The sequence below is a fragment of the Exiguobacterium sp. s193 genome (assembly GCF_018618755.1).
Taxonomy (GTDB): domain Bacteria; phylum Bacillota; class Bacilli; order Exiguobacteriales; family Exiguobacteriaceae; genus Exiguobacterium_A.
In genome coordinates this window covers 1-115,343 of sequence record NZ_JACSMR010000008.1, presented here as the reverse complement: position 1 = coordinate 115,343, position 115,343 = coordinate 1, and the positions used below count along the sequence as shown (strand labels likewise).

Below are 115,343 nucleotides of genomic sequence, written 5' to 3'. Positions count from 1 at the left end.
CGTTTACCAGCGGACTGGATGATACACTCCGAACGGAAAGCGATGGAGGAGAGTTTCTTGGAATCAGATTCGAATTTCTTCGCTAATACCGCCTTGTACTCTTCTTCGATGTACTCGTCATAAAGCCGCTTCCATTCCTCCATCAGTCTCGCTCCCTGATCAGAATAGAACCAGAGGACATGCTCGAGCAGGTTCTCTCTCGTCACTCGCACGACGTCACCTTCATGCGTGACGATGAGTGAGAGGGACCTCTTGAACCGCCACCGCTGTCGTTCGCTCAATTTGACGTACAAACCTCTGACATCATCCGTGCCCGCCACTACTTTCTCGGAAAGAAAGCGATGAACCATGGCGGGTTCTTCGAACACTTCCACGAATACACGCTCAGCGATATCGAAACGTTCGAATCGCTGGAGATATCGCCTCGCCTCCTTTACGTGTGTGAGCGGAATCAGATTCAGGGCCTGTCTCAAGCGTCTCTGGACCTCCTTGGCATCCAGCCCGTATCTTATCGCGATTTCTTGCATGGTGAGTCCTTCATCTAGTCTGGCCTGGAGAATGTCATGGGTTTGAATCTCTGACGAGAGTATGGAGCTTAGCGACCGTACTCTCTTCTTGTACCGGCCGTCACTCGTAAGGGTAAGAAGGTCGACCCGAATCATCCCCTCGAGGAGGTTCGACGTCTCGAATGATTCGCTACCAGTCTCTCTCATCACGTCCTCGAGCGAGAACGTATCTTCAAGAAGGTCATAAATCATCTCGCGGAAGGCCAGTTCACTCTCTTTTGTCACGATTTTCTGCATTGCCTCGGTATCGCCGAGTAGTTCTTCCCGATTCGGTTCTGGTTCTATGTTCGTAGTTGCTAACACAGTAGACGCAGCTGAATCGTCCTTACTTTCAAATTTACGATAGGCAGTCATGATTCGCTGATAAGTAGCAGGCCTCCTGCTTCCGAGGAGCGCATTCTGGAACTTCTCGAGGCTCATACCCTCGAGGTCCTCATATGTAAGATTGGCATCTCTCATGAGTCTGATATCGGAAATCAATAATCCGGTGTCAGTGAGTAGCAGGTGATGCAGCGTCTTCGTCCTGCACATGGTCAGGATTTTCTCATCATTCATTACTGACTGAAGGATCACCAACGCCCGTCGAACAGATGAAGGAACGCCCGGCAACTCCTTTCCTTGTTTTGTGAGCAGCTCCTCTACGAATATCCTGTTCTTTAACAGTGAGATGGCATTGGAGGGCTCTACCCCGATATCATACTCCTCCAAAACGTCGAGGACCCCTAGTATGCTTTTTCTGAAATCCATCTCCTTCGTTATAATCATTTTTTCATCTTCGCTCATGAGCCAATCTCCTTCAACCATTCTATGTGAGAGTCGTAGAACAGAAACATTGTAAATTCCTAATATAGACCCTAATGTGGACATGTTTTATTATCTTTCTATATTTTACTATTATTTCCACATGTTTTATAGTGCTTATGCAACTCCATTTTGAAATGCATAAAGTCTTCTTTGAAGATTACACTAATCATCAGTAAGCATTCGACCATGACGAATTCAGTGATACGATGGCTACAGTCCAGATTTGAATAGTACTACTTAAGCATCTTATGATGAAATGAGTCGAAATGATGTTGGTTTTTATGAAGGTCTTACTAACTGCGATCATCCGAAGAAAAAATTCCCCTTTCTTTAAAAATACGACATGAATTCGTTTAAAATAAGAATGGGGTAGATAAATTTAGAAATAACGGCCTGTTCAATTTACTTAGATTGATTACTTCACCTCAATCCTTTTTCATGGCCTCCATCGAACACGCAATAAATCCATGATGTTCATCGATGAACATCATGGATATGTCTTGAGCATGCCAAGAGGACATCGAGACCTCAATAAATCACGAAGAACGGAGATTTTATACTAATGAGTAAACAGTTGATGCAGTACTCCATTCAGAAGAACGGAAAAGAAATTAACGAAGGAATAATCATGGCAGAAGGAGCATCTGTATACGAAATGACCGAAGATGTCGTCGGGCATCTTGGAGAAATGTACGACTTAACAGAAATCGAGTTTGTAGACGTTTCGAACACCTGGACTTTCTCAGGCATTCTTCTTCAAAGTCCGATAACGTTGGAAATTGCCCCAATCGATACACCCGCAGATAAGTTTGGTGTAGATGAAGAAGTAAATTAATTTTCAGTAGAATACCTCTAGACTCCGATTTAAAACTAAATTGATATGATATGACTTCGTCTTGAATATTTCAGACGTGACAGATGTCTAACGCAGAGACAGTAATGATTTTTTTAGGAATCATTACTGTTCTTTTTTCTTTTCATTCTCTTCTATAATAAAGTGAATCCTGATCTTTCTCAGAAAAAACGTATACATTTCGACGTCGAAATGTATACGTTCTAATCATTTTTGAATATTTCCCCTTACAGGTACTGGGTTCATATTTAGTTCCTTAATCATAAGAGGACGGACGAATCAAGAGGAACATACTCATAATCCATTCTAGATTCCTATCAATCTGAAAAGATGTTCCTATACAACAAAGTCTCCTGCACGAACCTCGAGCCGTCCGATGTATCCTTCTCCGGACAAAATCGTGATGGTCCGGAAACGATTTATTGCCCTGAGTTCGAACCCTCTCGAGGCCTGGACATGATATACATTAAATTCTGGCAATTCCACCAACCTTTTGATGTACCCACCGCTTATTACCTGACGCATCCTCTCGTTCGAAGTCATACAATCGATAGGTCGTATCGGAAGATTGTTGTGTCTCCGGGATCACGATTCTTTTTCCAATAGCATGTACCCTCCCACTAGGAACGAAGAAGAACTCTCCTTTCATCAAGAGTAGAAGCTACCAATCGTCTTCGTCGCAATGGATGCACATCTCTTTCTTCGAACGGGTGGTATTAAACGATGTCAGTTCTGCTCACTCTTCAGCTTCAATTACATACCAGCACTCCGTCTTATCATATGGCACAACTTCTAGCTGTCTCGTCTGGATGGACCTGGACAGAGAAATCATCGGCTGCATCCAGTATTTTGATGAGTAGTGAGAACATACTGCCAGTGTAGACTCCGAAGAGGTGACGCTCATCTGCCACTAGTCCGCTAACGTTCCCCTTCTGTACATGAACTCTCATCTTTCAATCAAGCAAATGTATTCCAGCGTTCGCCTATCTCATTCAATGACAAATAATAGCTAGGTCGCGTAGCGAGCATCTCCCCATAGCCGTTCTTGGGATACGGGTTTCGTTTTCATTATCATATATCTGATCCTTTCATATCGTTCGCTTTTAGTATGAGTTGTGGCCGGAAGTTACGAAGCTTCCTCCACCTATCACCCTGCCGCCCTTCTCCCAGATACTCGAAAATGAAGACATACTTTAAGTATCTTGAGCTTTGAACTTAAGTATTCATGAGTTATTTTCTTGAATGGGATTGCAGAAATCGTTCCTATACACCATAATATGAACATACGTTCTTATTACAAGGAGGTTCATCATGCAGCATCTTCAAAAAGAAATCATTCCCCTCACGTCCCCGAATATCATGAATCCAGTAGTCCGTCTGTCATTGGACGAGAGCATTGCACTTCGAGACGATTCTTCCGTCTCTATTATGGATCAGATGGAAATCATCATGTTCATGGCTTTACGTGAGAGAATTCCATTATATTTTCGGACGTCGGATGATTCAAGGAACTCGACAGAACTTGTATATATAGAGGGAATCGATTTTCAACGTCACCAATTGACTCTTCGCCACATGAGCACTTCCTCATCATCGCATCACAACTACATGCGAGATGAAGGTTCGCACCTACGACATGCCCATCTATTGCTTACCATGAGGTAATCCGTGAAGAAGAGCGATTCGACGTCGAAATGTATACATACTTGCATCAAGAAAGGATCCACATGAAGTGAACAAAATTGCATTCATCATCCATTTCATTTTATTCATCGCCCTTAATTCCATCAGTTTAGCGAATGAGATTGGTATCATAGAAATCTTCATTCTCACGTCCCTATCTTTTATCGAATCAATAATCCTTCATCTTTTATTGGGCTTTCTTTGCTTCACACTCGATGCTTCCAGCGACGAATCCGTCGTATCAAAAGAGAAGATGAGCATACGAGCCGAAAGTGAATGAGAAAAACGGTCCATCGACATGAGTCGAATGGGCCGCTTCTCGTCCGTCTTATGTTATGTCAAAAAATCCGTTCTTCGTCATTTCCCCTTACGTCTTTGTATATGTAGAAAGTCCAGCCGTCCTGTAGAGTATTCATGAAACGTACTCTCATTCGAAAAATTTGGTGATTAGCGTACCTTCCATAGGAACTCCCCTCGTACCGATACAAAAGCTTCTTCATGGATAGCTACATATGTATTCTCGGAAGAGTCGATTAGCACGACTCTCAGACGAATTCCTGAATTCAGGATTCCTGATTCATCCATCCGCATCCTTACGACATCCGAAGAACCAAAGCTGAAGTGCAGGTCCACATACTTCTCCGACATCGGACGAAGTTCCATCTTAAAGTCGGCGCCAATCACATCTTCTTCAAATCCATATAGCATCATTTTCGACAAAACTTTTTCGGAGTCAAGAACTTCAAGATATCCATCAGTAATCATGACTGGAAAAGAAGTGAGATTCCTGATTCTACACTTCAGGGATGAAAAATCCTGTCAATCGTTCAAAGCACGTAAATATCCGTCCACAATCGACAATTCAAAATTTTCCTTTCTCGTTGCGAAACGGATGAAGTCTTGTCTCATCGCATGCCCCTGCTGAGATCCTCTACGGACATAACAGAGTCCTTCATGAAGATTGTTGAACTTCTTTCTCATCATGTAAGGTTGTTCCTTCGGATTTTTCAATTCCAGAAAAGCAATTGTCTTCTTATCGATATTGACATAGTGAAGTTCGATCGAGACATAAGGCTCTGTGTCCTCGAATATCAACTGTTGGAACGTAGACGAATCTTCTTTCTCCTCTTCGTTGATTCCCTCATCTCACCTCAACGCTCATCTCTATGAATCCAAGCCTTCGAGGAAGCAGAACAAGTCCTCCTCTCCATTCACGCAATCGAACAGATAGATATGCACGGTGACATCACCGTCAGTATATTTGACATCCCTTATACCATCAGGGATGCTCTCCACGAGCGGATAAATCATCACGACCTGTTCGCAAGAGTATTTCTTAGCGTACGCGAACATCTGATACATGTCGCTCGAGGAAATCCCAAAATTAGCACTTTTATGATCAAGGACCTTCCATTTCGTATCGATGATTCGCGTTCTCTTTCTCCCATCCCTCTTGTCTTGATACTTCACTACTATGTCAGGGATGAGTCTGAACGAACCACTTTCGAATAGATATTCGATGGGTCCTTTCAGGGATATCTCCCACTTCTCACCGAGGTGATGCTCGATTATTTTTCCGACGTAACTCTCGAACAGTTGATTCACCGAGAACAGCAGGGACTGCGTATTCAAATTACCAGTGGTGTTGGATACGTTGGAGTCGTTCAAGAGCAGTCTTGCCCATCCTAACGGAATCTGATAATGTCTGTTCTTCCGGCTATCAAAGATGCTGGAGAAGTCTTTCGCCACCGCGTGGTTCTCGGTCGCTCCCTCGAAGTATTCCAATAACCTCCTCGCCTCTTTTCGATTCTTCGCATCCGTCGCAACGCCGATGATTTTCAGTAAAGCCTTCTTCAAAATTCGATTTTCGGCGCAATCGATTCCGTACTCGTCGTATGTGACGAAGAACCTTTCTTTATGCACGTGATTGATTGTGAGTTGACGCGCGAAGTTCATTTTCCCTTTGTAGAAACGCACGTTCTCCTCAAGCTGACGATAATCTGATTTCAGGCCTTTCCTGACCAGGAGGGACACCTCCTTCAGAAAGAGCTTGATATAGATTTCGAACATAGACATTTTTGAGCTTCCGAGATTCGTCGCGTCGAACGACTTACTCGGGAACTCACGCATCGTCTTCAACATCTTGAGCATGGCAGCCCTTGAGTCGACCTTCGTCGCATGGATTTTCGGAAGGATTTGGAGCTGTCGGCCACTAGGCATCTGCAGGACGCCGACGTAGTTCCTTGCCCGGATGACCTTGCCGATACCCTTGCGTGATGACAGAGACAAAAAATCTAGTCCATCCCTTCCTTCCGAAGATAGTTCGAGCATGAGCTCCTCGAGTTCCTCGAACGTATCCTTGTCGACTTTCCTTCCCGGTCCTTTGTACACGATGGCTTCATACTCCATAACCTCGATGACATCAGACTTTCGCATGATGACCTGCATAAATCGCTTCATATACTTCTCGATGGTCGAGCGCCTCGGAGTTAATGCGATACGTTTTCTCGAGGTCCATATTATAGATGGACGAACCGAACAGCTTAGACAAATCGGGACGTTCCATCAAAATTTGTGGTCCGTTCTTCCGTTGGTCGTCACCAAGCACGGCCCTGATTTTCTCATGATCATCGAAGAAGTACTCCTGCAGAAGCGGAATGATTGACTTGAGGAAGATTTCCTTAAGCGCATCTACATCATCGTCTGATGACAGTCCAGTGAAATAGGCATGCCCTATCATATGATCCCGATCATACAACGCCTCAATCCGGCGGTTCATGACGTCGAGCAGGCACTCCAGGTCGACTCCTCCGACGGAGACGCCCTGGAGTATTGAAGGATCAGGAGACATCTCGATGAATCGGAATCTTCTCCGTAACGCGGTGTCCATCAACGCGATGGAACGATCTGCTGTGTTCATCGTCCCGATGATGTAGATGTTATTCGGTACGCCGAACTCCTTCTTCGAATAGGGTAGCTTGACGAGCGTCTCCTCGACCTCACCTAGGCGTTTCGAGGGCTCGATTAACGTGATGAGCTCCCCAAGAATCTTCGAGATGTTCCCACGGTTGATTTCATCGACGATGAACACGTATGGTCTCTCGCTCTGATCGTCCAGTTCCCGGATTCCGGATTCCTCTTCCAGCATGCGCTCGACTTGGGATACGGATAGACGATCCAAGGGATAGACGGTCTTCTGCGTCAATTTTTTCCGCAAGTTCATTTCGTAGATGTCGAGCGATATGTTCTTAGCTAGCCAGTTCACCTTGCGGCTACGCTTGTATCGCGCTTCATCTTCTAACCACTCGGCATCCCCATCGATGATGCCGATGCCATCGATACGATGTTCGTCCTTCAACGAGAGAACGATATCGCCCACTTCCATCGTCTCGTAGAAATAATTCAGGACGCTACGCTCGGATGGATTCATGGAAGATGAACCCATGAACGGATCTTCACCGAATCCATCCCAACCGATTCGCATCATCCCATCTTTGAAGCACGATTCCTTGAGAGGATGTTCGCCTGCTCCACCTAAGGAGACCTTCCAGATACGTGCATCGGCGTCAATCGAGACGTCATGTCCTCCGAAGCGATGGTCGGCAGCAGCAAGATCACAGAACTCTTTGAAGATGCCCGACTCGATGTTGAACCCGACCTCGTTCGAACCTGCCGTCACCACAGGCTTGATACCTTCGATGAATTCCTCGTAGCCATAGGACTGGTGGAAGGTCGTGAAGGCGATGCGATTCTCGTCACGATATGTCGCATATCTTTTTTTCACTTCTGCGTATCCTTCCTCGTTGATTTCATTTATCGCCTTTCCTTCGATGATGGCGACGGCATATAGGACCGTATGATATGTTTTCCCGGTACCTGGCGGCCCCTGTAGAATCATGTTCTTCGGATGCACTGCTTTTCCCCCTTCAAGGTTTTTGACTTCGGCTGGAACTTGCTCCTCGACAAGTGAAGGAACGACCTCAAGTATCGCTTCGTAACTTGGTATGATTTTTTCAATCGCCCTGCGCAACCCGTCTGACAGCTTTCGGTCTTGTGTTTCTCCTTGAGCATTAGCGATGTGTGTGTAGACCAGCTCTATCTTCTTATTTTCCCCATTCTTGATTTGTTTTCTCAACAGGTCAGGAGCTTGCGACCCCAGTTCGGTAACATAATGAAACTCGTCACCTTCTAGGAATGGAGCGTCTAAAAGATGACCGTGTCTGATCAAGTCTTCTTTCGAAGGACGACGTCCTCTCTCCCTTGTCGCGTATCGACATTGGAGCACTAGACGGACCACGATATTCTCTCCTTCTCGTCGAAAATCAACTTGGATGCCGTGAGGGAGTCCCTCGTACCCCCTCTTTTTGAGGACACCCCAGAGCCTCTTCCCCTTTTCTTTCACCAACTTATTCCCATCGTTCAGTATCATATCCTTGCCAATCACCAGACCTTCATAGAACCTTTTTTTGGCATCTTGTAAAGCAATAGCTTCTTCATCTGTGATTGCATTTTCTCCTATAAAATATTCGAGAAGAATTGTCTCACTTACATCACTCATCTATTCTTACTCCTCTCGAATCAGTAATCGTCACTTTGAAATACAAAATAGCTATACATAAAAATCAGACGAATATTTTTATGTTTTCACAATTCATTTTTTTAATGTAATATTTTATATGTAATTATCTTCAATTAATTATTTTTATTCAGGAGGAATATATGAATATTTATCATTTACTGTCAAACGGTTTATTGGATATCGAAATGACAGGAGAAGACAACTTTTTATGGTTGAATGATTCTAAAACAAATTTGAATTTCGGTTTTCGTCATCGGAAAAACTATTCTGGCTTAATGACAAAAATTAATCCTAAATTTATCGACCGAGCAAAAGATAAGCAAGGTTATTTTGACATTTTAGGAATTACAGGCATTTATAAAAACATCACACATGACACTCTATTCAATGAACTTTTGCGGACTACGACTGTAGAGGAATGTAAATCTGTATGGAGAGGAACTATGCCTACAAACATCACATGTGTCGAAAAACACAACTCATTAGCGACATTAGCAATATTAATGTTTGAGCAAGAAATTAATTTCGGTAATGAGAATTGGCAACGATACACAAAATTCGCACCCAAAATTTCAGACCCCAAATTTAGACGTCCACGAGATTTATTGATGGGATTCATAAACATTGCCTTTTCTGAAGGTAAGGATTATCTTAACAACTTTAAAAACGATAAAGGATTACTAGTTCCACCTAAAGATCCTAAAATATTGAATAAATATTTTTATTCTCTTCAGAACGACAAATATGCAGAGGCCCTAATGACTGGAACTATTCTAGAGAGGTTCAGAAAAGCTATTGCTGATAAAGAATTAAATCCATATAAATCGAAATATTATGAAACAATTCTTTAAATATAGAAAAAAATTAAACATTAAACGAAATTAATCAAATTATGCTTTAGGAGTTGTTTTAAGTGACATGGCACATTCAAATAACTACTTACGGACCAGCAGCAGAATATGTTAGTGGATTTTCAAATCACCTAAATGTACACGAAGAAGAGTTATTATCTGGACATCGTGTTCTTTATCTAGGGTCTCCACATCTGGATATATTAAGCGACCCCATACAAGCTATTTATCGAGCAAAAACCCTAATTGCAGCTTTCACTTCTATACAACGATTACTGAACGACCAAATCTGGAGTTACGATTTGAGCCAGATTTTTTATACAGACTATCAAAATAGTGATAATAATGGTAGATATCCTATGAGTCCTTGGAAAGATGAAACTATGGCATTCGAAGAAACTTTGAATCCCTATGGGGCGAATATAGGTATGTCTAAAAATTATTACAAGAATATCTATCATCAATATCTATCGCTTGCACAAAATGATAATTTAGTCCATACAACATTTATATTATTAGACGATGCTTATAAATCACCTAGGTATTACTATATCAATTTATACAAAATTCTAGAGACAATTAAAAACGACTGGAGTCGAGATGCGATGGTCGGGTTTTCGTCAGAGGCTGTGAATGCGTTCGATGCATTAAATGCCGGAAACATAAGAGGTTATATGAACCAATTTAGCGCCTCTGGACTTCTTTCTAGGCACGGTTATACAACAAACGCAAACGCTCATTCAAACGTGTCTACTCCTCCTCCAATTGTCGAGACTAAAACACACCTCTTAATGTTAATTAATAGATGGCTAAACTATAAAATTAGCCTCATTTAATTTTTTGAACTCTTTTACATTAAAAATCATCACAAGCTCCCATTATTAAAGTTGGATAGGAGACGAACGTATTTTCGTCTCCTTACTCTTTAATATAAATAAAAATATAAGCTCATATTAAACTTACTAAAATCAATGAAAGTATAAAGAAGACATACAATAATCTAATAGTTACCCATCAACTGCAATTTTTGTGTTTTTATAATTCAAAAAATATATTCGTCAGTTTGAAAATATATAAATCATCTCAATTTGTTTTGCGAGACTCTCTTTAGACTCGAAATTTATTTTTTTTGAATTTATGATTCCCAGAAGAACGGCCTCTAAAAAAATTAATGCTTTTGTATCTTTTTGTTCTTTTCCAAGATGAACAAATTTCGATCTTTTTGAGTATAATTTTTTAAATTCATCAAATATTTCTTTTTTTTCCATATCTATAAATTTTTTATCTTCCCTTAAAATGTTTGCTACATATAAAGATAGCCTAAATGAAAGTTCTGAGCTGCCTGAACTAAATAATTGCTCGATTCCTATGATTGAGTCTAAAAGTCCTTCTGTTTCATTAAAATCCATCATTGCCCTAGTTCGTCTATATAGTGCTCCTTGGATTCTATTCATATGTTCCTCATGATAAGTTTTATACAAGGCATTATATTTTTCTATGGCGAGTTTTAGTTGTTCATTATTTAACCTATTTTTTTGTTGTAACTCTCTTAGAATAGAGAAAGGTAAAGAAGATAAATCTTTTCTCAAAGTTATCTTCTGACTATCCATTATATTAACCTTATCCCATAAACTTCTAGGTAGATTTGAACCATTAAGTATATTACCTTCACATTTGAAATATACTTTATCAAAACCAATGTCAGTGAGTTCTGCAACCAGTGAAATAAAATTTATTAACGAATTGATTTTCATATGATACTTTGGAATACCAAAAAGACTTTACTATTAAAAAACAATAAATCTGAATGTTCAAAGTTTATTTCTTCATCTATCACTATTGCCATATTGGAGCTGTTAGCTTCATATAGATTTTCGTGATCGAAATATCCGAAATAATCCCAATCTGTAATTCCTCCATATACCCTAGATTCTTGTTCAATCCTCGTCAATTGTTCAATATATATATTTTCAGACACCTTTAATTCTAATCTTTTTAAGGATGATATGTTATTCCATTTCACTCCTAAAATCGGAATAATTATTTTTACATTCATACGACCAGTCATAAGACAACTTATATATTTTGCTAGTATCCCGTCAATTTTATTTATCTCTAGCTCATACTTTAAAATACTATCAATTCCACCCTGCATATTTGAATACTCTTGCAATACTGAACAGAATAATGATTCTAAAAAAAAGTTTATTTCTCCAACTTCATTAAGATCGACTCGATAGCTCTCTAAATATTTTTTAAAAATATTAATTGCTTGAGTTGATTCAATCAACTCAACGTAAAAAGAAGGCTGAATAACATTTCCGTCGATATCATATCCAAGTGACTCAATAAACTTAAAAATAGAAGGATATTCGTCTATTACTTTCTCAGTACGATTAAAAGAAAATGTATTGAGCTCATCAAAATCCAATTTTATCTTCTTAAAGTTCGTCTTTCTATTTTTCGATTCGTCCTTGATTTTCCCGACAAATTTAATTAAAGTCTCTCTTAAAATCATCAAATCTTCAGTCATGAAATTCAACCTTTCCTCAATCGTTATACTTTTCCAATTCAATTTTCGTACTGAAAAGCATATATAAATAAGCATCTTCATGTATTTAGAGTGTTGATTCACTTCGTACAGTATTTTGAGATTATCCCTCAAAATCGCTTGATAATTATCACCTTATTTCACAAAAAAAATTTAAATGGTCAATGAAATTTTTTCATCATCTCTTCAATAGATACTGCAATTCCCTCTTCTAATTGTAATTCCTCATCCCAGAACATGATGGCTGGAACCTCGACGAGCGGATCATAGTATAAACAGATGTAGTTGCCGAACTGATCTATCATGAAGGGATAATAGTCACGCGGTAGCCTCTGACGCATGTTCTCCGTCGTGTCCCATATATTGTCGACGGACGATGGATTGAAGGAAAGGAGCGACTTCGCAATACGTTCTTTCGTTATTTTCGTGTCGAACACATTCGGCCGAGGGCGTCCCCCGTTATGTGCACGTATCAAATCAATCAATCTTGATGGAAGCTCTATCCCATATTTTCTCTCGTAATCACGGATGTTCGTATCCGATTCCAATGGCTTGCTCAAAATCCATTCCATTATGACACCTCCTATCGTCTATAGAACGTACCGCCACCCCAGATGGATCGCCCACCGGTGTGGGCAGTCTGTTCATGTATCGTACGGTCGACGAGCTGTAACACTCCCGGCATCTCCGCATGGTGCCAGACCATACCTTCAGGCGTATCCCCCGCAGCAATCTGTTGCTTCTGCTCTTCCGTGAATCGTTCACTCAACTCGGGACTCGTCTGGACTTTCTCCGCCAATTGTCCGTTCGCGTCCTTGAACTGTCTCGCGTCACTCGACAGATATCCGCTTGCGTCGAGCTTCGCGTCGAAATGACTCTCGAAGCTAGGGAAAACTCCCTCTCGTTTGCTACCATCGCTCATCTCGACGCTCCTACTCACGAACGGTACACCACTGACTTCATGGAGCTTCCCTGCCAAGGATTCGTTCCGACATTTGATGTACGACGTATCGTAGTCCTTGTATACGTTCTCCGAGAACGTCGTCCTCGGGAGGTCCGCCCTTCCCTCGAACCCTGACTTTTCCCCATAGGAATCCAGTTCGTTGAATCGGATTTCGTTCAATCGCATCTCCTCACCCGTCCTTTCTTTCTAGGTACGAGAACCATTCTTCATAGAAGGAGACGTGCTCCTCGTGCAAGGTGCAATAATGTAGTAGGAGCAGCTGCTGTACCAAGGACTTGGTCCGTTCTCCGTTGACATAGAAGGACAGACTTCTTCGGAATCTCTCATCGAATTGTTCGAGCGTGTCCGCCGCCATGGAATACGTCATGATTTCGTCGAGTGGTACGAACGTCGCGATTACCTCTCCTACGAACGCTTCTTCCATGTCTTCGAACAGCCTTCCATCTGAGTTCTTGCGTATTTTCGAAATCAATCGTTCCTTCAGCCCTGGTCGGACGTTCATCTCACGATTGACGTCTTCGAGCAAGGACTGACGGTCGGGACGTTTCGCTAGGAGATTTTCAAGGAACCTCGTAACACGCTCGCGCCTTTGGAATAGATTCGTACGTTTGTCATAGGCATAGGAGAACCCGGGTTTGATTGCATGCTTTGATATCTTACCTAGTATCGGCTCGAGCCAATCGTTCTGATAGATGACTGCGACACCCGTCTCCAGTTTCGATATTTCTGACGTCTGGTGTTCATCAAGCCCTATCGAGGAACCGACGAGCTGACGATCCGTCGACTCCGGCAATCTCATGATGATTTTGGTGTTGGTGTTACGAATCGCTGATGGATCGAGGAGGCTCGGCGATTGATCGACCATGATGAATCCTTCGCCGAGCGAACGCATCTCGGCGATGCCGTTCGATATCATCTCCACGGACTTCCCTTGTACGTTACTTCCTTCAGCCGACTGTTCGACGGACGTTCGTCTCAGTAGATGGTGTGCCTCCTCGAGTACCGTGACGTGGCGCAATCGATTACCTAAGACGTTAGAATGCTGTAGCCGATGTTCTTGTAGTCGTATGAAGAGCAGCCCCATCAAGAGTGATTTGGATTCGCTGGAACCAACCATGCTCAAGTCGATGATGCAGTTCTCATCGAACAACTTCTCTGACGACACCTCGTCCGAAACCAATATCTTGCTCAACTGTCCGAGAACAAGTGAGTTCACGCGTGTGACGAGCGCTCCGGTGTAATTGCCCTTCACCTCGCTCGAATAGCGTGATTGTTCGATGACCTTCGGTAAGGCGTCGACGAGGTCCGTGACGGTGGGGAAGGTAGGCGTCTTGTCAAAGCAGATTGAATGTTCGAGACTCCATCCACTTTCCACATAGATGCGTTCGATTGATTCCCGGAGGATGGCGGGCATCGCATCGTACATCGGCCAACAGGCGTTGAAGATTTCCACGAGCCGGTCGATATGTTCGAACACGTGTATTGTTTCCGGGAAGTAGAACGGATTCAGGCGAAGGAGTGGCGTATTCGCTTGATTCGTGCCGAAGACATTCACGTCATCCCGGTCACCGAAGACATGCTTGTACTCACCCTTCGCTGGCTCGATGACCAAGTATGTCACATCATTCTTCTTCAAGTTCTCGAGTAGTCCGTAGACGGTATTCGACTTACCGGATCCTGTCGATCCCGTGATGAAGGTATGCATGGACAGACTCTCGATGTCGAGCGATAACCTGGTCTCGTAGACGTCGCCCATATGATAGACATGTCCGATGTCGAGACTCTTACCGAGATTCTTCTTATTGAGATATGATACGTTCCGACCGAACTCTGCCATCTCGATGACCGGAAGGCCCGGCGTCGATTTTCGCGGGAGTGTGAGTGCTAACGCTAGCTCCTTCGTGTTGATGAGCGCTCCGCTGGAGAGGTTGAGCTGATGGACATCAGGACTCTTGAACAGAGGATGATCTAGTCTCTCGAGCGATTCCATGATGCTCCTTGCATCAGGATGGTTCGATGGCCAGACGGAAATCGACGACCCCTCTATCGAGGAATCCTCGCCTCTCACGAGGGATTGATAGTTCGCCGCGACGATTCTCGCCGTCTGCTCATCCTTCGTCACGAAATAGGCAGCGAAGTTCCATAGCCCGATGTCGGAGGCGACGTTCAGACGGTCGAGATGCTTGTCCACCTTCTTGAGGACCTCGTCGACCTGCTTGTTCCCGACCTCGAACTGGACGCTCATCGTCTTCCCACTCGATGTAGTCTGGTTGCTGGATTGACTGGTGCTCTCCGATTTCGAGAAGCCTTCAGTCTTACTCGTTCCCTCCATTTTTGCTCTTGTATGTGAATAATTCACTCCGACTCCTGCACTCGCGAATCCTTTTCCAACAGATGCTGACGCTCCTACTCCAAATGTATCGCTCGAGGTATGCGCCTGGGTCTTCGCCAGGCTCACATTTAAAGCTTCCATCATCCCCCTGCTCTTACTTTCACTCAATCCCTGGCTCTCGTTACGCCCACTCGAGTATGTTACCTTACGTAATCCGGATATCGCGGTATGCATCTCCTCGAATCCTTGGCGCATCTCAAGTATCTGTTTGGATGAGATGGCTTGCGCTAGGAAGATGGCGCTAAACTCTTCACCATGCATCGCATTGATGAGTCGTTCCAATCCTCTTATATCATGTTCGTTCCGAAGGTCTTTCAAGGAGGGGACGCCAGTTACGCATGAGACCGTCAAGCTACTCGAATTCTTCACGTCGAAGATTCTACGTGTCATCTCCTGATATTCAGAGTTACGTACTTGAGTAGTTCTCGTACCGGGGAGGTTTCCCTTCATGCTCTTGAGCAATCCGTCCTTGACGGAAGAGGCGGAGAAGTCATCAGTCTTCGTCCCGATATAGAATTCGACCTCATGGCCATCGCTATGAATCAGTAGGCAGATGTTCCCCTTAGTGGTCCCGACCGCGTTGAAGATGTTGATCAGTTTCTCCAGGATGCGCTCTTCCTTCTCGTACACGATTTTATCGATACGGACGAGGCGGATTCGCTGCATGGCGTCTTCAAGAGGTTCATGTACGGTCGAAATCAACTCGAACTCCGTGAGGCGGTGGAGATAGTTCTTGTCCATCATGTCCTTCGATATCGCCAATAAGTTTTCTACCGAATCGTTTAATACGACTAGGTCCTTCATGTTCCGTCTCCTCCCTGTCTTGCGGCCTTCGGTCTCAGTTCGATGATGGACGACAGCTCGTTTCGCATGTCGTCAATCCATTCAATCTGCCTCGTCAAATCTTCTAGGTTTCTTAGGTCTGCTTGACGCTTCTTGTCAGAAGAGGTCGTACCGGCTTCGAGTCTCTGTTCGACTTCCTCCGCCTTACGTAGTTCCCGTATCATATATGTCTCGAAGGCACCTTCTAAGGACCCAATCAGTCTAACAGCTTGTTCATACGTATCGCGGACCTTTCGCTCGACATTCTCTTGATAAGTCCTGAACGACTCGTCCTTGAATGAGCGCATGGAGCCCTCATGGGCCAATATCTCATCGAAGGGCTGTCTCCAGGAACCGAACAAATTCCATTCGGCCGCGTCAATCGCAGGTTTCAGAAGTAATCGAACTCTTGGCATGCCATCTCTTGACTTGCGTTCCTCAATTAGGATTTCAGGCACCTCGAACCGCGATTGCCAGGCCGAATTCGACGAATTCAGTTGTCTAGCATCCAGGGCGTCGTTCACGAGATGGATATACTTTTCAATCCCCTGCTTGAATCTCTCCCGGAACAAGGATGCGATTTCATATTCAATTCCCGTGACGGCATCGAGTTGTAGGTTCTGCAGCTCGAGATCCGTGCACTTCATCAACTCGTTCATCCGGTGCTCGCTCGTCTTCTCTGGTACACGCTTGACGTCTTCCAGACTTCTATTATATCTACGCAATACTGCTGTCTTCCTCGACTCGAAAAGGTCAGCGGTGTCCACCCGGCGATTGACGTCCAACATTCCTCTCAGATGTCCTTCTATGGCACGGGCGTATACGAATTCCTGCTGCGATTTCTCGATAAGCTCGTCACTTTTGAAAAAGAGTGTATCCCTTTCGATGCCAGTAATCCTTTCTTCGACGTCACTACGCGCGTCTTGGAGTCTTCTTTCCAATGATTTGAACAGACTCAAAAAGTCGATGTCCCTCTTTTCAGTGACATGCTCTTTCAGCGCAGCGAATATGAGTCGCTCATCGATGGGTTCATCATGGATGGTCCTTTCTTCCTCTTCTTTATTTACGCCGACGTTCCTCATGTCGACACCTTCCTCACCCTTCTCATACCCTAAGTGATGGCCCATGTTGGTGAGAAGCCGCGAGAACACACTACCCTTCTTGATCTTGCTCACTTCCGATGTGCCGCCACCGGCGTTCATCTCGATTTCTTTCTCCTCGTGTTTCTCGATTGGACGTTCCGCACTCTCACTTCGTAGGACGATACGTTTCAACTTGCTAGTCATCGGTTCCGATTTACTATTGCACTTTCTTGCGATAATCTCGAACGTCTCATCCATCGATTCCTCGTCAGTGAAGTAGATTACCTGAAGCGGTTCTTCCTTCCTCGGACTCCAAGACTCGAGCACATCGATGGCATGAATATGATCAAAACGGATGTATCCCCCGTCGATACTTCCCTCCATCGGCGTCATGTGTTGAACATGGTCCTCTGCGGTCGTCGCTACCTCGAACAGCGATTTGAATGCCTCAGTCCTTATTTCATCGAGATTCGTAACGACCAACGTCTGATGATTCGCATTCGACAATCTCTCGTAGCTTGGATTATTCTCATCGATTCGCAAGGACTCGACTGGCCCCTCCTTGAGTAAATCAAGTATTTCATGAATCATCATGTCTCTGTCATTTTCATCCATTATTTCTTCGTGGAGGACATCCACGCCCTGATATCGATCGCTGACGTTTTTTAGACAATCATAGTCACTCTTCATCCCGAGGAATCGTAAATTGAACGTCTCCTCGTTCAGTTCATCAATGAGATAATCAATCACTTCTCCGCACCATTCATCGAACGGCTTAGACTGGAATCTCGAAAGCTTGGAATCCTTCATCAAGTCTCTTCTCATGTAGTTGATTTTCGTAATTTTATCGTAGGGGTTATGCGACATCTCTACCATCCGCATGGACATACCACCTTCACCTTCACCTTCATCTATTTGCTGCCTCTTCTTAGGGTGTATTGTACCTTCGCCACACCTTCTAGGCTGTTAATTTTTTTACCGGGTGTTGATGTGAGCATCTCTACAAATCATTTGATGAGGACAGTATTTACAGTGTTCACCAGGACTAGAGTCCACACTAACATTATCGAAGGATTCTTTTTTGAATTTTCCTTGGCCCTTATTCTTACTTCCGAAAAAAGTAAGATTTTTCTGTTTATCTGGGTACCTAATGCCATCCAACCATACGTACCCTGGATCATAAGGGTCTTCCGCTAATCTCCAGTAAGCATCATGATGGTCCCTGCTCATTTGTTTTTCCATGTCCGTCAAATGAGGGAAAGCTCGAGATACTAAATTAAATCTATGATCCGATGCGCTTCGTGATTTCGGTATGCCATAATGAAGCAGATTTTCGAAGGTGAAGCCTCCGTGAAAACCTGACTCGAAGACTGGTCTGTCGTTCAAGAGAAAACTGTATAGTGCTCGTCTCTTACATTTACGATAGGTCTCATGTTGCATGATATTAAAGACCCTTTCATGATAGTCAATCATCTTGGTAGAATATCCTTTGTTTTCATCACTCGATAAAGAATCTACGCCTTCGATTTCGGGTGGACGACTCGTCTTCAATCCCATGAGCTCGAGATAATACGAAGGAGATAGACCTTTTTCTTGTCCCACCTCCTGAATGAAGGAGAATTTGATATGCACGGCATGACACATCACGATATAGAAAAGATAGCACGCGATTTCGAATTCAAGTTCTTTTTTCATCTTCAGTTGACGGAGATTTATATTACTTCTGAAGAGCTCGTCATAGCTTTCTTTCTTCAATGGCCAGAGGTTAAGTGACTGTGTATAAGGAAAGGATTTTTGATCCATCAAACAAAAATGGATATTGCGGTTTATATCGAATTGAAGACCATCACTGTTCAACATCGGGCTGACCATTGAATTCGTCGAGGTCCGATGCCCATCCCGCATTTCTGCAGCATATTCATCTTCATGTGGAGTCCCTCCAAGGAAGAAGTTCAATCCTTTTAGAAGGTCTTCACGCTGCACGATGTCTATCGGACTATCTTTGAGGTCGTTCAATGCTTCACGCACTGATTCGACGATTCTCTTGTCCGCCTCTTGCATAATATGAGGTAGTATTTCTGATTGGATATGACCATCGAGTAATTCGACATACGATCTGATATCTACCTTACCTTCCTCTTTCATTTTCCCTTCCTTGTTGAATAGTTTCTGATACAAAGTTTCTATGGCCTGCATCCCTTCTATGATGCCTTCGATTTCCTCATCCTGTACTGAAAGATGTCCGATGGACTCGAATGGATGGTTATACATACGATGATCTTTCAGATTTCCTTCATTCTTATACTTTCTATCGAAGTCAGGGCTACCGAACTCCTTCGTCAGTACTTTTCGCTGCTCCTTGATTTGTCCTAATGCTTCATACCATTGCTCGAATGACGCATTTTTTTCCATCAAAGGTGAAATTCTTCGGAGCCCGGTCAAATAGATTTTGGAGGATTTTCCTTTCACTAGTAAGAAGTCAGAACTAAAAATCCGTTGAAGTAAGTCTGCCGTTACTCCATCAGTATTCTTGTACTCCCCTTCTAAGACATCGTATCTCCCTACGTTCAGGCGGTGTATATCCAGTAGGAAACTACCGAATGGATATCGTGAGAGTTGAAGTTCCTGAGGAATATCTGGATCTTCCATATATCCCTTCAATGTACCAGCCCTCGGGGATACGAGGACATGATCCTCATCAGAGATATATTTTCTGAACTGATATAGATTGGTAAAGCGATAGATGTCTCCTTCCACCTCATCATCGAACATACCATTCAAGACGCCTAAAAAATTCTTCGCATGAATGTTGATCGGGTAGCTATGGCGGAGCGCTTTGACATGCGTCGTGCTCTTCATGTCTAAGAATTTCTCTACGGGTTCGAAGCCTCTCTCATAACCTTCTATATAGTTCACGACATGTACGACTTCAATCCACTCGCTCAATCGATCGAAAATCATTTTCTGTATGGGCATCAGGAAGTAGAAACCATGAAGGACGATTACTTTCCTACTCTTGAACAGACGTTTCACAATATGTTTCGCTTCCGATTGTCTTTCATTATCGACTCTACTTTCCTTCCCCTTGTCTACCAGTTCTACTAAAGCATCCTCGAATACGTCGAGAGTCGTATTCGAAAATCCATCAATCCAATCATCGAACTTCTGGAACACCTCTAGTCGTTCCATCTCCTGGACGGCATAATAAAACGTCTGCTCTTCGTCCGAGGCAGTGGCGAGTGCGGATAGATTTCGCGATGTGATTCCACTCTCTCGAAGGAAGCGGATAGTAGAAAGGACGGTTTCTTGGTCCTTGTCTATGGCCCCATGCATCGGATGATGCTTCACTTTTTCCTCGTCCGAGAACTGATGGAGTACTTGTGAGAGGATCGTATACTGGTGAAGCTCCGTCGACGGAGAGAACCAACCATCACCAATTGTCTGAGACAGTTCAGAGAAAGAATATACTTCGTCCCCTATCCATTTACGAAAATCATCATTATTGTTCACGATACCTTGTTTCAAAGAGTTAGTCGCGGTTATGTGTATAGAATCACGATAAGGCGAAAACTCAGAATCTGGATGCATCAATTGATCCGCTGTTTCATAGGTGATTATCTTGTACGGCATGTCATGTCCCCCTCGCCATCTTGAGTAAATCTCGCCAAGTATTGGGGCGTGATCCCCATTGATTCTTGTCATCGATTCCATAAATGAACAACCGTTCCTCGGCTCTCGTCATCGCGACATATAGAAGACGGGTCTCCTCGCGAATTTGCTCAAGGTCCTCGTCTCTTTTCAGCTTTTCGTACTCTACGGTCTCATAGTCGAGTATAACTCGGTCGTCTGCGTGCTTCACATATTTCCAAGCGAAGTCGATTTTTCCCGAAGGAGATACATATATGATCGTGTCTTTGATATCCCCGTCATCTGAACGTACAATAGGAGTTTTCGTAAAAGGAATCATGACGGTATCGAACTGAAGACCTTTCGCCCTATGAACAGTCAGAACACGGACTAGATTGCCATCAAAACTGTTATCATCTAACTCAGCTTCATCAGAATCCCTATTCGTCGAGACTTGCATCTCTAGCCATTCATGAAGGGTAAGTAAATCCAGAGGCCCATCAGTGAATGCCTCGTGAATGAGCATCATGATTTTGTGGAGGTTCAGCTCGTATTGTAGCGTGTCTGCTACTGACAGACCGGCTTCTCGAAGATGTGTTTTGTAATTCGACTTGTCAATGAACGAGTCGAGCACAGAAAGTAACGGGCTATATTTCAACCTTTCAAGTGATTCGTTCCATGATTCATGAATAGATAATTCCTTGGAGGGAGAAGAGATATAGATGTTACTCCCTATAACCTTCCTCTTGAAAATAGGAAAGGAAGCACGACCGGAGAATGCAGTGGTCGTAAGGGAAAAGAGTGCATCTCGCTGCTCAGGATAGATCCAAGAGTTGATGAGAATCATCAAATCGCGAGCCGCGTATGATTCGAACAATGTCCCGTCCATGCGTACTTCGAGATTCTTGATGTCCCCATCTTTCCGAATCATTTCTCCAATCTCTCTAGCATCTCGGTTCCTACGGACTAGAATAGCAAGGACCTTGCCTCCCTTTCCCTTATCGCCTTGAGCGATTTCGTTCAACCTAAGTTTGATTTCTTCTACGTCGACATCACTTGATTTTAAGAACATAGGGTTTCCACTCAGCCGCGTCTCCTTGTTCGAAACCATTCTACCCTCCCCGGGCGGAAGCAGTTGGGACGGACTTTTCCGCCAGGCAGAGAAATGACGTTCCATTTGTTCTACGAGCAAGCGGCTGGATCTGAAGTTCTCGTCTAGTCGATAAGTGACACATCGTCCTAGATTGTTGAGGCTCATCGTTTCATCGAGGACCGTGAAGGCAGATGAATCCGCTCCCCTAAACCGATAGATGCCTTGCTTCACATCTCCTACAGCGACGAGCCGGATGTCGGTCGCGGCGATGATACTTACGATGGACTGAATCTGCGATACGTCCGTATCCTGGAATTCGTCGACAAACAAGTAACGGTATCTATCAGACAATTCCTCAAGCGGCGCATCTGATTCATAGATTTTTTTCATGAATCTAGTCAAATCAGAGATTCCTATCACGTCATTCTCCAACTTTAATTGGTAGAGTTCTCTATCCGACCTCATCAAGACATCAATCACCGATTTTGTGAAATCTGACTCATTAGGATTCATAGATACGGCAGAGAAATCCTCGGAGATCACACCCTTCTGTTCGAACTTGTCCCACACAGTTTCTAGGAATTTCCTCACCTCGTAGTACCACATACCCTCGAAGGGGTTCGCTATAGATTTTTCTTGAAGTACTTCGTCGAACATTCTTTTGACCATCCTTCTACGCTCCATCGTCATCTGAGAGACTTTAAAACCTCCTCCCAATCCAAGATGTTGACCGAAGGACATCAGAATTTTCTTCGCGAATGAAGGTATGGTCAGGATATCCATCCGTCGCAAGTCATTGATGTGTTTCATGTACTTCGGGTCGCCAGTCAATTTGAGTCTTTCGATGAGTCGTTCAGCGAGCGCTTCTTCCATGTTATTGGCAGCCTCGTTCGTGAAGGTAATCATGGCAATCTGATCAAGACTATCAATCACTCCCATGTCAAGGAGATACATGATACGGGCGATGAGAGTGGTGGTTTTACCACTCCCCGCTCCCGCATTGATGGCGATGTGCTCAGTATGACTGGCATGCTCTATGACGTACTGGTTGTAGTTGAATCCCTTAGATTGATGTCCGTGCTCCTTGAGATAGTCCTCCTTGCCCTTGAGGCTCGTCTTACATCCATCCACGATTTGGAATGGCGTGATTCCCGGAACATCGACGGGTATGTGATGGACAATCACTCCACTCCTAAGAATCTTATCAAGGTCCGAAGCATTCGCTTTTCCACCGAATACGATAGAATGTGACGCCATTCTCATCTCCGAGGTCGCATCTGGACTTGATACCTGTTCAGGGGGAGTCAGCATCACAAATCGGTCTACATCCAATTCAGGCCGTAACCTCTGGTCAGGTTCACCCTGTTCATAACGGAATAGACTCATCACTTCGTTTATATCCTCTTGTCCGTAAAGTGATAGCGGAAACCCTCCCGCATCTTGGTAGATGTATCGACCCTTCAATGGAAGAGCATGGAGAGGATATGCCAAAGTAGTACCGGCATTGAATCGGCCAATCGTAATTATTTTGGTATTCACATACGTCTCATCTCCTGAGAACAATTGTAGTCCTATCGACACGCCGTCCTTCGTTATAAGCACGTCACTCTTAACCAGAATATCGTGGTCGAAACTCATCTTCACCTCATCGAAGCGTCCTGACTCTCGGAGTAAGAAGCAAAAATGTATGTCGGTCAAAAGCGACTTATAAGCAATGTTTGCCTGAATCCTCGCAGAGTCCTGATCCTTCCTCGGGAAGTATTTCTCTGAAAAAGTCCTACTGTAATCCTCTACCGATGGAACACGCCTTTCCTTGAGTATCCTCGTATACAACTCTGTCGTGTAGAGTGGTGCGCTTCGATTGACTGTACCCCTTAATTTATATGGATGTGAAGGTCTGACATAAGATTTTATCAGTAGATCATGTACGTTTTTCGAAGCACCAATTATTTCTAGAACTTTATTCATATCAATCATGTTGATTTCTCCTCCTGCAATAATGCTGCCCTTGCACCCAATCACATAATCAACTTCGTATGAACGAGTACTAGGTATAGCTCCATATACAATTTTATCCTAATCAGATTGATAAGACGATTATTTCTTGATTTACATGGGCATTATTAGAAACAATTGGATGATTTTATTCTTATAATTCGAGAATCGGATGTAAGAAGCTCTTTCAATCCACGATTAAGCTGAACGTCAAAAAACGACCCCAAGTCTTCTCGCAGGATCGCTGATTTTCAAATCATATGGCACTGTCTTAATTTTTTTTTAAATCAATACGACCGTATAGACCGTCAACTCGGATACAACATGACAGCACATGCTTATTGATGGCCATCTTCCAAGCCCCCATCCGGGAGTGCCAACTCTTCAGCTCCAGGAAGGTGCTCCAATCCATTTCATATACTCCGGCCAACGTATAATCCTTGTTCAGCCTCACGAGTATCAGATGATCGAAGAGCTGTTCTTCTTCCTTTTCCTCCCCTGGTGCGTTGAGTCCATAGAACACTCCGGTCGATGTACTCGTGACCGTCTTCACGCTGTACCTCCGACCATCTCGGCTCGTCGCATCGAAGTGCTTCATGCTGATGCGAGAAATCTCAAGGTCCGGGAACGACGGATTATCACGATATGTCTCCACGGCATAATATTCCCCGATTTCCCCGACGATGTTCCGCGTACGAACGATGCCCCTCGCCTTCATCTCTTCGTACCATACACCGTACAACCTCACCAAATCGCCATCTTCCATCCTTTTCAGACAATCAATCATGTCCTCCATGAAGTCCCGTCCCTTCCATTTCAATCACTTAGCCCACTTGCTCGATATCGTCAATCAATTCCATGCTCCATCTTGAAGTAAGTCTTTCCTCTGGCATGTGGGTAGCTCCCGAAGTACCATTCCTCTGGCCGGTCCATCATGACCTTATATAGTATCTGTCCATAAAACTTCGCGGCCTCAACGTTGTTCTTACGGCAGGCGACCCAGATTGGTTCATACAAGGTCCCTCTCCAATCGCTACCCGGTATCCAGCTCGAGGTGTGGACGTCACCACGGTCGATGACACGGTTCAGCTCCTCGATGATGATATGATAATCCTTCTGGTCGATGCTCTCCATCCGTTTCTTAAACTGTGTTTCGTAGGCTACGTGCGTTATCAATTCTCCATCGATTGTCTTCAGCATGTTCGCTCCTCCGCTTCCTCGTCCCTTAGTTTCGTGTCGAATCATATCATTCGGTCATATCACTCCTTCGAGAGTCGCAGCACCTCAATCGCGGCCTTCATACGTAAATCGGGGTCATCGGAATTCAACGCGTCGAGCAGCACGTTCTTCGCCGCCCGCACCGTGTCCTCGTCGAACAACCCTTTGGACTTGTTGGTCTCGATACTTCCTTCGATGACGGTGAAAGGATTGTTCCCACCCTCCTCAATCAACTCCAACAGCCCGGTCTCGTCCAACGTACCGGAGAATCTCGTCATCGTGCCACGATTCTTGACGAAGTCTACGACCTTCTGCTGCATGCTAGCCTTCGCGATCGTCGCCTTCCACTCGATGGGACGACGATGACACATGCCAATCTTTCGGTCGTCATATTCTTCAAAATATTGATAAGGACCTGCGATTCCGACATGAACGATGGAGCCATCCGGGACGAGGATGATGTCGCCCGGCTCCACGACGTTGACGAACATGTTGACCACTCCCGTATAGGCCCCGAGTCTCTGTCCTTCGTACCGGTATTCTCGTTCGAGTTCCCGACGTATGTCCTTCTTGTCAGTATTCTCGAGATTCCCGATGCCCGGCCATCCGATACAAACGAATCCTTCGTCGAGGAATTGCTTCCCTCGATCGAATCCATGGGGTTTGTCCTTGAGCTGAAACACTTGTCTCATCGATACCACTCCTTCGCCTCCAGATGTGATTTCCACTTCATGAACATAGTATACCGGAACGAAAACAAAATTACAATACCCTAAAACCCTAAAACTATAATAAGGGTTTTAGGGTTTTAGTGAGGCTTGTTTTTTATTTTTTGACAGTAGCGCTTCTGAATGATTTATAGTATCGACGTAAATCATCAGAAAAGGACCGGATTAATTATCCGGTCCTACCTCATATACATCATCACGTGACACATCATTCGTCATGGAGGAGTCGATTCAAATGGAAGTCAAGTATTCACATCCTCCACTCAAGGATGTCATCGACGTCTTCGGTTCGTAGACGCAACTCCTTGCCCGTGAAGGAATCATCTCTCTCGACGAACTTGATTCGCATGCCATCAACCATCTGTGGATGCCACGAGAGAAACGGACGATACAGGAGAGTCTCACCTCACCACCTGCCGTCATCTCCATGGGAACCATCTCTAGACTTCAGGCTATGGTCGAACACCTCGAGATATCGAGTCGTGTAATCATCGTGAACAAGCATGGAAGTTGGGCAGAGGATTTAAGGAGCCATGATTTGGTTACACACAGTCGTTTCACGGATGACGAATGCCTTGATTTCTTGAGGACCGCCCTCTCTGAGCGAGATGGTGCGATGAACTCCGTCGATTACGATTGATGGGCAATTAAGAGCGGCGCTCCAAGGCTCAACGCTTTGACGAAGCGATTCGGCTCGTGGCCAGATGCATTAGCGCGATCAATGACAATCTCGGATTAAGACGGACATCATCTTTTTCTTGCGCCTGCATATAGCTGTTCGAAGAAGTCTTGCTTGTCTAAATGGATTCGTCTTGTCTCCGGGACGTAGTGTGCACCGGCCAAGCGTATCTTCTGGATGGTCTTGTTCGAATCAAGCGAGACTCCGAATTTTCGTGTTACGAACGTAAGGAATTCATCCACAGACATGCCATCACTGATATGGTCCCGGACGAAGTCCGTGAGATTCCTACCATGTGAACCCTGATAGAAGATATCACCCGTCGCCAATGGGATGTAACGTATCCCCTCATGCACTCGACAAAGTCGTTCGTAGAAGATGTCGTCGAAGCCCAGGTCAAGTATTTTATGCGGGACTCGTTCGTGGATACTCTTGACGGTGAAGTATCTCTCGTCAGAAAAGCTTCTAGAGACGACCTCCTGAAAATCGATGAGATCTGATTTTGCGATACCTATCTTCTCAAGTACGGAGATGTTCATGTAGTGATTCTTCCCTATCTGGAAGAGGTCGAGTCCTGACTGAAGTTCAGATACAGTTTTCCAGAACGACCGTGTCTTCAATAACGGAGATTCATCCAACGTAAAGTACTGATTCTTCATAAGAAGATTCCGGTAATAGCATTCACCGCTCCCTATCTCCTTTCGGACTATAAAGCCACCACTCAACACATATCCGATGCTTTTCAACATTTTTTTATTAAGATATAGATTTTGTGAAGATTTGAGGATGGGATGTTCATCAATCAAATCCTGGATGATATAGATGTCGTCGACAAGTATTTTTTTCAGGAAATTTCTTTCGATTCTCGATGGTTTGGCAGAGACGCGGATTAATTTTCGTTCAGGAGTGACGTATTCCGGCAAATCGGTAAGCACGCGGGTCCGCGTGGAAGGTCCGTGTAACCCGAAATCCTCCTTCAGATGATTGATGAATGCATCGAGAGTGATTGGTGCCAACTTCTCAATCAATCGGATGAACCAACCAATCTTATCTTCGACACCTATCGCGAATTCAGGGATTCGTCTCATCCTGATGAAATCAATGTCTAATATACGTTTCAATACGTTATGCAGTTCGTGATGATCCCTAATGTCTAACGACCTTAAATAGGATTCATTCGCATCATAGACGAAGCTCGTACTATATATGCCTTCAGGCAGCATGAAGAGATTTTCGAAATTGAATTCCTCCCCGACGATTCGATTGGCTTGAAAATATCGGACCTTTTGGTCGTAAGAGTGTATGCAATGCGACGATTCTGCGATAGTACTTTCGAAATTATGTAAGGAAATTACATACTCTTCGATAACGCTCTTCTTGCCATAGAGCTGCTCGTCAAGGAATTCTGAATATCGTATATAATGGTTCTTGATGGAATCAGCATCTCGTCCATACATGTAAAAATACTTCTTTATGAGCTTTCGCTTAGTCATCGTCACGACGTCACCATTCTCATCCTCGAAGAGCGACTCTGCATGAAGATATCTAATCCGTTGACCCGGGAGAAGCTGATTCACGCAATCCATCTTATTCTTCTTGGCGCCATCCCTGGTTTGATTTTTTGTGCATTTAAGTTTTAGCAGATGGAACGTCTCTTTCTTCTCTAGGAGTACCTCCGTGAAGAACTCTTGGTCGACAGCATATTCTCGGAATATATTGATGGTCTGACGCGCTTCCTTGATGTGCGTGACTGGGACCTTCTCTAAGACCTTCTCCAACACTTGGCTAATCCTCTGACGAGATATCCCTTGTTCTTTCGCTATGTCGGTGGCACTCATCCCACTCAGACGTTTCTTCAGGAAGAGTTTACTCTGTCCATCCTCCAGGGTTTCCAGGAACTCGTCGAGCGACCTGAATTGTTTCGTCACATCGAGATTCGAAATGCTTACGAACTTCAACTTTTCAAGGCGACGTAACCCTTCTGACGTTTCTTTTCCAATCAATCCCGATACTATAGACCAGGAACGGAATGAGGATACGTCCTCCATCCGGTCGTATACAGAAATCAACCTACGGACGATTTTCTTGAGGTATGATCCATCCCTGGTTTTTTCGACACGTCCTACTAAAGGAACTCTACCGTTTTCTCCATGAATCTTGTGGACGTGATTCGACGGACTATTGCGTTCTGATGATGTCCTCACTGCACTGTCATGCATTCTTCCCTTACGTCCGATATATGATTCATGGGCGGACATGACTCTTTTATATACCGACGACCGCTCTACTCCCCCAGTCAGTTCCTTAAATGTCTCATAGGCCATTCCGTCGAGGTCCGTGAAACGTATCCGTGACGGAATCAAGATATTTTTAACGATATACTCACTCATTCCGCCTTCTGATAGGACGAGATGATACAGCGATGTCATACCATTCAACGAAGCAATCTCTTGTGGATTCAAATCGGTCAGGAGAGTCTTTATCGATTTTCTGATGGTTTGGTTCGGCCAAATTTCTTTCTGTGCCTTCCTATGGCTGATGACTTCGAGCGTGACGCCTGACTCCATCATCTTCGCTAGCGAGCGGAAGCTGACGTCATGTCCCTTCTCGATTGCTAAATCGGCAAGGCATAACACTCTTTTGTCCATCCACACATCTGTATGATATGTGGAATCCACAGGACCTTCTTCTAACGATGATTCAATGACTTCATCGATGCTTGGTCTTCCATGGTGTCTGACATAGGATTCGTAGGCGGACATGAGCCTCTTGTAGATGGATAACCTCTCCGCTCTTCCCGTCCGTCTTTTGAAGACTTCATAGGTCATCCCTTCTAGATCCGCGAAGCGTATCCGTGACGGAATCAAGATTGTTCTGACGACGTACTCGGTCACTCCTCCTTCAATCAGGACTAGGTTATACAACGATGTCATATCGTCCAAAGAAGCAATCTCTTCCTGGCTCATATCAGCGAGAAGTGCCTTCACTGATTTTCTGACGGTCGAGTTCGGCCAGATTTCTTTCCGAGCCGCTTTGCGATTGATTTCCTCGAAGATGACTCCCGATTCCATCATCCTCGACATCGAACGGAAACTGACATCATGACCCTTCTCGATTGCTAAATCAGCAAGGCATAGCAGCCTTCCATCTAATCGCTTTCCCGATAGCGCCACCTGGTTCCCACCGTCGGTATCACTTATAGGTTTAATAGAACTTTCATCCAGTGACGACCTGCCGTTCACATTAGTACGAGGTCTTCCATTTCGTTCGATGTAAGACAGATAGGCAGACATAACCTTTTTGTATACTGAAAGTCGCTCGATTCCTCCGGTCCGGTTCTTGAAGTCCTCATAGGTCATGCCCTCGAGATCTTCGAGTCGTATCCGCGACGGAATCAAGATTGTATTCACGACATATTCGCTCACACCACCCTCGACCAGGACGAGATGGTACAGAGATGTCATGCTAGCCAGCGAGTCAATCTCTTGTTGAGTCATGTTATTCAGTAGAAATTTCACCTTCCCCCTCGTTGCAAGGTTCGGCCATACCTCTTCAGGGCTCTTTATACAATTGATGTCCTCGAGCGTGACGCCTGACTCCATCATCCTCGCCAGCGAGCGGAAATTGAGATTCTGACCTTTCTCAACTGAAAGGTCCACAAGACATAGGAGTCTTCCATCCGACATCCGTTTTTTTTCTATTCGCGACATTTCTTGATCATTCGTCCTTTCATTAATAATCATCCTTCGTAATCAATCTGAAATCATCATCAGGAGCGACAGACGTCTACTCCTCTCGGCCATATACCATGTCTAAGAAGCTCTGCCTATTTGAGAACACTCGCTCCAACTCTTGAACATAGTACATATCAGAAGCTCTTATTTTTTCAATTAATTTTGACAGTGCGATTTCGATACCGTATCTCCTATGGATGTCTGATTGTAGGACGTTGATGTCCATTCCGTCTTGGACGATGCACTCAATGAAGTCCACCTGTCTCTTTTTTTCTTTCGAACAATATAGTATGAGGGAGGTCGCGAACTGAATGAAACGTATTCGCTTGTCGTACCGACAGATACTCTCATAGAAAATACCATCGAACCCGAGACCTAGGATGGCTTGGTTCAATTCTTCTTGTATGTTCTCGACGGAGAAGAACCGACCGTCAGAAAAGTGTACAAAAACTTTTTCACGAAAATCCAGTATCTCTTTTTTACTGACCCCTGCACGTTCAAGGACCGAAATGTTCATGTATGTCTCGTCATCCACTCGGAATAAATCAAGATTTTGCTGAAGATTGACAAGGACTCTCCAGAATGATTGTGTATTTTGTACTGCAGAAGAGTTATCGGTCCTGAAGTAATCCTTCGTCAACAAAAAGTGACGGAAATACCTTTCTGCACTCCCGAAACCTTTCCGTATCACGAATCCACCTCGCAAATCATAACCGACCGTGCCAAGGTTTCGATTGTTCAGGTATAGCTGACGGAAATTCTTTACGTCAGAATGTCGATTGATCAGCTCTGGCACCGTGTAGATATCGTCGACCAGAATGGACTTGATGAATGATTCTTCCTCGATGCTCAACTCGGTAATATCGTGGACAAGTTCGTTATGCGGAGTTAAATAAACTGACAACTCCATCTGTATCAAACTTCTCGATGAAGAGGCAAGAAGACCAAATCTTTCCTCTAATATTGATACGAACTCATCGAGAGATATTGGTCCCCATTCATCGATGAGTCCTACTAACCAATCTAATTTGTTCGTTACACCGATACTGAACTCAGGCATACGTCTAGTCTGCACTGTCTCTATACGAAGGTTGTCTTTTACGATATTATGAAGCTCGAAATAATCTCGTATATCGAGAGCGAAGAAATAATGAGCATGACGCTCATAAATGATACGCATGTTGTAGATGCCGGGATCCAGTCGAAACAACTCTTGGAATGTATTCGCCTCCTCAAGAATAGGCTTAACATCAAAATATCGGATTCTTCTTTTCGAGGATTGCAAACAACCTTCTATTCTATCAGCTATCCCTTCAAATGCCCTTTCCGAAATCATGTAATGTTGAAGGACCTCTTCTTGGTTTCTAAGTTCTTCTTCTATGAAAGATAGATATCGACGATGATGCTCATTGGCATGCTTAGTTTCACGCCCCTCTAAGAAAAAGTACTTCTCGACAAGTCCCATCTTCGAGAGTGGTGAGGCATTTCCCGAAACATCTTCGTAAAGCCCCTCACTGACGAGCATCCGTTGTCTCTGCTCTGATTGTAAAAAAGAGTAGATTTCTCTTTTGGCCGAAGTACCTTTCGTACACTTTTCAGAGAGAAAATGATAGACTTCTTTTCGTTCACCTAATACGGTCTCGAAAAAAACAGGATCAAGATCATAACTCTCAAATAGATACCTCATCCGTCTGGCTTCTGTGATGTGTGTCAGCGGGATGCTAGAGATGACCTTCTCTAGAATTTGTCTGATTCTTTCGCGTGTCACATTGTTGATGTCTCCTATTTCTTGGAGAGTCCTTCCCGTCATACGCTGCTCTACCATTCTTCTACTTATTTCCGGTATGGATGAGATGACTTCTTCTAGGTGCCTAGTCCGCTTACTCACTTGTTCTTCATTAAAGTGGACCAATCCGTTTTGCGCTAGACGTTCTAACCCTGCAGCGACCTCATGCTCTTGCAATCCCGTTTTTTTCATCCAGTCTCCAGGTATGGATTGGTCTGGCATTTCGTCGTATACAATGGTCAGATCCTTTTCGATTTGATTCACTAGTCGTTTCCCTAACTTCTTTGTCTGGATGATGCCAGTATCGTATGTCTCATCCCTGATACCACCATCGTTCTCGAACGCCTTCATTATTTTGATGAAGATGGCCTTACGCTCGCCACCACCTGTCAGTCTTCTGAATGTTTCATAATCAATCGTCGATAAATGATCGTACCTTATGCCGGAGGGATGTAAAAGATTTCTTACGGTGTTCTCACTCACACCTCCATCAACCAAGACAAGCCTGTAGAGAGACTTCCCCTCTCCCATGGTCGAACAATCTTCTTCCACATCAATCAACAGGCCATGGAGCGTCTCCTTCACGTTCGCCCGTATCCCCCCGACCACTTCTTCATCCCACTTTATGAGGTCTTCTAATGTGTAACCATCTTTCATCAACTTTGCAACCGATTGTAAGCTCAGCTTCGTCCCCCTGGAGTCTGCCAAGTCAAGAATTCCTAGCAATCGAATGTCCCTATTCTTTACCTCATCATTCGCCACGTCTTCGCCTCCTTCTTTAACTATCGCAGTAAGTGTATGTGGACTTTAACTTGCCCATAAGGTCCTCGATATCAAAATAAGATTCATGGCGGTGTCCATCAGAATATACGTTCAGACCGAATGAAGATCAATCAGATGTCATTCAAGACTTCGTTCATATAAATGTTCAAAAAAGACATTCTTGTCAATATGAAGGCGGCCAGTCTCAATAATGTAGTAATATCCGGCTTCTCTTAACTTCTCAATTACTTTTCTGGTGTTCAATGAGACACCATATTTTCCTTTAATCAATCTAATTAGTTCAGAAACTTCAATTCCCTCTTCCATTTCGCTTTTTAGAAAATCAGTTAGATTTTTCTTGTTTGCTGACTGGTAGAATATATCTCCGTTTCCTAAGGGAATATAACGTACTTCTTCTTGCTCGCGACATATACGCTCATAAAAAATATCCTCGAATCCTAAATCTAATAACTTATGTTGAATCTCATCGTGAATGTTTTTCATGGTAAAGTATTGCCATCCTATAAAAAAGGACGTGACTTGATTTCGGAAATCTATGATGTCCTTTTTAGATATATCTGCCTTTTTAAGAACGGATGACTTCATATAAAGATTTTCTTCAATTCTTAATAGTTCGGAAGATTTCTGGAAATTGGACAGTACTTTTAAAAACGATTGACTGTTCTGCAGAGTAGAGTGATTAGTCCTGAAATAGTCTTCCTTAAGAACCAGCCTTCTAAAATACTCTTCAGCGTTACCGATTTCTTTGCGGATTACAAAACTGCCACTCAACACATATCCTAAATTATTCAAGACCAAATTATTTAAATATTTTTGTCGGAAATTTTTAATTGCATGGTGACGCTCCTCGAGTTCAAGGATGGAATAGATGTCATCTACTATCAGCTCCTCTATGAATGTTATTTCTTCGCCATTCAATTGAGGGAGGATACTCGTCAATTGTTTTTGTGAATTGATGTAATCGGATAATTCGGTTTGAATGAGACTACGCGACGAGGCTGCATGCAGTCCGTAGTTTTTTTCGAGGTATAGCGCGAACTCCGGAACAGATATCGGTTCCATTTTGTTGATGAGGCCTAACATCCACTCAAATTTATCCGAGATATTTATAGAAAAATCAGGCATACGCCTCATTTCGACGAAGTCTATTTTTAAATGATAACGAAGCAAATTATGTAACTCATAATAATTCCGAATATCTAAAGAATTAAAGTATGACTCATTATTCTGAAACACGAGCTTCGTACTGTAAATACCATCATCAAGTTTAAATAAATTTTTTATGATATCTTTTTCGTTCATAACGCCAGTCGATTGAAAATGACGAACTTTTCGCTTTTCAGACTGTATACAGTAAGATGCACCAGCGACTATATTCTCAAAATTTCGAAGAGTAAAAGAAAGCATATGAACCTCTTCGTCCCTATTGTATAGTTCCGTCTCGAGAAATTCTAAGTAATTGGCATGATGGTCTTTTATATGCTTAATTTCCTTACCATGTAGACAAAAGTATTTTTCCAAAAGATTTTGCTTCGATAAAGCTACTAGTTTACCACTCGAATCCTCGATTAATGATTCGATATATAAGAACCGCTCTCTCTGCTCGGGGGACAACAGATTATACGCCTCCCGATTCTTCTTTTTCCCTCTAACACATTTTTCCTTCAAGAAGTAATAGATGTTTTCATCTTTCCCCAAAATATTTTTGAAGAAATTCAAATCAAGATCATAATTTTGATAGAGATGTACATACTTTCCTACATCACTGATGTGCGTTATAGGTAGTTCCGAAAGTGCTTTATATAATATCTGGCTCACATATTGATGAGAGATTGTATGTTTCTTCGCAAGAATTCCTAAATTACTCCCACTAAGCCGTGCCCTCAAAATATCCCGAGTACGTTCATTCATTTGACTGTCGATGAATTCTTCAATACTTATAGTTCTTTTCTTTATTAATCGACCGTCTATTTCAATCATCTTTAGATGTTTCAATCTTAATACAGCTCTCATAGCCGATTCTTCGTCAGTCTCGAACATTTTTATCCATGAAGTGATACTCTCTTCGTCTGACATTCGATCAAAAATATCAATCATCATTTCTTCAATCGATTTAGGAAAAGTTTTATTTGTTTGTAAACTTTCTTGACACATCCCAACCATTGCGCCCATAGTCTGTTCTTTGATTCTTTCGACATAAATATCATAAGCGGTCATGATTTTATGAAACAAAGCAAGCTTCTCTTTTCCTCCGGTCAATTTCTTAAAGTTGTCGTAATCCAATCCTTCTAAATTGCTAAAACGTAAATCGGAAGGTATCAAAAAATTCCTGATAACACTATCAGACAGTCCATTCTCAATAATAAGAAGACGATAAAAGGACTCTTGAGTCTTTAAAAAATCAAATTCTGTTTTGCTAATATTGTCCAAGAGACGATGTATTTTATTATTGATGATGGAATTAACTCCGTCGATTTTTTCAAAATTTACGAATAAATCTTCGAGCGTCTTACCAGATTTCATGATTCGAATTATCGAATTCATTCCTATTCGTACGCCTTTTAATTCTGCTAGATCCTTAAGGTTTATTATTCTTAAATCCATTTTCATATAATCACCTTTTTGATTCATAATTTCCTAATTCGCCCTTTCCGGAAAATTTAACCATACTTAATAAATTATATACCAATATCAATCACAAGGATCATCCACATCTATTTCCTTCTCAAGATATGTCTCGAGTCTCATCTCCTGGACGTCTATCCCTGTGCCGAGCAGTGCATGGTATGTCTTATCGATTTCGTCTATTACCCAATCGAAGTCCACGTTCACCTCATGCTCCCAGTAGCGTAGCACCGTCCATCCTTGGCAAAGATAATGCTCCGTCTGCTCCTTGTCTCGTTCACGGTTTCTCTTGATTTTGTTACGCCAAAATTCGACGTTGCTCTTTGGCTCCTTGTAGTGAACAGGACATCCATGCCAGAAGCATGAGTCGAGGAAAATGACAAGACGCTGTACCGGGAAGGCGATGTCCGGCGTCCCTAATAGCTTCCGATAATTCTTCCGGTAGCGTAACCCACGATGCCACAGCGCATGTCTCACCTTAACCTCCATCTTCGTATCCGTGCCTCTGACCTTGCTAAGGTTCTTATTCTTGGTCGCCATCATATTTACCCCCTTCTGTGCATCTCGATATATTCAGCTTTTCCTTTTATCGGTCATCAGGAAACCAAAAAAGGCACCTCCGCATCATGCGAAAGTGCCTCCAGTATGTCCGGGTCGCTCAAGCGACACATCAGTTATTGTTGATGAAGAAAGATTCCTGAGCAGGCATGAGCACAGGATGACGATCCTCAAGCTGCTCGATGCGGCGTCCCATCCGTTCGATGAGACCGACCACTAACGCGTTACCCATGCAGAAGTAACGCATTCGGTCGCTCATCGTGTTCGTCCAGTTATCCGGGAAACCGTTCAGCCGCTCACACTCGAGCGGCGTCAGGAAACGCCGACGTCCGTTGACCTCTACCACGTGGGAACTCCGGTTGGTCGTCCCTTCGCTCGTCAGCATCGTCCGGCCCGGCTTGTCGAGGTCGTCTATCTCTGACATGCCACCCTCAGCATAGATATACTTGTGTCCGTCAGCCGATGTCCGCTCGATTTTCTTCGCACCTCGGAGGAAGTTGAACTTCTCGATAGCCGTATCTTTCAGATAGAACTTCTCTGGCACCGTGTCCTCTGGCTGCAAGATGTCACGCAGCGGTGTCGGTTTCTCGAAGACCGGCTCGGTATGGATAGAGTAAAAACGCCCTTCATGCATATACCCCGAGTTATGGAAATTGGCAGAGAACGTGTCCGAAATCTCGACGATATCTTCCGGCAGCATACCGACGAGGCGACGATTCTTCACGACCTCCGGCTTGACCGGGAAGACGGGTGCGAAGAAACCCTTCTCGAACAGAATGTCGTCCGATTCGTAAGAGTCGAGCTCTTTCGAGAAGCCAGAATCATCTCGAGTAGCGAAGATGAACACGCGTCTCCGTCGTTGAGCCATGCCATACTCTGCAGCATTCAGGACACGCCATTCGACCTTGTAGCCGAGATCACGGAACGTCGCGAGCATGACCGCAAAATCACGTCCTCGTTGTTTCGCCGGCGACTTCAAGAGTCGATCGACGTTCTCGAGAAGGACGTAACGTGGGGTAGTCGCCTCGATGATACGCTTGATTTCCCAGAAGAGTACACCCTTCTTACCTTGTATCCCCTTCTCACCCGAAAGACTCCTCGCGACGGAATAGTCCTGGCAAGGGAAACCTCCGACGACGAGCTGGGCATCGAGGTTTTTGAACGCCTCGTCCGTCACGGTCGTGATGTCCTCGTTAGAGTGGATACCTTCCTTGAAGTTCGATGCGTAGCAATCGAATGCGTCCTGGGCCTTACGCGAAGGTTCCCACTGGTTCCCCCACACGACCTTGAAAAGGTCTGGATTCGCCTGTTCGAGACCGGTACGGAAACCTCCGACCCCCGCGAACAACTCGATTGTATTTAATCTATTTTTTGTTCCCATGAAATACGAACATCCTTTCGCCATCTATCAGTTTCTCAATTATATCAGAAAATATTCGCTTTGAACAGATCGAAATTTCGCGTCCTCGCAAGAATCTTTTTCGCCTCTGCCCCATGTTATAATGAGGACATCGAAGCACTAAAATAACTATACATATGGAGAGATGATCATGGAGCCGCAGAATAATGATACGAACGAGATGAAGAACAAGTCCTTCCGCCTGTCGGAAGAGGTGACACGCAGGATTTCTGAGCTGGTACGCGAACGCCAGCTGACGACGAACCAGCTCTTCGAGGAGTTCGTCACATTGAGCGAGAATCGCTCGCACGATCCCTTGCTGACGGAGGAGGACGAGCAGCTTACTTTGTTGCTCCGCCAGGTCGGGAACCTTTTCGAGGAACGATCCCTGCGCCTGAAACGTCAAGCGACGGACCTAGAATCCGTCCGGTCGCGTCATGAGGAGACCGTATACAGACTCGAGGCCGAGGTCACGGAGGAACGTGCTCGAATCGAGGAGGAAGGACTACTCGCGAGTGAACAGCTCGCGGAAAAAGAAAAAGCACTTCTCGAAACCCTTGAAAAGGCGGAGACGGAAAGACAGAAGGCTCTCGATGCCCTTGCGCGTCTCGAGAAAGAACATGCCGATACGGTCAAGACACTACGTAAAGAGGTCTTCCACTTCGAGGAACAGATTCGCCGCAATGACGAAGAGAAAGAACGGCTGCAAAGACAGATCCAGAGCCTGACCGAGGTCGCAGACGACTATAAGGCCCGTTCCCGGAACTCCGAGCGTCTGGAGGAGGAGAATAGGGAGCTGATGATGAAAGTACGGCTCCTCGAGCATGAGAAGGAGCAGCAGGCGTCGGCCGTATCGGAACGCATCGAACTGGCCGTCCTTAGGGATCGCGAGAGACGGACCGTCGACGACACAGAGGGACGACCATGAGTGACGTCGTCCCACTTCGCTAACGAGCCCCTGAGCCGCCTATTCCGCTTCAAGGAAGGACTACGAGTAGGGAAACAGGACGGTTATTCACCATCTTATTCAATACCGGCAAACTTAGAATCTTCATGATTCCGAGAGCGGCATCCTCGTCTACTATGGCGACAACTAGACGTCTGGGAAGGGCTTCCTCGCCCCTGAGCAACGCGGGAATAGGATAATAGGATAAGCTTTGGAAGGGATTACGTCTTAGATGATAGCAATCATGCACCGTTCTTATACTTCGAGTACGTCGGCAATAACCCCCGCTATGGCGAGGCTCTCTCTATCTTAAGATTTTACATCACCAGGATGCGGGGGCAACATATGAGAACTTGATTGCTCACTTCACCGTCCTCCCGTTTACAATTTCTGGTGATTGACTGCTCGACCTGAAGACAGATTTGGAGTCTAAACCTCATGAAGCGGCAGCTTGGCGGAGCTTCCGCGTCGACCGTTCGATACTATATGAAAAACTGAATAAGTCCATGCTTTCACTTTTCAATGATAAGAACTGCCATCCCGAGGCCGCTCAACTATAAAGAAATATGGATGATAAGATACCTCACCTCTACGAGGAAAATCGATGTCTCATAGGAATAGATGCGACCATGCGTATCAAAAAATGGGCCATCCGGGAGGACTACGTGAACTATTATCGTATATGCTTTGATGAGGCGCGTCGATAAATAAATGAACAATAGAGAGATGGATCACGTCCATCCCTCTATTCATAGTGTCTTACTATATTTTTCATCCTACGTGAGAACTCGGATGTAAGCCTGATGACGCGATAGAGGACGAACAACATCGGACCTGCAATCAAGACCGTGGTGAGTATTTAGCGTGAATAAATTAGATGTAGTAGAATTACCTATTTCCAAATTTAATAAACTAATTTTATGTAAAATAGTCAGCTTTGTATTTTTTCCAATTTATAGTATTCAATAATACTTTTAAACGTGTCTTTTTTCATAAACCAATTAGAATTTAATAAACTCTCATATACCTTAGCTTCTAGTGAATTTAAATTAAAAAACTCTGCTGAAGATTTATCGCTTTCTAATTTTTTTCGAACCGCTTCTAGACCTCCAGATAAATAATCAATAACTATACTTTTCACCCGTATCCTAAAAATCCTACTAGCAGTATTCCCATATCTCAAATCTAATTCCAACTTAAAAAATTGACGCTCTAACCTACTTCGCAATACTGAACTTCCCAAAGTACTTTTTATTTTGAATTCAAATGTTATAGGAAATGCCTCTATTAATTCACCTTCTAACCAATTTATACTTGTAATATCTTCAATATATGAATTTATTAACAATTTCTCTTCAATATCATATATTTCATCAGACTTATTAGAGTTACAATCTACACAACTTGGGATTAAATTCATCGGGGTTATTGCATAGTCAATATAGTTTGCCTTTGGGAGATAATGATCTAGTGTAGTTACATTCCCTATTAAGCAATAAGGACAAATAGCATCATCTGCAAGTAACAATAATTCATCATAAACATCTCTCCCTATCCCCGTATCATTTACTATATAATCTTCATATGCATCCTTCATCACATTTTTATCTACATATCTACTATAAGTATATAAATCTTCTCCAACTGTTAACATATCATCTAAATGATTTAACTTTATTTCTTTTAATTGTTCGAGAATCAAATTTTTAGTTTGTGTCGAATCAATAAAATCAATTAACTTATATTCTCTTAACTTCTCTAGCAATTTATTTTTAGCTATAGTATTAGGAAAATTAAAAAATTGTAATACAGGAGTGTCTCTAGGAATTTCTATTACTTGAGTAGGAACTATTTGATGTAATTCATTTTTGTTTTCATGCGCTAAAAAATTAGTATAGTGAGTTTCTTTTTCTATTAATTCACTTTTTATCGATTTTATTCTACCAACCCTAAACTTTCCAGCAAAACCTTGTCTATTAGCAAGTAAGTCATCAAAAAAATCATCGATTTTGATATTAGGCTTTGATAATTTATACATCATTAGTATCCTTTTCTAGTTCATTTAAATAACTTCTAACTATAGTTTTGGCATCTAAGCTTAACTGATGATTGAATTCTTCTAATACTAGATCATAATCTCGAAGATTTTCTGCAGCTTCCTTTAGAATTTTGTGAAATCCTGTATTTATCAATTCTAGTCCAAAAACTTCTTCAGTTAATATCCCTGTATTTTCACCAAAAGTTTCTATTCTAGGTCTTTCTATTTTAAATGCATTTCCATATTTACGAATAATAGATACAACAGATTTAGGTACTTCTTGTAGAACTACAGGAGAATGTGTAGCTACAATACCGACACCATTTTCAGCCGTTAAAAGTTCAGATAAACACCTTATATACGCTGATAACAAAGGAGGATGTAAGTGCGTTTCTGGTTCGTCAATTAATACTAATGATTTTTCCACTATTAATTCTACTATTTTAGAAATTGAAAGAAGAATAACTTTATGACCCGAACTCAAATACTCAAATTTAGATACGATGTTTTCTGTACAGATTTGCATATCTTCTTTATCTCGTCTAGTTTCAAAATATCTTTCTAGTGTAGTAATAAAATTTAATTTATTGAAATTATAATCAGCTTTATTTAATATCGTAAACATTTGATGTAAATGATATTGTTTTTTTCTAATCAGAATACTCAATATAGAGTCTCTAAACTCTTCATTAATTTCTGTATCACTTTTTGTTTTACCTAATTTTTTTTTCAATCCTACATAAAAAAATGAATCTTTCTCATCTTCTTCATCACTAGGATTTTTGTCGAATACACTAAATGAAATATAAACTAAATTAGCAAAATCATCTTGTAGTTTACCATTTATATATTCATTCATAATTCCCTTTAAAACTGTAGTTTTCCCAACACCATTTGTACCAATAACCGCGTGTAGATTTGTGGGTGGTAATGTATCTGGCTCAACCTTAAAATGTAAATTCTTCTTTTTATTTTGATATTCTAAGGAAAATAAAAAATCAAAGTCCGTTAATAATGTTCCTCCTCTAGCTATTCTCTTAAACTGATTTTCATAATTATATTTATTCACTTCTCTCATCAAAGAGACCGTTAACACTTCTTGTTCCGAATATTTTTTCATAAGCTCATCATTATAAGCAATATCATTGATAGCCGTTAAAAAATCGATTCTCAAATCATCGTCTAATTCTTTAATATTCTTGTAGTATTTTGCACTTTGACCTAGAGAAAAAAATTTATTTGGTAATTCTAGAAGAAAATCATCACGACCAGATACTAATTGATTTAATACTGTTCTAGTCTTTTCATCTGTAGTTTGATCTTCAAATCCTATTTTCACATCTCCAATTTCAGTCTTTTTTAAATTTTTATCTATGTATTCAACGTTAAATAATGTATAGAAAAGATAATCATTCCAATTATCTGGTACTAAATGAAAACCCTCTTTACTTCTTGCCTCATTAAACTTTGTTATGTAAATTTTAATAAGTCCCACCTCCGGATAAGTATCGTACACCTTGCTACGTAAAGAATTTATTATTCGGTAAATTGCAAAACCTCATGTGGCTTCCTTAGAGTAATAATTGACCCTTTACATTAATCTTTAAACTTTTAAAGTCTTTAAAAAATCATTGAAGTTTTTTTCTGCAATAGGCATTACCTAATATCTTAAATTTGATAAATTTTATAACTTCTCTGAACACTAAAACACTAAAAAATATTCAATCTACTAAAAAATAATAGAGAAAGAATAAATTTAAACTTCAAAATTGGATTGAATTTAGTTTAGTATAAATAAATTTTCCATAAAGTCTTAAATTTGAGGCTACATGACGTTAAGCCACATCCCTTTTAAATAAATACATCAGTGGATAATCGTGCTGTTCATCCACTGATGCCATGAAATTAATTATTTTTTAAAATTATAGCTTTCTTTCCAATTAATTTCTAACAAGTTTTCTTTTTCTATAGAAATTATATAGTTGAACTCTAGTCTTTTTGAGACATTCCCTACATCATTGAAAATTTGCTTTTCTCCGCCGATAAACCAAATCAACTGCAAATCTTTTTCTTCTAACCATTTTTCAAAGTGATTTGATTTGATTAGCGCTGCCGAAGGTCCTTTTTCTAATTCACTTGAGTCCATAAATATTATGTCACCTTCCGGACTCTCCCAAGTACTAAAATTGTCTAAAGACCTTTTTAAATATAAGTCTTTAATTAATTGTTGGTTAGGTAAATAGAGAGAAATGTATTGATCGGTGGAGTCGTCTCTTCCACCTGATTCCCATTCATATTCGTTAACTGGAACTAAATGCTGGATATTTAAAATTCGCGAATCATCACCACTTTGCCAAATATTAAAATTTCTATAATAAAGATGCCACGGATATTCTCGTAAATAACCTTGGTGTGAAGAACTTCTTGGTGCAAAAGCAGAGGGATCGAATAAAGGTTTATCCTTCACTTTTTCAAATACATTATCCATATCAATTTTTGAGATTATGCATGTATTGATTCTATACCATAATTCTTCTTTAGATTTACCATCTATAGTTTTATTCGTCCATTTTCTAAAACTTCTCAAGTTATGCCACTTTTCACCTTTATTGTCGGTTACTATCAATAAGTTCTCGAAATCAGGAAGAGTATCTTCATCGAACACCCAATCCTCTGATTCACCTACACTAAATATTGGTGTATATGGTGACCACCAAACCTTTCCGAACTCATCTCGATTCGAATCATTTGTAGCTCTCAACCATATAGTAGGATCAATGTCACGTTTCCAAAGCTGCCACGGACCTTCATATTCTACTTCATCGTCATATCTGTCAGCCCAATACAAATTATCTGCCATTCTAGCTAAAAGTTCATAAAATGCAATCCATTGATATTTCTTACCGATTCGTTCAATATTTTTTCCTTCCCTTCCATAAGTATCACAGTATCTTCTTTCAAATTCGTAAAACATTTTTGAGTCCCAACCTAAGTCATATACTTTTTTGAGTACCCATCTTTGCGCCCATTTCCTACTAAAAATTGCCGCTCTATCATTGATTCCTAAACCTGTTAGCCATCTAAAATATTCTTTATCCTCATCTGACAAGGCATCATTAATATTCCTTTTTAAAGAATCCCACTTTTCACCTGGGCTATCTACATTTTTAGTAACGATTGAAATTTCTCCTGGTATTTCATCAGTCTCTTTAAATAACTCTTCAAGGTCATACTCAGCTAAAATATCATCTATAATGGTAGACTTTACGGGTTTACCATATGATTCAATTCTTTGATTGATTTCTTGTAAATATTCTTCTCTTAATTCAATAGGTACTTTATCAGCGAACTCTAAATGTAATTCATATGATGTTTCAGGACGACTTTTTATTGACGGTGTTGCTGACCAATCATGTACACACGACATAGTATAGTTTCCAAAATCTCCGGGATAACCCATAAGAGAATTTTTAATCGTAGAATATTCATCTTCAACTAAATCTTCAATGTCTGATGCAGTAGGATTTTCAATTGGCCATTCGCTAATATAAGGTGGTCTAAAATTATTGCTCATCTCTTCAGAGATTAAGTTTTTATTTAAAGCGTATTCCATTATCCCTCGAGCATAGTCTCTTAAAAGAAGATGCGGATCTGGTTTCTTATCAATAAATTGTAACTTATAAACGTTCTCCGCAATTTCTCTGACTCCATCTGGATCATTGATATTGCAGACTACTCCATAACTTACTGCATACAATCTCTCTTTTAAATATAAATCGTCTATATCCTTAAAATTCGATAACAACTCATTAATAATGTCTGAACGATGACTCAAAATTCGAACTAAAGATTTAGTTGATTGATCCCTTACTTTTATATTTGTAGTTGATGTCATCCATAAAAGTACATAGCTCAGTAACTTTATTCGTTCGTCCTCTACATCCCTTAAATCTGCATACAATGACCAATCGATTAAAGTTCGAGTCACAGATTGAGGTTGTGCTTCATCCTCATCATAATCGCTTACTGCGATGTGCGTTGACCAAAAGTAATCTCTTTCTGTAAACTTTATTCTTTTTAGGTTTTTGTGTAGAAACTCTGCATTTAATGGATGATCAGGTTCCGTAGATAAAGCTAATATCTTATCTAAAGCTTTATTAAAAAAGCCGTGATTAGAAATTTCATTTAGTAATGCAAGCGTTCTATCACCAATAGAGTCTTTGCTACGTAACAAAAGAACATCTGTAAACGATTTATCAAAAATTAGATTATAATGTTGATTTTCATCAGAAATAAAGTCAACAAACTCCAATTTGAACCTTTCTGGAAAAACTATACCTAACGCTTCAATAATTCCAGAGTATTTATATGGATTTTTTATTACTTCTTCTAACTTTCCATCAGTCGAAAACTCAGCTTTAAGATTTTCAGAATCCACGTTATTGATAATGTTTTCTGCAATGAAATAATCGCTAAATCTTTCGTACGTAAACCTGACAACTTCAATTGCGTTGTCACTACTATCACTTATCATATCTAATGCCAGTAAACCTTCTGAAATAAGTATATCTATTAAATCATCATCAAAGTTAGGCTTAGGATCAACTTCTCTTAAAGCATTCGCCGCTAAGTTTATTTCAACTCCAAATAAATTATCTGGGTATATTAGTTCAATCAACCTTGATAAAATCCTACTAGAAACATTTCTATTCCCCATATATTTTTTTCTGCGCTTGATAACACTCTCAATACTTTCTAAATAAAAGTTAAAAATTGCGGATTGACCCTCGAGACCTTTAGGGAAGGAAGTTAAACCTTTTGATTTAATTGCTTTACAACATGTTTTTAAAAATAGTGGGTTACTGAATTCAGGCGATAGTAATGGTACAGAAGGTTTGTCTATTCCTTGTTTCGACAAATACTTCATCGCTGCACGATGTTCGAAGCCCTTAAAACCCGTATGAATAATTTCCACTATGTGTCTTTTAATTTCTTCAGGTAATATGAATTGCTTATAAGTCGACCTACAGCTTATAAGCAAAGAAATATGAGGATAGGTTTTCAATTCAGTTATAAAAGATGTTAATTGATCTTGCCAATCAAAACGCCCATTCCCTTCGTTTAAGGCATCAATGATGATTAATGTTCTGGTTCTCTTCGCCTCTCCAGCTGCATCTAAAGCCCCTAGTAACTGTTTGAAACTTACGTCCTTCAAATCAAGTTCTTCAGCTAGAAAATTAAGTGGATTTCCTCCAGAATATCTTTGGCCTAATATAAAGACAGTAGGTAAACCTTCAGCTATACGCTTTTGTGCTATATCACATAATAAATGTGACTTCCCTATTCCAGCATCACCTAACACGGCTATACTTTTTGTTTCGTATGCTTCCGTAGCAATACTAAATACAAAAGCTTCTATACTGTTTAATTCTCCAGTGATTTCTCTAAATTGATACCTAATATTTCTCCAATTTTCACTTTTATCATCGGGATTTTCTAAAATAAAATTACTAAACTCAGAAGTTAAGCTTTTTAATCTTTCAAATCGTTCTTTAATATTTGTAATTTTCATTTCGTCGTATTTAGTCATTAAAATTTTTAAATACACTTCTTTGAATTCAGTTGCATTTTCTTTGAATGTGGTCCATTTTGATTCTGTGTTCAAAGATATGTGTTCCAAGCGATCTAACCGATTTATTTTATCAATCAAATCGAACGCAATCTTTTTTTGATTATCAATAGTCTCTTTCCATTCATTAGATATACCTAATCCTTCTAGCTTTTTCTGAATAGGTAGACTAACATGATATTCTTCTGAAAACCGCTCACCCAAAGAAATTTTTGATCTATTAGCTAATTCTGTAAAAGTTTCTTCACTCAATACTGGCTCGTTAAACCAATAGAATGTCCTACCAACATAATTACTTTCATCTCTTTGTAACAACATGCTTAATTCATGACGACCAAAATATTCAAACTCTACATTCATTCCTTTATCTGTAGCTAATTTAATCCAGCTTTCAACATATTGATTCCATTTATCCAAAGAAGATTTAACTTGCTTCCCACCACGACCTTTTTTTCGACTATCGTTTAAATCCTTTGGCACGCTTACATAATATTTAGTTAATCTAGGATGTTTCTCAATTGCTGTTTTGACTGATTCATCTATTTGACTCCACTGACCATCTTCGAGCCTATCTGTAAAATATTTCGCCTGCCAAGCATGCTCTGAACCATCTTCCAAAACCCAATAACATTCAACACCAGCATCTCCACCAGCTCCATCTTTTCGAATGAAATTTTTCCCTTTATTCGGTTTATTTAGATGGGCTATTTGACAAACCAACTCTTCAAATCCCCCGTCTTTACTACCATCAAATGCCCGAATGCGAGTAAAATCAAGTTCAATCATTTAGATAACCTCACTATCCTAGTAGAATAATTATGAAATTTATTATATATTATTAATATTATGAATTAATAATAAAAAGAAAAATCAGTTTCCTAAATAAGTTACACAATTTGATTCGACTTGTTTTTTTATTATCTTCCTAAAAACTCCTCGGACAAGTGACCGCATCATCAAGCAGATTTGATTTATGATATCGCGATGAGATGTCCTGGCAATGGCGGAAACGAAGATATTAACTTGCAAAATATGGAAAAATAGGATTCCGCAATCTATCTCGAAATCCTACTCTTTCCAATCTATTTATCGATACATGGCATCATGAAGCCCGCAATCAAAAACATCTTGCCGCTCGAATACTTCATTCGAACAAGGCAACGATTTCGTCGTAGTCCACCGTCGGATCAGGGCGAAGCTCACCATTCTCGATTGCGTCAAGCATGCGCTGTTCCTTCATCTTGAGACGATCATAAATCTTCTCGTCGACCATTCCGTGTGCCTCCGGCTGTCCCTGCATCATCATGTAGTGATAACGCGTGTACTGACCTTGCAGCAAACCGAGTCGATGGATACGATCCCGAGATTGCAACATGTGTGTCAGGTTGAAGGAATACTCCAGATAGATCGCGTCATGACAGACGTGATGGAGAGAGACCGATTCGGCGAGCGTATGTGGATTCGTGATGATGACGTCGAGCTCACCCGCCTGGAACGCCTTGATGATACGCTCGCGCTCCTCGAGTGGTGTGCTTCCATAGATGGCCTCGGCCTTGATGCCACGTGCAAGAAGCTCTGTATGGAACTGATCAATCGTATGGATGAATATACACCAGACGACGGACGTTTTCCCTTCATCGTATAAATCGGAGACGAGCTCCACCGCTGCACGGAACTTCCGTGTCTTTGGCACACGACGTAGAAGCTCTACCTCCGACCGATTGAGTACGACCGGAGTAGTGTCCGATTGTTTCGTGAAGGATAATCCTGTGGCCTCCTCTTCCCCATACATCTCCTGGAAGTCGAGCGCCCGTAAAAGGAGTTCGGGACAGGTGGATGCCTGAAGGAGTCGGATGTACATGCTGAACGCGTTACCCATGTACTTACGATGGATGAGGTCGATGATAGCCTGTTCGGCATCGTTCGCCTCCACGTGGTATTGGATGTCCGGTTCTGCCTGTGGCACCTGTAGTTCATGCTTCGTGGTCCGCCAGAAGAATGGCAACAGCTTCGCATTGATCTCCTCAATCCTTGTCGAGGTCGGATTCTTCAATTCACTCGGCTTGAAGTTGAAGAAACTCTTATAGTCCTCGGCGTATAGGATGTTGAGGAAGTTATAGACGTCCTCATAGGTGTTCGGTATCGGTGTACCGGTCAGGACATACTTGTAGGACGTCAACGTCGAAAGACGCTTCGCGATCTGGGCGCGCTTGCTCTTCATTCCTTTGATCTTATGGACCTCGTCGAAGACGAGCATCGTGCGGCCATCAATGACGTCACTCAGTACACCCTCGAATCGACCCAGTGACTCATAGTTCACGAGGACGAGGTCGAACGAATCTCCACCGAGACGGAGTTGTCGGATGGGTTCGTCCGTGTCATGGATGTTGAGTAGCCGAAGCTCTCGCTTCGTCCCGAAGTTCTCGACGTATTCGTCCTTCCAAGCGAGGAAGGTGTTTTTCGGACCAATCATGATGATCTTGTTCACTCGATCAATCTCCTGTGAGGAGAGATAGGCGAATGCCCCGTATACCATCGAGGTCTTCCCCGCGCCTGGTACGGAGAAGTTGGCAGCACGATGCATCTCCGCCATGTAGAAGGCGGACTGCATCTGTTTATCACGGAGCTCACGGTGGAGCTCACGATCGACGATCGACGCGAAGCGGGCGTACTTGTCCTCGATACGATCATCTTGCGTCTTCAACAGCATCGCATAGTTCGAGCGTTCCTCGATGAGATAGGTCTGTCGGTCGAGATATTCGGCCAACGCACGTGTCACTACGACATCGAAGTCCCGTCGTCGACCAAGTTTCTCGAAGAGCTCGATGATTTTTCGCATCTCCACATATGTCAATTCCTCACGAAAATGAGGATAGCCCTTCTCTACGTGGTAATAAGGCTTCAGCTTCGTCTTGATGGTGAGCTCGTTCGCTTTTATTTTCCCCGGCGCTACGTTGTCGTGTATCACGAACCGGCCATCGTCCACCGTCAGGATCATCGCGTCCTCCTGCAGCATCTCCTTGTCCAATATGATCGTCCCCTTGTCGTATGTCAGTATCTTCTTGATGATGAGTTCCTCGATATGTTTGACGTAGATGTTCTCCTCACGCATCCGGTCCGCCCAGAGCAGGTCGAACTCGCGGCGCGCACGAGGAATCTTCTCGATGTCGAAGGGCGAGGAGAGCCATGTCGTCGTGATGTCGAAGGACTCGAAGTTGTTCTGGATGGCGGCGCTCGTCTCATTGTTCGAGCCTGTGAAATAGATGATGTTACCGGCACCGTCCTCGACGAGGCCGAACTTCGAATGGAAGAGCCCGGACGACTTGAACCCGATGCGGATGTCGACGACACCACTCGCAATCAGATGCGCGAGGTTGCAGTAGTCCATCATCTCCTGGTCATCGAGTCGTTCGTCGAGTCGTTCAATCAGACTTTCGACGGTCTGTTCCCGTAGGGCATAGCCCTGCCTTATCAGTCCTACGTCCTCCTCGCTTAATTCCTCTGAGACGATGAGGCGCATCCGTCCACCATTCTGGACGAGTCCCTTGACGCCCTGACCATAGGAGGCCAGTGCCTTCGAGCTGAAGTACCCGCTGACCCGGTCATAGGAGACCGCCCTTCCGAGGACGGGCGTATAGAAGTCCTTGCCGATCTGATGCTCCGTCGTGTAATAGGATGGGCGTAGCACCAGGTCACGGAAGTCAGAGTCGTGATTCATAGGCCTCTAGTTCCTTCCGGATCTGCTCGACGAGACGGGAGAACTCCTTCTTCGATCCGACGTCCATCCGAGCAATCTGGTCCGCGTCGACGTTGTCGAGCGTCCGGATGACCGTGTTCAATGAATCGATCGGCTTCATCTTGACACGGGTCAACACCGTCTCGTCCACTCGCTTGCTGACGATAGAGCTTGCTTCCTCGCGTACGTTCTTGAGGTTCTCATTCAATTTCTTGACCGTGTTCACCGTCACGCTCACTTCTTCCTGATATGCTTCGTAGACATCCTCGACGATTTCGTCATATTCATCCAGGAACTGTTCCCGATTCCCCGCTTGGATGATTTCCTTGCCGATGCGTCGGATATACCGTGTCAGGTCGCCGTCCTTCGAGAGCGTCATCGAAGTGAACAGTGCACTCTTGACTCGGTCGTGTTCCTCCTCGTCCTTCTCCTTGTTCAGGATGAGCATGATTTCCTGGAGTGGACCATCGAGTTCCATGTCGCGTGCCACATAATATTTTCCCTCTGCGTTGATGAACGTAAGAAATTCGACCATGAGGTTCGCCTTCTTGAGCATCTTCTTGACGTCTCCCTCGGTCTTGTTCGTGTTCGAGGCGTATTCCTTCACCGTGAAGTATTTGTTCTTCTCGATATCGTTGTAGACCTCGACCAGGTTGTCGATGGCGTTGTAGTCGACCGGTCGCTCCTCACCATGTTGCAGGTTGAGCTCGAGTCGCTTGATGTCGATGGCGGAGAGGCCTTCCGACGGGTCAAGGATGACCGCCTCGAAGAATGACGTCTTCCCTTCACGCTTCAATTGACGAAGACACGTGTAACGACGGTTCCCGTCGACGACCGTACCATCGTTCAGGACGACGCCTGGCAGACGCTGTCCGAAAAGGTCGATGTTCTTCTTCGTCTTGTCGAGGGCCGATTTATTGGACTCGACGATAAATTGTTCGACGAGGTCATTGTAATCCTCCTTCGATAGGGTCTCGATGTCCTTCCCTTCCGACTCATAACGGTTCATCGAGCTGATGATACGTCCATTCTGACGGTTATAGAGTAAGTGTTCGAGTGGAATCTGGTATACCGGATAGCTGCGTGTCTTTCCTTTGATCGTCAGCTTGCGCGTTCCGTCCGTCAAAGAGATGCTTTTTCCGATTTCTTTCTGTAGGTCGATCGTGTTCTCAAAGTTCATGTCGTATGATTCCTCCCAAATGTCATGTGCATCCTCGTATGAGGATGCGTTCTCATATCTAAATTTTACACATATATAGAAAATAAAGACAATCCGTTTTAGAAAATAAGTAAGGGAAATTAGAACACCCTTACTTGTTTTGTATTTTCAGATGGACACAGGCACCCGGTGGCCGGATGCCTGCTCCAAATACTAGTCTCGACGCAGATATTGTTCCAGTGCGAGACGGATGATGTCCTCCGGTCTCGTCCCTTCCTCTTGCGCCCGATTCTGTAGGTTCTTCAATAACGGATCGTCGGCGTCCCCGAAGTCAATCTGTATCTTGGCGGTACGGCGTGGAGGCAGATGGTCGATGACGCGTTCATCCTTGCGCTCGTTGAGCATCCGTTTGACCTCACGTAGTTCTTCCCGTGTCATCTCATAGACGGTCTTCTCACCATCTCCGATAGGATATGTACGTCCATCGAGCATTGCCGCCCGTGGGTCTTCCGGCCAGGATAACAATTCCGCGAGTTTCGAGGACGTGAGGTCCTCCGCGATTGCCTGCGTGAGCAGTTCCTCGCCGAAGACGTTCCAGAACGAGACGAACCGGCTGACCTGAGACTGCGACATGCCGATTTTCCCAAGGAACTCGAGCCATCCGCCCTCCTCCTCCCGGAATTCTGCGCGCGTGTCCTCGTTGCGGAACAAGTCATGGGCATGGGCTAGGACACGGCACTTCTCGACGAAGCTCGTCGCATGGATGGCATCGATATGGTTATAGTACTGCACCAATCCGTCCATGTTCTCCGGAAGGTTCTTCGAGACGACGCGTGAGAGGGCGGTCGCCGACAAGGACTGATAGGGGTTCGTGACCGTCGTCGACGCCGAGAACTTCTTCACGGCATCAATCTTCTCTTCCCTTGCGTCAGGTTTCGGCCCTGTGGCAGGAAGTGTCCCGTTCGCCTGGAAGCTCGAGAACGTCGGTGTCTTCTTTTTGCGACTCATAAAGCGAGCACCTCCTCTGCGAGCTTGAGGTAGGCATCCGTCGCGGGTCCCTTGTGATCGATGACCGGACGTGACTCACGCTGGAGTGACTGGACCTTGACCATGTAAGGGATCGTCGTCAGCACCGGGATGCCTACCTCACGTCCGAGGTCGACGAGCTCCTCGACCGTCGTGAGATCACCTTTCGAGCGCGACCCGACCATCGTCGGGACGAATGCCGCGATATGGATGTCCTCCTTATAGCGTTTCATCTCTTCTAGTTCCTCCGGTGCCGTGTAGACGGCATCCATCGAGAACTTCTGCATCTGTACCGGCATGACGATAAGATCCTGGGCGACCAATGCACACCGGGCGTATGGGTTCAGGGCGGACGTCGAACCCGGGCAATCGATGAGGCAGACGTCGAACAGTTCCTCGACGCGTGCCAACTCCTCACTGAGTCGGTATTCGTAGCCCATCTGGCTCGTCAACCCTGTCGGCGAGGCCGATCGGCGTGTCGGTATGAGGTGGATGGTCCCGGTCTCATACTCACAGTTGACGATGACTTTCTCGATTGGTGAATAGAAGGGATCGTTCTCCTCGAGTAGGCAGTCGAGCAATACCTTCCCTGGGTAGTCCTCCGTCAGGCCGAGTCCGTTCGACGTCGAGGCCTGGTCATCCGCATCGATGACGAGAACCCGTAGTCCGTCCCTCGCATAGGCATGCGCGAGGTTGATCGTCGTCGTCGACTTCCCTACCCCGCCCTTCCGGTTGTACAATGCGATTTTCTTCATCAGTCTTCGTCCCCTTCCATGGTATCTGCTTCCGACCTGTCTTCTATGATTTCACGCACGAGTGTCTCCTCGATCATCTGTGAGAGCAGCTCACTGATGCTGAGACCGCGTGAGTTCGCGATTCGTTGTATCTTTTCGGACGTCTCGGATGGGACGCGTGCCGATACGACGGTCGACATCGCATCCTTCTGTCGGAAGGCACTGACCTTCACCCCTGACGTACTGGATCGGTTCGCCCGGATTTCACGGACGGTCGCTTGTTCGATTGGCTTCCGGCCATCCCTCACGGGAAGTCCGTTCAGTACGACGTCCTCCGGGTCCTCGACGTACATCAACTCGAATATCTTCGAGGCCGGTAGGCTGCCGAGCGATTCCTCGAGAGGCTGTAAGGTATCGTATGCCTTGACGTAGCGGGAGGCCAGGGAGTTCGACATGCTGACGACCTCGAGGAAGCTCCGCCATTCTTGGTTGTCATGCATCTCCGACTTCGCAATCGAGAGACGCTTACCGATCTCGAAGACAGAGATGGTCTGCACTTTCGCTAGCTCCTGGATTTCGAGGGCCAGGTTCTCGAGGTCTCGCGCGACCGGGAGCTTCTGGACGACGGACCCGATGTCCGTCAACCCACTCCGGTAAGGATGCTGCTCCTGCGGCTTGACCTTATGGATTTGTCTGTTACGTGCCTTCATCCTGTGTTCCCTCCCTCTGTCATGAGTCTCGCAAGTTCCCTGAACGGGAGTGCGAGCTCGATACCTTCCTTCGACTTATATTGGAGGACGCTCTTTCCGTTGTCTGCCGCCTTCTCGATGAACGCTGCACGACGGACAGAAGGTAGTATGTCGAGCCCCTCCGACTCTGCGAGTGTGCGCATCGCCTCGGCATATTCACGGTCACCTTTGAGGCCAGCATCGATTGCGACCGGCATGATTCCGGTCAGTTCGAGCGAGGCGTTGTAGAACTTCTTCACCTGACGGATTGTCCGGATGGTGCTGCCGAGCTGGTCATATACCAACTTCTTCGGCATGAAGGGCACTACGACATGGTCCGCACAGGATAGCACGACCTTTGAAAGCTCATTTATCGAGGGCACAGAGTCGAGTATGATCCAATCGAACTCCTCGGCTAATGGTTCCAACATGTCTTTTAATAAGAAGAGCTTGTCCTGCTCCGATATCAGATTGATGAGCCGGGCGTTCCGTTCGTTGGAGGGGAGGAGACTGACATTATGCTTCTCGTCGTCGAACAGGATGTCCTCGATGGCGAGTCCTCTCGCATGGACGTCGAAGAGCGTCATGTATTTGATTGTATCGGACTCCTTGAGCATCAGTTTGCTGAGGGAACCTTGTGGATCGAGGTCCACGAGCAGGGTGCGTTGTCCAAGTTCACCGAGAGCATGGCCCATGTTGAGGGAACAGGTCGTTTTCCCGGAACCTCCCTTTGATATGTAGAACGTCAGAATGTTCATCATCTCTCCCCTTTCTGTCTCCATCATCACATACAAGTCGATTGAAGACAATAATTTTATTGTTCGTTGTCGTTTTTAAGTGATATTTATTTGTATACACAATTATTATCATGTATACGTTTCGATGTCGAAATGTATACAAATTTTTTTGTCGTTCTTTTCGTACTTCAATCAATAGAGCGAACTCTACTTTTCCAAGATGATGACATGAGGGCTTACCAGATTATCTTCATTACAAATATTCAAGGAGATTGAAGAGATTAAAAAAGAATTAAAAAGAATTGGAAAACGAGAATCGATCATAGAGCCTTTGATGCCAACGTTTCTTGCTGATATCGACATCTGATAAAGAGACAGGATGATTTGAGGAAGTTCTCTTTCGTTTGAATTATGTGTTCCTGATACTCGTTTTCGTTCAGAACGAGTCGTTTCTTTGTATTCATTACCTTTTTTAGTATCACAGGTATTTGTTTTTTTTCTTGAATGGTATGACACATTCGAAAAATCGCCAGGATGGCCGCCCCGGATGCGCCCGTATCCTTTTTCGAGCCCCATGACGCCGATATGGGAGATATTTTTACTCGTTTTCACCATCTTTTTCAGAAAAGAGCATGACAAATAGACCATCATGCGATGGCCAATTTTTCCGAGAGTCGTCTCAGACGCTCATTGAGATAGAGGACCGGGGACTGGAAGAAGAGACTGTAGACGTCCGTCTCCTGTAGGCGTTCCCCGTAGCGGAGGAAGTCGTTCCGGATCGAACGCAGGACCTCGTCACAGGCATCGAACCCGTACGTGTCGCTGAGCGACTTGAGGGAAGCCTGCGGCACCTCGAGCAGGTCGAAGTCGACGAAGTCACGGGCAACCTCACGAAGGTCGAACCAACCGATGAGCGTGCTCGCGCGTTCCGCCTCGCGGATGCGTCTGCTGTCGACCTTCTCCCCGATCTTCATCTGGAACATGAGTGGACGTGTGACGGTATGTATGCGTCGCTTGAGCGAGATGTTACCCTTGACGGCCGACAGGAAGTCCTTCGTGTCCTCGACGAGCTGTACGTCGAAGATGCGTGAGAGCTGGTCGAGCATGCCCTTCACCGCAAGACGATGGCCACAATAGCGAGGGAGGAAGCCCTTCACCTCGTCATAGGTGAGGATAGCCTTCTCCTGAGACTGGACATGGATGTCGCGTTCCACCTGTACGAGGGCACGCAATGCCACGCGAAGGATGTTGACGTGATCAATCTCCATGAGATGACGGATCATCCCGCACCAGATGGAGGTATATCCCGTCTTCGAACCGAAGCTGCCCGATTCCTCCGTGAGGTCACGATAGTTGGAGAGGTAGTCGACGAGCTCGATCGATAGGACGCCGGTGAAATGGAAGTCATACCGGATGAGCCCCGCCTTCTCGAACAGACGTAGGTTGTCGTGCAATGAACGGACTGAGGTCCGGGCATGGTCCGCGAGCGCCTCGCTCTCGACGAGGGACAACATGCCCTTGTCGTCACAATGCGAGAGAAGCGTGAGAAGATGACGGATCCGCGACTTCGTCCATTTCATGGCGAGGAACGGTCCCGGGATGTTATAGTGATGCTGCTCATACATAAAGCCTTCTTCTCGTTTCGTCCAACGTGTCAGACCGCTCATGGCGATCAGCACCTTGTTCGCGACCAATACGTGTCTGTTCTGCTGATTCATCGACATTGCCTACACCTCCCCTACTCTGAACTATTAAGATTAGTATCCTGTCCAGGGGGAGAACTGTCAAAATGCGTCTCTGGTACGGTCAAAGACGACCAACATGTCAGAAACGTTGATATGAAGCCGTTTCCACAAGTCAAAAAGATGTCATTTCGGTACGGTCGAAAACGACCAAAATCCAAGGAATCCCGACATGAAGCCATCCATGGCCTCTCTTCGCTAGTATTTTCATGATTTTCTGACTGCCGGATGTCGCCCCGGTACGGTAGCTGGCGACCAGAACGTCAAAAGTGTCGTTCCGGTACGGTGGAAGACGACCAGAACAAGAAAAAGTGTCGTTCCAGTACGGTGGAAGACGACAAATCTTATTGTGGAACGATCCAAAAAAAATTTAAGAAATCTCAAGAATTCTTTAAAATGTCGTTCTGGTACGGGGATTCGCGACCATTCTTTCTAAAATGTCGTTCCGGTACGGTGACAGGCGACCAAAACAATAAAAGTGTCATTTCGGTACGGTCAAAAATGACAGAAATCATCTCGAATCGATGAATATATGTCGTTCTGGTACGGGATTGGACGACCATAATCAAAAATTGGTCGTTTTACGACATAATTCGACATATACATTGATTCCGATCTGATGGACCTCTTATAGGGACTACGATACGCAATCAGACTAAAATCACATTCAAAGAGAACTTGTGTTCTTATTTTTGCTTTTTATCTTGATGACCATCTTCAAACTAATGACCATGATTGTCCATCGGAATTGGTAAGTAGAGTACGGTACATGACGACCAAAACTGTCCGATTCCCTCCTATTAGTTTGTTCCGTCTGTGATTACGACCGATATCACCCTAACACATCATCAATCCAGATGTGATTCTTCACGAGAGAATGGAAGGTCGTCTGTTCGAATGCTACACGAATGGGAATCAGTCGATAGTAAGATAACGGATGTGGAAAAGATGTTCGACCTGAGCTCAGGTGGCATATTCTTATTGATGTTGGAGTTGTTCCTACTCTACTGCGTCACCTTTTACTTCACCTTGGTGATTGAATCTGGAAAACTATCATTAGGTCTAGAAGAAATGAGGACATCAGAGAAGAGGCATACAGAAAGTCCAGCTACATGGAGAGATGGGGCTATGGCCGTCGGTGTGGATTTGGAGAAGTATGAGAGACATACGAGTGCCTTCATCGAGCGATATCCCATACCGATGGATAATCTGACTAGAATGGAATGGCTGACTACGGAGATGGATGAGGATGAGAAAAATAGAATAAGGATGGAATTTCAGACGAAGTTCGATTAGATAATGATTGACGAAGAGTGAAGACGTAAGCAACGGATGAATGAAGAGATTGAAGGTATATTCGAAGGCTTCAAGGAAAACAGATACGTAGGCGGTACGGATGGATAAGCAGTGAGACGGACATGAAACGATAGGATACATGGAAATAGAAGAAGAGCGTACGGATGAAAATGAACTGAACCAAAAAAGTTAGACATTAGATAATTTGTCAGGCGACCTTGAGGACCTGAGTGCGGTATTCTACCGGGCTCAGGTTTTTTAGTCGTCTCTTGATGCGACGATGGTTATAGTATTCGATATAACGCTCGAGCTCACGTTTGAAGTGGTCCATGTCATTGAACTCCTTGAGGTACAGGAGCTCTGACTTGAGCACGGCGAAGAAGCTTTCGATGGCTGCGTTGTCGAGACAGTTGCCCTTACGGGACATACTTTGCGTGATGCCGTGCTCGTGAAGCGTACCGATGAACGCTCGATACTGATAGTTCCAACCTTGGTCGGAATGGATGATCGGTCGGGCTTTCCCGTCGAGCTTACTGATTGCCTGACTCAACATTTCGCCGACGAACCCGTATGTCGGGCGGTCCGACATGGTATAGGCAATGATCTCACGGTTTCCTAAGTCCATCATCGGCGAGAGATGAAGCTTCTCCCCGAAGAGGTGGAACTCAGTGACGTCAGTCACCCATTTCTGGTTCAGGCCGGAGGCCTTGAAGTCCCGTTGGAGAAGGTTTGGCGCGACCTCTCCGACCCGTCCCTTATAGAAGCGGTATCGCTTCATGCGGACGAGACACTTGAGACCGAGATCGTTCATGAGACGGCGCACGGTCTTCGGATCGTGCCGGAAGCCCTGGCGTTCGAGAAGTGCGTGGATGCGACGATAGCCACATCGCCCCTCGTGTTCGTGGAAGAGGAAATGGATAGCCGCCTTCACCTCCGCATACTTATCCTCGCCCGTCAGGCGCGTCCGCCAATAGTAATAGACGCTCCGGGCCATACCGAGCACGTCGAGGAGTCCCGGAACGGGATAGTTCGACCGCAACTCGTCGATCACTTGCGCCTTGATCTGGTTCGTCGCGCATTCTCTTCTTGAACCAAGGCTCTCAATTTTTTTAACGCAGCGTTCTCCATCTCGAGGTACTCGACCCTTTCCTTGAGCTTCTCGACCTCCGTCATCTCTTCAGGATTTTTCTTCTTGCGTCTCGTCATCGGGGCACGTCCTTTCGGTCTGGCGACCAGGCCCTCAGACCCTTCCCGTTCATACGTCGATCGCCATCTTGAGATCATCCCCGGGGAAGAGATTCGGTATTTAACGGCCGCCTCTACGTCGGACAGCCTGTTGGTCGCCATGTCGTTTAATACTTCCAGTTTAAATGTCGGTGAGTGGGTTGTATAGGAACAATCGAAGATTGTCTCTCCCCGACGCTCATAGAGACGCGACCACACATGGATCCGTTCATGTGTGATCCCGAATTCTTTCGCCAAGCTCCTGTATCCATCTCGTCCCGCCAGGTAACGTTCAGCGACCTTGATCTTAAATGCCTTCGTATATTTGGCCATAAAAAACACCCCATAAAAGTTGGATTTTTATGTCCAACTTTTATGGGGCAGTTCATTTTTATCCGTACGCTCTTCTTCTATTAGAAAGTAAGACATTAACCTCTCCATAGATATAACTAAAACTGATAAGAGAATACATCAACCTTTTATAAGAGAAAAATAACAACAGGAACATCTCATGTAAATGCTCGTCCCCCTGTAGTCGGGTTAGTGATTAGCGTTTCTGCGAATAAACGCTCTTCTTAAAGTGAGGAGAAGTCGAAGAGAAGAGTATACTCGAATGTATTAAGAGGGTCTTCTTCTCCTGTGCGGGGGACGCGCGTGACAGAAATCCCCTTCAAGCGGAAGTAGCGGATGAGGGGTTCACCGAAGCTCTCATGTAACAGAGGAAACTCTTCATCGAAATCTACTGTCGCGGAGTGGATATCTTGTTCTTTGAGTCGTCTGAAGCGGAACGTGAGTCGGTTGATGACTTGGATTGCTGCACGGTTCTTCTGCAGTCCTTCAATCATCTGGATTTCTTCTTCAGAGAGTTTCTCCTTGTAGGGAAGGGCAGTGAGGTGTTCTGGATTGATCATGTGGGGATTCCTCCTTATAAGGTAGTACTGCCTGACGTAACCGATGGCGGTCGAGCTGATGCTTGCTCCTGTTTAGCAGATGATCACAAGAGAGCGGATATATCCTTTTAAGACTAAGTAGTCGATGATTCCATGGATGTCCTGACTAGAAAGATGAAGTTCAATCCACTTGAAATCGACAATAACCTGTGTATCTTTTGGCAGATACATATCGCGACTTATATCACGATGGCCCCGACCTAGGAAGAGTTCCTCAAAGCAGGAGCACGTTGCTCCGATCGTCGAGTTCCCACCTCTCGAGCGGATGGAAGTAGAGGAAGTAGTAATCTCCTGAACGATGCCAGTCCTGGATGATGAAGTCGAGATCCTTGATCCGATCGAGGTTCGTCTCGAGCTCCTTCAGATTCTCGGCCTTCCGACTCTTGTTGAAGCGGATGGAATGGGTGAACTGTCGCCAGTGCCGCTTCGCTGGCATCTCCTCTTTGAGCTGGAAGGAGTTGAGACGTTCCTTCTGTAGGACGAACGACAGATGATAGGCGAACGTCCCCTTCAGTCGTTCGATTTGTTCCCCATAGATGCTGATGATCTGTTGCTTGAGCAAATCGTCGTAGACCTCCTCCGAGACGGTCACGGTGATCTGCGTGTCACGCTGTATTGCAGACGCCCCACTGATCTTGACGGAGGAGAACAGACCGAAGATTGAGAGGTCCCCCTCCTCGTTACGGACCGCGACCCGATAGTATCCCAGCTTGACGAGACGCTGCGTCGTAAGGGCATAGCTTTTCCCGCTGTCGTTACCGTAAATCTTCTTGACGAGCTTCGAGATTGGAAACACGATTTTCCGGTTCGTCTGGAAAGACAAATCGCGGTAGGACAGTATCTCGTTGAACGCCTCGAAATCACGTGAATCGAGGTCTGGCACCTTCCCGTCGAGTTCTGCGAGGAACTCATTACTGACGAGGACGGATAGATTGTTCGGCACGCCCTGCTTGTATTTCGGTACGACGGCAGAGTAATCGTGTAGGTCGAGCGAGAGGTCCGTCAACGTCCCCTCCCCTTGATTAAACTTCTCCGTCGTGTTCTTCATGCGATCGGCCAGACCGAAGAACGGCACGGTGATTGAGGTGGACGTCGCGACATGTGCCTTCGGTTGTACTCGCTTCAGACCCTTCGCGACTTCTCCGATAACCATCAGGATGTCGGTCCGCATGGTGCTCGTCCGTTGGTTCTTCGTCTTCTGTCCCCAATGTGGATACGTATGGATCAGGAGGTTGTTATTCTCGGCCCATTCCTCGAGTTCGCGCATATGTTCCTGCATGAGTTCTTCGACACTGTCGGCAGAGAACTTTCGTTGGAAGCCTTCCTTGCCTGAAATATCCCAGAACTCGAGATACATCTTATGCAATCCCCTAAGCTCTTTCATCGGCCCCTTATTATCGACATAGTTTCGGATGGCAGACCTGACCCATCTTCTCTTCAGTTTCTTGAACGAGTAGTAGCGTAGCTTCGTATAGACGTCCTCCTCGTTCTGGAACTCATAACATTCCTCATATAGCTGATTGACATATGCCTCGACGTCGACGATGTCGATTGAGGCGAGTTGTTCGGTGACGTCGTTCTCTAGCAGCGTCTTTGCTGCCTGAGAAACGACGAGCTGTCGGTGTTGGACGGATGATGAACTGTCCATGGTACATCGCCCCCTTTTTCAATGTATCTAGCATATCATGTCATGCGATGCACGGGGAAATCAGACAGAAAAGTATGCGCCGGCGCATACTTTTTTTGTTCCTAAAATCAAAACTACTAAATAGAGAGATGAGATCGTTAGGAGATATTTTAGATGTCGAAATAGATAATCCGATGGGGTGACGATGGAAAGGGATAGTCGGTCTGGCTGGACGTCATGGTCATCTGGCGATAAGGATCAAATCCGAATGGCTCCTTCAACAATGTGGATTACTACCATGCATGATGCGGACGAAAAAAGTATGCGCTGGCGCATACTTTTTCTTATTTCACGTACCATAATGATGAGGAACACTTTATTCATCACGGGGGATTACAGGAGCTTGTATCAAGGATAGGAGTATGTCGTCAATCCTTTTCACGAATCGAGCAAGACGAAGAAAGGACGTTTATCTCCATCACTGTGTCCAATCAATTGAGGCGAGGGGCGTCGGAGGAATGACAGGCGCTAACCAAAAGAAGATGGGTGGTCCTACCGAGAAATGTTTCACGTGAAACAAGATGGCGCACATCGTTGAATCTCCGAATTCTCTAAAGTCGGAATGATGTGAGAATGGACCGAACAGATGGATTGATACATAGAGTTAGGAAGATGAACGGAATGTCGTTCAAGAGAGTCCACGTGACAATCCTTGAACAAGTAAATATCCAATCGCCTCATAAAAAAAGACTTAGTCCTCACGGGCATGATCGATGTGTTCCTTAACTCTAGGGGCAGGCGAAGAGTGGAGGGTGTCATAAAGGTATATACATGCGAGAACGAGGAGGATGAGAGTGAGAATGAAAAAAGTATGCGCCGGCGCATACTTTTTTGTGTTCAACTCCCATATACATATCGGAAAAAAGAATCCTTGTCGGAGAAGAGTCGTGCGAGTTCTTCTGATACGTATATCTCGGTGTTCTTAAGACTTCGAAGCACTTGCTCCTTCGCGGGGAGGAAACCATATCGTTCCTCCAGGCGATGGAGGTAGTCATCAATCGCCTCGCCATCCTCGACATGTGAGGACAGGAAGTCCTCGACCGAATGACGGGTTTGTCTCCGGTTCCGATAGTAGACGGTGCCTCCGGGAACGTACAGTGTACGAAGCAAGGGGCTCCTGCGCAACAAGCTCTCGAAGAAGGTGGAATCAAAACCTAACCCATAGACCGCATGTCCTCGCCCCAAGCCCGCTGCCATCGAGGAACTGATGAACTCCTCATAAGGTAACATCTCGAGAAGCCATGAGACATACCCTTCAAGTTCTGAAGGGGACAAGCCGGAATCGGACAACCTGGACACACGGAGGTAGACGTCGGGCTCCACCTCGACGTACGAGACGTCATCGAGTAGTAGGGAACGGAGATGATGTTCCCAATGAGCCCGTCGATGACCGCTGGAGGAAGATGCTCCCTCGACCAGATCGCGGACGGAGATGAACTCGGGATGAAGTCTTATTAATCCCTCGATGAATTCACGTCTCGTCTTCACCCGGACGGCAATCTCTTCACGAGAGAGGACGTGAAGTTCATCAGAAGGATGTTTCCGTCCAAGTATGTGTCTCAGCTCCATCGGAGACTGGATATCGAGTGTGCGTATCTCAGGGGACAATAAATCGTAGATGATCCAAGGCGTGAACACACCGCGTAATCCCTTCAACTTATCTGATAGTAAACCCGAGAGTATGTCACTAGCATAGGGCACCCTCATACGGCGGACGTATCCTCCGGCACGAAGAAGGTAAGGGGAGGACCGGACGGCGTCCTTCACCCGGTCCTTCGTGATTCCCAAGGTGTCCATGTGTCCATGTGGGTTGACGACGCTCGACATCCGCTTCGCATCCCTTACGATGACCGTTTCATCGATAGGGGAGTGACAATCCTCCGTCAAAGAGAGCAGGATGTTCTCGACATCGTAATGTCGAACCATGCTAGTGGCGGGACAGACATAAGCATCACGCACGCGAAGGAAACGTGACAATTGACCGGCATCCAGGATGTCAACGAAATCCATGGAGAGCGTATTCTGCACCCCACGCCCATGGAGGAGCTCGAGATAACGGTCGACGGGATCAGGGACGGCGAAGACCGTCTGGAACAATGTCCGGTTTAGCGAATATGTCGCGAACGTTCTACCAAAGAGGTGGTTCTCTAAAATTTTCTCGTTCGGCAAACCCTTCACGAGGGAGCGTAACATCTCGAGGGAAGTGTTACCGGACCGTTCTCCTTCGTCCAGATATCGAAGAAGGGCATCTTCGACGTCATTCTGGTGGATGACGGAATCGAGTGGATAGAGTTCATCATCCCTTCCTTCACCTGGGAAGGGAATGACGTTGAGCCCATCCTGTACATCATCCGCCAGGAACGTCTGGTTCTCATCGAACAGACCGAGCTCCTCGATGGCACCGATGATGTTCCGATAGAGGGCGGATGACCCTTCGCCACGTGTCTGTTCACGGAACTCGAGGAACGACATCGAAGAGAAATCGGCGAGCATGAAGCCTCGTCTCAGGAGTAACGATTCAATCACGGTGTAGGGGATGGGATGCACCTGGGATATCGTCAGATGATAGAGATTCGCCCGGCGGCATAGCTCACGGCAATTCTCCGCGCCGAGGTCATCGACCATCCGAAAGAGGACCTTGGATTTCTCAGGAGACAAGGGGATGTGGTTACGGATGACTGGATCTAACACGTCATCGAGCCTGACGCCAATCTCGCATAGAGAACGGAGTGCCGTATAGCCGCTGACGCCTAGCGACTCGATCTCACGATGCATCAATCCGATCAGTTCGTATGCACTCCATCCTTCAGGCTGTCCTATGGTGTTCATGTTTACCCTCCTCATCAGAAAGAAGTATCGAGAAACGAAACATCCTATTCATTGATTATAATTCGTAGACGAGAGGACGACCATATCAATCCTAGTATGATGACAGGATTTTCAAGACACCAGCGTTACTTTTCTCATATAAAGTCATATAATGGATGTATAGAACTAGTAGGGAGGGTTTGTACCTTCCATCGATGAAAGGATGTCATAGGAATGAACCAGAATAAGAACGATCTACTTTTCCACGAACTCGTAGGGATGGACCTGGAGGAGATATCGAGAGCATACGGACTGAACCCGGACCTCAACAAGAGCAAGGCACGACTGACGAACGTGGCGAGCCGTATGGTGGAGTCGGTGAAGGACGAGGTGGAACGTCTCCGGATAGAATCCGGAAAACCAGAGCTCTCCGTCCGTACAATCAACCTGACGGAGAAGGGACGACCGAAGGAGCTGATGTCTCTGGACACTATCGACTTCCTGGAATGGATCGAAAAGCCTTGGCAGGAAAGTCAGGTATATCGTCGATTCAAGGAGACGGTGTTCGTCCTGCTGACGTTCCGGACTGACAAGCAAGGACGTACGATCTTTATCGGGGACAAGTTGTGGTCGATGTCGGAGAAGGAGTTGGAGGGTTCCGTCAAGCGGTTCTGGAGACAGGTGAAGGAGACGACCGAGGAAGGCATCGTCATCACACCGGTCCAGCAGAAGACCAAGGTGGTCATGAAGAACAACCTTCCGAAGCAGGATGAGAACCGGGTCCTCCATGCGAAAACGAAGGCATCGAACGCCGCGGACCTGTGCTCGCTACCGGACGGACGTGCCATCACGAAGCAAGGATATTGGTTCAACGCCAGCTACATCTCTGACTTGGTGAGGGACATCCATGAACGGAAGACAATTATCCGGATGAAGAAGGAGGGGAGTCGGACGGACCTGGAGGCGGGGCAAGTGGCAGCAATCCAATCAGACCTGATAGAAGACGGCTATGCCGTCGAGGATTTCGTGGACATCATCCGTCGGACGGTACCATCGTATGACAAGCAACGACTGACGGCAGCTGATGCCGAGCTGCTCGGATACAGGGTCGATGATCAACTCGCGGTCCGACTACGCTACCCGAACTCGACTGCGTATCTCGAGCAACTCATCTTCTCGAACGATTATGTCCGCACCGAGCAACATCGGGTCCTCCGAACGGACATGGGCGGCCGATTGTTGAAGAACCTGGAGCGACATGCGCGGCTGATCCTACTCGACAAAGGGTTCTACATCACGGATTGTTGTCTGTCGCGGGCCGGCGTGTCGGAGAGGGACATCTCGGATTATCGGGAAGCTGTCGAGTCATACGTATCCGAAGGTGATTTCTTCACGCTCGTCTCGTTACGTAAGGACGGATTCACTCATCCACTCGAAGAAATTGGTTTCGAGGACCTGTTCTATGAAAGCATCCTTTTACGTGTCGGTGTACTCAAGAGTCTACGCATAGGTAAGTCGATTGTGTTCATCAAGACATTGAAGAAGCCAAATCCGGATTCGTTCATGGAATGGATAATGGAGGAAGATGGCCTCCTATCAATAGAAGAAATTCAATCGAAAGCATCAGCACTGCTAGCAATAGAGATGACAGAGTATGATTTGATCAACATTGTGAACCGTAGTAATCATCATTATTCTAGAGAGTTCGAGAAGGTCTACAGCAGTCACGATGCGTATCTGGATAGTATCTATGAGTAAGGGGGATTGGCCATAAAAGATGACTTATATTTTGTCGAGAAACGGGAAAGAATTCGAACGCGGAGAGATAGAAGCAATCGGAGAGTCTGTCTATGAGATGACGGAATATGTAGTCGAACGACTAGCTCTACGTTTTGAACAAGAGCTAGAGTTCGATTTCATTGATGTATCGAATGAGTGGACATTTGCTGTAGAAGATTTTAGAGGGAGTAAGTATGAAATCATATTCGCACCGATTAATCAAAACACGGATAAGTTTGGGACAGAAGACTGAAAGTGGAGGTGAGTTTTTTGAAAAAAATGAGAAACTTGATTTATCTTTATGTTGAGAATTTAGGAGATTGCTTTGATAGGCAAGAATTTATATTTTCTAGTAAATACAAAGTAGACTATGACAAAGAGACACACACTCTAAATATAAAATATAATTTGATTAATTCAGAAATCTTTTTTGAAAGATTTAATGTAGATAAAATCAATCTAATTATTGGCGAGAATGGTAGTGGTAAATCTACCATTCTAGATGCTTTAGGGAGTACTAATGATTTTAAATTAGGTTCAGTTAATAATCGAAGGAACTATAAATGGCTTGCAGTATACGATTTAGGATTTGATACTAATAACTTTATACTTGAAGGGTATTCAATACCACCTTTTAAGAATATAAGGTATCTTGGGCAAAATAAAATTAATCTAAATAAAAATCTTTTTATGCAAATAAAAGCAACAAAAGATAATCAAAAAGAGTTTGAAAATATCTTTGACTATGATCAGGTGAAATTAATGCACGATGAGTTAGAAAATCTTGTTTATGTATATAGTAGGCTAGAGAATATACAGCCTGTTATAAACAACAAAAAAAATGTTAATGATAGAAGTAGTGCGAGTAATTACAAAAGAATAGTATCTTCAAATCCAGATATTACAGACATGGTGGACTATATTGATAATATTTTAGCGAACGATAAAACGTATTTTAGAGGTATAGGGTTAAAAGTTAAAGTTTTTGTAAAAGATAAATATTATTCTGATGGGTATGAAATAATCCGAAACTCAAAAAAATATTATAACAGAATGGAAACTATTTATGGCGGTAGATACACCGATAATTATTATGACATCAATAGATATGAAAAAAGGGTTTTGGATAAAAACCAAAAACCTAGACATTCATTTATTCTTAACTATTTAGAAACTATTTATATAAGAATATTAAGTGAGAATGAATACGAAAAAATTAACTTAGATTACGATGTAGGCTTGCCCGGATTTAGTTTTGAAAATAGAAAAAAATTTTTACTAAATTCCATTTTTGAATCTATAAGTGATAAGTTTAAGTTAAATGAATCAGTAGACGGAGAACAAGTTCAAGGTTTATATAGTGACTTGATTAACAAAACATACATTGAATTTGAAAAAGAAAAAATTTTAAATTTAAATAATGCTGTTAATGAGAATACAAGAATCTATATGATGATTATTATGCTGCACTTAAATTTTTTAGATAGCATAGCGGATAGTAATATTATTACAAAGTCAGAAATTAATATACCAATATTTCAAAAAGTTGAATATAGAAGACTTATCCAAGACTATTTGCAAATAATGAAAAAAATAGAAGAAACTAATTTTTTACCTTACATAAACTTAATTTTGTTTGATTTTAAAATGTCTAGTCTTAGTAGTGGAGAAATTCAATATATAAAAAGTTTTTCTAATATTTACAAGTCAATAAAAAACATTAAAACTGAGAATCACAAAAGTTGTGTAATTCTCTTGGATGAGCCTGATATGAATTTTCATCCAGAATGGTCAAGAAGGTTTATTAGTACATTGGATGAGATGTTGGGAAATTTTAAAAATAGTTTTTCGTTTCAAGTTATTATTACATCGCATTCTCCATTTATGGTCTCAGATATACCTAAAGAGTTCATTACATGCATTCATATAGATCAAGAACCTAAGTCAAACAAGATAATAAGAACAGTAACTCAGGCAGATTTCGGCTTAATGAGTAACGTATATGATTTACTAAAAGAAAGTTTTTTTATGAAAAAACCCGTTGGAGAATTAGCTAATATATTTTTTGAACATTTAAAAAAAGATATAAACGAGATTCCAATTATGGGCTCATATTCAAATAATAATATTGAAAAAATAGAGAGTATAATTAAAAGGATTGATTTGGTAGATGATCCTTTGATAAAAAAAGCGATGACTACATTTATGGAAGAAAAACTTACAAAATCAAATATGCAAAAAAGTGCATTGTTAAAACGAAAAGAGAGGCTCGAAAGAGAATTGTTAGAAGTGGAATATGAAATAAGAAAGGGTAATGAGTATGATTAACTTAGATGATGGAAATATTCAAACATATAGTATGAACTACTATGACAAAATGAAGGGCAAGGGCAAGCTATTGAATGAATACGATTTACTTGATCGAACAGCGGATAATTTGCTTAATGGTAAAAAAATGATTGATTTCTTAGGGGATACAAAAGCTAAATTTAAATCTTTAGTGAAGGAATTGCTGATAAGTAGAATTGATATAATTAGAAAAAATTATGCAGAGATAAATCTCTATATGATGTCGGCTGAATTTTGTCAATCAGCAAATTCTGATATGAAAGTGGAATTACATAACATAAAAAGGGGGAATCTTCGAGAAAAAGCGAGAAGGCACTTCATAGAAAGCAGAATAAGTACGGAATATGGTGAAAATACATGGCTTAAGAACCATTGGCTTAATTCAAGTTTAAGTAAAGTATGTAAATCCGATGATGAATTAAAAATTTTTATACAAAAGTTCACTGAAAAATTTAATAAATTAAATAATTTCGTAAAAAAAATATTTTTTTATGACCAACTTGAAAATGTCGATAAAAATTTAAGGCATGAAATATTACTTCAATTAGATATAAATGTTTGTCCTTATTGTAATCGCAATTACATTTCTAAATTCAAAAAAAATGGGGAACTCAAAAGTTCTGCAGACTTAGATCATTTTTATAATAAAGATAAATTCACATTATTTTCCTTATCTTTATATAATTTTGTTCCTTCTTGTCAAATCTGTAATTCTAGATTGAAGGGGACTAAGATAAAAGGAATCTTTCATCCCTATACACAAAAAATAGACTATTCTGACTTTTGCTTTAAGCTTATGATTGAAAAAGATGCTGACTTATCGTTATTCTTTGGAGGTAATGTCGAAGGATTGAAAATTAATATTGTCCATAATGAAAAATACAAAGATCATATCGAAACTTTTCAGTTAGATAGCCTATACAATATTCACAAGAATGTTGCTGTAGAAGTTTTACTGAAAAAACAAACATATAACCAATCTTATGGTCATTTAATGGATAAGATATTCTCGGATTTGAATTTTAACGAAACTCAAAAAAATTTATTTCTATATGGAGTAGATTTAGAACAAAGCAATTTCCATGAACGACCTCTGTCAAAATTTGTTTTTGATTTAATGGATCCATTATAATGATAAGAACTAGTTTTCGTTATGTCTTACTCTTAAATTAGTATGTAAATTGAAATAAGTTTTTTATGGAGATTATATCAAATTAATCAAAATACTTCTTCAGAAATGACCTTATATGTTCTTTTAACTTTTCGAATTTTATTGGTCGATTATTGATTCTAGAAGTTATGTTAGTTGTTGCTGTCAATTTGATTATTCCATAGTTCCTCTCTTAAATACCTTTTATAAAATGATAAATTGAATATAGTAAAAAAAATGAAACTATAATAAAGGGAGATTAATAAATGTACATTTCAAAATTATTAATCGAAAATTTTCGTTCATTTAATAATCAGACAGAAATTGAATTCCATGAAGGTATTAATGTAATTATTGGGCAGAATAATGCAGGGAAAACTACGGTAATTAAAGCTTTAGACTTACTTTTTAGTAATGGAAAAAATAAACGTTTATCAATTGATGATTTTAACAGAGATATATCAATCGAAAGTTTAAAGTTAAATCCACCTAAAATTAGAATATCCGCAATATTAGTTGAATCTGTTGGGGAAGAAGAATACTCGGAAGACATCATAACAGTAGCAAGTTGGCTGACGAAATTAGAAAGTCCTTATGAAGCTAGATTGACATATGAATTTTCTCTTCCCGAAAAAGAAGAGAAAGAGTATAAAAGAAATTTACAAGATATTTCTGATTCAGAAGAATGCTGGAACATTATCCGAAACGATTTTTTAAGGAAGTATACATACAAAATTTTTGCTGGAAATCCTGATCATTTAAATATTGTAGATGCTGAAAGTATCAAAAAATTTGATTTTCAATTTTTAAGCGCAATTCGTGATGTGGAGCGCGATTTATTTTCAGGGAAAAATCCTTTGCTAAAAGAAATAATTGATTTTTTCATGGATTATGAAATTAAAACAAACGAAACATTAGATAAAAGACAGCAAATTTCTGAAATAAAAAATAAAAAACAAGCTTTTTCATTACAAGCAAAAGAACTAATTAAATCTTTACAGGACCGTATGACAGAAGGTAATAAACATATGCTTAAGTATGTTAGAGATACAGGTGCTGGGTTAGATGGTATGGCAACATCATTTGACGGTGTTATTTTAGATACTGAACTTTATTCAGCATTGAAACTTATTGTTGAAAGTGAAACTGGTATAAAGCTACCTGCTATTAATAATGGACTTGGATATAATAATTTAATTTACATATCACTTTTATTAGCCAAAATGCAAAAAGATGCATCAGGTGAATATCTAGGTGCAAATGCAAAAAATTACTCAGTATTAGCTATTGAAGAACCAGAGGCTCATCTACATCCAAGTATGCAGTACAAATTTCTAAAATTTTTAAAAGAAAATCGAGCAATGGAAGTAAACCAAATTTTTATTACTACTCACTCTCCTAATATTACAGCTGCTGTTGATTTAGATGATTTAATTGTTTTGCAAAAAGATGGTAAAAAGACAGGGGTAGCTTATCCAGGTAAGGTATTTACAAATTCATTAGAAGATAGAAAATCTAAAAACTATGTCAAGCGCTTTATAGATGCAACAAAAGCAGATATGTTTTTTTCAAAAAAACTAATTCTAGTTGAAGGATTGGCCGAACAGTTATTAGTTCCTGAATTCGCAGAGACAATGGGCATAGATTTGGCTGATACACATACATCTATTATTAATATTGGCGGACGATACTTTGAACATTTTTTAAAATTATTTGATACACAAAAAAGTCAACATGCAATAAAGAAAAAAGTTGCTTGTATAACCGATTTAGATCCAGTAATGAAAAATAAAAATGAATCCTCTTGGATAAAATGTCCTCCACTATTTCTTAACTTAGATGAAGAGAATTACGAATATAAATCTTCATCGAATTCAATAACTCAATCATTAACGTTTAGTGACCATGAACAAATCAAAATATACACTCAAGAACTTAAAAAAAGTTCTACTTTTGAGCACAATCTTTTATTAAGTAATGCGACTAATGTAGGGTTAATAACCGATTCGGTCTCTAATAAAAAGGAACTGACTGAGATGATGATCGCTATAGCTGATGAACAAAAAACTATAAAAGATATAGTAGATATTTTGAAAGAGAGTAAATATAAAGAACAACTAAAGCGGTTATTAAATAGCAAAAAATTAAATGATAAAGATAGTGAGCAGTTTAAAATACAAATACTTGCTGATCGTTATTTGAGTTCAATAAAAAAAGGTGAAGTTGCACAAGAATTAGTTTACGCAATATCAAAACAAGATAATTCTAAAGAAAAAATTGTACCCCCAGATTATATTAAGGAAGCGATAACGTGGATTTGTTAAAAGCTACAAAATTAAAATGCAGTGAAGATTTTGTTCCAATAGATGTCCATTTTAGACTTTATGCTGGGCCAGGGGCAGGTAAAACTACTTTTTTAACAAAACATATTAAAAGAATCTTAGAACATTCAACTAAGTTAAATAAATCTAAAAAGATAGCTTGTATTACATATACAAATATCGGAGTGGAGACACTTAAAAACAGATTAAAAGATGCAAGCAGTGATGTAGAAATATCTACAATTCACAGTTTTCTTTATAAGCATGTCATAAAGCCCTATCTATGGACTTTAAAAGATTGTCCGTTTCGCATTGAACTTTTAAATGGTCATGATGAAGTTAATTTAACTAGATCGTTGTTAAAAGAATTTAAAGATAGGAGCAGTTCTTATTTTAAAGAAAAAAATAACAAAGAACTTTCTGATGCTTTAAAAAAACTTATATGGCATTTGGAAAATGAATCACTTGAACTAAAATTTTTGAAAGCTTATCAAGGAAAAATCGAAAGTCATTCAATTAAAAAAAATTCGTATATGATTTATAAAGAGATATGCTGGGAAAATGGTTTTTTAAGTCATGACGATGTTTTGTTTTTTTCGTATAAATTATTAAAGCAAAATGATGAAATTAATAGGATTCTCAGAGCAAAATTTCCTTATATGTTATTAGACGAATTTCAAGATACGAGTCCACTTCAGGCTGAAATAATTAAGATAATTGCACAAAAAGAAACCATTGTAGGTGTAATAGGTGATCCTTGCCAATCTATTTTTTCTTTCCAAGGAACTGACGAAATGCTATTTGAGAATTTTGAATTAAAAAATATCAAAAATTACTATCTGGAAAATAATCATCGCTCGACTACTCAAATAATTTCTTTGTTAAATCATATTCGATCAGAAAGAGACTTTAAACAATCTAGTCCTTCTGAAAAGCAAGGTGATGCACCTGTTATATTAATAGGAAATTCAGTTGCTGCGTATAAGTATGTTTCCGAGATTAAGCAAGAATTTTGTACATTAAGTTATAAAAATGAGGATACCAAGAGTCTTAAGTTCGATATTGAATCTGCTGATGAAGGAAAAGTGGATTTAAGGTATGGAGACGGTCATAGAGGATGGATGATACAGTTTATTGTTCAGTCAATTGAATATGCTCATCAGATGAAAATAAAAGAAGCAATAAAATTCATGCAGTTAGCGTATCATAAAGTGAATCCTCTTACAGAAGAAGAAGCTTTCATTAATTTAAAAAGATTACTTGATTGCTATGAGGTATTTTCAAAGAATAATATTAAAGATTTTTACAATAATTATATTTATAATTATTCAGGTGTTAAAACGAAAGTATCTAGCGGCGGTATAAGTGAGTTTTATGAACAAACTTTTTATAAAAGTATAGCACTTAATGTGAAAATCGTAGATGATACAAGTTTATTTAGGACTATTCACAAATCAAAAGGTGACGAATTCGATAATGTTCTTGTTATATTGAATGATACAAACGAAAAGAACAATTTGAAATTTTTATTGTCACCAGATTTAACGAATGAAGTTCACCGAGTTTATTACGTGGCATCGAGTAGAGCTAAAGAAAACCTTTTTATTAATTCACCAAAAATCTCGAATAGTGAGATGAAAAAATTAGAGAAATTAGGAATCATCTGTGTCACACTCTCTGATAAATAAAAACGAATCTATTATCAATAAGAGAAAGATATTATTAGATGAAATGACTATTGAGAAAACAAAAATTATAAATGGGACATTTATGTTGTGCTTCTGCGTGAAGTTCTGGACATTACTTCAATGCTTAATAACTAACGGATTTACTGTAATAACGTAATTAGTTTGCAAGACAAATTGTAATATCAATTGCAACTAGGTTGACCTAGCGATATAAGACACATATAAACAACTTGATTAAGTAGTCGGCACACCTTATTTTTTATTCGATTTTCGTTTTAATAATTCAAGTAAATTATAACTCGTCCAGATGTCGTGTGATTTCTCAGTAAATTAAATTTGTCGTTCTCTCGTATCTTCCTCTCTCGCAGAATCTGGACCATGTCGATAGGTATAGTGTTTTCCAATAGACTGATCAAATCGATAAGGTTGGTTAGAGCAATACCATCTCATCCATGTTTTGAATTGAGTTTTATCTCTGGTTCCGTATCGCTCCATGATTTCTTTCGTTGTTAACTCGCCACTCAGTTTTTCTTTGAGTACTGAAATATTTACTTCACTTGAATATACGTTTTTTATTCATAAAAAAGACCTCCGATGTTAGTACTTTTAAATGAACTGAACCCTGAATGGTGGACACTTGATAAAAGACCCCATTAGGGTTTTTTTGTGTTTAAAGATATCGATATACTGTACCTATTTAATTTAGACGGGAGAACCATTCATGAACAGGTGAACCTTCAATCCAGATCAAATCAGACAACTTGAAGCGAATCTTCACGTAGCCTCTGTATCAAATCGTGCGATTCAATACAAAGGAGAATTTAAGATTCACGCTGTACGTGAGAATTTAGCTAGTAAGCGACCGATACAAATCTTTGAGGAAAGCGGCTTTGACCTGGACATGATTAAGCAAACAACGAACGAAAAAAATAGAAACTACAAAATTGACTCCGATACAATACCATAGTCATATCAGAGCAGCTTAAAATGATAAAGGGGCTTTTATTATACTGTTCAAACTTTAAGGGTCAGTTCACCACAGCTGTAGAAGCTTACGATTCTTTTTCTGCTTACCGTGTGATGCTTAATTTTATTTTGTCGAAGGAGCTATACCTTCATTTGCAGCGACAGGTCACGCGTATAATAGTCATTGAAGTGCCGGAATCATGCTCAGTGTGAAACATAGTTTACCTAACTTTAATAGTTCATAGACCGAATTGATTATCATAAAAAAATTCGTAAAATAATAATGGAATCGGTGTAGAGCCAAGTACGAAAAAAACGGCCGCAATCGACCGTTTTTATAATTTTTTATTAGAATTTCATAAAATCGATAGCATAGCCTGCATGTGCTAATTCTCGTCCGATTTCAGTTTTCCAGGCACCATTTTCATTATGGTTAACATAAACGACTCCTGAGTAATCATTAGGGATTTCAGTACCATCTTTTACTAAAGCAACGACTTTACCTCTTCCGATCTTCCCTATAAAAAAACCATGTTCGAAAACTACATTTTGTCTAGCACGTGGATTGTTTCTTCTTGCGGTAGAAACACGCCCAACGTCACACGGTGTATATAAAACAATTGCGAATCCAACGTCAGATCTTTCTTCTAGTTTTTCGATAATTGTTTTCCCACCACTAGCTTGTTGGTGTAGTATAACTGACTCTAAGCCTTGTCGCTCGACAAATAATGCCACTTCACTTTTCAAGTTTTCATCATGTCCATGTACTATAAAAATTTTTTTGTTTTCTATTGGTTTTTCTTGAGTGAGTTGCGTTTTTGACGCCTCTTTGATGCCAATAGAATGTTCGAATTCGATTGCGTGAATCAATCCAGAAATGAAATCTATAGTAGATTGTTTCCCGTCCATGAATACTTTTGTAAACAGTCGAGTATTATCACCAGTTGAAAATATAGCGGGTCGAAATTTTATTCTAGAGAAATTAGCGATTTTTTCTTTGTGATTTTCGAATACGTAAGGTAACACAGTATGAAGTTCTTGAGTGAAAATTTGGAGATCACTTTGTCTAGTTTCATACTTCATTTTAGATGCTTTTGTCATTAGATCATCTAGTATTTCTTTTTTCTTTTCGTAAGACACAGTGGACAAAAAATCGCCTCTTTCTTTTAAAATTTTTATTCGTGTTTTGATTATACTATTAAATATAAAAACAAGACGGATTATAGATTCTCAAAAAATAAATAAAAAAGAGCATAAAAAGAGCATGAGTGGAAACTGTTGTCATTCAGCGTGCTAGTTTAGGAGTAACTTAGTGTTTCCTTGACATCGTCAAAATCGCGAAAAACTCATACCATATGCCACTAAAAATGGTATTTTAGAACAGAATATTTTAGGTAAAAAACGTCGTTTATTTCTTTGAATAGATGTAATTTTTTTCTTGTAATCATATCTAAAGGACATGAGATAATTATTTTTCACAGTGTAGATTTTAGCGCTGTAGTCAATACATGACTCTTTTTTAAAAGTGAACTCCTAATTGTTTTGATTGATATGTCTAAATCCTGTTAAGTCTTCCATGAAAACAGAATCAAAAACACCAAGTCCTTTACCAGAGAGAATATTATCATCTTGATTGATTGAAATTCTATATTTTGGTTTCTTGCCCCTAAAGAATTTCTTATTTGAAGGATTTTTAGAAGTATAACTTTTCCAACCTACGTATAGATTTTTACTATATTGAATTTTTTTAGAGCATAGACTAATCAACATGCAACTAAAGAATAGGATGGTGCAATGAAATGAAAAATTAGAATTATTCAAAGGGTATTTTTATTTTTTTATCTTGTACATCTTGAATGTATTTGTTGGTAGTTTGTATGGATTCATGACCTGACACTTTCATGACATCATATAACGAGATGCCGTCAGCTAACAATTTAGTTATGAACGAACGTCTGAACCAGTGTGGCGAATTGGCTTTTGTAGTCAGTTGTAATGATGCAGACTGTGTTATTAATCTCAGAGCCTCGTATGAAATGGAGTCATTTCCTGATTGAATATTAAAACAAATATGAGGATTGTTAAAATCTTCGATTTGCATTGACATTTTTAGTCGCTGAATCAAATGAAGTGATTTTTTTGACAAAGGTATACGTCTCCATTTATCACGCTTTCCTTTGATTTCTATATAGTTCATTGAAGGGGTTTCATGAACGTGACTGAATTGAAGTGATAGTAATTCAGAAGCACGCATGCCTGTAGTTAGTAGTAGATAGCCCATCGTCTCGTTCCGCAGCTGCAACAGCTCTCGGTTCTTTTTTTGCTTCACGGTATGGCGGAAGGCGAGGGCGATCGCCTCCATCTCGTCGAAGTCAATCTCGCGACGGAGCGGTTCGGGCTTCATCTGGTCCTTCACCTGGAGCGACAGGTCGCGCGCATGGTAGTCGTTGACATGCAGGAAGCGCAGAAAGCGCCGCAGCATGGCATTACGTCGTTTGACGGTCCGGGGGGCGTATTGGTCGTGGACGTCCTTCAGGTACTCGTGCAGGTTGAGGATCGTCAGCTGCTTGACGCCCTGGGTCTTCGTCACGAAGAAACGCAGAATATAATCAAGATCCTGTTTATAGGCCCGCTTCGTGTGCGGGCTTTTTTGGCTGTAGATTGGGAACAGCTCCGTCGCCCAGAACAGCTCGAAGATTTCGAGGTCGCTAAGGGCCTCCATGTTCAGGTGGTCGTCCTCGAGCACGGCCAACAGCTTCTCCCGGCTGTCGGCGAACGCGAGCGCCGCCGCCTCACTGATTTCGACCTCGTTCTTCACTTCTTCCCCCATGGTCCCATCCTCCTTCGTTTCAACTACTCGACGCTTCCTCTTTTGGCCTCTTATTATTTATATTCATCGCATAATCGATTGTATTTTGTGTATTACATTAAATTATTACTTATATATGTACGTAATTATTGATTATAAATCGAATTAATGATGTATTTCATATAATTTATATATTCATTATAACATACAAGTACTTGTGATAATGTCTAATTATCACAAGTAAATTAGAAGAGGATGTGAAGGTTTACATAACAAGATTATGAGCATTCTGGAGTCCTGGATGGGGTGGGAAGTCTCGCAGTACACACGCGGCACCTCGTGATTGATTGAGTGACGATGAAGCATTTTTTGTCTCATATTAATGAGTGATTTACTTTCATTGAGATACAGTGGATTTTGTGCATGTGCATATCATGAGGGTTGTGAAATGGAAAAAACGAACCGAGGGTCCGTTTTTTTCTGATGTTTATTCGATATGGGAGTTCGAGGGATTATTGTCCGATGAAAGGGGTCTCATTCAACAGGGAGGCGACGATTTTCCCCTTCATCCAGATGTTCTGTCGATAGATTCGGATGCCATTGATTTGAACGCTCTTGTTCGATGCGTCACTGCTAGTGCCTCTCAGGAAGAACGTGTATTCCTTCGACTTGGGAAGGTTCGTCGCCTCCATAGGTATTTTTGTCTTAGGGGTCAATCTCTGTGTGCCGTCCTTGTTGAGGACCGGTACGGTTGCCAAGCGGTTCTCGGACATGATGGAACGGATTTCCGTCCAAGTGTTCTGGGCATCCTCCTCGATTAACTCTTCCGGTATGACGAAATGTTTGAAGCCTTGGAAAACATCGTCAAGACGATTCTGGCCTTTCACCGTTTTGAACATCATGAAGAGAAGTTGCGTATCTCGGAGCTCGTAATAGATCAGTGATTCTTCATACGCGGCCTCATCCAGCGTCTCTGTAAGGTCTAACGGGAAGAGTTTCGTATCCTCTACGTTTAACCCCTCCTCCGTCAGACGTATCGACTTCATTAACAGATTGAGCTTCGACAAGAAATCGACGTTACTCGCCTTTCCCTTCGCCCCCAACATCCTGACGATGATCGACTCCGCCATGGACTTCGGTGCCTTCTTGCCATGCTTGATATTGAACGTTTCGCAAAGCTCGCGAGCGGTCCGGCCAACATGTTCCTTCGATAACCTCTTGAGCTCAACCTCCAGCTCCTCCATCGTCGAGATGTCCTCTGGCATCGATGCGTACGTCTTTCCTACTGACTTATTGTACATGTTCGAGACGAACGCCCTTTTGATTCGGAATCGTGGGTTTTTCGGCCACTTCGGTGATGTGCCGAGGAAGGTGAGCTGCTTTCGCAACGCGGAAGAGAGGGTGGAGTAGTCCGGAGCTCCTCCGCTTTGTTCTTGTCGTAATTTCTTTATGTAGTCGCGAATCAATTCCCAGTCATGCTGGAGTGTTGAGCGTTCCTCTTTCGAGAAGGTATGAAAATGATACCCGACCAAAGGGAAGTCACGATATTTCGATGCGATCACGGTCTTAGGAGAAGCATACTCGTAATAGACGAGCAATAAATTCTGGGCTTTCTTCCAGAAATGCGAATCATGGAACAATTCATCTTCGATTTCTTTCTCCCTCACCGCGGTTATCGTAAGAGGCTCCTTTGCCTCCAACTTCGCTGTCGAGGACTTCTTTCGGGGCTTTCGTAAGCCGGTGGTCTTGACCTCGAAATCGATGCCGTCGACGATGATGTCGGGCTCGGGATTTGAATTCGCCTTGTATCCTAGTAGCGATTGTTCGATCACGGAGCCTGCTATTCCTGTCACTTTCGTAGAGGTCTCGGTCATCTTGAACACGTTTTTCACGTCCACTTCGCCGAGTGTACGTCCTTTCGCATCTTCTAATAGATTGACGAGCTGAGTCTTTGTGAATTCTGGTCGTTGCATTACGTCACATCCTTTTTGTATTTGTACCCATTTCTAGATGAATGAACATCGGTTGACATCGGCTGGCCAAAAAGGCGAGCATCAATCAGACGTTACGTGGACCTTACAGAGCTCCTCCGAGAACCTCTTCATGGACATGATGAACTCTTCTAGTTCGCTCTTGAGCGTCCCCTTCGTCGCGTCATCCTCATGACCATGTGCCAGTCCGCCCTTGATGAGTATCGTCTGAAGGTTCGCGTGCATCCTCCTATGCGCATTCTCTTGGACATGTGAGAGATAGAGGGAGCGCTGGATTTGGTTGATTAGGTAGTTGACGGTCTTCGTCCGCTTTTGGGTCGATTCTAATATCTGATTTACCTTCTCTATCTCTTGTTTCGTCATCGAGAACATATGGAAAGGATTGACGACTTGCTTCAGTATGGATTCCATGGAGATGACGTTTTTAAAATCTGGCGTGTTCGGGAGTTCAGGTCTTAGGAGTAAGTCCATGTTCCTCCTACCGATTACGGAGCTGGCAGCATCCCAGAACTGCTTCAGTGATTGGGCGTAAGTGGCTTCTGATTCGAACGATATGGCAGGAGCTTTGCTACGATAGTCACTGGTCGAGATGATTCTTGCTAAGGCATCCCGTTCGTACATCATGAGGTAGCTTCTGATGAAGTCCGTAGGTGGTTCGAGGTCTACCGCTTTAGCTATTACGTCAGCCAAGTCACAGCCTTGCCGAAGCTCATTTTTGAAAGACTCTCTTTGTCTATGGAGTACCATGGTCAGACGACAGAGGTTCTCAGAGGAGTCCTCCAGTTCTGTATAGGACTCATAGATCGATTCAGAGAATTTACTCATGTGATATCACCCTTCATTAGCATGTCTTATATCGAAGGCCGTAAGTGGATTCGTTCAATCAATGAAACTGGTCCTCTTTGTCTTCATCACCCATAATTATATAACACCAGGAATAATTGTTCAGGAAAATTGTCCATGATGAAAAAATATACGTATCCATACATAATTTATTATAATTATTAGAGGTTACATTCAAGAGTAGAAAGAAAAAGCAGTGCACTTCGACCTAAGAAAAAAGTGGACTTATAACAAAGAGGGAGTGTTTTCTCAATGATAGTAGTACAGAATGGACCGACGTGTGGAATATACGCATGGCTGAATGGTCTCAAGGCGCTGTTTGGACTGGAGAAACTGACCTCTGGGGAAATGGAGAGTCTTGTACTCAAGCTTTTAATAAGAAATGAAAGAACATTCAAAAATAAAGAGGAAAAGGGTAAAACCTTCGTCGGTGAATTTTTTACTTTAGAAGATTATATAGTATTTCTAAAGGACAACAGTGCCTTTGTAATAAAAGAAATTTATGAAATTACTGGAGAAAAAATAAACTTCAACATTACTACGATGCCAATCAATGAATCGGAGAAATGCTTGGAGAAGGAGGAGAATCAGAAAACCATGTTCATCTGCTCGATTCTACCTAGAAATCCACTCTTTCCATTGAGGAAAGCTGATAAGAATAAGACGATCCTACACTGGATAAGTTTTTTATCAAAAAGTAATGGCCATAAGTATAGAGTCATGGATAGTAGATATAGACGTAGACTTAGAATGTCATGGAAAAAAATAAATTCACAGCATAAGAGATTAAAGGGGGAAAAATATTATTGGGATAAGTTCGGCAGAAAGTCGAAAAAGGAAGATGATATTAACATATATTTAAAGTTTAAAACAGAACAGATGAAGTGTTTCGTTTCGAATGGAATCTTAAAGAAGGTTATCTATCAGACCGGGAGGATTGTATGTCTACGGGAGATTCCGGAATGTTTTGATGAGTGTTCGGATAGAGAGGAATCCTCTGAAGTGAGAACGTAAAGAAATCTACGACATCTTCATGAAGTCCTCATATCGAGTACTCCACGAGGATGTCATGAGCTCTGTTCAAAAGCGTTCCTCGGCCACAAAAACATATATCTTCTGCTACGTCCACTTTAGATTGATTTTGATTAAATCATCCGGCAACAATTAGATGCTTAAATCCGACGAAAACATCTTCGATTTGGTTACTGCCCTCCTGCGTCTCGAAAATGTTGAGCAGGAGGCATATCTCGCTCTTGTCATAGAGGATTCCTTGAGGTTCGCGCTTTCTGCCGTGGAAAGGGTCGACTTCGCGACGAGGCTGAGCTTCGAGAACTTGTCTACGTGTTGCCCTTCGCTCCGAAAATGCGGACGACAATCGACTCTAACTTCAATCTCCTGATATCCTCCTGTTCGAAAACGGTCATCGCCTTGCGCGTAATGATTCTCCCTCTGTAAACCTGCATAAGGCGTTTGGTTTTTTCGTCGAATCCGGCTATGGGCGTGACGCGTCTTGCAATTTAATCTTACTGTCATCTCATCGATTTGCTGACGATTTTCGTGAGCGCCGCGCGCCTGAGTCGAAAGCGAGGATGAGTGATTTATTTAATATTAATCTGATAGCTTCACGTATAAAACTCTACTTCTTCTTGGAAAAGAAAGACGATGTGTCAACTACACCTTATGGTGATGAGCCAATTTTATGGATAAGCGTGAAGTTAATCTTTTTGCAATTTTCCCCAAAAGATACTTTACAGTTTGAATACACAATCACTTTATATCGTTAAACTAAATCCATGAAGGCATTGCTATAGCCTGTATCGTCAAAATTCGACAAACGTAACCTTTTTGAAATATCAAATTAACGATTGAATCGACAGAATAATCTGCTATATTCAAATCATCACCAGGAAGACATTGTCATACATTGGTCCTCAAAGGAAAGGAGCATGATTATGTACCGATTCGGAGAGTGGTTACGACGTGAACGTCTAGAGCATGGGTGGAGTCAGGTCGAGTTGTCGGAAAAGACATGCGGAGAAGTCTCACAGGCAGCAATCAGTGCCTACGAGCGGAATCGTTCGCTTCCTTCTATCTCTGATGTCCAAATCCTCGCGACGGCCTGTGAGCAGACGCTAGGATCCATCCCCTGGGATGAATTCGACTTAAGGGTGGAGAAAAAACGGAACTGGTCGAACCTGAAACAAGAACGCTTCGATTTGGCAGAACTACCGCTAGCAGATTCCGTTCGCACGTTCGACGGCAAGACATACCAGCTACATGGTCGTATTGCAATCGAACAAGATAGCCAGGAGACGCAAGAGATTTCGCAAATCTATTACCGGATTCGGACCGTCGTCGGGGAGAACCAGGTCATCGCAAAACGGAAGCATCCGAATGATGAACTGATCCACGTCTCACGTCGCAGACTTGTTCATCATTAATAAACAATCTATGAATATTTATCTACTTATTGAAAAATTTTAATCAAGGATAAGAGGAAATGATGACCGTAGCAGCATATCGCTAAGGACAGTCCCTCCAATCACATATTGGCGTGTCCCTCATCTGTGACCGGATGAGTGGGATATACGCAGAAATGGTTCGGCGAGAGTCGCCTAAAACTCGCCCACAGGTCACGTATTCGTTGAGGGTCATCGAAAAACCCTAAACAAACGTCCGATATCGGATGTCAGAGTTCGTGGGGGAACCTGCTCCAAACCCACCGCCTTGTTTGACTCCGACTGTCCTTAAGGATGTGCTGCTGCGCATCAACCTCAAGGAAGGAGTGTACGCTATGCCGACACGTGAACAGAAGCAGAACAAGACTTTTGCCGAAAAGTTACTCCGGATTCAGGGGAAAGATTATGAGGAGTGGCTCGATGCCCAGCATCAGCTCGTCATCCAGGAGAACCAGGAACTGATCTTAGAAGCGCTCGACTCGAAACTGAACTTCACATCGTCCGTTACCGCTTCACGGGATTGAGAGGAGGAAATCAGATGGGCTTGAATGAGACAGGACTCAGCTTACTCCAGTTCTTTCAGGGGCTGGCTGTCATCGCTGCAGCGATCGCCTTCGCGGTCGGTGGCTTCTACTTCATATTCGGCGGCGACCGGGGACGTTCGAAGGCAGTCGGTTGGCTCGTCGGTGGTGCCGTCGGTCTGATCATCGTCATGGGTGCCTTCACGCTCGCAGAGATGGTCAACGACAACATCAAATTCTAGTCTAACAAGCGATCAAACAGACCGTCATTCCAAACTGGATGGCTTTTTTTATTGTCTTCATTAAGATGTCTCGCTTCAAAGGAGGAGAATGTATGCTCTTTGTCCGCTTCACCGACGTACCGAAAGAAGCCTTACCGAACTATGAACGTCTCCCGTATGAGGAGGCGCTTTTACTATCGACGCAAGTGCATCAAGAGGCACAGCAAGTGAACGAACGGTTCGCAAGCGAGTTTCGGATTTTCGATGATGCCGATCAGCTCGTCTATAAAGGCACTTTCCAGTTTGGTGACACGATCTATCCGAACCTTTATCAACAGCTGAAGGAAAGGATCCCACGCATCCGAATCCGGAAGGAGGATGCGACGAAGAAGATCCTGTTGCTCGAAAACTTAGAACGTTTGACACCGGAATCCTATAAGACGATGACGACTGTAGCGACTCACCAACATCCGGATACGACACACGTCTCTCGCTTACGTCGCGGACAGCGTCGTCTCGTCTATGGCGTCAGTGGTGTGAGTCTTTTACTACTCGGTGCGCTATCAATCGTTCAACTGACACAGCCCGACTCACCAAGCAATGTCCGTGCAGCATCGTCAGGGGATTGGCAACCACTTTATGAAGAAGCGTTAAATGGCAAGATTGATCCACTCATGCAGCGTCTGGAAAAACAAAAGTCATTGAGTAACGAACAACAACAGTTCCTGATTACCCAGTACGTCGAAAGACAAGACTACGATCAGGCGGTTGCTGTGACGAACGATCCGATCGACGTCGAGACGATCATCATGCAGTCGAAGCAATTTGCTACAGACCGTCAAGAGACATTGCAAGCCTTCCAAGCGTTCCATCCAACGGATGAAGGTGCCTTCGATCTCGCCATCCTAGAGAAAGACTATAAACGTGCGGTCTCCATCCCGAACGTCGAGATGACGACCGCGCGCAAGGAGGCGAAGACACGTGCCTACATCGCGTTGAAAGATGTGACGAAGGCACAAGAAAGCGTCAAGATGATCCAAGACGAACAACTGAAACAGCAAGTGGTAACACTTGTCCAACTGGATGAAGAGATTCAAGCACTCGAAGATCAAAAACGACAGTTATCTGAGAAGACGGACAAAAAAGAACTCGAGAAGCTCAATGAGTCGCTCGAAGCGAAGCAAAGACAAGCTTCTTCTCTTTTGTAATGAAAGTGTGGTGACTGAAATAATGACAAACTTCTCGCTTCGTTCCCTCGCTACCTTCGCTTGGCTGTGGCGATGCCTTGCCTTTTTGATCGCTTTACCAATTGTATTGTTCTTAGTACTCAATGTTGCGTTTCAGTTCCTGCAGCAGACAATCCAAAATCTCTTCCAAGACGGGAAGTTAACGACCGGTTCCCCGCTTCAATACGAATCGAGTTGGTGGACGACGCTTGCCTGGTCGACCTCCCTCGCTTTCGCTTTGTTCGGTGTCTGCTTCCTCCTGGGAGGGTTTCTCTTATTGAAGTATTGGCTCAACTTCCGCGATCTTAAGGCAGCCCAGAAAGGAAGTGCCCGCTTTACGACGTTCCAAGAGCTGAAACAGCAGTATCGGGACGTTCCAGACCGCAAAGAGACGTACACCGGATCTGGTGGCGTCCCGGTCGGCCGTTATCGCGATCGCCTCTACATCGATGACAGTGCCGTCAACAATCTCGTCATCGGGACAACCCGGTCCGGGAAAGGCGAGACGTTCGTCTTCTCGACGATTGATCTCTACAGTCGTGCCGAACGTCAAGCGAGTCTAATCATCAATGATCCGAAAGGAGAGCTATTCGCCGCCTCCAAAGAAACGCTTGAGGCACGCGGATATCAGGTCGAGGTCCTGAATCTGATGAACCCGTCCCAATCGATGTCCTATAACCTGTTGCAGCTGACGATCGACGCTTATCTGGACGAGAACTACTCCCTCGCCCAACAGTATGCCCGTTCGGTCGCCTACATGCTCTACCATGATCCGAAAGCAAAGGATCCATTCTGGAGCAACTCCTCAACGGACCTCTGTACCGCCTTGATTCTTGGACTTTGTGAACAAGCGAAACACGAACCGGAGAAAATCACGATGTATAACGTCGCCCTGATGCTGTCCGATCTCGGATCTCGGATAGTCACGGATGACATGGGACAGGAACAATCGGCACTTGACGCCTTCTTCGCGGTGTTCCCAGAGAATCATCCGGCACGCATGCAGTATGCGACGCTTCATTTCTCCGGCGGCCAGACCCGCGCCAGTATCCTGGCGAACACGAATGCCAAGCTCGGTATCTTCACGCTCGATGCGACGGCACGACTAACGGCACAAAACTCACTCGACATGAAACTGATTGGCTTCAACCGTTGGATCCGCGGACGTGCGCTTCCCTTGTCACGACTGACCTTCTGCTTTCCGAGCGGAAAACAGCTCGCCTTGACGACGGACGACGATGGGAGTTTCGTGCTGCATCACGAAGAAACACTCGATGTCGAATCTACCATCACAGTGGAAAGTGAAGGACAAAAGTACACCGTGACGCTCTCGGGTTGGAAGGACGAGGCGGATGGGATCTTCGACTGGACGACCGATGCTCCGATCGACATCCGTGAGATCCGCCAACATCCGAGTCCGGTTGCTGTTTTCCTGATCGTCCCAGACTATGATCCGACGTTGAACGTCATCGCCTCGCTGTACGTCAAACAAGTCTATACCTCACTGGCTCGCGTCGCTTCACAAGCGACGAGTGGACGGTGTGAACGCCAAGTCATCTTTCTCCTCGACGAATTCGGGAACATGCCGGCGATCGAAGGAATGGCGAACATCATCACCGTCTGTCTCGGTCGGAACATCCGCTTCAACCTCATCATCCAGTCCTACGCCCAACTCGAGAATCTGTACGGGGAGGATTGGAAGACAATCGATGGGAACTGTGGGAATACGCACTACTTGTTGACGGCAGACGAATCGACGGCGGAATTGATTTCGAAGAAGCTCGGCGAACAGACGATTGTCACGAAGTCGCGTTCCGGACAGACCTTCTCACTCTCGAAATCGAAGACGGAAAGCGTGGATGGCCGGCGCTTGCTGACGGCAACAGAAGTGATGGGGCTGAAGGAAGGCGAGATGCTGATCATCCGTGTCATCAAACGACAAGATAAACAACAGAAACGGATCCAGTCCTATCCCCTCTTCCTGACTGGACGGACGGCGATGAAATACCGCTATGAATACTTAGCGGATGACTTTAATACAGAACGTTCCATCAACGATCTCGTGATTCCATGCGCGCATGCCCATCTCGACCTGAATACGCTCCGAATCCCGTTCCAACTCGGTCCCTCAGTGGCATCGAAGAGCATTGAGACGGATGAGGAGACATCTGATGCAACAGAATGGCGTGTCTGTGAGGTCCTGCAACCGAAAATCCTCCGCTCCATCTTCGAGACAACAGAATACGACACGCTACCTATCACAGCGTTCGAGCAAGGCATCACCGATAAAACGATTCCTGTGACGGACAACCAGCGCCACTTTTTGAAGACGATCATCAGTAAACGACTCGAGAAACTTCGTCATGGCGTCTAAGGAGGGCATCATATGACAGAACTGACACGCACCGAACGCGTCCAGCGCGAACTCCGGGTCATCGCGACCATCATCAAGGAGAACAAGAAGCGCCTCCGTCGTGGTGAAGTATTAAACATCCAAACCCAAGATGGCTTTTTAGTCGTATTTGAGGAAGAAGACCCAGACTCAGGCGACCGAAAAACTGTTACGCTTATAGACACATTCGATTTCCGGGTCCACGTCAGCAATGATGACCTGACAGGTCCGGAACAAGTGTCATCATAGGAAAAGGGGTGGAGGCATGCAAGCGAAACGAGTACTCTCCGGACTATTGATTTCCTCTGCGTTACTTTTAGTCGGTTGTAGTGAAACTGAAGACTCTAGTCATGCGAATCAAGTAAAGTTATCCAAGGTAGAAAATCTAATGGATGGAAAACAGGAAGGATTCCTACTGATTTTAAAAGAGGAAGACGGAGATATTGGCTCATATCAAAACAAACTCGATTCCATAGCAAAAAAAAATGAAGTACCTATTCACATCTATAATACTTTTCAGCCTGATGCTAAAAAAATAGTGAATCGGGCGAACTTTGAGTATACCTCGACTCTAAAGGGCGAGAGTTTGTACTATATGTCTAAAGGTAAGATTAAAGATACGCTAAACGTCAATCGCCTGACCGATGAAACCTTTACTGATACAGTTAATGAGTTTGTAGCTAATAATAAATAGGATGAAACGGAGGTCTGGATAGATATGTCTGATGCTCAGGTTATCCAGAAACTTACCGAATTCGAACGACTTTTTAACTTAAGTAATTTAGTCAACGATGCTTTGCGAACTGTGGGATGGATTTTTGTCAGAGGGCTTTCTTTGTTGATCGATTCACTCGAAAGTCTTACAGATGATATTTTGATGATCAAAACATTCTTTAATAATCCTCAAGTGGTTGAATTCGTTCAGACGATTCAACCTTTTTTGTATGTACTATTAGCCGCTAGCTTTGTTTTTACAGGCTATCTTATCATTTTTCAAAAGAAATTCGATCGAGAAGGGCTTCTTATCAATATTTTCATTTCACTGATGATTTTAGGACTACTCTCACCTACGATGAAACAACTAAATGACTTCACCGATCAAGCAGTCAATCAAGTCAAGAGTGGTAGTATATATGGCTCTGAAAAGGAAACTATATCTGAAACAATACTCAAAGAAAATTTAAACGATTTAGTAGCATACGATAAAAATGACTTTGACAACTATACAGAAAATGACGTAAAAAATAATGTTCCGACCAAATTGATCAAAGGATTACAGATTAATGAGGTGTTCGATAGCAATAAACTAGACGTATCCACTACTGGATCAAAACTTTCAAAATCATTTATCCTTTGGGACGGTAGTGAAGAAGTACTAGGCGAACTCGATCAAAGTGGACTTGATTGGAATAACCAATATTACTACCGGTATCACCCGAACTGGCTGACAATCCTCGTCACGCTCGGGGTGATGGGCTTCACCCTCTTCTCGATTGCCTACAAGCTGGCTCGACTCTCGTTCGAGTTGGCTTTTAATTATGTCTTGGCGATTTTAGTGGCACCCGCTGATCTACACAGCGGACAAAAGACGAAGAAGGTCATTCAAAGCATCTTGAACACCTTTCTCGTCATCATTCTGATCTTCGTCTCCATCAAACTTTATACGATTGGAACGGCATACCTGGCCGATACTCTTGACGGACTCGCCTATTTGATTGCGCTGATCGCCTTCTCCGCAGCTTTGATTGATGGACCAAACATGGTCGAACGTCTCTTCGGGATTGATGCCGGTCTGAAGCGCGGTTGGGGTGTCGCACTCGGTGCGTATGCTGTCGGGAAAGGAACCGCGAAAGTGGGCGCTCGTGTCGCCGGTCAGACGATGAAGATGGCAGCACGCCCTGCCACTCCTTCTGTCTCGGAAGCAGCCAGTACGAAGTTACCACCGAATGGCGGTACACCCGCGAGTCGTCCAGATCGTTCGCCTGAGAGTGTTCCGACTCCATCACAAGCACAAGAACGGACATCTCGCCCAATGAGGCAAGAGAACCAGCAAGTCGAGTCGACTGACACGGCAATGTACGATACGGAGCTTAAGAGCGGGACCGCAGCAGCATCACCAGAATCCGTTCCATATCGTCCAGACTCTGTCGCACAAGCAAAACCTGTGCCATCGATTTCGCAATCGACAAAATCTGGTACGCAACCGAAGATGTCTAATGTGTCGTCGAATGAACAACAGGTTACTTTAACTAATGAGTTCGAAGCGCCTGAAACGCCTACGACATCTCATCAGGTCACACAGTCTAAACAGACTTCCGGAGTAAATCGCTATTCTGTTACATCTCCAGAGGATTCGACACCGTTCGACAAAACGACTACTAGCGCATCTGCTCATTCTGTGGAAACAACAGAGAATGTGTCTCCGAGCGTCACCTTGTCTGGCTCTTCCAGTGGCTCACCATCCATCAGTGAATCGTCGCAGGAGACGCTATCCGGAACGCAGCGTCAGCGAAAGTCGATCTATCAGACACTAGAGACCACAACGCAAAAAGAACTCAAACATGTTGAACAAACCCAGACGCGCGTAACGGAGGAATCATCCCGGATGTACTCGACGGACGTTCCGCGTCTAGACCCGAAAAAGGAGTGAGACCATGCAACAGCGCCAATACCGGATTCCGAACGAAGTCACGACCGAACTCAAGATCAACAAGATGCTCTACCTCTATGATTTACTATTTCTCGTCGCTTTGATCATCGTCCGGTTGATTGCTCTTCCATTTATCCCGGACGTCTTGCATCTACCGTTCACGTGTTTCCTCGTCGGGTTCGGACTTTTCCTTGTCATCCGACCGACGACGAATCCGGAAAAGCGGATGGTCCACGTGCTCTATTACGCACTGATCAAGAAGAAAGACACCTATATCGCGTTGGCCGACCGGAATGAATCTTCGAAAGGAGCGTGATCAGATGAGTTTATCGGAAGATACACGATTGAAAACAAGTCCCATGACCGATATTACCTGGCTCGACGAGGTTGAGTTGACGACACCACCAACACGCAAGGAAAAACGTGTCCGCATCCCGCCGTCAGTCGCCTCCATTTTGCCGATTATCGACTCCACAGCGCTCGATGTGTTCGAGATGCAGGACGGGACGTTTTGCGACATCATTCAACTGACCTCAAAAGATATTTACGGACTATCTGAGACGGAGAAGGACCATGACATCTTCTCCCTCGCCTATCTCTTACAAGCGTATGTCCATCCATTGAAGGTGATTCCGCTCAATACACCGCTTAATCTAGAAAAACAGAAACAACGGATTGAACGACAGATGCGGCAGAATCAGATTGCCGCCTATCGTCCCTTCCTCCAAAAGAAGAAACAAGAACTGATCTACCTCGAGGAGCATCGCACGAATCGCGATTATCTCCTCTTTTTTTATGCTCCGGACGAGGCAATGCTCCGGGAACGGAAGCATCAATTGACGAAACTCCTCCGACGTAGCAACCCGATGGTCGAACTGACGATCGAGCAGAAAATCCATGTATTGTTCCAACTGCACAACCCGAATACGAAACCAACTCAGGACGGAAAGGAGTGATGGCATCATGTGGCGTACGCGTTTTCTACGGAAGCAAGATCCTGAGACAATTAAACAACAGGACGGCTACAATCCGACATTCGTCCAAGCGATCCAACCGCAAGGCGGACTCCGCTTCGAACCGAACTATGTCCGGACCGGTGACGGTTATCTCGCCTGCCTCCATGTCTATAAGTATCAGTCGACCGTCTATAATTTCTGGCTCGAACCAATCCTTAACCTGCCCGGTGTCCTGACGACGCTCGACATCGGGACAGCGGACAAGCGAGAGATGATCCGGACGATCAATAAGTCGATGGCCGAGCAGAATACGCGCTTCGAGAATGCGAAAGATAATGTCGACCGGATTGATGCGCGCGAGACGTATAAGGAACTGAACGAACTCTACGAACAGATCACGCAAGGCGAGACGATGAAGTACTTGCATCTCCGACTCTACGTCAAAGCGAAGACGCTTGAGGCACTTGAACGACAAGTTCAGGACGTGATGGAGGAACTCGAAGCACGGAATTTCCGCGTTGCCGTCTTCCTGAACGAACAGGAATGGGAATGGCAGAGCCTGTTCCTGAGCTACGAGCAACAGCAAAAGCTACCAAACCGGCGTCGCGGCAAAGAGATTCCGTCGCTCTCGATTGCGGGTGGTTATCCGTTCCACTTCACGTCGCTACAGGACCCAACCGGCACTTACTACGGGACGACGGACACCAATGGGAGTGTCATCTTCGATTTGTTCCATAAAGACAAACAACGGAAGTTCTACAACGCGTTGATGATCGGGAAGATGGGCTCCGGGAAGTCAACGCTGCTCAAGAAGACCGTCCTCGACCAAGCGATTAAAGGCAATCACGTCCGCATCTTGGACGTGACCGGTGAGTTCTCCGACCTCGTACGACAACTGGGTGGTAAAGAGATTGCGCTCGACGGTTCCGCCGGACGGATCAATCCGCTCCATGTCTATAAGACGGTCACGCATGCTGACGGATCTGCGGATGAGGCGCTCTCGTTCATGCAACATCTGTCGAAGATTGCTGTCTTCTATCACTACATCAATCCGGCAGCCATGCAAGAAGAAGCGAACGAGTTCGAGATTCTGCTCCGGCAGCTCTATCTTGAGAAGGGACTCTGGAATGAAGACGGTGACGCGCCGATCACGACACATCCAGCGAATGCCTATCCTGTCTTTTCCGACTTCTTAACGCTTGTCCGTTCCGAATTGTATATCGATGCTGCGCGTACGACGATCCGCGAGACCATCAGTATGAACCGTGTCAGACGGCTCGAGAACATCGAACTCGCCATTACGAACCTCGTCCACAACTACGGCAACATCTTTGACGGACACTCTTCAATCGAACGGTTCGATGAGGAAGCGATTGTCTCGTTCCCGCTACGTAACCTAACGAATTTGAAGGACGAGATTTTTCAGGCACAGGTTTTCAACCTGATGAACATGCTGTGGGACGGGATGATCCTCAACGGTGCCGGACAACTCCGCAGCTACAACCAGGGCGAGCTATTAATCGAGGATGCCTTCAAGTATCTGATTGTCATTGATGAGGCACATCACCTGATCAACACACGCGATATCGCCCAACCCGCGATTCTATACCTACAACAGTTCATGCGCGAAGCAAGGAAATATTTCGGCGGCATCTTCTTCGCTTCGCATTTGATTACGGACTTTGTTCCGACCGGTTCGAAGTCGGAGAACGCGGAAAACGTCAAGACCCTGTTCCAGTTGACACAGTATAAGTTCATCGGCGAACAGGATGCCGAGAGCATCCCGACGATCCAGACCGTCTTCGACGGACAGTTGACCGCGAGTGAGACGCGGTTGATTCCATCGCTCGAGACCGGACGCATCGTGCTTAGCATCTCCGGTGTAAAGACGCTGATTTTCGATGTCGATGTCTCACCTGAGGAGCTGACTTTGTTCGGAGGTGGTGCCTGATGTGGAGTACAGTCCGGCAGTCGGCACGTGTCGCCGTCCGGATGAAATGGCGACTCTTGACCTTAAAGTATCGCCTGATCGCCCTTGGTATCGCCCTACTATTATTGCTTCTGATCATCATCGTCGCAGGCATTCTCGATTCGTTGACCGGGCTCGAGAATGAGCAGGCGACGGAGACGTCAATCACTTACTCAGACGCAAGTCTGCAAGTCAGTGATGATGTTCTCCAATACCGGGAAGCAATCGCGCGTGAATTGAAAAAGGAACAACTCGAGGGACAGACGAACGTCGTACTCGCCCTGATGATGCAGGAGAGTGGCGGACGCGGGAATGATCCGATGCAAGCGAGTGAATCGAAGTGCGGACGGATCGGCTGCATCACCTCCCCTGATGAGAGCATTCAGTACGGAGTGAAACACTTCGCGTCGGTCTTCCGGCGAGCGAACGAGGACGTCAAGTTGACGCTCCAGAGTTACAACTTCGGAGGTGGCTTCATCGATTATGTTCAAGAGAACGGCGGACGCTATACGAAACAACTTGCAATCTCCTTTTCACAGATGATGTATCAACGCGTCAAGAAGAGCGGCATCTATCAGTGCCATCGTCCGAGCGCGATCGAGCATCAAGCCTGTTACGGTGACATCGAATATGTCGATGCTGTCCTCCGGTATCTGACACCGACGGTACTAGCAGAAGGTAAGACGGGACCGATCAAAGGTAAACTCCATGCCCCCCTCGACATCCCGCTTCAGATGACGTCGGGGTTCGGATCCCGGATTGTTTTCGGAAAGACGGACGTTCATACGGGCATCGATTTCAGTTGCCACGATACGGATAGCGTCCATGCTGTCCGCTCCGGTACCGTCACCTATAGCGGCTTACGCGGACCATATGGGCAGTTGATTCAGATCAAACAGGGCGACTGGATTACCGCCTACGCGCATCTTTCTGCACGCCAGGTTAAGAAGGGGCAAAAGATCGAAGCTGGACAAGCAATCGGGATGTGTGGGTCGACCGGTCGCTCGACAGGAAATCATCTGCACATCGAATTTAAGACCAGCGACTGGTCCGGACACATCGATCCGGCGCCACTGTTTTCGCTATAAGGAGGAATCTACCATGGCATTGACGAGTCGTCATCTCTTGTGGCTCGTGTTGTTCTGTCTGCTACTTTCAATCAGTGCTAACGTCTACCAATACCGTTCGTCGGCATCAGATGGACTACACATGACTTCAGAAAAACACAGAAAGGATTCGTCACCAGAAATGATTGTACCAGACTCAACTGTCGTCACTGACGCAGAGGAGCCAGAGCAGCAGTCGTTCATTTCTAAGAATGCAGAACGCTTCATCTCGTTTGCATTCACGTGGAAAGACGGGACCTATCCGACGCGTAAGCGACAGGCCAGCCAGTACATGTCGGATTCAATCAAACGGACGTTGTTCGCAAGTAGCGGAAGTGATAGCAAGTTCACTGCCTCAGTCTCGGACATCGAAGTCTTTCCAAACCGTGACAATCCGGAGCATTGCCTTGTCCTCTTCAAACGGACGTTGACGATTGATTCAAACGGCTATGAAGAGACATCCGATGAGCTGGTCGAACTGACGTTTACAAACCAAGACAGTCGTTACATCGTCGACCAAATGAAGAGTCTCAAGTCATCAGGAGGTGTCTAAATGCGAAGAGGAAAACGAAAGACGTTGACCCGTGATTGGTCACGGTTGTATCTCGGAACAGGGCTGTTTTTCTTAATCGGTTTTCTGTTTTTCGGTTTCTCTTCCCTCTTCTTTGATGAGGAACAACCGATCAATGCAACACCAGTCGGTGAAGAAAAACGGTTGACGAATGGACAGACCGTAACGCTTCTCAACTGGTCTCATGATGAAGAGCACAAACAGATGCGTGTCCGCCTCCAGTTCGACCAGCCCCAAGACTACGCGACGAAACTTGTCACGCGCGTCGCCTACAAGGAACGACCAACGGATGAGCAGCGCGTCCGAGTCGTCTATCACCAGAATGAGAACTATGTCTTCGAAATCGAAAATGTACCTCGCGACTTTTATCAGCTAGCCCTCCGCTTGTATGTGATTAAGCCTCAACAGTCACTCGAGAAGCTGAGTGCTACGAAGCGAGAAGAGGCGCTCAGCGAATCACTCTATATGGATCAGCGACTTGTCTTGAAAACATCACTTTCTATTCAACAAGCAGACGACTATGCGCAACTTTTTCTCGCTGACGAGCACGTGCAAAGTCAAAAACGGATCAAGAAAATGAAGCGCGAACAGCTGGCACAAGCTTCTCTCGTCCAGCAAATCGAACAGGATATCGAGACGAAGCAAGCCACCTTACCCGACCTGACACTCGATGAACAAGTCGAACGTGAGGACGAGATCTTCAATCTGAAGCAGGACAAAGAGGACGCACTGTTAAGACAAACGGAATTGAAAAAACAACTCACGCAAGAAGAAAAAAGACAAGATCAGCTACGCATTAAAGCACGTGAACTGAAATGGTAAGGTGGCACATGCCGTGCCAAAATACCGTTTTTAGTGGCACGCGGTGTGACCTTTTGGCGATTTTGATGATATCAGGGAAACACTAGGCTCCGCCTAGGCTAGCACGCTCCGTGATAGCAGTTTCCCCTTATGCTCTTTTTCACGGTTTTAGGTCCACTTCTGTTTCTATGGTCTATAAATTTTTGGTTGGAGACCACTCATTTTTTCTGTTTGATTCAATAAAAAAACGAGCATCGCAGCTCGTTGAATTCGTTCCATGATTATTTTTTAAACGTCTCAAATACTTTAAACATGACATAAAACGAACCGAAGCTACATGCTAATCCGAACAAAGCGAGTGCCCAAACCGTCATCCTCAATTCCCCCTTTCATCCTTATACATGATTTGGGAGAGCGAGGTTTCAACAAATGGAAAATTTTCTTAATTCACTCTCATCTGATCTCTATTCGATTAATGGACGTCACTCATATTTGGTGAATCAGATTCACGTGTGCGCGTTCTCGAATACATGTTTTTCAGAAGTTCGATGATCAATGAGACAATCAAGGCTTCTCCGAATGTGTAACTGTGTTCGATGATTGACTGCATGTAGTTCCCTCCGTTCCTCGTCTGAGTAGTATCACCTTTCTCACTTCTAATGACAGGAGGAACGAAGCAATTGTTCGGAAATCTTTTCATTTTTTAGAACGTCGAGACTTACTTTCCTAAAGGAAGGAGGAAGACAGATGAATCTCTTGATTCGCGACATCGACCCCATCCTCGTCAAACAACTCGACGAACAGGCGGAGAAACAGAGGTGTTCCCGACAAGAATTATTGAAAGGATTACTGACTACCTGGTGCGCGGACGGCGTCCAGTCGACGCAAGTAGCACGCCTCGAACGACAGATCGAAGCGAACACCTTACACCTGAAGCGTAGCGCAACCGAACTCGAACAATTGACCAAACTCTTCCGTGAGGTGATGCAGGATGACTAAGGTTCCCGGTGTCATCATCAAGTCGAAGTTCAAACTCCCTCAAGCAACCCGACGAGCGCGTCGCTATACGACGTATCTCAATTACATTGACCGACCGGAGACGAAAGCACGGTCGCATCAATTCGAGAATTACCATGACTATATGGAGGATGAACTAAAGTCGAGCGGTCTGTTCACAGCGACGCAAGATCGATTGAGTGCGACTGAACGAGAGCAATTGCGTGAAGTCTTCCGACGAGCACAGGAGAACGGCAGCATCCTCTGGCAAGATGTCATCTCATTCGATGAAGCGTGGTTACAGGAAGTCGGTGTCAAAGAAAATCGTTACATCGATGAACAACGTTTGATGCAAGCAACTCGCAATGCCACCGCTTTGATGATCGAAAAGGAACAGATGTTGCATGCGACATGGACTGCTGCGATTCATTACAACACGGATAACATCCATGTCCATGTCGCGACAGTCGAGACGATACATCCACGCGAACGCGGTAAACGGAAACCGAAAACAATCGAGAAGATGAAGGCGCAAGTCGTCCATACGCTTGCCGACCGGACACGTGAACAAGAGAAACTGAATACCTTCATCCGGGAAGAAGTGCTCGCACACAAACGAAATCGTTCGACGACGTCCGCTTCGAATCGAATCTTACACCCGGAACTCGTTCGGCAGTACAAAACGATTCAGAAACAATTACCGGACGACAAGCGGCAGTGGTATTACAACATGAACGGCATGCACGAACTGCGTCCTTCACTCAATCAATTTACTGACACGTATCTTGCGACCTACTTCGAGAAAGAGCACAACGCGTTTAAACAACAACTCGATACCGAGGTCGCATTCTACGAACGAAGTTATGGATCGGCATCCCAAGCATCGGCTTATCGCAAGACGAAGGAACAGGATCTCTACACACGGATGGGAAACGCCATCCTGTGCGAAATGCGTGAGTCGTCCAAGCCACCTCAGAAGGTTGCGAAGACAGTTGCATCCTCACCCAAACAAAGAATCCGGTCTGCTTTTCGACGTGAACGGATCATGCAAGAGACGCTTTATCGAATCGGACGACACATGAATGATGAGTGGGACCACATCAAGAACCAGCGTGCGTTTGAACAACTGGAACAGGAAGTCCAACACGAAAGGTAAGGTGACGGGCAATGGAGGAAACGAAGCAAGTCCGGATCAGGATGAGTGCCGTGACCGCTGAATTTTTAGAGGAATACCGGGAGAGAGAACGGTTGCCAGGGATCGGTCAGGCAATCGATCACATCATCCGCGACTATCAAGAGATGATCAAAAAGCAATGGGACTTGAACTATATCAGTCGTTCCGTCTCGAAACAGATCGAGCAAGAGTTGACACCATTCTGGGAAGAACAGATCACAAAAAGTCTCTCCCCGTTACGAAAGAGCGTCCAACAAACAGACCTTCAAACACAGGTATTGATCGAACTCGTACAAGCCTTAATGCAGACGGAGAGCATCGAGGATATCATTCCGACGACCGAATATCGTCCCTCATTCCTCGAGACGGCAGAGACGGCTGTCAAAAAACGAATCGACCAGCGAAAGCAACATAAGCACTCAAATGAAGAAAGGATGATCCACAAATGAGACGACTTGAAACTTTCACACTCGCAACGTTTTTGGAGCTACATTCGACACGTGTCACAGTCATGATTCATCAAGCGCACTATGATATTCCGATTTCACAGGATGAACACGCGTTACTGCAACTCTTGCAGGAAGAACCTTTGTTATTACTCCCGGTGTCACGTGATCGTCGTCATCTACTACTGGATCGACTCGTTGCCGATCCGATTGTTCTGCAAGAACTAGAAGATTTCGAAGGTGCTGCTGATTCGCCCGTTTCGTATGAAGGAGTGTGAGACACATGGCATATAAGAAGAAAACACGTGAGGATTATCAAAAGGAAGTACAAGCGTTGACCGACAAGATGGAGACGCAGCTCGCTTCTCACTTCGTCAGTCAGGAGAGCATCAAGGAACATCTCGACTTCATGAGCCGGTTCCATCGCTACTCGACGCGGAACATGCTATTGATCGAGGAACAGTTCCAAGGCGCACGTGCTGTCGGTTCCTATGCGTACTGGGAGAAGCAAGGCGTCCAGGTCCAAAAAGGAGAGAAAGGGATCAAGATTTTCGTCCCCTCCCCTGTCACCTTCATCAAACGAGAGACAGATTGGGTGGCATGGAAGGATGCGACGAAGACAGAACAAAAGCGCGCAAAGGAAGGTGCTCTTCCGACACGGAAAGCGATGTACTATAAAATTGGTCACGTCTTCGAGTACACGCAGACCGATGCCCGTGAGAAGGGACTCGAAGTCTCCGAGCTGTTTGCTTCGTATCATCGGAACGGTTCAATTCGTGAAGCAGAATCATTTCGCCGTGCGTTGAACGGGATTGCTGAGACACAAGACGTGACGTTACTTGATAAACCGTTGAATGAGCTTGGTACAGCGAAGGGATGCTTCTATCCAGAGCTAAACGCGATTGCCTTGAATCCACGGAACTCGGACATCGAGAATATTACCGTCATGATTCATGAACTCGCGCATGCGAATCTGCATAACACAGAACGAAACGAAGAGCGTGGAATCGAGTTGAATACGCACGAGAAGGAATTCCAAGCGGAGATGGTCGCCTACACGGTTGCAGCTCATTTTGATTTTCCGACAGATGAGTTTTCGTTATCGTACCTCGCCAGTTGGACACAAGGGAAAGACTTACGCGATAAAGAAGATCTGTTGCATGAAGTCCATCAGACATCCGGTCATTTTATCCGCGAGATCCACACTTCGCTCGAACAAGAAAAAGTCCTTGAACGGGAAGCATCGCCTCTCAAGATGATCGAACATATCGAGAACGTGGCACATATTACGGATCAAGGGATGCCATTATCCGAACGGCTCGAGCGGATCATGCAGCACACACCGGAGGACGTCGGAGCTTACCTGACGAATATCGCCAAGCAGGACACGCAGCAAGACCTCTCGACGTTCGATGAGCCGATGATGCTCGTCCATGGTGCAACAGACTTCTTCGAACCGTTCGCGAAAGCTAATGACCGTGATTTTGACGAGCACGAAACAGTCGCCTATACGTTGGTCATTCCAGGAGAAGAACCAATCAGCCAACACTTCCGCATCCTCGATGATGCAATGGGACCCTACCATCATATCCTGAACACAGAAGTCGTCAGTAAGGAGACAGAACAAGTACTTGAAAAGTCATGGTACGACGAGATGATTTCGACGGAAGACCGTGATTTAGAAAAAGTACGACAAATCATAACACGTTACTTCAATATACCGGAGCAAGATTTCCGTAGCCGTTAAAAACATGTCCTATCCTCTTTTAAAATCAAGTACTATAAAAAAGTAGGATAAAACTGACAATACGAATAAGGTGGATGAATAATCATGACTAACAACCAAGCAATTGCTTATGCTGTCATCGCGATGGAGCAACTCGATTACACACGTGAACAAATTGAAAAGGTTCAAGCGAGTATGTTGTCTGAGATGGATTGGACAGATGAGAAAACGGCTGAGAAAAAAGCAATCACAATTCTAAATGGATAAAAAAGAGAGGATATTATGCTAATCGGTCTCAGCATAATATCCTCTCTTCACTTCTGTTTAAATTCAAAATCAACCTTCGACTATATCGTATTCGAACCAGTCACTTAATTTTAGTATAAATTCTCTATAACCTTGTTTTTGACCATAATTTGTAATCAGAGGTTTTATTCCGTTCGCTTCTTTATAATCCGAAATATTGATTAAATCAGATTTTAAATATTTTAAGATTTCATCAAAAGTGTAACGTAAGGCATCATACTTGTTATAAATGTTATCAGGTACATTCCACAGCAAGGATTCAAGCCCAAAAGATGAAACTCCTTCTGGAATATTAAATCCATCCTCTTTAAGAACTTTTTTTATATTTTTCATTATCCGAACTTGCTTTTTATAAGAGTGATTCGTAGAAACATTTTTTTGTTTACCAACTTTGATATGTTGCTCCGGATAGTTTATTACACTCCCTCCACTATCCGGTCTAATTTCAATCCCCCCTACAAAATTATCTCGATCGAATCGATAATCCTCAGAATAATCTCTAAATCGATATGCAGGGACTACGTCTGCATCTACTCTATAACTATTACCATGAACCTTAATCGATTTATCTCCCCGTTCAACGCCTTGAAAGTTAAATTTTTTATTAAGTGCCTTTTCTACATCATCTTTTAAAGTGCTAATCGTATGTGTGCCATCCAAAAAATTGTAATTTGCACCTGAAATATTAGGTCTGTACTTCGGAATAAAAGTTGACTCTAAAATTACTGCTATATCAACGTCACTTTGAGTACGGATATTTGTATTATTAGCGTATGATCCTTGTACAAACAAAACTATTTCTCCACCAGATGGTGTGTACATATTTTGAGCATACGCGTGAGTTCTCTCCTCTAACTCATAAATCCCCTTAGAACTAGCATCGTAACCAATCAACTGTAGAGCGTCACGAATCATTTTTAAAGCATTTTTACAACGTTCTTCTTCTGAATTACTAAGAGGTGCTGAAAACCCTTTTAATTGTAGTTCTGTAAATTTCATTATTCACACTCCTGGTTTCAATTTTTTGAACTTTTCTTTGTTTTTCTACTGTAAACAACTGTCCCTGCAGTTTTTCTATCCGTCCAGTAAGTACCTTCAAGAAAAATTTCTTCCTCAAATAAAATTCTTAGTCTGGAAGCACCATAATGACGTGGATTTTTTTCTTTATTTTTGTCTGCAATTCCTGAATAAATATAATTTAAATATTTTTGCTCACTATTTTCTGTGGTTACATCAGCAGAATGACTAGAACTATATGCTTTATCAGTCGTCATTTTAACGTGAATCCTATCAAATGTGTGCAAAATTTGAAGACGAACCTGCATCTCGTCTACTCTCTTTTGCGTATCAGGATCTATATAATCTGATTTCATTATCCCTTCCCATTCACCGCCTAAAAACGGTGTGTTAATTAATTTCAATGTATAGAATAAGTCAGGGCATAATTTCCAAAGGAAAACTTTAATCACTATCAAATCTAAAATTAAAGTGATTCCAGCTGAAGAAGATATTATGGTTAAGAGCGATAAATCAAAGGAAAAATCCTTTATAAAAATTTGCAATGAGAAAATTACGATTCCAATGGAAACTAGAATACGATAGTAAAGATTAGCGTTGTAGATCATACTCACCCCTTAAATGAAGTTATGATTAAAAAAGCTCCCTTAAAACCAATTTAATCCTTAATTATCATTTTATTACTTTAGTTATAATAGAACATTAGTTCTTATTTATCAACAAAAAAAGTCTATGTAAAATGAAATCGAAGTAACTGTAATGTACATAAGTCACTTCGATTTCATATTTCTATTTCAATTCAATTTTCTTTTCACCAAGCTCTTTTCCTGCCATCCCTTGAGTCGCTTTCAAGGTGACGACCGCCTTCGGATCTTCGATGTCGTAAGCCATGACACCCTTCGCAGTACCACCCGGTTTGATGTCATCGAGCTGATGCTCTAAATAAGAGGCATACTTCTCTTCTTGTGGCGTCATGCCTACCTCTAACTTATTGATCGTATCCGTTCCTTCTTGTGTCGCTTCGAAGCAAGCAATCCACGTAGTCATTCCATTCAGCGGCTCCTTGCTATCATTCGTTGTCTCATAAGTGAAGACGAGTTGCGCCTTCTCACGGAAGTACTCTTTACTCGGTTCAAGTACTTCTGTCGAAAGAATCTTTACGGTCGCCATGTCAATCTTTAACGTGTCGTCTTTAAAATAGACATCTTCTTTTTTCGTTTCTGCTACCTCGACCTTTTCAGTCGGATTCGCTGCTTTTTTAGGTAGATCTTCTACCGTTTCTTGTGTGCCGCATCCAACGAGTGATAATCCTAACCCGACGATGACGACTGCTTTTCCTAACTTATTCATCTGCTTCAGCTCATTTCTTTTTTAGTCTTCCCATAGTTCTTCCATCAACTCATCAATTTCGCTGGAGAGTCGTTGCCGTTCACGATCATCCTTCTCAATATGACCATACTCATCGATCCAGATGACATCGCCTGACTCCACCGTCATCGGGAAGCGGGAAATCAAGATGTCGCGCATCCCATCGTCGAACTCGACGACGACCCACTTTCCTTCAATCCGGTCGATGATTCCTTTTCGCTTTTTCATTTCGATTTCTTAATCGTGTAGGACGATCCGTTTCCTTCGAAGACGATCGTGCCGCTCTTATCCGTCCGTAGCATCGTCGCCTTTGTACGCTTCAGATTCGTCACGACTTCGTTAGTCGGATGTCCGTATGCGTTCTTTCCGACACTGATCACGGCATACTTTGGCTTAACGTATTTAAGGAATGTCGCACTCGTCGAGGTCTTCGCCCCATGATGCCCGACCTTAAGGACGTCCGCACGAAGCGTCTTCTTCTTCGCAATCATGTCCTGCTCTGATTTCAATTCTGCATCTCCTGTAAAGAGGAAGGTGTTTTTCTTATAGGCGACGTGTAGGACAGCACTCCAGTTGTTCAGATCACTGTTCGCGTAGTCCTTGACTGGTCCGACGAACTGCGCCTTCACGCCTTTGACAGGAAGCGAGACGCCAGCCTTTGCTGTCTTGATCGTCAGCTTCTCGCGTTTAACCGCCAACAAGAAGTCTTTGTAGGCTTGCGTAGTGTGCTTGACCTTCGGTGCATAGACGCTCTTGACCTTGAACGAATCGAGGACTTCATCGAGTCCACCGATATGATCAGCATCCGGATGTGTCGAAATCAGCATCTCGATGTCGCCAACCTTCTGTTTCTTCAGATAGGCAACGAGCTCATCACCCTTCCCTTTATTCCCACCGTCCATGACGATGTCCTCACCGCTCGGCATCTTGATGTAGATCGCGTCTCCCTGACCGACATCGATATAATGGACCTTGATTTTCGGTACCGCCGCTTCTGCTCCCTGTAATGGTCCGACGAGTAATCCTACACTTGCGAGTGCTAAGCTAGCACCCATCCATTTTCGTTTCATCTTCATCGCTCCATTCCTGATTTGTAAGTTATCTTCAGTATACAGTGAATTACAGGATATAGTTGGTTATATTTACCACCTATCACTTTTTATTGTTAGGTGCAGCATTCTAACGAAAAAGCACACAAAAAAACAGACCTTCAAGAGGTCTGCTTAGTAAAGTGTTTCTGCATGAAGTTTGTTAATCGATCCACGTCGATGAACCACGTCACATGCTCAATCGATCCATCTACTTCCCGCACGAACCGAAGTTGGGCATCAATTAATGTCACGTCACCCAACTTCGCCTCCCTTTGCCCTTTGTTTTGATCAAGCACATCAAACATCTCTAGCACGCTCATCTACTCCACTCCTCACTGTTTTCTTGATCACAGCATAGAACGAATCGAGCATGCTTACGAATTACCTTAAATCAGATAAGCAAGAGGTTATAAGAGATAACCGCGTTGTTACGAAGTGACATACAGTTAATTTTCCACACAAGTATAAAAAAAGAAACGACCTTTTCTAGCGTCGTTTCTAACATAAAAATGGATATGATCCTCTCGCATATCGAATCAATAGAGATACATAAGTACACCTACGATTAGAATGAGCGGAACTCCTATTACCTTACCAGTCCGTCTCTTCTGATTCAGTGATATATCACAAAAGACTATTTACCTATTGAATATCTGATTCGAGCTGTACGATGACATGGCTCAAATCTGATACATCTTCCTTCTCATTAAACAGCGCAATCGCCTGCTCGTGTGTCATGATGCCTTCAGCTGAATAGCTCATCAGGATTTCAGTCAATAGTTCCGCGTACGAATCTAGTTCGTCTTCATCGTTTGAGTCTTGAACACATTGACGTAATGCGATGACCAATCCTTCAACATCCTCGAGTCGCGTCCACCACATGCGATAAGCAATAAGTCGCTCGTCCTCATCATCTCCTGCGATTGTTTCTCGAATCTCATCCATCGTCGTATAATCCGCAAATACGTCATCGTGTGATAATTCAACTTCACCTTCAACCTCACCATTTCTTCTAACTAGATTTTCAAGGAATTGATCGAAGTTCTCCGCTACGAGATGTGTTGTCTCATCCGAAATATCCAAACACCAAATGTGTGGTTCATTAGAATTGTCATTGAAATCAAAATACCAGAGATAACTTCCTTCGCCCACGCCGAACATGACTATTTTCCCCGTCAGTCCCCATTCGTTTAACGTGGACACGCTATCTTCAAAGTCACCGACCGTTAACGGGTTAAAACGATACAACGGTAGATGAAAGCCCTCTTCTTCATCAGACCATGTATTTTCAAAATCAACGTTCACTGAATCGAATACAAGTTCCCCGCCATTCTGTTCTTCTAACTTTTCAATATATTTTTTAGGGAAACTAGCGTCTATTTCTTTTTCGATTTGTTTCACTTCTTTTTTATTTAACGGTAAGGCAACCTCGTCTTCTAACAATTCATCCCAAAAATTCATTAAAACACCTCTTCCACTGTAATTTTATCGCTGGTGAATCTTAAGGTATAAATGTACGTGACAAAAAGTACCTACATTTTCAACGAGCATGCACCTAATTAAACCGATTACTTCTTGCACATCGAATCAATAGAGATAAATAAGTACACCTACAATCAGAATGAGCGGAACCAATAATACCTTACCGGTCCGGCTTAAAAAGCTTTTCTTTTCTTTTGTAAATAAGAAATCAATCAATAGGAACAGTCCGAATGCAATCGGGACGAGATAGAGTAGAGTGACATTCGTAAGTGCTGCTCCTAATACATCGGTCGATCCATCAAAGTTCATATGTAGTTTATCCTTCTTTAGACACCCTGGCACGAGATAAGTCATTCACAAATAACACGATAGCAACGATTTTTAATTAGACCATTCCCAATAATTATCGCCCTGAGCAACAATTAAATAATCTAGCCAAGTTGGAAAATCGAATGGTAGAGCATCATTTTCATCTTCACAATCAGTAAACTCCGCATACCAAATCCGCTTTCCTTCTTCTCGATTCATTTCATAGACAATCCATTCACCATCAGGACCGGCACCAATTGCTAAAAATCCTTCTGGACATTCCCATATTTGAGAATACTCGATAATTTCATCAATTGAAAAAAGAGTAAATTCGTCTCGATATTTTGGATCAGAAAATAATTTTGCTCCGTTATGCATTTTAAGAAACTCTTTCAAGTCTTCAGATGCAAACGAAGGTAGACGTTTTATTTCTACATCCGTAGCGCCCTCATTAAATTTAAATTCCTCAATGCCTATGTACCCTTTTTGTTTCTGGACTTCAAGTTTCCCATCTGTCAGTCTATTTTTCAAAGCAATCAAACACTCCATTTATCATTCACCTCTCAAAAGTTTCTTTTATAGTTTTCTTATATGGATCCTCTTTATCAATAAGTAATAGATTATCACTTGATTGATTTTTAATGGAGAGACTTACTTTCACTACAGGATTTTCGACTTTAATTGTTTCACTCATTTGCTGTATTTCTCGTTATGTAAACAAATTGAAATTCATCTAAACAATAAATGGAGAGAACCTTTTTATTGAACCATATTGATGTTTAGATTGAAATTTTCCTTTAATTAGGTGATGTTGTACTTGAATCTAAGAACAGCTAGTCATATTTTCCATTCTACTCATTTTTTATTTTGAGGTAGACTGTTCAATCGTGTGCGAATAGATTGAATAATATAGACATGGCGAATCAATTGATGGGAGATATCGAGTAAATGAACGAAATCACTTTAGCTAAGTTTTTTGAAGTTTATAAAGAGTTATTCAATCAATCTAGTCTTCTGACTTTGAAAAGACAAGGATCGGATAACTTATGACTTCATCGATGTATATTTTTTGTCTACTGGTTTGGGGTCTAAATTTTATTGCCGTAAAAATTCAAGGTACACCTGTTAGTTTAGAACTATCTTTGACGTATCGTTTGATGTTGACAGCCATACTATTTAATATCCTTGTAATGGTTATCAAGCCTAAAGGGAAATCGAATAAGCAAGATCTTCCATATATTATTATATTTGGTGTATGCAACTTTGCATTAAGTTACTTGTGTCTTTATTACGCAACAATTTTAAGTTCTGCAGCAATGGTTACTTTAATTTTTTCATTAAAGGTTATTTTAACGCCTGTTGCTTTACGTATTTTTTTAAAAGAGCATCTTCATCCAAGAATTTTAATCGGTGGAATTCTTGGTGTTCTTGGAGTTGTCATTTTAATATATCCAAACTTGCATGATATACATAGCTTTAATGACATCAAAGGAATATTGATTGCCATCCTCGGTACTTTTATCACAGCAATAGGAGATGCGAGTTCAGCGAGAAATGCGAAGAAGAAAGTAGATCCGATTTATGCAAACGCGATAGGGTTCATAGCAGGAGGAATTCTTTTAGGAAGTTTTGTGCTATTTCAGGATCAAGAAATTAGTGTACCTTCCTCTATTTCATATTTATCCGCTCTGTTGTATCTAACGTTATTAGCTTCATTCGGGGCTTGGTTCTTTTACTTAAAACTTGTCGAAAGAATTGGCGGAGCAAAAAGTGGATACATGGTTGCACTTTTTCCTGCCATCGGAGGTCTCGCCTCAGTCATGATTGGAGAGTCTGAACCATCTATTTATTTAGTATTAGGTTGCTTGTCGAGTTGTATAGGGGCTGCGATTGCACTAGGTATCGGAACCTATATTCGAAATATGTTTTTTAACAGAAAAAGTACTTTTGATATTAAAGTAAAGTAAGAACTTGTTGCATCAGTGAAATATAACATAATTTAGGATATTGGATACACTACTATTGACTGTCTTTTATCTGAAAATGAAATTATAAAATCACTCATTTTTAATGTTCCTATACTAAACTCGAATCATGTGAAATTTGCTGAAAGCGTACCTTGTCTTCTTATTTTGAATTTTATAAATGAACAGGAGTATACAATCAGCTCGATATCTTGAGATTCATTACCGTGCTGACTCAATTCTATATTCTCCTGTTTTCTTTTTTACGCTCCGTGTCCTCCGTTGCAAGGAACAGGAACGTAGAGATGCCTCGCAAAGGCGAGTCGCAGCTCTCGTTATCGGTCCGGCAGGAGGGCAGCGGTGCGATGAGGATGTTGCTGCGTACAGCTTACAGCCTCACGCATGAGCCCGAAACCTCTTCCTACAAAAAGACCAGACGGAAACATCTACGTCATAATCAATCGTTCTAGATCATCCTTCTATCCTCGAACCTTCATGCACTCCACTACTTGTCTCACTACTGCATCCTCCATAACACTCTTCTACATAGAAAAGACCATATGTACTTTCTTACCCGCAGTGGATCCGGCCACTGCGGGTCTCTCATTTCCCCTGGATTCGGGACGAATCCATTCCTTACTCGCTTACGCTCGCTTAAAAGAAAAACGCCGTCGTTTTTCATCCATGCTCTCGCGCGCAGACAGGACGGGGATGTCCCGTCCGCCTACGCTATATTCTCCCTTTAAAGAACACCCTGCGCTTTCAGACTGACGTATTCTTCTCCGGCACCGACGATGATGTGGTCAAGCAATTGAATGCCGACGATACGCCCGACCTCGACAAGCCGTTCTGTCACCTCGATGTCCTCCCGTGACGGATGTGGGTCGCCGCTCGGATGATGATGACTGACGATGAGTGATGTCGCATTGTTTAGGATGGCGGACTTGAAGTAAGGTAAGAACCCGACGCCTTGCTTAATTACTTAAGTCGGTTTTCAGGAACTCCCTTCCAAACCGTACGTACCCCTCTCGGGGTATACGGCTTTCCATTTATCTAATCTAACTTCCCATTATGCAAATCGAGGTGGCATTTTACACACATCGCAATGGTTTTTCTCCGTCTTGCAATCATTTTTTGTTCCCATTGCTTTTTGCCTTTTAGGTCTTTTAGTTTGTGTACATGGTGCATTTCAAGCGGTACGTTCTTTTTACCACACCATTCACATTTTTCAGCTAAAAGACGGTCTATCAAGCTTGTTCTGCCACTATACACTAACGTTTGCCCGATTATATCTACTGTATTGCTTTTAATCTCCGTATTTTTTTCCATACGTTGTTCGGTAAAATACGCAATGCGAGAGCCTTCCCTTGTTTCGTACCGTACACCAAAATTTTTGTTGATACTGAATTTATTGATGATTTTGCTCACGGTACTTTTATATTTGTTCGCATAGGTTTTAATCATGCTGTATTTCATGGTTTGTCGGAAGGATTGAAGTACATGTACATTACTTGCCAGTCGGTAGTAATTGTACAGACCTTCTATCTCTGCATTGTATGTGCGTAGTATTTCCAAGTCATCGTTGTGAATTAGATACGGGCGATGCACAGGTTTCCATCCATTGTTGTTGCCTATTTTTAATGCTTTTAGTTCAATGAGTTTTTTGAGGTATTTTTCATGTGGTACGAAAAGTTTTGCTTGAAAGTTAAATTTCCTTTTCTTAGTTCCGTTCGGCATTTTCATTCTATGCCAATCTCTGACGACACGGATGTCATACCCTAAGAATTGGGCGCTTTTCTCGCTGTGTGTTATCAATGTTTTTTCAGCACTGAGTTCGAGTTTTAGTTCGCTCGCTAGGAAAGTTGTTAGGTCTTGCTTTATTTGTTCAGTCTCTTCTTTGCTTCCGATTACACCAATTAGGAAATCATCTGCGTATCTTACATATTTCATCCGGCGGTACTCTGGGTCAAATAGGTTTTTACTATCTAGGGTTTGTAACTGCTCATAAAGGGACTTTATTTCGTTTAGTCTTATGGCTTTTTCTTCATCGTTTAATTCTTCCCATTCACTCTTGTTTTTTCTTTTACGGTATCCTATTTTGGATGCTAGATTGTGGTACTCGAGATTGTGAGTTCTCTTTTTACCTTTGTTATATTGAAGTGAATATTTTTCAATGTAACGGTCTAGTTCATTTAGGTAAATGTTCGAGAGAATAGGGCTGATGATCCCGCCCTGTGGGGTTCCACTATATGTTTTGTGAAATTCCCATTTTTCCACGTATCCCGCTCGAAGAAACTTCCAAATAAGATTAATAAATTTTTCGTCTTTGATGCTTTTCCGTAAAAGATTTATTAGCGTGTGGTGTTCGATGCTGTCAAAGAAGCCCTTTATGTCACCTTCGATAAACCATCTAGTACCAGTAAACACGGAAAAAGACTGGCTGTACCAATATATGCGGGACAATGACCATGACGGCATGGTAGGAGAATGAATCTGTATTGTTCAATTGAATTGCAAAGTACGAAAAGACAGTGATGAGTATCTCGTCACTGTCTTTTTTTCATGTCTATGAACGATGAGATTGATCTGATATAAAAAAAGCGGATTGAAAACGAAAGAAACAAGGAACATAATGAGAACAAACGTTCTTATTATGTAAAGGAGTGATTTAGATGCGTTATGAAGATCGGGGAAATAAGAAATGGATTCCGTTTCTGATGCCCGAACATAAAGGATTACTGAAACGCTATTACCATGAGGTCCATCATTTCAAGTTCGAAGATACAGAAGGACCAATCGATAGGACGATTGAGAACGCGTTGAACGATGCTATCTTTAGCGGAGACATCGTCACAGTGACTGCAATGAACGGTCCATTAACGCATCACTTCGATGCCTTCGTCGAGAAACTCGACTATGTGCAAGAGGAAGTCCATCTCGTCAAACGAAATTTCCATGTTGAGATTGTCCCGTTCAAACAAATCATAAGTGTTCGACTCTCGAATTAAAGAAAAGTAATCATGGCCAGTAAATAAATAAACATAGTCAAAATATGATATTTTGACTATGTTTATTTATGTTTGAACGCTTTTAAATACGTTATAATGAGGATAAACATGGTCATAAAGTATAAAAATGAGTATGTTTAGTCTAACCTGATCTATTTCGTGAAAGGAGTGCGATGAATGCGCGACTATACATATACCTATCTCAAAGACCTTGCCCTACCGATGGAGACTGTCCGATTGATCGGACGGATTAACGAATACAAAGGGAAACAAGATCTCTATAAACAGCAAGCGCCGCAAATCCTTAATACGCTGCGTGATGTCGCCGTCATCCAGTCAACGAAAGCTTCGAATGCGATTGAAGGAATCATCGTCACGGAGAGTCGACTGCAAACCATCATGTCAAAGTCTGCTGACCCTGCCGATCGTTCGGAGGCAGAGATTGCCGGTTACCGCGACGTCCTCAACCTAATCCATGCTTCAGCCGAGGACATTCAGATCAATGCCAACATCCTGTTACAGCTACACAAAGAGCTCTATAAGTTCGTCCCTGTCGAAGTTGGGCGATGGAAGAACGTCGACAATGAGATCAGTGAGACGTTCCCGGATGGCACTCGCCGGACGCGCTTCACCCCCGTCCCTGCATTTGAGACACCGGCAGCGATGCAGGCGTTATGCGACAGCCTACGTGAACGTCGGCAGCAAGAGGATGTCGATCCGCTCATCCTGACGAGCCTGTTCGTCCTCGATTTCCTGTCGATCCATCCGTTTAACGATGGGAATGGTCGGATGGCACGACTGTTGACGCTCTTACTACTCTATCAGCACGGCTTCGAAGTCGGGCGATACATCAGTCTCGAGAAGATCGTCGAATCGCGGAAGGAAGATTATTATGAATCACTACGCCTCTCCTCCGTGCGTTGGCACCAGAACCAACAAGATCCGTTCCCTTGGATCAATTACCTGTTGAGCACGATTCTTGCTGCCTATAAAGAACTGGAAGATCGCGTCAGGTTGGTCACGACGAGGAGCCAAAACAAGAACAATCGGATTCGTCGCTTCGTCGAAGGACGAATCACACCGTTCACGAAAGCAGACGTCCGAAATGCTTGTCCCGATATCAGTGAGGCGACGATCAATCGCGTGTTGCGAGACTTAAGGGATGAAGGTGTTATCGCTCCATCTGGTCTTGGACGAAGTGCGAAATGGATGAAACAATAAAATCTGGTTTTATCATGACAGTTGTGAGAATAAGACTAAAAAACTGTGTTTATATTTCGACGTCCGAATATAAACACAGTTTTTCCTAATTAATTTATTAATAAAGAACTCAATTGATTATACAGATCGAAAACCAACTGTTAAATTAATTGAGTTTTTAAATAGAGTCAATGTCGCTGATCTTTATAGATCGATCTCACTACATTCGTAAATCAGCAAAGACAACTAGATACATATCCACTGCACTCTTCCATCGTTACGATTATCGTAATTACGTCTCCATGATGCTTCTTCTTTCCCTGTTTTAAGTAACACGAATAGTTAGGAGCGTAAAAAGCTATCGTTTTCCTAAAAGAGGAATCTCCGCACACTACATACTTTATTTTCTAATCTTCTTTCAAGTTATCATTTGTAGTTTTATAAATATAAAATTGTTTTTTTTAAAGTGCAGACTTAAATACTTCATTTTTTGAACGTTCATCAAGTAGCATATTTAATAGGGTCTGTGGCTTTGTCACCAATGCTGAAGCAGCAATTCGCTCATCTTTAATTAAAAAAACTGTTGGAGTTGACTGGACAAGGTATGTTGAAGCCAAAAATTCTTCTCTAAGATAATGAACGTTTTTAGGGATATGACTCTTCAATTCACTATCATCGAAAAGAGTATCTCTATTGTTTACGATAATATTGATATCATAATTTTTCTCGATTTTGCTCAACTGTTTAACTACTTCCTTACATGCAGAACATTGTGAATGAGCAAAAATCAATAATGTACTTTTTTCTCTATACAAATTTTTAGCTACGATCCGATTTCCTTGTTCATCAACAGTTCTAAACAGTGGAGCATATTCTCCCACTTCTAACATGCCCAAAACAGTACCTCGTATACTTTGTATCTGCTTTAAAAAATTTCGGTTATATTTCAACATATAAAATAACACTAGCGAGAGACATAAAATCATAATCAATATCATGGAAATCAGAATATTTGTAATCATGTAGTTGACCCCTTATGTTTTTATATTTTTACTATTGATTTAATTCTTTTTATTTTCTTTTGTTGAAGACTAAATTCTTTGATAACGCCATATAGTATCACTAGGTTCGCCCCTGTTAGCATGTAAATCATGAACTCAAACGTGAAAATATCAACACTTGTTTTATTAATATACGAAATCACCCCAAATATAATTAATAAGAAGTTTCTTAACAAGTGCTTCCATGACAATTCACTACTTTCAAGTACACCACCGCAACCACAAGAAATTCTAATGTGCCCTCTATATAAGTTAATCGCGATGGCACCTGAATATGTAATTAACAATGTAGAGTACAGAAGACAATCCACTAAACTAAATTGGTTTACGACTAATTTAATTCCTAAGTAAGTTTCAACTATAGTACCTATAAAAAATATAGCTCCGTTTAATTTTTTAGGTATTATTTTATAGTCGGAGATTTTATTCATTGATCTTTTCCAATCAAGTAACTTTTCTAAAACGGAACTAAGTAATAAAATTGCTACGAAGCTCGCAATTATATGTGACATAGACTCAACCATTGAGTACTTTGCTCCTCTCATCAATCAAATGATCAATTTGTCTAAAATACATTTCTGCATATTTTCCTTTGTGCTCAATCAATTCTTCATGACTTCCCATCTCCACAATTTTTCCATCTTCGAGATAAATGATTTTTTCCGCTAATCGAGCTACATTTATTCGATGCGTGATAAAAAGAACACCTTTAGATTGCATTTTTTTTAATACATCATTTATGATATCGAATTCGCTATCAGGATCTAATGAAGATGTAGGTTCATCTAGAAAAAGAAAAGATGATTCTTTAAATAGAGTTCTCGCTATCGAAATTTTCTGCCATTGCCCACCAGAAAGCTCATTTCCATCCTCGAACATGTTACCTAGAAGGGCATGTACACCATTTTTAAGAGTGGCTACTTTCTCTGATAAATTAACTATTTTCAGTAAGTCCATTGATTCAATATTACTTTGTTTATTATCAAGTTGAATGTTTTCAAGAACAGTAAGTTCATACCGATTGAAGTCTTGAAATAACACACTTATATTGTTCCAATAGCTTTCCTTTTGCACCTTTTCCAAATAAATTTTATTGTTTAATTTTATTGATTTTGATGTATCGTATAACCCTGTCAAGCATTTAATTAATGTCGATTTTCCAGATCCATTTTTACCCATGATAGCTACTTTTTCTCCTCGATTAATCGAAAAAGTTATATCGCTTAGTGCTGGAAAGGCTTGGTTTGGATATGAAAAATCTAAGTCGTCAATCGAGATACTATCCAGAGTATTTAAAGATTCAACTTTTCTTAAATCTTGTTTTGCTGAATATTTCACCAGAAATAACCTTAGTTCTCTAACACTTCGGTTGCTTAAATGTATTTCGGAAAGATTTCCTGCAAACATTGGGATGATCCCTTGTAAATTTTGTATAGCTTGAATAACTGCCGGTAATGCCGCGACCGTAATCACTCCTAATGATAGCGAATCGATAACAAGATATATTGAAAACAAAAAAGAGACTGCCACAATAATTTGAATATACAAAAAACTCCTCAACTGAGTAATCTCAAACCGAATTTCTTTTTCGGAATTTTCAATGAACTTTTTTTTCCATTTTTTTATAAAAAAATCTTCAAGTATATTCAGCTTTATATCTTTTAATTTATCCTTAGTAATCAGTAGACTTTCAAAATATGTAGCTTTCCGACGATCTTCTGACATCATCAAATATAAATCAAAATTCTTATTACTAAATTTTAATTCCATTATTATTAATGGAATTACCATTATCAAAATAATAAAAATGAAATTAATGTTGATATTAATCAAGTATAAAATAACAGTCACAACTGAAATCGTAGATTGTAAAAGAGAGAAGAACGTATTCACTGAAGAAAGAATTTGGTTTTGAGAACTAATAATTCTCGAGTAACTATTTTGAAAATCTGAATTTTCGAAGTTTATAAATGAAATAAATCTTGATTTCATCAAAATTTTAGTTTTCATATACAACTCAAATTTAAGTCCTATCTTTTTCTCAATCACTGAGTGAAAACTGTTCATTAAAAAAATCATAAAATTTAGTAATGCAAATAAAGATCCGAAAAGAATCGTTTCTAAGTATCTATCTGTCTTCGTCGAATCAATAACTTGAATAAATAAATTTTCTATTATGTATACATTCAAGACTGGTGCAAAACCTAAGAGTATTTTTAATAAAAGTTTTATCGAAAGATTAAAAGGTGATGAGAACCAAACTAATTTAATACTATAGAGTAAATCACTAATGGCTTTAAACATCGCATTTCTCCTTTGTAAAGATAAGTAAATAATTATTTGACTATTTCCACTTTTTATAATATTATAATTTTTGTAAGTTGTAAACGCTTTAATTTCATAAAAAAGGATGATGATGGTTTTGATTTCTATTTTACTGATAGTTTTATCAATAATTATTACTTTTATTTTAGTATATTTAGCAACTTCTTTAATTCGCTGGAGTATTGCATTTGAAAAATGGAAAAAATCCTCTAATCATTCTTCTAATGAATCTGATCAAGAATTTGATGATTTTCCTATACATCGTTCATTCGAAATGAATACAGATACAAAACTAGAAAATATTACCTCGACTTTTAGTTCAAAACAAGTAGATTTGTCTACAATCCTAACTTCAGATCATATATTGATTTTCTTAGATAAAACATGTGTATTTTGTAATTCTAATTTCGAGGAATTTATTGACTTGATTGAAGAAAACAAAAATTATAATAAAAGTTTTTCAATAATATTCAATAAATCCCAAGTAGAAGCTGCAAAATCTTTTCTTTTTCTTCACGAATATAATTTTCAAGTGTATTTAACAGAAGATGATGCTTTGAAAGAATCTTTTAAAAAGTCCTTTTTACCTATGTATGTACATACTGAGTACAAACAAGTAAAAAACATTAGTTCCTCACCTTTTGAAATGTTCAATTAACAATCAAAACTTGAAAGGAGGTGAATACATATGAAATATATTCCTTGTTCTGAAGCAGCATTTCGTAAAACTACTACTTATTGCGCTTATGATCCAAGCTGTAAAAGCAAAGCCGGTATGCGTCGAACTTATGATACGCGTGATGGTACGACATGCGCTACCTCTGTATCTTCTTGTCCTTGCTGATCAAAAATTTAAATTAAAGGGGATTGAACTAACATGAAATATGTACCTTGCGCCGATTCTGCTTTCCGTAAAACTTCATACTCTTGTGCATACGACAAAGATTGCTTCGCCATGCTAAAAACTAACGCGGGATTCAAACGCGTTTATGATACGCGTGATGGCACGACGTGTAGCCGCATCGCATCCGCTTGTCCTTGCTGATCAAAAAATTAAAAATAAAGGGGATTGAACTAATATGAAATACGTACCTTGCGCCGATTCTGCTTTCCGTAAAACTTCATACTCTTGTGCATACGACAAAGATTGCTTCGCCATGCTGAAAACTAACGCGGGATTCAAACGCGTTTATGATACGCGTGATGGCACGACGTGTAGCCGCATCGCATCCGCTTGTCCTTGCTGATTAAAAATTTAATTGAGAAGGTATCTTTTACAGATGCCTTCTT

General features: G+C 42.8%; 91 protein-coding genes and 2 pseudogenes (1 of these 93 running past the window's edge). 37 read left to right on the top strand and 56 right to left on the bottom strand.

What is annotated here, in order from left to right; genetic code table 11:
- Positions 1-1,349: the 5' portion of a hypothetical protein gene (locus KNQ04_RS10965; protein WP_214850712.1), read on the bottom strand. It extends 1,219 nt beyond the left edge of the window; the window shows 1,349 of its 2,568 coding nt (coding positions 1-1,349); the start codon lies at positions 1,347-1,349; its stop codon lies beyond the left edge, outside the window.
- Positions 1,350-1,932: 583 nt separating this feature from the next.
- On the opposite strand from KNQ04_RS10965, the gene KNQ04_RS10960 reads away from it, so the two are divergent.
- Positions 1,933-2,205: a hypothetical protein gene (locus KNQ04_RS10960; protein WP_214850711.1), complete on the top strand. Its 273-nt coding sequence runs from the start codon at positions 1,933-1,935 to the stop codon at positions 2,203-2,205.
- 794 nt (positions 2,206-2,999) lie between these two features.
- On the opposite strand, the gene KNQ04_RS15885 is transcribed toward KNQ04_RS10960, so the two are convergent.
- From KNQ04_RS15885 to KNQ04_RS10940, 4 genes are all read right to left on the bottom strand, one after another.
- Positions 3,000-3,092, bottom strand: a complete 93-nt coding sequence (locus KNQ04_RS15885) for a type I phosphomannose isomerase catalytic subunit (protein ID WP_483299252.1) — start codon at positions 3,090-3,092, stop codon at positions 3,000-3,002.
- Between the two features lie 1,633 nt (positions 3,093-4,725).
- The gene (locus tag KNQ04_RS15835; RefSeq protein WP_214850740.1) at positions 4,726-5,043 is read right to left on the bottom strand and encodes an RNA-binding domain-containing protein; all 318 of its coding nucleotides are present in this window, start codon (positions 5,041-5,043) and stop codon (positions 4,726-4,728) included.
- A 27-nt stretch (positions 5,044-5,070) separates the two neighbouring features.
- Positions 5,071-6,354: an McrC family protein gene (locus KNQ04_RS10945; protein ID WP_214850707.1), complete on the bottom strand. Its 1,284-nt coding sequence runs from the start codon at positions 6,352-6,354 to the stop codon at positions 5,071-5,073.
- Complete coding sequence (locus KNQ04_RS10940) at positions 6,329-8,203, bottom strand: AAA family ATPase (protein ID WP_353049720.1); 1,875 nt, start codon at positions 8,201-8,203, stop codon at positions 6,329-6,331. Before KNQ04_RS10940 ends, KNQ04_RS10945 begins: the two co-directional genes overlap by 26 nt.
- 422 nt (positions 8,204-8,625) lie before the next feature.
- Here KNQ04_RS10940 and KNQ04_RS10935 point away from each other — a divergent pair, with 422 nt between their 5' ends.
- On the top strand, positions 8,626-9,336 hold the full coding sequence (locus KNQ04_RS10935) for a hypothetical protein (protein ID WP_214850705.1): 711 nt from the start codon (positions 8,626-8,628) through the stop codon (positions 9,334-9,336).
- 62 nt (positions 9,337-9,398) lie between these two features.
- Complete coding sequence (locus tag KNQ04_RS10930) at positions 9,399-10,172, top strand: hypothetical protein (RefSeq protein ID WP_214850702.1); 774 nt, start codon at positions 9,399-9,401, stop codon at positions 10,170-10,172.
- Positions 10,173-10,394: 222 nt separating this feature from the next.
- On the opposite strand, the gene KNQ04_RS10925 is transcribed toward KNQ04_RS10930, so the two are convergent.
- From KNQ04_RS10925 to dcm, 16 genes are all read right to left on the bottom strand, one after another.
- Positions 10,395-11,090, bottom strand: a complete 696-nt coding sequence (locus tag KNQ04_RS10925; RefSeq protein WP_214850701.1) for a HEPN domain-containing protein — start codon at positions 11,088-11,090, stop codon at positions 10,395-10,397.
- Positions 11,087-11,869 carry a hypothetical protein gene (locus tag KNQ04_RS10920; RefSeq protein WP_214850700.1) on the bottom strand — a complete coding sequence of 261 codons (783 nt, stop codon included), beginning with the start codon at positions 11,867-11,869 and terminating at the stop codon, positions 11,087-11,089. Before KNQ04_RS10920 ends, KNQ04_RS10925 begins: the two co-directional genes overlap by 4 nt.
- A 179-nt stretch (positions 11,870-12,048) precedes the next feature.
- Positions 12,049-12,459 carry an SMI1/KNR4 family protein gene (locus KNQ04_RS10915; protein WP_214850699.1) on the bottom strand — a complete coding sequence of 137 codons (411 nt, stop codon included), beginning with the start codon at positions 12,457-12,459 and terminating at the stop codon, positions 12,049-12,051.
- 11 nt (positions 12,460-12,470) lie between these two features.
- Positions 12,471-13,016, bottom strand: a complete 546-nt coding sequence (locus KNQ04_RS10910) for an HNH endonuclease (protein WP_214850698.1) — start codon at positions 13,014-13,016, stop codon at positions 12,471-12,473.
- 4 nt (positions 13,017-13,020) lie between these two features.
- On the bottom strand, positions 13,021-16,047 hold the full coding sequence (locus KNQ04_RS10905) for an ATP-binding protein (RefSeq protein ID WP_214850697.1): 3,027 nt from the start codon (positions 16,045-16,047) through the stop codon (positions 13,021-13,023).
- On the bottom strand, positions 16,044-18,029 hold the full coding sequence (locus KNQ04_RS10900) for a hypothetical protein (RefSeq protein ID WP_214850695.1): 1,986 nt from the start codon (positions 18,027-18,029) through the stop codon (positions 16,044-16,046). The genes KNQ04_RS10905 and KNQ04_RS10900 overlap by 4 nt, the downstream gene beginning before the upstream one ends.
- Positions 18,030-18,122: 93 nt before the next feature.
- Positions 18,123-20,777, bottom strand: a complete 2,655-nt coding sequence (locus KNQ04_RS10895; protein ID WP_214850692.1) for a hypothetical protein — start codon at positions 20,775-20,777, stop codon at positions 18,123-18,125.
- Position 20,778: 1 nt separating this feature from the next.
- The gene (locus tag KNQ04_RS10890; RefSeq protein ID WP_214850690.1) at positions 20,779-23,844 is read right to left on the bottom strand and encodes a UvrD-helicase domain-containing protein; all 3,066 of its coding nucleotides are present in this window, start codon (positions 23,842-23,844) and stop codon (positions 20,779-20,781) included.
- A gap of 289 nt (positions 23,845-24,133) precedes the next feature.
- Positions 24,134-24,658: a DUF6998 domain-containing protein gene (locus KNQ04_RS10885; protein WP_214850688.1), complete on the bottom strand. Its 525-nt coding sequence runs from the start codon at positions 24,656-24,658 to the stop codon at positions 24,134-24,136.
- Between the two features lie 50 nt (positions 24,659-24,708).
- Positions 24,709-25,062, bottom strand: a complete 354-nt coding sequence (locus KNQ04_RS10880; RefSeq protein WP_214850686.1) for a hypothetical protein — start codon at positions 25,060-25,062, stop codon at positions 24,709-24,711.
- A 59-nt stretch (positions 25,063-25,121) separates the two neighbouring features.
- Entirely contained in the window at positions 25,122-25,772 is a 651-nt protein-coding gene (locus tag KNQ04_RS10875) for a hypothetical protein (RefSeq protein WP_214850685.1), read from the bottom strand.
- A gap of 783 nt (positions 25,773-26,555) precedes the next feature.
- Positions 26,556-30,230, bottom strand: a complete 3,675-nt coding sequence (locus KNQ04_RS10870; protein WP_214850683.1) for a sigma-70 RNA polymerase sigma factor region 4 domain-containing protein — start codon at positions 30,228-30,230, stop codon at positions 26,556-26,558.
- A 43-nt stretch (positions 30,231-30,273) separates the two neighbouring features.
- Positions 30,274-32,769 carry a sigma factor-like helix-turn-helix DNA-binding protein gene (locus KNQ04_RS10865; protein ID WP_214850682.1) on the bottom strand — a complete coding sequence of 832 codons (2,496 nt, stop codon included), beginning with the start codon at positions 32,767-32,769 and terminating at the stop codon, positions 30,274-30,276.
- 138 nt (positions 32,770-32,907) lie between these two features.
- A complete protein-coding gene (locus tag KNQ04_RS10860; protein ID WP_214850680.1) occupies positions 32,908-35,421 on the bottom strand; it encodes a hypothetical protein in 2,514 nt (837 codons plus the stop codon).
- Between the two features lie 60 nt (positions 35,422-35,481).
- The gene (locus KNQ04_RS10855; RefSeq protein WP_214850678.1) at positions 35,482-35,955 is read right to left on the bottom strand and encodes a very short patch repair endonuclease; all 474 of its coding nucleotides are present in this window, start codon (positions 35,953-35,955) and stop codon (positions 35,482-35,484) included.
- A 130-nt stretch (positions 35,956-36,085) separates the two neighbouring features.
- The gene (dcm, locus tag KNQ04_RS10850; RefSeq protein WP_251137004.1) at positions 36,086-37,378 is read right to left on the bottom strand and encodes a DNA (cytosine-5-)-methyltransferase; all 1,293 of its coding nucleotides are present in this window, start codon (positions 37,376-37,378) and stop codon (positions 36,086-36,088) included.
- 145 nt (positions 37,379-37,523) lie between these two features.
- On the opposite strand from dcm, the gene KNQ04_RS10845 reads away from it, so the two are divergent.
- Positions 37,524-38,300, top strand: coding sequence for a hypothetical protein (locus KNQ04_RS10845; RefSeq protein ID WP_214850676.1), 777 nt, complete (start codon positions 37,524-37,526; stop codon positions 38,298-38,300).
- Between the two features lie 949 nt (positions 38,301-39,249).
- Here KNQ04_RS10845 and KNQ04_RS10840 read toward each other — a convergent pair.
- From KNQ04_RS10840 to KNQ04_RS10790, 11 genes are all read right to left on the bottom strand, one after another.
- Entirely contained in the window at positions 39,250-40,356 is a 1,107-nt protein-coding gene (locus KNQ04_RS10840) for an HNH endonuclease (RefSeq protein ID WP_214850674.1), read from the bottom strand.
- Positions 40,349-41,851, bottom strand: a complete 1,503-nt coding sequence (locus KNQ04_RS10835; protein ID WP_214850672.1) for an AAA family ATPase — start codon at positions 41,849-41,851, stop codon at positions 40,349-40,351. Before KNQ04_RS10835 ends, KNQ04_RS10840 begins: the two co-directional genes overlap by 8 nt.
- A 414-nt stretch (positions 41,852-42,265) precedes the next feature.
- Positions 42,266-46,771 carry an NACHT domain-containing protein gene (locus KNQ04_RS10830; RefSeq protein ID WP_214850670.1) on the bottom strand — a complete coding sequence of 1,502 codons (4,506 nt, stop codon included), beginning with the start codon at positions 46,769-46,771 and terminating at the stop codon, positions 42,266-42,268.
- A 358-nt stretch (positions 46,772-47,129) separates the two neighbouring features.
- A complete protein-coding gene (locus tag KNQ04_RS10825; protein ID WP_214850668.1) occupies positions 47,130-49,703 on the bottom strand; it encodes an SNF2-related protein in 2,574 nt (857 codons plus the stop codon).
- Positions 49,687-50,901: a hypothetical protein gene (locus KNQ04_RS10820; protein WP_214850667.1), complete on the bottom strand. Its 1,215-nt coding sequence runs from the start codon at positions 50,899-50,901 to the stop codon at positions 49,687-49,689. The genes KNQ04_RS10825 and KNQ04_RS10820 overlap by 17 nt, the downstream gene beginning before the upstream one ends.
- Before the next feature lie 192 nt (positions 50,902-51,093).
- Positions 51,094-51,888 (bottom strand): hypothetical protein, encoded by a 795-nt coding sequence (locus tag KNQ04_RS10815; protein WP_214850665.1) that lies wholly within the window; start codon positions 51,886-51,888, stop codon positions 51,094-51,096.
- The gene (locus KNQ04_RS10810; protein ID WP_214850663.1) at positions 51,885-52,661 is read right to left on the bottom strand and encodes a ParA family protein; all 777 of its coding nucleotides are present in this window, start codon (positions 52,659-52,661) and stop codon (positions 51,885-51,887) included. The genes KNQ04_RS10815 and KNQ04_RS10810 overlap by 4 nt, the downstream gene beginning before the upstream one ends.
- Positions 52,661-53,350, bottom strand: a complete 690-nt coding sequence (locus KNQ04_RS10805; RefSeq protein WP_214850661.1) for a ribbon-helix-helix protein, CopG family — start codon at positions 53,348-53,350, stop codon at positions 52,661-52,663. Before KNQ04_RS10805 ends, KNQ04_RS10810 begins: the two co-directional genes overlap by 1 nt.
- Positions 53,347-54,126 carry a ParA family protein gene (locus KNQ04_RS10800; protein ID WP_214850659.1) on the bottom strand — a complete coding sequence of 260 codons (780 nt, stop codon included), beginning with the start codon at positions 54,124-54,126 and terminating at the stop codon, positions 53,347-53,349. Before KNQ04_RS10800 ends, KNQ04_RS10805 begins: the two co-directional genes overlap by 4 nt.
- A gap of 186 nt (positions 54,127-54,312) precedes the next feature.
- Positions 54,313-54,756: a hypothetical protein gene (locus KNQ04_RS10795; RefSeq protein WP_214850656.1), complete on the bottom strand. Its 444-nt coding sequence runs from the start codon at positions 54,754-54,756 to the stop codon at positions 54,313-54,315.
- Positions 54,753-55,829 carry a hypothetical protein gene (locus KNQ04_RS10790; RefSeq protein WP_214850654.1) on the bottom strand — a complete coding sequence of 359 codons (1,077 nt, stop codon included), beginning with the start codon at positions 55,827-55,829 and terminating at the stop codon, positions 54,753-54,755. The genes KNQ04_RS10795 and KNQ04_RS10790 overlap by 4 nt, the downstream gene beginning before the upstream one ends.
- 915 nt (positions 55,830-56,744) lie before the next feature.
- Between KNQ04_RS10790 and KNQ04_RS10785 the strand changes: the two genes are divergently transcribed.
- The gene (locus KNQ04_RS10785; protein WP_214850651.1) at positions 56,745-57,143 is read left to right on the top strand and encodes a hypothetical protein; all 399 of its coding nucleotides are present in this window, start codon (positions 56,745-56,747) and stop codon (positions 57,141-57,143) included.
- A 208-nt stretch (positions 57,144-57,351) separates the two neighbouring features.
- Here the strand turns inward: KNQ04_RS10785 and KNQ04_RS15880 are convergent, their stop codons facing one another.
- The 5 genes from KNQ04_RS15880 to KNQ04_RS10765 all read right to left on the bottom strand — a co-directional run bounded on the left by KNQ04_RS15880 (position 57,352) and on the right by KNQ04_RS10765 (position 63,833).
- Positions 57,352-58,194 carry an IS3 family transposase gene (locus KNQ04_RS15880; RefSeq protein WP_483299250.1) on the bottom strand — a complete coding sequence of 281 codons (843 nt, stop codon included), beginning with the start codon at positions 58,192-58,194 and terminating at the stop codon, positions 57,352-57,354.
- Entirely contained in the window at positions 58,191-58,700 is a 510-nt protein-coding gene (locus KNQ04_RS15875; protein ID WP_483299249.1) for a helix-turn-helix domain-containing protein, read from the bottom strand. Before KNQ04_RS15875 ends, KNQ04_RS15880 begins: the two co-directional genes overlap by 4 nt.
- 242 nt (positions 58,701-58,942) lie before the next feature.
- Entirely contained in the window at positions 58,943-59,278 is a 336-nt protein-coding gene (locus tag KNQ04_RS10775; RefSeq protein WP_214811743.1) for a hypothetical protein, read from the bottom strand.
- Between the two features lie 253 nt (positions 59,279-59,531).
- A complete protein-coding gene (locus tag KNQ04_RS10770) occupies positions 59,532-60,965 on the bottom strand; it encodes a hypothetical protein (RefSeq protein WP_214850645.1) in 1,434 nt (477 codons plus the stop codon).
- An 876-nt stretch (positions 60,966-61,841) separates the two neighbouring features.
- Complete coding sequence (locus tag KNQ04_RS10765) at positions 61,842-63,833, bottom strand: hypothetical protein (protein ID WP_214850644.1); 1,992 nt, start codon at positions 63,831-63,833, stop codon at positions 61,842-61,844.
- A 345-nt stretch (positions 63,834-64,178) separates the two neighbouring features.
- On the opposite strand from KNQ04_RS10765, the gene KNQ04_RS10760 reads away from it, so the two are divergent.
- The 7 genes and pseudogenes from KNQ04_RS10760 to KNQ04_RS15645 all read left to right on the top strand — a co-directional run.
- Complete coding sequence (locus KNQ04_RS10760; RefSeq protein ID WP_214850643.1) at positions 64,179-65,570, top strand: PDDEXK family nuclease; 1,392 nt, start codon at positions 64,179-64,181, stop codon at positions 65,568-65,570.
- A 19-nt stretch (positions 65,571-65,589) separates the two neighbouring features.
- Positions 65,590-65,844, top strand: a complete 255-nt coding sequence (locus tag KNQ04_RS10755) for a hypothetical protein (protein WP_214850642.1) — start codon at positions 65,590-65,592, stop codon at positions 65,842-65,844.
- A gap of 26 nt (positions 65,845-65,870) precedes the next feature.
- On the top strand, positions 65,871-67,919 hold the full coding sequence (locus tag KNQ04_RS10750) for an AAA family ATPase (RefSeq protein ID WP_251137006.1): 2,049 nt from the start codon (positions 65,871-65,873) through the stop codon (positions 67,917-67,919).
- The gene (locus KNQ04_RS10745) at positions 67,912-69,072 is read left to right on the top strand and encodes a hypothetical protein (RefSeq protein ID WP_214850640.1); all 1,161 of its coding nucleotides are present in this window, start codon (positions 67,912-67,914) and stop codon (positions 69,070-69,072) included. Before KNQ04_RS10750 ends, KNQ04_RS10745 begins: the two co-directional genes overlap by 8 nt.
- Before the next feature lie 284 nt (positions 69,073-69,356).
- On the top strand, positions 69,357-71,414 hold the full coding sequence (locus tag KNQ04_RS10740; protein ID WP_214850639.1) for an ATP-dependent nuclease: 2,058 nt from the start codon (positions 69,357-69,359) through the stop codon (positions 71,412-71,414).
- Entirely contained in the window at positions 71,402-73,099 is a 1,698-nt protein-coding gene (locus tag KNQ04_RS10735; protein ID WP_214850637.1) for a UvrD-helicase domain-containing protein, read from the top strand. Before KNQ04_RS10740 ends, KNQ04_RS10735 begins: the two co-directional genes overlap by 13 nt.
- 751 nt (positions 73,100-73,850) lie before the next feature.
- Positions 73,851-74,006 (top strand): annotated as a pseudogene (locus KNQ04_RS15645) (IS3-like element ISBsp3 family transposase); the annotation flags it as partial.
- A gap of 407 nt (positions 74,007-74,413) precedes the next feature.
- Here the strand turns inward: KNQ04_RS15645 and KNQ04_RS10730 are convergent.
- The 4 genes from KNQ04_RS10730 to KNQ04_RS10715 form a co-directional block, all read right to left on the bottom strand.
- Positions 74,414-75,205, bottom strand: a complete 792-nt coding sequence (locus KNQ04_RS10730) for a TIR domain-containing protein (protein ID WP_353049724.1) — start codon at positions 75,203-75,205, stop codon at positions 74,414-74,416.
- 673 nt (positions 75,206-75,878) lie between these two features.
- On the bottom strand, positions 75,879-76,895 hold the full coding sequence (locus tag KNQ04_RS10725) for a tyrosine-type recombinase/integrase (RefSeq protein ID WP_214850631.1): 1,017 nt from the start codon (positions 76,893-76,895) through the stop codon (positions 75,879-75,881).
- A gap of 491 nt (positions 76,896-77,386) precedes the next feature.
- On the bottom strand, positions 77,387-78,847 hold the full coding sequence (locus tag KNQ04_RS10720; RefSeq protein ID WP_214850628.1) for a MutH/Sau3AI family endonuclease: 1,461 nt from the start codon (positions 78,845-78,847) through the stop codon (positions 77,387-77,389).
- 81 nt (positions 78,848-78,928) lie between these two features.
- Positions 78,929-79,690, bottom strand: coding sequence for a hypothetical protein (locus KNQ04_RS10715; RefSeq protein ID WP_214850625.1), 762 nt, complete (start codon positions 79,688-79,690; stop codon positions 78,929-78,931).
- A 270-nt stretch (positions 79,691-79,960) separates the two neighbouring features.
- Here KNQ04_RS10715 and KNQ04_RS10710 point away from each other — a divergent pair, with 270 nt between their 5' ends.
- The 15 genes from KNQ04_RS10710 to KNQ04_RS10640 all read left to right on the top strand — a co-directional run bounded on the left by KNQ04_RS10710 (position 79,961) and on the right by KNQ04_RS10640 (position 94,601).
- Positions 79,961-80,722 carry a hypothetical protein gene (locus KNQ04_RS10710; protein WP_214850622.1) on the top strand — a complete coding sequence of 254 codons (762 nt, stop codon included), beginning with the start codon at positions 79,961-79,963 and terminating at the stop codon, positions 80,720-80,722.
- Positions 80,723-81,660: 938 nt separating this feature from the next.
- Positions 81,661-82,149, top strand: coding sequence for a helix-turn-helix domain-containing protein (locus KNQ04_RS10705; RefSeq protein ID WP_214850619.1), 489 nt, complete (start codon positions 81,661-81,663; stop codon positions 82,147-82,149).
- A 353-nt stretch (positions 82,150-82,502) separates the two neighbouring features.
- A complete protein-coding gene (locus tag KNQ04_RS10700) occupies positions 82,503-82,691 on the top strand; it encodes a hypothetical protein (protein ID WP_119924117.1) in 189 nt (62 codons plus the stop codon).
- Between the two features lie 14 nt (positions 82,692-82,705).
- A complete protein-coding gene (locus KNQ04_RS10695) occupies positions 82,706-82,930 on the top strand; it encodes a hypothetical protein (protein WP_050678812.1) in 225 nt (74 codons plus the stop codon).
- Between the two features lie 92 nt (positions 82,931-83,022).
- Positions 83,023-84,117: a hypothetical protein gene (locus tag KNQ04_RS10690; RefSeq protein WP_214850617.1), complete on the top strand. Its 1,095-nt coding sequence runs from the start codon at positions 83,023-83,025 to the stop codon at positions 84,115-84,117.
- Between the two features lie 22 nt (positions 84,118-84,139).
- The gene (locus KNQ04_RS10685) at positions 84,140-86,509 is read left to right on the top strand and encodes a VirD4-like conjugal transfer protein, CD1115 family (protein WP_214850614.1); all 2,370 of its coding nucleotides are present in this window, start codon (positions 84,140-84,142) and stop codon (positions 86,507-86,509) included.
- Positions 86,510-86,521: 12 nt separating this feature from the next.
- Positions 86,522-86,776 carry a hypothetical protein gene (locus KNQ04_RS10680; RefSeq protein WP_088838321.1) on the top strand — a complete coding sequence of 85 codons (255 nt, stop codon included), beginning with the start codon at positions 86,522-86,524 and terminating at the stop codon, positions 86,774-86,776.
- Between the two features lie 16 nt (positions 86,777-86,792).
- The gene (locus KNQ04_RS10675; protein ID WP_214850611.1) at positions 86,793-87,221 is read left to right on the top strand and encodes a hypothetical protein; all 429 of its coding nucleotides are present in this window, start codon (positions 86,793-86,795) and stop codon (positions 87,219-87,221) included.
- A gap of 24 nt (positions 87,222-87,245) precedes the next feature.
- Complete coding sequence (locus KNQ04_RS10670) at positions 87,246-89,177, top strand: pLS20_p028 family conjugation system transmembrane protein (protein WP_353049719.1); 1,932 nt, start codon at positions 87,246-87,248, stop codon at positions 89,175-89,177.
- A 4-nt stretch (positions 89,178-89,181) separates the two neighbouring features.
- A complete protein-coding gene (locus KNQ04_RS10665) occupies positions 89,182-89,493 on the top strand; it encodes a DUF5592 family protein (protein ID WP_026831506.1) in 312 nt (103 codons plus the stop codon).
- A 4-nt stretch (positions 89,494-89,497) separates the two neighbouring features.
- Positions 89,498-90,133: a hypothetical protein gene (locus KNQ04_RS10660; RefSeq protein WP_214850605.1), complete on the top strand. Its 636-nt coding sequence runs from the start codon at positions 89,498-89,500 to the stop codon at positions 90,131-90,133.
- Between the two features lie 7 nt (positions 90,134-90,140).
- On the top strand, positions 90,141-92,084 hold the full coding sequence (locus tag KNQ04_RS10655) for a VirB4 family type IV secretion system protein (protein WP_214850602.1): 1,944 nt from the start codon (positions 90,141-90,143) through the stop codon (positions 92,082-92,084).
- A complete protein-coding gene (locus KNQ04_RS10650) occupies positions 92,084-93,190 on the top strand; it encodes a lysozyme family protein (RefSeq protein ID WP_214850599.1) in 1,107 nt (368 codons plus the stop codon). Before KNQ04_RS10655 ends, KNQ04_RS10650 begins: the two co-directional genes overlap by 1 nt.
- 13 nt (positions 93,191-93,203) lie before the next feature.
- Positions 93,204-93,761, top strand: a complete 558-nt coding sequence (locus tag KNQ04_RS10645) for a hypothetical protein (RefSeq protein ID WP_214850596.1) — start codon at positions 93,204-93,206, stop codon at positions 93,759-93,761.
- On the top strand, positions 93,762-94,601 hold the full coding sequence (locus KNQ04_RS10640) for a hypothetical protein (protein WP_214850593.1): 840 nt from the start codon (positions 93,762-93,764) through the stop codon (positions 94,599-94,601). It abuts the gene before it with no gap.
- 451 nt (positions 94,602-95,052) lie between these two features.
- Here the strand turns inward: KNQ04_RS10640 and KNQ04_RS10635 are convergent, their stop codons facing one another.
- A complete protein-coding gene (locus KNQ04_RS10635; RefSeq protein ID WP_214850591.1) occupies positions 95,053-95,190 on the bottom strand; it encodes a hypothetical protein in 138 nt (45 codons plus the stop codon).
- 137 nt (positions 95,191-95,327) lie between these two features.
- On the opposite strand from KNQ04_RS10635, the gene KNQ04_RS10630 reads away from it, so the two are divergent.
- The 6 genes from KNQ04_RS10630 to KNQ04_RS10605 all read left to right on the top strand — a co-directional run bounded on the left by KNQ04_RS10630 (position 95,328) and on the right by KNQ04_RS10605 (position 99,189).
- The gene (locus KNQ04_RS10630) at positions 95,328-95,579 is read left to right on the top strand and encodes a hypothetical protein (protein WP_214850589.1); all 252 of its coding nucleotides are present in this window, start codon (positions 95,328-95,330) and stop codon (positions 95,577-95,579) included.
- Complete coding sequence (gene mobP2, locus KNQ04_RS10625; RefSeq protein WP_214850587.1) at positions 95,572-96,732, top strand: MobP2 family relaxase; 1,161 nt, start codon at positions 95,572-95,574, stop codon at positions 96,730-96,732. Before KNQ04_RS10630 ends, mobP2 begins: the two co-directional genes overlap by 8 nt.
- An 11-nt stretch (positions 96,733-96,743) precedes the next feature.
- Positions 96,744-97,199, top strand: coding sequence for a hypothetical protein (locus tag KNQ04_RS10620; protein ID WP_214850584.1), 456 nt, complete (start codon positions 96,744-96,746; stop codon positions 97,197-97,199).
- On the top strand, positions 97,196-97,474 hold the full coding sequence (locus KNQ04_RS10615) for a hypothetical protein (protein WP_214850581.1): 279 nt from the start codon (positions 97,196-97,198) through the stop codon (positions 97,472-97,474). The genes KNQ04_RS10620 and KNQ04_RS10615 overlap by 4 nt, the downstream gene beginning before the upstream one ends.
- A 5-nt stretch (positions 97,475-97,479) precedes the next feature.
- Positions 97,480-98,943, top strand: a complete 1,464-nt coding sequence (locus KNQ04_RS10610; RefSeq protein WP_214850578.1) for an ImmA/IrrE family metallo-endopeptidase — start codon at positions 97,480-97,482, stop codon at positions 98,941-98,943.
- An 84-nt stretch (positions 98,944-99,027) separates the two neighbouring features.
- Positions 99,028-99,189, top strand: a complete 162-nt coding sequence (locus tag KNQ04_RS10605; protein WP_214850575.1) for a hypothetical protein — start codon at positions 99,028-99,030, stop codon at positions 99,187-99,189.
- 69 nt (positions 99,190-99,258) lie between these two features.
- Here KNQ04_RS10605 and KNQ04_RS10600 read toward each other — a convergent pair whose 3' ends face one another.
- The 9 genes from KNQ04_RS10600 to KNQ04_RS10560 form a co-directional block, all read right to left on the bottom strand.
- Positions 99,259-100,227 (bottom strand): nucleotidyltransferase domain-containing protein, encoded by a 969-nt coding sequence (locus tag KNQ04_RS10600; protein WP_214850554.1) that lies wholly within the window; start codon positions 100,225-100,227, stop codon positions 99,259-99,261.
- A gap of 17 nt (positions 100,228-100,244) precedes the next feature.
- On the bottom strand, positions 100,245-100,853 hold the full coding sequence (locus KNQ04_RS10595) for a Cap15 family cyclic dinucleotide receptor domain-containing protein (protein ID WP_251137003.1): 609 nt from the start codon (positions 100,851-100,853) through the stop codon (positions 100,245-100,247).
- Between the two features lie 181 nt (positions 100,854-101,034).
- Complete coding sequence (locus tag KNQ04_RS10590) at positions 101,035-101,595, bottom strand: DUF5067 domain-containing protein (protein WP_214850552.1); 561 nt, start codon at positions 101,593-101,595, stop codon at positions 101,035-101,037.
- Between the two features lie 21 nt (positions 101,596-101,616).
- Positions 101,617-101,841, bottom strand: coding sequence for a DUF3006 domain-containing protein (locus KNQ04_RS10585; RefSeq protein WP_214850549.1), 225 nt, complete (start codon positions 101,839-101,841; stop codon positions 101,617-101,619).
- The gene (locus KNQ04_RS10580; protein ID WP_214850546.1) at positions 101,838-102,683 is read right to left on the bottom strand and encodes a ComEC/Rec2 family competence protein; all 846 of its coding nucleotides are present in this window, start codon (positions 102,681-102,683) and stop codon (positions 101,838-101,840) included. Before KNQ04_RS10580 ends, KNQ04_RS10585 begins: the two co-directional genes overlap by 4 nt.
- Positions 102,684-102,823: 140 nt before the next feature.
- Positions 102,824-103,024 carry a hypothetical protein gene (locus tag KNQ04_RS10575; RefSeq protein ID WP_214850544.1) on the bottom strand — a complete coding sequence of 67 codons (201 nt, stop codon included), beginning with the start codon at positions 103,022-103,024 and terminating at the stop codon, positions 102,824-102,826.
- 322 nt (positions 103,025-103,346) lie between these two features.
- Positions 103,347-104,165 carry an SMI1/KNR4 family protein gene (locus KNQ04_RS10570; protein ID WP_214850541.1) on the bottom strand — a complete coding sequence of 273 codons (819 nt, stop codon included), beginning with the start codon at positions 104,163-104,165 and terminating at the stop codon, positions 103,347-103,349.
- A 126-nt stretch (positions 104,166-104,291) separates the two neighbouring features.
- Positions 104,292-104,495, bottom strand: coding sequence for a hypothetical protein (locus KNQ04_RS10565; RefSeq protein ID WP_214850538.1), 204 nt, complete (start codon positions 104,493-104,495; stop codon positions 104,292-104,294).
- A gap of 72 nt (positions 104,496-104,567) precedes the next feature.
- Complete coding sequence (locus KNQ04_RS10560) at positions 104,568-105,044, bottom strand: SMI1/KNR4 family protein (protein WP_214850535.1); 477 nt, start codon at positions 105,042-105,044, stop codon at positions 104,568-104,570.
- A 497-nt stretch (positions 105,045-105,541) separates the two neighbouring features.
- On the opposite strand from KNQ04_RS10560, the gene KNQ04_RS10555 reads away from it, so the two are divergent.
- On the top strand, positions 105,542-106,462 hold the full coding sequence (locus KNQ04_RS10555) for a DMT family transporter (protein WP_214850531.1): 921 nt from the start codon (positions 105,542-105,544) through the stop codon (positions 106,460-106,462).
- 739 nt (positions 106,463-107,201) lie between these two features.
- Here KNQ04_RS10555 and KNQ04_RS10550 read toward each other — a convergent pair.
- Both KNQ04_RS10550 and KNQ04_RS10545 read right to left on the bottom strand, forming a co-directional pair.
- On the bottom strand, positions 107,202-107,396 hold the full coding sequence (locus KNQ04_RS10550; protein WP_353049723.1) for a JAB domain-containing protein: 195 nt from the start codon (positions 107,394-107,396) through the stop codon (positions 107,202-107,204).
- A 116-nt stretch (positions 107,397-107,512) separates the two neighbouring features.
- Positions 107,513-108,889, bottom strand: a pseudogene (locus KNQ04_RS10545) (reverse transcriptase/maturase family protein); the annotation flags it as partial.
- A 242-nt stretch (positions 108,890-109,131) separates the two neighbouring features.
- Here KNQ04_RS10545 and KNQ04_RS10540 point away from each other — a divergent pair.
- Complete coding sequence (locus KNQ04_RS10540; RefSeq protein WP_214850528.1) at positions 109,132-109,467, top strand: YolD-like family protein; 336 nt, start codon at positions 109,132-109,134, stop codon at positions 109,465-109,467.
- A gap of 177 nt (positions 109,468-109,644) precedes the next feature.
- Positions 109,645-110,688, top strand: a complete 1,044-nt coding sequence (locus KNQ04_RS10535; protein ID WP_251137001.1) for a Fic family protein — start codon at positions 109,645-109,647, stop codon at positions 110,686-110,688.
- A gap of 440 nt (positions 110,689-111,128) precedes the next feature.
- Here KNQ04_RS10535 and KNQ04_RS10530 read toward each other — a convergent pair whose 3' ends face one another.
- Genes KNQ04_RS10530 through KNQ04_RS15870 form a run of 3 tightly spaced genes read right to left on the bottom strand, consistent with a single transcriptional unit; the run spans position 111,129 to position 112,907 of the window.
- Positions 111,129-111,689, bottom strand: coding sequence for a TlpA family protein disulfide reductase (locus tag KNQ04_RS10530; protein ID WP_214850525.1), 561 nt, complete (start codon positions 111,687-111,689; stop codon positions 111,129-111,131).
- Positions 111,690-111,709: 20 nt separating this feature from the next.
- Positions 111,710-112,252 carry a MauE/DoxX family redox-associated membrane protein gene (locus tag KNQ04_RS10525; protein WP_214850522.1) on the bottom strand — a complete coding sequence of 181 codons (543 nt, stop codon included), beginning with the start codon at positions 112,250-112,252 and terminating at the stop codon, positions 111,710-111,712.
- Complete coding sequence (locus KNQ04_RS15870; protein ID WP_483299251.1) at positions 112,245-112,907, bottom strand: ATP-binding cassette domain-containing protein; 663 nt, start codon at positions 112,905-112,907, stop codon at positions 112,245-112,247. The genes KNQ04_RS10525 and KNQ04_RS15870 overlap by 8 nt, the downstream gene beginning before the upstream one ends.
- A 1,243-nt stretch (positions 112,908-114,150) precedes the next feature.
- Between KNQ04_RS15870 and KNQ04_RS10515 the strand changes: the two genes are divergently transcribed.
- Positions 114,151-114,711, top strand: coding sequence for a hypothetical protein (locus KNQ04_RS10515; RefSeq protein ID WP_214850518.1), 561 nt, complete (start codon positions 114,151-114,153; stop codon positions 114,709-114,711).
- Positions 114,712-115,343 lie beyond the last annotated feature (632 nt).

Coding starts and splice junctions, on each gene's coding strand:
- KNQ04_RS10960 (WP_214850711.1), top strand. CDS start 1,933: ATGAGTAAACAGTTGATGCAGTACTCCATTCAGAAGAACGGAAAAGAA.
- KNQ04_RS15885 (WP_483299252.1), bottom strand. CDS start 3,092: ATGTTCTCACTACTCATCAAAATACTGGATGCAGCCGATGATTTCTCT.
- KNQ04_RS10945 (WP_214850707.1), bottom strand. CDS start 6,354: ATGCAGGTCATCATGCGAAAGTCTGATGTCATCGAGGTTATGGAGTAT.
- KNQ04_RS10935 (WP_214850705.1), top strand. CDS start 8,626: ATGAATATTTATCATTTACTGTCAAACGGTTTATTGGATATCGAAATG.
- KNQ04_RS10925 (WP_214850701.1), bottom strand. CDS start 11,090: ATGAAAATCAATTCGTTAATAAATTTTATTTCACTGGTTGCAGAACTC.
- KNQ04_RS10920 (WP_214850700.1), bottom strand. CDS start 11,869: ATGACTGAAGATTTGATGATTTTAAGAGAGACTTTAATTAAATTTGTC.
- KNQ04_RS10915 (WP_214850699.1), bottom strand. CDS start 12,459: ATGGAATGGATTTTGAGCAAGCCATTGGAATCGGATACGAACATCCGT.
- KNQ04_RS10910 (WP_214850698.1), bottom strand. CDS start 13,016: ATGCGATTGAACGAAATCCGATTCAACGAACTGGATTCCTATGGGGAA.
- KNQ04_RS10905 (WP_214850697.1), bottom strand. CDS start 16,047: ATGAAGGACCTAGTCGTATTAAACGATTCGGTAGAAAACTTATTGGCG.
- KNQ04_RS10900 (WP_214850695.1), bottom strand. CDS start 18,029: ATGCGGATGGTAGAGATGTCGCATAACCCCTACGATAAAATTACGAAA.
- KNQ04_RS10895 (WP_214850692.1), bottom strand. CDS start 20,777: ATGCCGTACAAGATAATCACCTATGAAACAGCGGATCAATTGATGCAT.
- KNQ04_RS10890 (WP_214850690.1), bottom strand. CDS start 23,844: ATGATTGATATGAATAAAGTTCTAGAAATAATTGGTGCTTCGAAAAAC.
- KNQ04_RS10885 (WP_214850688.1), bottom strand. CDS start 24,658: ATGGAGGACATGATTGATTGTCTGAAAAGGATGGAAGATGGCGATTTG.
- KNQ04_RS10880 (WP_214850686.1), bottom strand. CDS start 25,062: ATGCTGAAGACAATCGATGGAGAATTGATAACGCACGTAGCCTACGAA.
- KNQ04_RS10875 (WP_214850685.1), bottom strand. CDS start 25,772: ATGAGACAAGTGTTTCAGCTCAAGGACAAACCCCATGGATTCGATCGA.
- KNQ04_RS10870 (WP_214850683.1), bottom strand. CDS start 30,230: ATGATTATTAATGAAAGGACGAATGATCAAGAAATGTCGCGAATAGAA.
- KNQ04_RS10860 (WP_214850680.1), bottom strand. CDS start 35,421: ATGAATCAAAAAGGTGATTATATGAAAATGGATTTAAGAATAATAAAC.
- KNQ04_RS10855 (WP_214850678.1), bottom strand. CDS start 35,955: ATGGCGACCAAGAATAAGAACCTTAGCAAGGTCAGAGGCACGGATACG.
- dcm (WP_251137004.1), bottom strand. CDS start 37,378: ATGGCGAAAGGATGTTCGTATTTCATGGGAACAAAAAATAGATTAAAT.
- KNQ04_RS10845 (WP_214850676.1), top strand. CDS start 37,524: ATGGAGCCGCAGAATAATGATACGAACGAGATGAAGAACAAGTCCTTC.
- KNQ04_RS10840 (WP_214850674.1), bottom strand. CDS start 40,356: ATGTATAAATTATCAAAGCCTAATATCAAAATCGATGATTTTTTTGAT.
- KNQ04_RS10830 (WP_214850670.1), bottom strand. CDS start 46,771: ATGATTGAACTTGATTTTACTCGCATTCGGGCATTTGATGGTAGTAAA.
- KNQ04_RS10825 (WP_214850668.1), bottom strand. CDS start 49,703: ATGAATCACGACTCTGACTTCCGTGACCTGGTGCTACGCCCATCCTAT.
- KNQ04_RS10820 (WP_214850667.1), bottom strand. CDS start 50,901: ATGAACTTTGAGAACACGATCGACCTACAGAAAGAAATCGGAAAAAGC.
- KNQ04_RS10815 (WP_214850665.1), bottom strand. CDS start 51,888: ATGAGTCGCAAAAAGAAGACACCGACGTTCTCGAGCTTCCAGGCGAAC.
- KNQ04_RS10810 (WP_214850663.1), bottom strand. CDS start 52,661: ATGAAGAAAATCGCATTGTACAACCGGAAGGGCGGGGTAGGGAAGTCG.
- KNQ04_RS10805 (WP_214850661.1), bottom strand. CDS start 53,350: ATGAAGGCACGTAACAGACAAATCCATAAGGTCAAGCCGCAGGAGCAG.
- KNQ04_RS10800 (WP_214850659.1), bottom strand. CDS start 54,126: ATGAACATTCTGACGTTCTACATATCAAAGGGAGGTTCCGGGAAAACG.
- KNQ04_RS10795 (WP_214850656.1), bottom strand. CDS start 54,756: ATGATGGTCTATTTGTCATGCTCTTTTCTGAAAAAGATGGTGAAAACG.
- KNQ04_RS10790 (WP_214850654.1), bottom strand. CDS start 55,829: ATGTCGATGAATCAGCAGAACAGACACGTATTGGTCGCGAACAAGGTG.
- KNQ04_RS10785 (WP_214850651.1), top strand. CDS start 56,745: ATGCTACACGAATGGGAATCAGTCGATAGTAAGATAACGGATGTGGAA.
- KNQ04_RS15875 (WP_483299249.1), bottom strand. CDS start 58,700: ATGGCCAAATATACGAAGGCATTTAAGATCAAGGTCGCTGAACGTTAC.
- KNQ04_RS10775 (WP_214811743.1), bottom strand. CDS start 59,278: ATGATCAATCCAGAACACCTCACTGCCCTTCCCTACAAGGAGAAACTC.
- KNQ04_RS10770 (WP_214850645.1), bottom strand. CDS start 60,965: ATGGACAGTTCATCATCCGTCCAACACCGACAGCTCGTCGTTTCTCAG.
- KNQ04_RS10765 (WP_214850644.1), bottom strand. CDS start 63,833: ATGAACACCATAGGACAGCCTGAAGGATGGAGTGCATACGAACTGATC.
- KNQ04_RS10760 (WP_214850643.1), top strand. CDS start 64,179: ATGGTGGAGTCGGTGAAGGACGAGGTGGAACGTCTCCGGATAGAATCC.
- KNQ04_RS10755 (WP_214850642.1), top strand. CDS start 65,590: ATGACTTATATTTTGTCGAGAAACGGGAAAGAATTCGAACGCGGAGAG.
- KNQ04_RS10750 (WP_251137006.1), top strand. CDS start 65,871: ATGAGAAACTTGATTTATCTTTATGTTGAGAATTTAGGAGATTGCTTT.
- KNQ04_RS10745 (WP_214850640.1), top strand. CDS start 67,912: ATGATTAACTTAGATGATGGAAATATTCAAACATATAGTATGAACTAC.
- KNQ04_RS10740 (WP_214850639.1), top strand. CDS start 69,357: ATGTACATTTCAAAATTATTAATCGAAAATTTTCGTTCATTTAATAAT.
- KNQ04_RS10725 (WP_214850631.1), bottom strand. CDS start 76,895: ATGGGGGAAGAAGTGAAGAACGAGGTCGAAATCAGTGAGGCGGCGGCG.
- KNQ04_RS10720 (WP_214850628.1), bottom strand. CDS start 78,847: ATGCAACGACCAGAATTCACAAAGACTCAGCTCGTCAATCTATTAGAA.
- KNQ04_RS10715 (WP_214850625.1), bottom strand. CDS start 79,690: ATGAGTAAATTCTCTGAATCGATCTATGAGTCCTATACAGAACTGGAG.
- KNQ04_RS10710 (WP_214850622.1), top strand. CDS start 79,961: ATGATAGTAGTACAGAATGGACCGACGTGTGGAATATACGCATGGCTG.
- KNQ04_RS10705 (WP_214850619.1), top strand. CDS start 81,661: ATGTACCGATTCGGAGAGTGGTTACGACGTGAACGTCTAGAGCATGGG.
- KNQ04_RS10700 (WP_119924117.1), top strand. CDS start 82,503: ATGCCGACACGTGAACAGAAGCAGAACAAGACTTTTGCCGAAAAGTTA.
- KNQ04_RS10695 (WP_050678812.1), top strand. CDS start 82,706: ATGGGCTTGAATGAGACAGGACTCAGCTTACTCCAGTTCTTTCAGGGG.
- KNQ04_RS10690 (WP_214850617.1), top strand. CDS start 83,023: ATGCTCTTTGTCCGCTTCACCGACGTACCGAAAGAAGCCTTACCGAAC.
- KNQ04_RS10685 (WP_214850614.1), top strand. CDS start 84,140: ATGACAAACTTCTCGCTTCGTTCCCTCGCTACCTTCGCTTGGCTGTGG.
- KNQ04_RS10680 (WP_088838321.1), top strand. CDS start 86,522: ATGACAGAACTGACACGCACCGAACGCGTCCAGCGCGAACTCCGGGTC.
- KNQ04_RS10675 (WP_214850611.1), top strand. CDS start 86,793: ATGCAAGCGAAACGAGTACTCTCCGGACTATTGATTTCCTCTGCGTTA.
- KNQ04_RS10670 (WP_353049719.1), top strand. CDS start 87,246: ATGTCTGATGCTCAGGTTATCCAGAAACTTACCGAATTCGAACGACTT.
- KNQ04_RS10665 (WP_026831506.1), top strand. CDS start 89,182: ATGCAACAGCGCCAATACCGGATTCCGAACGAAGTCACGACCGAACTC.
- KNQ04_RS10660 (WP_214850605.1), top strand. CDS start 89,498: ATGAGTTTATCGGAAGATACACGATTGAAAACAAGTCCCATGACCGAT.
- KNQ04_RS10655 (WP_214850602.1), top strand. CDS start 90,141: ATGTGGCGTACGCGTTTTCTACGGAAGCAAGATCCTGAGACAATTAAA.
- KNQ04_RS10650 (WP_214850599.1), top strand. CDS start 92,084: ATGTGGAGTACAGTCCGGCAGTCGGCACGTGTCGCCGTCCGGATGAAA.
- KNQ04_RS10645 (WP_214850596.1), top strand. CDS start 93,204: ATGGCATTGACGAGTCGTCATCTCTTGTGGCTCGTGTTGTTCTGTCTG.
- KNQ04_RS10640 (WP_214850593.1), top strand. CDS start 93,762: ATGCGAAGAGGAAAACGAAAGACGTTGACCCGTGATTGGTCACGGTTG.
- KNQ04_RS10635 (WP_214850591.1), bottom strand. CDS start 95,190: ATGCAGTCAATCATCGAACACAGTTACACATTCGGAGAAGCCTTGATT.
- KNQ04_RS10630 (WP_214850589.1), top strand. CDS start 95,328: ATGAATCTCTTGATTCGCGACATCGACCCCATCCTCGTCAAACAACTC.
- mobP2 (WP_214850587.1), top strand. CDS start 95,572: ATGACTAAGGTTCCCGGTGTCATCATCAAGTCGAAGTTCAAACTCCCT.
- KNQ04_RS10620 (WP_214850584.1), top strand. CDS start 96,744: ATGGAGGAAACGAAGCAAGTCCGGATCAGGATGAGTGCCGTGACCGCT.
- KNQ04_RS10615 (WP_214850581.1), top strand. CDS start 97,196: ATGAGACGACTTGAAACTTTCACACTCGCAACGTTTTTGGAGCTACAT.
- KNQ04_RS10610 (WP_214850578.1), top strand. CDS start 97,480: ATGGCATATAAGAAGAAAACACGTGAGGATTATCAAAAGGAAGTACAA.
- KNQ04_RS10605 (WP_214850575.1), top strand. CDS start 99,028: ATGACTAACAACCAAGCAATTGCTTATGCTGTCATCGCGATGGAGCAA.
- KNQ04_RS10600 (WP_214850554.1), bottom strand. CDS start 100,227: ATGAAATTTACAGAACTACAATTAAAAGGGTTTTCAGCACCTCTTAGT.
- KNQ04_RS10595 (WP_251137003.1), bottom strand. CDS start 100,853: ATGATCTACAACGCTAATCTTTACTATCGTATTCTAGTTTCCATTGGA.
- KNQ04_RS10590 (WP_214850552.1), bottom strand. CDS start 101,595: ATGAATAAGTTAGGAAAAGCAGTCGTCATCGTCGGGTTAGGATTATCA.
- KNQ04_RS10585 (WP_214850549.1), bottom strand. CDS start 101,841: ATGAAAAAGCGAAAAGGAATCATCGACCGGATTGAAGGAAAGTGGGTC.
- KNQ04_RS10580 (WP_214850546.1), bottom strand. CDS start 102,683: ATGAAACGAAAATGGATGGGTGCTAGCTTAGCACTCGCAAGTGTAGGA.
- KNQ04_RS10575 (WP_214850544.1), bottom strand. CDS start 103,024: ATGAGCGTGCTAGAGATGTTTGATGTGCTTGATCAAAACAAAGGGCAA.
- KNQ04_RS10570 (WP_214850541.1), bottom strand. CDS start 104,165: ATGAATTTTTGGGATGAATTGTTAGAAGACGAGGTTGCCTTACCGTTA.
- KNQ04_RS10565 (WP_214850538.1), bottom strand. CDS start 104,495: ATGAACTTTGATGGATCGACCGATGTATTAGGAGCAGCACTTACGAAT.
- KNQ04_RS10560 (WP_214850535.1), bottom strand. CDS start 105,044: ATGGAGTGTTTGATTGCTTTGAAAAATAGACTGACAGATGGGAAACTT.
- KNQ04_RS10555 (WP_214850531.1), top strand. CDS start 105,542: ATGACTTCATCGATGTATATTTTTTGTCTACTGGTTTGGGGTCTAAAT.
- KNQ04_RS10540 (WP_214850528.1), top strand. CDS start 109,132: ATGCGTTATGAAGATCGGGGAAATAAGAAATGGATTCCGTTTCTGATG.
- KNQ04_RS10535 (WP_251137001.1), top strand. CDS start 109,645: ATGCGCGACTATACATATACCTATCTCAAAGACCTTGCCCTACCGATG.
- KNQ04_RS10530 (WP_214850525.1), bottom strand. CDS start 111,689: ATGATTACAAATATTCTGATTTCCATGATATTGATTATGATTTTATGT.
- KNQ04_RS10525 (WP_214850522.1), bottom strand. CDS start 112,252: ATGGTTGAGTCTATGTCACATATAATTGCGAGCTTCGTAGCAATTTTA.
- KNQ04_RS15870 (WP_483299251.1), bottom strand. CDS start 112,907: ATGGGTAAAAATGGATCTGGAAAATCGACATTAATTAAATGCTTGACA.